General features: G+C 66.0%; 114 protein-coding genes, 1 tRNA gene, 1 pseudogene and 1 riboswitch. Of the genes and pseudogenes, 56 read left to right on the forward strand and 60 right to left on the reverse strand.

Going from position 1 to position 100,262, the window contains the following annotated elements:
* A pseudogene (locus BST28156_RS14425) lies at window positions 1-289 on the reverse strand (phage tail protein); the annotation flags it as partial.
* A gap of 121 nt (window positions 290-410) precedes the next feature.
* On the opposite strand from BST28156_RS14425, the gene BST28156_RS14430 reads away from it, so the two are divergent.
* The 4 genes from BST28156_RS14430 to BST28156_RS14445 all read left to right on the forward strand — a co-directional run bounded on the left by BST28156_RS14430 (window position 411) and on the right by BST28156_RS14445 (window position 7,449).
* Complete coding sequence (locus BST28156_RS14430) at window positions 411-1,256, forward strand: M15 family metallopeptidase (RefSeq protein ID WP_060246198.1); 846 nt, start codon at window positions 411-413, stop codon at window positions 1,254-1,256.
* 301 nt (window positions 1,257-1,557) lie between these two features.
* The gene (tssM, locus tag BST28156_RS14435; protein ID WP_060246199.1) at window positions 1,558-5,505 is read left to right on the forward strand and encodes a type VI secretion system membrane subunit TssM; all 3,948 of its coding nucleotides are present in this window, start codon (window positions 1,558-1,560) and stop codon (window positions 5,503-5,505) included.
* Complete coding sequence (gene tagF / locus BST28156_RS14440) at window positions 5,502-6,491, forward strand: type VI secretion system-associated protein TagF (protein WP_060246200.1); 990 nt, start codon at window positions 5,502-5,504, stop codon at window positions 6,489-6,491. Before tssM ends, tagF begins: the two co-directional genes overlap by 4 nt.
* Window positions 6,492-6,504: 13 nt before the next feature.
* Window positions 6,505-7,449, forward strand: a complete 945-nt coding sequence (locus BST28156_RS14445; protein ID WP_254596378.1) for an OmpA family protein — start codon at window positions 6,505-6,507, stop codon at window positions 7,447-7,449.
* 77 nt (window positions 7,450-7,526) lie between these two features.
* Here the strand turns inward: BST28156_RS14445 and tssA are convergent, their stop codons facing one another.
* From tssA to BST28156_RS14490, 9 genes are all read right to left on the reverse strand, one after another.
* Window positions 7,527-8,648, reverse strand: a complete 1,122-nt coding sequence (gene tssA, locus BST28156_RS14450) for a type VI secretion system protein TssA (RefSeq protein ID WP_174902536.1) — start codon at window positions 8,646-8,648, stop codon at window positions 7,527-7,529.
* A gap of 43 nt (window positions 8,649-8,691) precedes the next feature.
* Entirely contained in the window at window positions 8,692-11,361 is a 2,670-nt protein-coding gene (gene tssH / locus BST28156_RS14455) for a type VI secretion system ATPase TssH (protein WP_174902537.1), read from the reverse strand.
* A 94-nt stretch (window positions 11,362-11,455) separates the two neighbouring features.
* Window positions 11,456-12,556 (reverse strand): type VI secretion system baseplate subunit TssG, encoded by a 1,101-nt coding sequence (gene tssG / locus BST28156_RS14460; RefSeq protein WP_059482932.1) that lies wholly within the window; start codon window positions 12,554-12,556, stop codon window positions 11,456-11,458.
* Window positions 12,520-14,355, reverse strand: a complete 1,836-nt coding sequence (gene tssF, locus BST28156_RS14465) for a type VI secretion system baseplate subunit TssF (protein WP_009691917.1) — start codon at window positions 14,353-14,355, stop codon at window positions 12,520-12,522. The genes tssG and tssF overlap by 37 nt, the downstream gene beginning before the upstream one ends.
* A 78-nt stretch (window positions 14,356-14,433) precedes the next feature.
* Window positions 14,434-14,919, reverse strand: a complete 486-nt coding sequence (gene tssE / locus BST28156_RS14470; protein ID WP_009691916.1) for a type VI secretion system baseplate subunit TssE — start codon at window positions 14,917-14,919, stop codon at window positions 14,434-14,436.
* Between the two features lie 63 nt (window positions 14,920-14,982).
* On the reverse strand, window positions 14,983-15,486 hold the full coding sequence (locus tag BST28156_RS14475) for an Hcp family type VI secretion system effector (protein WP_009691915.1): 504 nt from the start codon (window positions 15,484-15,486) through the stop codon (window positions 14,983-14,985).
* A gap of 70 nt (window positions 15,487-15,556) precedes the next feature.
* Complete coding sequence (gene tssC / locus BST28156_RS14480; RefSeq protein ID WP_060246205.1) at window positions 15,557-17,047, reverse strand: type VI secretion system contractile sheath large subunit; 1,491 nt, start codon at window positions 17,045-17,047, stop codon at window positions 15,557-15,559.
* Window positions 17,048-17,062: 15 nt separating this feature from the next.
* The gene (tssB, locus tag BST28156_RS14485; protein ID WP_060246206.1) at window positions 17,063-17,578 is read right to left on the reverse strand and encodes a type VI secretion system contractile sheath small subunit; all 516 of its coding nucleotides are present in this window, start codon (window positions 17,576-17,578) and stop codon (window positions 17,063-17,065) included.
* Window positions 17,579-17,618: 40 nt separating this feature from the next.
* Complete coding sequence (locus BST28156_RS14490) at window positions 17,619-18,257, reverse strand: tetratricopeptide repeat protein (RefSeq protein ID WP_060246207.1); 639 nt, start codon at window positions 18,255-18,257, stop codon at window positions 17,619-17,621.
* Window positions 18,258-18,631: 374 nt separating this feature from the next.
* Here BST28156_RS14490 and tssJ point away from each other — a divergent pair, with 374 nt between their 5' ends.
* From tssJ to icmH, 3 genes are all read left to right on the forward strand, one after another.
* Window positions 18,632-19,243, forward strand: coding sequence for a type VI secretion system lipoprotein TssJ (tssJ, locus tag BST28156_RS14495; protein WP_060246208.1), 612 nt, complete (start codon window positions 18,632-18,634; stop codon window positions 19,241-19,243).
* A 102-nt stretch (window positions 19,244-19,345) separates the two neighbouring features.
* A complete protein-coding gene (gene tssK, locus BST28156_RS14500) occupies window positions 19,346-20,692 on the forward strand; it encodes a type VI secretion system baseplate subunit TssK (RefSeq protein ID WP_060246209.1) in 1,347 nt (448 codons plus the stop codon).
* Window positions 20,689-21,471 carry a type IVB secretion system protein IcmH/DotU gene (gene icmH / locus BST28156_RS14505; RefSeq protein WP_009691910.1) on the forward strand — a complete coding sequence of 261 codons (783 nt, stop codon included), beginning with the start codon at window positions 20,689-20,691 and terminating at the stop codon, window positions 21,469-21,471. The genes tssK and icmH overlap by 4 nt, the downstream gene beginning before the upstream one ends.
* A gap of 145 nt (window positions 21,472-21,616) precedes the next feature.
* Here icmH and BST28156_RS14510 read toward each other — a convergent pair whose 3' ends face one another.
* Window positions 21,617-21,934: a DUF7716 domain-containing protein gene (locus tag BST28156_RS14510; RefSeq protein ID WP_174902538.1), complete on the reverse strand. Its 318-nt coding sequence runs from the start codon at window positions 21,932-21,934 to the stop codon at window positions 21,617-21,619.
* A 414-nt stretch (window positions 21,935-22,348) separates the two neighbouring features.
* Between BST28156_RS14510 and BST28156_RS14515 the strand changes: the two genes are divergently transcribed.
* Window positions 22,349-23,149, forward strand: a complete 801-nt coding sequence (locus BST28156_RS14515) for a transporter substrate-binding domain-containing protein (RefSeq protein ID WP_060246212.1) — start codon at window positions 22,349-22,351, stop codon at window positions 23,147-23,149.
* Window positions 23,150-23,248: 99 nt separating this feature from the next.
* Here the strand turns inward: BST28156_RS14515 and BST28156_RS14520 are convergent, their stop codons facing one another.
* Window positions 23,249-23,452, reverse strand: coding sequence for a hypothetical protein (locus BST28156_RS14520; RefSeq protein ID WP_060246213.1), 204 nt, complete (start codon window positions 23,450-23,452; stop codon window positions 23,249-23,251).
* A gap of 324 nt (window positions 23,453-23,776) precedes the next feature.
* Entirely contained in the window at window positions 23,777-25,153 is a 1,377-nt protein-coding gene (locus tag BST28156_RS14525; protein WP_254596379.1) for an oligosaccharide repeat unit polymerase, read from the reverse strand.
* A gap of 418 nt (window positions 25,154-25,571) precedes the next feature.
* Between BST28156_RS14525 and BST28156_RS14530 the strand changes: the two genes are divergently transcribed.
* Window positions 25,572-26,828, forward strand: coding sequence for a flippase (locus tag BST28156_RS14530; protein WP_174902539.1), 1,257 nt, complete (start codon window positions 25,572-25,574; stop codon window positions 26,826-26,828).
* 50 nt (window positions 26,829-26,878) lie between these two features.
* Window positions 26,879-27,952 (forward strand): glycosyltransferase family 2 protein, encoded by a 1,074-nt coding sequence (locus BST28156_RS14535; protein ID WP_174902540.1) that lies wholly within the window; start codon window positions 26,879-26,881, stop codon window positions 27,950-27,952.
* A gap of 54 nt (window positions 27,953-28,006) precedes the next feature.
* On the opposite strand, the gene BST28156_RS14540 is transcribed toward BST28156_RS14535, so the two are convergent.
* The 3 genes from BST28156_RS14540 to BST28156_RS14550 all read right to left on the reverse strand — a co-directional run bounded on the left by BST28156_RS14540 (window position 28,007) and on the right by BST28156_RS14550 (window position 31,001).
* A complete protein-coding gene (locus tag BST28156_RS14540; protein WP_060246216.1) occupies window positions 28,007-29,086 on the reverse strand; it encodes a glycosyltransferase family 4 protein in 1,080 nt (359 codons plus the stop codon).
* Between the two features lie 27 nt (window positions 29,087-29,113).
* On the reverse strand, window positions 29,114-30,262 hold the full coding sequence (locus BST28156_RS14545; RefSeq protein WP_174902541.1) for a glycosyltransferase: 1,149 nt from the start codon (window positions 30,260-30,262) through the stop codon (window positions 29,114-29,116).
* A 565-nt stretch (window positions 30,263-30,827) separates the two neighbouring features.
* Complete coding sequence (locus tag BST28156_RS14550; protein ID WP_244131510.1) at window positions 30,828-31,001, reverse strand: hypothetical protein; 174 nt, start codon at window positions 30,999-31,001, stop codon at window positions 30,828-30,830.
* A 299-nt stretch (window positions 31,002-31,300) separates the two neighbouring features.
* Here BST28156_RS14550 and BST28156_RS14555 point away from each other — a divergent pair, with 299 nt between their 5' ends.
* Window positions 31,301-31,732 (forward strand): STM2901 family protein, encoded by a 432-nt coding sequence (locus tag BST28156_RS14555; protein ID WP_060246219.1) that lies wholly within the window; start codon window positions 31,301-31,303, stop codon window positions 31,730-31,732.
* A 3-nt stretch (window positions 31,733-31,735) separates the two neighbouring features.
* Complete coding sequence (locus BST28156_RS14560; protein ID WP_174902542.1) at window positions 31,736-32,107, forward strand: DUF1493 family protein; 372 nt, start codon at window positions 31,736-31,738, stop codon at window positions 32,105-32,107.
* Window positions 32,108-32,193: 86 nt separating this feature from the next.
* Here BST28156_RS14560 and BST28156_RS34755 read toward each other — a convergent pair whose 3' ends face one another.
* Window positions 32,194-33,063 (reverse strand): DUF6708 domain-containing protein, encoded by an 870-nt coding sequence (locus tag BST28156_RS34755; protein ID WP_254596380.1) that lies wholly within the window; start codon window positions 33,061-33,063, stop codon window positions 32,194-32,196.
* Between the two features lie 27 nt (window positions 33,064-33,090).
* Window positions 33,091-33,738, reverse strand: a complete 648-nt coding sequence (locus tag BST28156_RS14570; protein ID WP_174902543.1) for a hypothetical protein — start codon at window positions 33,736-33,738, stop codon at window positions 33,091-33,093.
* Between the two features lie 668 nt (window positions 33,739-34,406).
* Here BST28156_RS14570 and BST28156_RS14575 point away from each other — a divergent pair.
* The 4 genes from BST28156_RS14575 (at window position 34,407) to BST28156_RS14590 (ending at window position 37,239) form a co-directional block, all read left to right on the forward strand.
* Complete coding sequence (locus tag BST28156_RS14575; protein ID WP_174902544.1) at window positions 34,407-34,934, forward strand: PAAR domain-containing protein; 528 nt, start codon at window positions 34,407-34,409, stop codon at window positions 34,932-34,934.
* Entirely contained in the window at window positions 34,931-35,680 is a 750-nt protein-coding gene (locus BST28156_RS14580) for a VRR-NUC domain-containing protein (protein WP_081000734.1), read from the forward strand. Before BST28156_RS14575 ends, BST28156_RS14580 begins: the two co-directional genes overlap by 4 nt.
* A gap of 5 nt (window positions 35,681-35,685) precedes the next feature.
* Window positions 35,686-36,834 (forward strand): DUF3396 domain-containing protein, encoded by a 1,149-nt coding sequence (locus BST28156_RS14585; RefSeq protein WP_105766383.1) that lies wholly within the window; start codon window positions 35,686-35,688, stop codon window positions 36,832-36,834.
* A gap of 105 nt (window positions 36,835-36,939) precedes the next feature.
* The gene (locus BST28156_RS14590; RefSeq protein WP_081000735.1) at window positions 36,940-37,239 is read left to right on the forward strand and encodes a hypothetical protein; all 300 of its coding nucleotides are present in this window, start codon (window positions 36,940-36,942) and stop codon (window positions 37,237-37,239) included.
* Window positions 37,240-37,618: 379 nt separating this feature from the next.
* Here BST28156_RS14590 and BST28156_RS14595 read toward each other — a convergent pair whose 3' ends face one another.
* Together BST28156_RS14595 and BST28156_RS14600 are read right to left on the reverse strand one after the other, a co-directional pair.
* Entirely contained in the window at window positions 37,619-38,671 is a 1,053-nt protein-coding gene (locus BST28156_RS14595) for a phage portal protein (protein ID WP_174902545.1), read from the reverse strand.
* Window positions 38,671-40,437: a terminase ATPase subunit family protein gene (locus tag BST28156_RS14600; protein WP_088925282.1), complete on the reverse strand. Its 1,767-nt coding sequence runs from the start codon at window positions 40,435-40,437 to the stop codon at window positions 38,671-38,673. Before BST28156_RS14600 ends, BST28156_RS14595 begins: the two co-directional genes overlap by 1 nt.
* 149 nt (window positions 40,438-40,586) lie before the next feature.
* Between BST28156_RS14600 and BST28156_RS14605 the strand changes: the two genes are divergently transcribed.
* The 18 genes from BST28156_RS14605 (at window position 40,587) to BST28156_RS14690 (ending at window position 52,036) form a co-directional block, all read left to right on the forward strand.
* A complete protein-coding gene (locus BST28156_RS14605) occupies window positions 40,587-41,408 on the forward strand; it encodes a GPO family capsid scaffolding protein (protein ID WP_048805735.1) in 822 nt (273 codons plus the stop codon).
* Between the two features lie 36 nt (window positions 41,409-41,444).
* The gene (locus BST28156_RS14610) at window positions 41,445-42,470 is read left to right on the forward strand and encodes a phage major capsid protein, P2 family (protein ID WP_048805734.1); all 1,026 of its coding nucleotides are present in this window, start codon (window positions 41,445-41,447) and stop codon (window positions 42,468-42,470) included.
* Complete coding sequence (locus BST28156_RS14615) at window positions 42,467-43,153, forward strand: phage terminase small subunit (protein WP_065495427.1); 687 nt, start codon at window positions 42,467-42,469, stop codon at window positions 43,151-43,153. Before BST28156_RS14610 ends, BST28156_RS14615 begins: the two co-directional genes overlap by 4 nt.
* A gap of 104 nt (window positions 43,154-43,257) precedes the next feature.
* Window positions 43,258-43,734, forward strand: a complete 477-nt coding sequence (locus BST28156_RS14620) for a head completion/stabilization protein (RefSeq protein ID WP_048805732.1) — start codon at window positions 43,258-43,260, stop codon at window positions 43,732-43,734.
* Between the two features lie 8 nt (window positions 43,735-43,742).
* Window positions 43,743-43,976, forward strand: a complete 234-nt coding sequence (locus BST28156_RS14625) for a hypothetical protein (protein WP_233622487.1) — start codon at window positions 43,743-43,745, stop codon at window positions 43,974-43,976.
* Window positions 43,976-44,188, forward strand: coding sequence for a tail protein X (locus tag BST28156_RS14630; protein ID WP_048805730.1), 213 nt, complete (start codon window positions 43,976-43,978; stop codon window positions 44,186-44,188). Before BST28156_RS14625 ends, BST28156_RS14630 begins: the two co-directional genes overlap by 1 nt.
* Before the next feature lie 2 nt (window positions 44,189-44,190).
* Window positions 44,191-44,565, forward strand: coding sequence for a putative holin (locus tag BST28156_RS14635; RefSeq protein ID WP_048805729.1), 375 nt, complete (start codon window positions 44,191-44,193; stop codon window positions 44,563-44,565).
* On the forward strand, window positions 44,565-44,885 hold the full coding sequence (locus BST28156_RS14640) for a phage holin family protein (RefSeq protein ID WP_048805728.1): 321 nt from the start codon (window positions 44,565-44,567) through the stop codon (window positions 44,883-44,885). The genes BST28156_RS14635 and BST28156_RS14640 overlap by 1 nt, the downstream gene beginning before the upstream one ends.
* On the forward strand, window positions 44,878-45,678 hold the full coding sequence (locus BST28156_RS14645) for an N-acetylmuramidase domain-containing protein (RefSeq protein WP_105848063.1): 801 nt from the start codon (window positions 44,878-44,880) through the stop codon (window positions 45,676-45,678). Before BST28156_RS14640 ends, BST28156_RS14645 begins: the two co-directional genes overlap by 8 nt.
* Window positions 45,675-46,166, forward strand: a complete 492-nt coding sequence (locus BST28156_RS14650; RefSeq protein WP_174902546.1) for a hypothetical protein — start codon at window positions 45,675-45,677, stop codon at window positions 46,164-46,166. The genes BST28156_RS14645 and BST28156_RS14650 overlap by 4 nt, the downstream gene beginning before the upstream one ends.
* A complete protein-coding gene (locus tag BST28156_RS14655) occupies window positions 46,163-46,573 on the forward strand; it encodes a phage tail protein (protein ID WP_043206379.1) in 411 nt (136 codons plus the stop codon). Before BST28156_RS14650 ends, BST28156_RS14655 begins: the two co-directional genes overlap by 4 nt.
* On the forward strand, window positions 46,573-47,022 hold the full coding sequence (locus BST28156_RS14660) for a phage virion morphogenesis protein (RefSeq protein WP_174902547.1): 450 nt from the start codon (window positions 46,573-46,575) through the stop codon (window positions 47,020-47,022). Before BST28156_RS14655 ends, BST28156_RS14660 begins: the two co-directional genes overlap by 1 nt.
* A 99-nt stretch (window positions 47,023-47,121) precedes the next feature.
* Window positions 47,122-47,754: a phage baseplate assembly protein V gene (locus tag BST28156_RS14665; RefSeq protein ID WP_043206377.1), complete on the forward strand. Its 633-nt coding sequence runs from the start codon at window positions 47,122-47,124 to the stop codon at window positions 47,752-47,754.
* Window positions 47,751-48,128: a GPW/gp25 family protein gene (locus BST28156_RS14670; protein ID WP_043206376.1), complete on the forward strand. Its 378-nt coding sequence runs from the start codon at window positions 47,751-47,753 to the stop codon at window positions 48,126-48,128. Before BST28156_RS14665 ends, BST28156_RS14670 begins: the two co-directional genes overlap by 4 nt.
* Window positions 48,125-49,030, forward strand: coding sequence for a baseplate J/gp47 family protein (locus BST28156_RS14675; RefSeq protein WP_035952854.1), 906 nt, complete (start codon window positions 48,125-48,127; stop codon window positions 49,028-49,030). The genes BST28156_RS14670 and BST28156_RS14675 overlap by 4 nt, the downstream gene beginning before the upstream one ends.
* The gene (locus BST28156_RS14680) at window positions 49,023-49,577 is read left to right on the forward strand and encodes a phage tail protein I (protein WP_174902548.1); all 555 of its coding nucleotides are present in this window, start codon (window positions 49,023-49,025) and stop codon (window positions 49,575-49,577) included. Before BST28156_RS14675 ends, BST28156_RS14680 begins: the two co-directional genes overlap by 8 nt.
* Before the next feature lie 2 nt (window positions 49,578-49,579).
* Complete coding sequence (locus BST28156_RS14685) at window positions 49,580-51,190, forward strand: phage tail protein (protein WP_174902549.1); 1,611 nt, start codon at window positions 49,580-49,582, stop codon at window positions 51,188-51,190.
* A gap of 9 nt (window positions 51,191-51,199) precedes the next feature.
* Window positions 51,200-52,036 carry a tail fiber assembly protein gene (locus BST28156_RS14690; RefSeq protein WP_174902550.1) on the forward strand — a complete coding sequence of 279 codons (837 nt, stop codon included), beginning with the start codon at window positions 51,200-51,202 and terminating at the stop codon, window positions 52,034-52,036.
* 43 nt (window positions 52,037-52,079) lie between these two features.
* Here BST28156_RS14690 and BST28156_RS34760 read toward each other — a convergent pair whose 3' ends face one another.
* A complete protein-coding gene (locus BST28156_RS34760; RefSeq protein ID WP_223852571.1) occupies window positions 52,080-52,385 on the reverse strand; it encodes a hypothetical protein in 306 nt (101 codons plus the stop codon).
* A 227-nt stretch (window positions 52,386-52,612) separates the two neighbouring features.
* Here BST28156_RS34760 and BST28156_RS14700 point away from each other — a divergent pair, with 227 nt between their 5' ends.
* The 9 genes from BST28156_RS14700 to BST28156_RS14740 all read left to right on the forward strand — a co-directional run bounded on the left by BST28156_RS14700 (window position 52,613) and on the right by BST28156_RS14740 (window position 60,665).
* On the forward strand, window positions 52,613-52,819 hold the full coding sequence (locus BST28156_RS14700; RefSeq protein WP_254223976.1) for a Com family DNA-binding transcriptional regulator: 207 nt from the start codon (window positions 52,613-52,615) through the stop codon (window positions 52,817-52,819).
* Complete coding sequence (locus BST28156_RS14705) at window positions 52,797-53,546, forward strand: DNA-methyltransferase (RefSeq protein ID WP_174902551.1); 750 nt, start codon at window positions 52,797-52,799, stop codon at window positions 53,544-53,546. The genes BST28156_RS14700 and BST28156_RS14705 overlap by 23 nt, the downstream gene beginning before the upstream one ends.
* Before the next feature lie 111 nt (window positions 53,547-53,657).
* Window positions 53,658-54,830, forward strand: coding sequence for a phage tail sheath protein (locus BST28156_RS14710; protein WP_105766733.1), 1,173 nt, complete (start codon window positions 53,658-53,660; stop codon window positions 54,828-54,830).
* Between the two features lie 29 nt (window positions 54,831-54,859).
* Window positions 54,860-55,369 (forward strand): phage major tail tube protein, encoded by a 510-nt coding sequence (locus BST28156_RS14715; protein WP_105752291.1) that lies wholly within the window; start codon window positions 54,860-54,862, stop codon window positions 55,367-55,369.
* A 33-nt stretch (window positions 55,370-55,402) separates the two neighbouring features.
* Window positions 55,403-55,714 (forward strand): phage tail assembly protein, encoded by a 312-nt coding sequence (locus BST28156_RS14720; protein ID WP_174902552.1) that lies wholly within the window; start codon window positions 55,403-55,405, stop codon window positions 55,712-55,714.
* Window positions 55,714-55,833, forward strand: coding sequence for a GpE family phage tail protein (locus tag BST28156_RS14725; RefSeq protein ID WP_012467824.1), 120 nt, complete (start codon window positions 55,714-55,716; stop codon window positions 55,831-55,833). Before BST28156_RS14720 ends, BST28156_RS14725 begins: the two co-directional genes overlap by 1 nt.
* On the forward strand, window positions 55,830-59,081 hold the full coding sequence (locus BST28156_RS14730) for a hypothetical protein (protein WP_174902553.1): 3,252 nt from the start codon (window positions 55,830-55,832) through the stop codon (window positions 59,079-59,081). Before BST28156_RS14725 ends, BST28156_RS14730 begins: the two co-directional genes overlap by 4 nt.
* Before the next feature lie 13 nt (window positions 59,082-59,094).
* Window positions 59,095-59,523 carry a phage tail protein gene (locus tag BST28156_RS14735; RefSeq protein ID WP_006416694.1) on the forward strand — a complete coding sequence of 143 codons (429 nt, stop codon included), beginning with the start codon at window positions 59,095-59,097 and terminating at the stop codon, window positions 59,521-59,523.
* Complete coding sequence (locus BST28156_RS14740; protein ID WP_174902554.1) at window positions 59,520-60,665, forward strand: phage late control D family protein; 1,146 nt, start codon at window positions 59,520-59,522, stop codon at window positions 60,663-60,665. The genes BST28156_RS14735 and BST28156_RS14740 overlap by 4 nt, the downstream gene beginning before the upstream one ends.
* Before the next feature lie 85 nt (window positions 60,666-60,750).
* Here BST28156_RS14740 and BST28156_RS14745 read toward each other — a convergent pair whose 3' ends face one another.
* Genes BST28156_RS14745 through BST28156_RS14755 form a run of 3 tightly spaced genes read right to left on the reverse strand, consistent with a single transcriptional unit; the run spans window position 60,751 to window position 62,549 of the window.
* Entirely contained in the window at window positions 60,751-61,233 is a 483-nt protein-coding gene (locus tag BST28156_RS14745) for an OB-fold protein (protein WP_174902555.1), read from the reverse strand.
* 52 nt (window positions 61,234-61,285) lie between these two features.
* Window positions 61,286-62,032: an alpha/beta hydrolase gene (locus tag BST28156_RS14750; protein WP_174902556.1), complete on the reverse strand. Its 747-nt coding sequence runs from the start codon at window positions 62,030-62,032 to the stop codon at window positions 61,286-61,288.
* A 55-nt stretch (window positions 62,033-62,087) separates the two neighbouring features.
* Window positions 62,088-62,549: a helix-turn-helix domain-containing protein gene (locus BST28156_RS14755; RefSeq protein ID WP_053296753.1), complete on the reverse strand. Its 462-nt coding sequence runs from the start codon at window positions 62,547-62,549 to the stop codon at window positions 62,088-62,090.
* A gap of 83 nt (window positions 62,550-62,632) precedes the next feature.
* Here BST28156_RS14755 and BST28156_RS14760 point away from each other — a divergent pair, with 83 nt between their 5' ends.
* From BST28156_RS14760 to BST28156_RS14810, 11 genes are all read left to right on the forward strand, one after another.
* Window positions 62,633-62,869, forward strand: a complete 237-nt coding sequence (locus BST28156_RS14760) for a hypothetical protein (protein WP_053296766.1) — start codon at window positions 62,633-62,635, stop codon at window positions 62,867-62,869.
* Between the two features lie 3 nt (window positions 62,870-62,872).
* Window positions 62,873-63,151 carry a hypothetical protein gene (locus BST28156_RS14765; RefSeq protein WP_006416695.1) on the forward strand — a complete coding sequence of 93 codons (279 nt, stop codon included), beginning with the start codon at window positions 62,873-62,875 and terminating at the stop codon, window positions 63,149-63,151.
* A 9-nt stretch (window positions 63,152-63,160) separates the two neighbouring features.
* A complete protein-coding gene (locus tag BST28156_RS14770; RefSeq protein ID WP_006401793.1) occupies window positions 63,161-63,409 on the forward strand; it encodes an Ogr/Delta-like zinc finger protein in 249 nt (82 codons plus the stop codon).
* A 90-nt stretch (window positions 63,410-63,499) separates the two neighbouring features.
* Complete coding sequence (locus tag BST28156_RS14775) at window positions 63,500-63,694, forward strand: hypothetical protein (RefSeq protein ID WP_105752298.1); 195 nt, start codon at window positions 63,500-63,502, stop codon at window positions 63,692-63,694.
* A 4-nt stretch (window positions 63,695-63,698) separates the two neighbouring features.
* A complete protein-coding gene (locus tag BST28156_RS14780; protein ID WP_053296751.1) occupies window positions 63,699-63,902 on the forward strand; it encodes a hypothetical protein in 204 nt (67 codons plus the stop codon).
* A gap of 43 nt (window positions 63,903-63,945) precedes the next feature.
* Window positions 63,946-64,140, forward strand: a complete 195-nt coding sequence (locus BST28156_RS14785) for a hypothetical protein (protein WP_053296750.1) — start codon at window positions 63,946-63,948, stop codon at window positions 64,138-64,140.
* A 4-nt stretch (window positions 64,141-64,144) separates the two neighbouring features.
* Window positions 64,145-64,504, forward strand: a complete 360-nt coding sequence (locus tag BST28156_RS14790; protein WP_053296749.1) for a hypothetical protein — start codon at window positions 64,145-64,147, stop codon at window positions 64,502-64,504.
* Window positions 64,501-64,764, forward strand: a complete 264-nt coding sequence (locus tag BST28156_RS14795; protein WP_150331645.1) for a hypothetical protein — start codon at window positions 64,501-64,503, stop codon at window positions 64,762-64,764. Before BST28156_RS14790 ends, BST28156_RS14795 begins: the two co-directional genes overlap by 4 nt.
* 2 nt (window positions 64,765-64,766) lie before the next feature.
* A complete protein-coding gene (locus tag BST28156_RS14800; RefSeq protein WP_174902557.1) occupies window positions 64,767-67,559 on the forward strand; it encodes a toprim domain-containing protein in 2,793 nt (930 codons plus the stop codon).
* Between the two features lie 703 nt (window positions 67,560-68,262).
* A complete protein-coding gene (locus tag BST28156_RS14805) occupies window positions 68,263-68,493 on the forward strand; it encodes a DUF4224 domain-containing protein (protein ID WP_230847180.1) in 231 nt (76 codons plus the stop codon).
* Window positions 68,493-69,521, forward strand: coding sequence for a tyrosine-type recombinase/integrase (locus BST28156_RS14810; protein ID WP_053296746.1), 1,029 nt, complete (start codon window positions 68,493-68,495; stop codon window positions 69,519-69,521). The genes BST28156_RS14805 and BST28156_RS14810 overlap by 1 nt, the downstream gene beginning before the upstream one ends.
* 76 nt (window positions 69,522-69,597) lie before the next feature.
* On the opposite strand, the gene BST28156_RS14815 is transcribed toward BST28156_RS14810, so the two are convergent.
* The 7 genes from BST28156_RS14815 to BST28156_RS14845 form a co-directional block, all read right to left on the reverse strand.
* A tRNA-Thr gene (locus tag BST28156_RS14815) sits at window positions 69,598-69,673 on the reverse strand.
* Between the two features lie 19 nt (window positions 69,674-69,692).
* On the reverse strand, window positions 69,693-70,211 hold the full coding sequence (locus tag BST28156_RS14820) for a ClpXP protease specificity-enhancing factor (protein WP_174902575.1): 519 nt from the start codon (window positions 70,209-70,211) through the stop codon (window positions 69,693-69,695).
* A 71-nt stretch (window positions 70,212-70,282) separates the two neighbouring features.
* Window positions 70,283-70,894: a glutathione S-transferase N-terminal domain-containing protein gene (locus BST28156_RS14825; RefSeq protein ID WP_006400565.1), complete on the reverse strand. Its 612-nt coding sequence runs from the start codon at window positions 70,892-70,894 to the stop codon at window positions 70,283-70,285.
* A 93-nt stretch (window positions 70,895-70,987) separates the two neighbouring features.
* Window positions 70,988-71,746: a cytochrome c1 gene (locus BST28156_RS14830; RefSeq protein ID WP_009691894.1), complete on the reverse strand. Its 759-nt coding sequence runs from the start codon at window positions 71,744-71,746 to the stop codon at window positions 70,988-70,990.
* 21 nt (window positions 71,747-71,767) lie between these two features.
* Entirely contained in the window at window positions 71,768-73,150 is a 1,383-nt protein-coding gene (locus BST28156_RS14835; protein WP_174902558.1) for a cytochrome b, read from the reverse strand.
* The gene (gene petA, locus BST28156_RS14840; protein WP_060246238.1) at window positions 73,147-73,767 is read right to left on the reverse strand and encodes a ubiquinol-cytochrome c reductase iron-sulfur subunit; all 621 of its coding nucleotides are present in this window, start codon (window positions 73,765-73,767) and stop codon (window positions 73,147-73,149) included. Before petA ends, BST28156_RS14835 begins: the two co-directional genes overlap by 4 nt.
* Before the next feature lie 217 nt (window positions 73,768-73,984).
* Complete coding sequence (locus BST28156_RS14845; RefSeq protein ID WP_060246239.1) at window positions 73,985-74,731, reverse strand: Nif3-like dinuclear metal center hexameric protein; 747 nt, start codon at window positions 74,729-74,731, stop codon at window positions 73,985-73,987.
* Between the two features lie 21 nt (window positions 74,732-74,752).
* On the opposite strand from BST28156_RS14845, the gene BST28156_RS14850 reads away from it, so the two are divergent.
* Window positions 74,753-75,958, forward strand: a complete 1,206-nt coding sequence (locus BST28156_RS14850) for a Do family serine endopeptidase (protein ID WP_060246240.1) — start codon at window positions 74,753-74,755, stop codon at window positions 75,956-75,958.
* 164 nt (window positions 75,959-76,122) lie between these two features.
* Here the strand turns inward: BST28156_RS14850 and tatC are convergent, their stop codons facing one another.
* From tatC to BST28156_RS14995, 29 genes are all read right to left on the reverse strand, one after another.
* Complete coding sequence (tatC, locus tag BST28156_RS14855; RefSeq protein WP_060246241.1) at window positions 76,123-76,908, reverse strand: twin-arginine translocase subunit TatC; 786 nt, start codon at window positions 76,906-76,908, stop codon at window positions 76,123-76,125.
* A 41-nt stretch (window positions 76,909-76,949) separates the two neighbouring features.
* The gene (tatB, locus tag BST28156_RS14860; RefSeq protein WP_174902559.1) at window positions 76,950-77,483 is read right to left on the reverse strand and encodes a Sec-independent protein translocase protein TatB; all 534 of its coding nucleotides are present in this window, start codon (window positions 77,481-77,483) and stop codon (window positions 76,950-76,952) included.
* A 26-nt stretch (window positions 77,484-77,509) separates the two neighbouring features.
* Window positions 77,510-77,740: a Sec-independent protein translocase subunit TatA gene (tatA, locus tag BST28156_RS14865; protein WP_060246243.1), complete on the reverse strand. Its 231-nt coding sequence runs from the start codon at window positions 77,738-77,740 to the stop codon at window positions 77,510-77,512.
* Between the two features lie 93 nt (window positions 77,741-77,833).
* Complete coding sequence (locus BST28156_RS14870; protein ID WP_009691886.1) at window positions 77,834-78,199, reverse strand: histidine triad nucleotide-binding protein; 366 nt, start codon at window positions 78,197-78,199, stop codon at window positions 77,834-77,836.
* Window positions 78,200-78,227: 28 nt separating this feature from the next.
* Entirely contained in the window at window positions 78,228-78,662 is a 435-nt protein-coding gene (locus tag BST28156_RS14875; RefSeq protein ID WP_060246244.1) for a DUF4870 family protein, read from the reverse strand.
* 68 nt (window positions 78,663-78,730) lie between these two features.
* A complete protein-coding gene (locus BST28156_RS14880; protein ID WP_060246245.1) occupies window positions 78,731-79,096 on the reverse strand; it encodes a phosphoribosyl-ATP diphosphatase in 366 nt (121 codons plus the stop codon).
* Entirely contained in the window at window positions 79,093-79,509 is a 417-nt protein-coding gene (hisI, locus tag BST28156_RS14885) for a phosphoribosyl-AMP cyclohydrolase (protein ID WP_174902560.1), read from the reverse strand. Before hisI ends, BST28156_RS14880 begins: the two co-directional genes overlap by 4 nt.
* A complete protein-coding gene (gene hisF, locus BST28156_RS14890) occupies window positions 79,509-80,282 on the reverse strand; it encodes an imidazole glycerol phosphate synthase subunit HisF (protein WP_174902561.1) in 774 nt (257 codons plus the stop codon). Before hisF ends, hisI begins: the two co-directional genes overlap by 1 nt.
* A gap of 151 nt (window positions 80,283-80,433) precedes the next feature.
* Window positions 80,434-81,189, reverse strand: a complete 756-nt coding sequence (hisA, locus tag BST28156_RS14895; protein WP_174902562.1) for a 1-(5-phosphoribosyl)-5-[(5-phosphoribosylamino)methylideneamino]imidazole-4-carboxamide isomerase — start codon at window positions 81,187-81,189, stop codon at window positions 80,434-80,436.
* A 163-nt stretch (window positions 81,190-81,352) separates the two neighbouring features.
* A complete protein-coding gene (gene hisH / locus BST28156_RS14900; protein WP_009691879.1) occupies window positions 81,353-81,994 on the reverse strand; it encodes an imidazole glycerol phosphate synthase subunit HisH in 642 nt (213 codons plus the stop codon).
* Window positions 81,991-82,611, reverse strand: a complete 621-nt coding sequence (locus BST28156_RS14905) for a YchE family NAAT transporter (RefSeq protein WP_060246249.1) — start codon at window positions 82,609-82,611, stop codon at window positions 81,991-81,993. Before BST28156_RS14905 ends, hisH begins: the two co-directional genes overlap by 4 nt.
* 62 nt (window positions 82,612-82,673) lie before the next feature.
* Complete coding sequence (gene hisB / locus BST28156_RS14910) at window positions 82,674-83,261, reverse strand: imidazoleglycerol-phosphate dehydratase HisB (RefSeq protein ID WP_006400582.1); 588 nt, start codon at window positions 83,259-83,261, stop codon at window positions 82,674-82,676.
* Window positions 83,262-83,333: 72 nt separating this feature from the next.
* Window positions 83,334-84,407 carry a histidinol-phosphate transaminase gene (gene hisC / locus BST28156_RS14915; RefSeq protein WP_174902563.1) on the reverse strand — a complete coding sequence of 358 codons (1,074 nt, stop codon included), beginning with the start codon at window positions 84,405-84,407 and terminating at the stop codon, window positions 83,334-83,336.
* Window positions 84,408-84,518: 111 nt separating this feature from the next.
* Window positions 84,519-85,835 carry a histidinol dehydrogenase gene (hisD, locus tag BST28156_RS14920; RefSeq protein ID WP_059515345.1) on the reverse strand — a complete coding sequence of 439 codons (1,317 nt, stop codon included), beginning with the start codon at window positions 85,833-85,835 and terminating at the stop codon, window positions 84,519-84,521.
* Between the two features lie 23 nt (window positions 85,836-85,858).
* Complete coding sequence (hisG, locus tag BST28156_RS14925) at window positions 85,859-86,512, reverse strand: ATP phosphoribosyltransferase (RefSeq protein WP_174902564.1); 654 nt, start codon at window positions 86,510-86,512, stop codon at window positions 85,859-85,861.
* Window positions 86,509-87,771 carry a UDP-N-acetylglucosamine 1-carboxyvinyltransferase gene (gene murA / locus BST28156_RS14930; RefSeq protein WP_496350114.1) on the reverse strand — a complete coding sequence of 421 codons (1,263 nt, stop codon included), beginning with the start codon at window positions 87,769-87,771 and terminating at the stop codon, window positions 86,509-86,511. Before murA ends, hisG begins: the two co-directional genes overlap by 4 nt.
* Window positions 87,772-87,871: 100 nt before the next feature.
* Window positions 87,872-88,111 carry a BolA family protein gene (locus tag BST28156_RS14935; RefSeq protein ID WP_009691872.1) on the reverse strand — a complete coding sequence of 80 codons (240 nt, stop codon included), beginning with the start codon at window positions 88,109-88,111 and terminating at the stop codon, window positions 87,872-87,874.
* A 51-nt stretch (window positions 88,112-88,162) separates the two neighbouring features.
* Entirely contained in the window at window positions 88,163-88,987 is an 825-nt protein-coding gene (locus BST28156_RS14940; protein ID WP_230960585.1) for an ABC transporter permease, read from the reverse strand.
* Complete coding sequence (locus BST28156_RS14945) at window positions 88,984-89,910, reverse strand: ABC transporter ATP-binding protein (protein ID WP_174902566.1); 927 nt, start codon at window positions 89,908-89,910, stop codon at window positions 88,984-88,986. The genes BST28156_RS14940 and BST28156_RS14945 overlap by 4 nt, the downstream gene beginning before the upstream one ends.
* A 194-nt stretch (window positions 89,911-90,104) precedes the next feature.
* Entirely contained in the window at window positions 90,105-90,380 is a 276-nt protein-coding gene (locus BST28156_RS14950; RefSeq protein ID WP_009691868.1) for an STAS domain-containing protein, read from the reverse strand.
* Entirely contained in the window at window positions 90,377-91,006 is a 630-nt protein-coding gene (locus BST28156_RS14955; protein ID WP_009691867.1) for an MlaC/ttg2D family ABC transporter substrate-binding protein, read from the reverse strand. Before BST28156_RS14955 ends, BST28156_RS14950 begins: the two co-directional genes overlap by 4 nt.
* A 111-nt stretch (window positions 91,007-91,117) precedes the next feature.
* The gene (locus BST28156_RS14960; protein ID WP_174902567.1) at window positions 91,118-92,092 is read right to left on the reverse strand and encodes an MlaA family lipoprotein; all 975 of its coding nucleotides are present in this window, start codon (window positions 92,090-92,092) and stop codon (window positions 91,118-91,120) included.
* A gap of 30 nt (window positions 92,093-92,122) precedes the next feature.
* Entirely contained in the window at window positions 92,123-92,704 is a 582-nt protein-coding gene (gene mlaD / locus BST28156_RS14965; protein ID WP_174902568.1) for an outer membrane lipid asymmetry maintenance protein MlaD, read from the reverse strand.
* Window positions 92,705-92,728: 24 nt separating this feature from the next.
* Window positions 92,729-93,496, reverse strand: a complete 768-nt coding sequence (mlaE, locus tag BST28156_RS14970; RefSeq protein WP_009694901.1) for a lipid asymmetry maintenance ABC transporter permease subunit MlaE — start codon at window positions 93,494-93,496, stop codon at window positions 92,729-92,731.
* Window positions 93,493-94,314, reverse strand: coding sequence for an ABC transporter ATP-binding protein (locus tag BST28156_RS14975; protein WP_009694900.1), 822 nt, complete (start codon window positions 94,312-94,314; stop codon window positions 93,493-93,495). Before BST28156_RS14975 ends, mlaE begins: the two co-directional genes overlap by 4 nt.
* 84 nt (window positions 94,315-94,398) lie before the next feature.
* Window positions 94,399-95,523, reverse strand: coding sequence for a thiamine phosphate synthase (gene thiE, locus BST28156_RS14980; protein ID WP_174902569.1), 1,125 nt, complete (start codon window positions 95,521-95,523; stop codon window positions 94,399-94,401).
* On the reverse strand, window positions 95,520-96,335 hold the full coding sequence (locus tag BST28156_RS14985) for a thiazole synthase (protein WP_060246255.1): 816 nt from the start codon (window positions 96,333-96,335) through the stop codon (window positions 95,520-95,522). The genes thiE and BST28156_RS14985 overlap by 4 nt, the downstream gene beginning before the upstream one ends.
* A gap of 38 nt (window positions 96,336-96,373) precedes the next feature.
* A complete protein-coding gene (gene thiS / locus BST28156_RS14990) occupies window positions 96,374-96,571 on the reverse strand; it encodes a sulfur carrier protein ThiS (protein WP_096504229.1) in 198 nt (65 codons plus the stop codon).
* Between the two features lie 32 nt (window positions 96,572-96,603).
* Window positions 96,604-97,740 carry an FAD-dependent oxidoreductase gene (locus BST28156_RS14995; RefSeq protein ID WP_174902570.1) on the reverse strand — a complete coding sequence of 379 codons (1,137 nt, stop codon included), beginning with the start codon at window positions 97,738-97,740 and terminating at the stop codon, window positions 96,604-96,606.
* Window positions 97,741-97,987: 247 nt separating this feature from the next.
* A riboswitch (TPP riboswitch) is annotated at window positions 97,988-98,101 on the reverse strand.
* A 269-nt stretch (window positions 98,102-98,370) separates the two neighbouring features.
* Here BST28156_RS14995 and BST28156_RS15000 point away from each other — a divergent pair.
* Window positions 98,371-100,140: an ABC transporter ATP-binding protein/permease gene (locus tag BST28156_RS15000; RefSeq protein ID WP_060246257.1), complete on the forward strand. Its 1,770-nt coding sequence runs from the start codon at window positions 98,371-98,373 to the stop codon at window positions 100,138-100,140.
* Window positions 100,141-100,262 lie beyond the last annotated feature (122 nt).

Genomic DNA, 100,262 nt, shown 5'->3' on the forward strand with positions numbered 1-100,262 from the left:
CGGCCGTCGCGGCCGCAGCCGCGGGGGCCGGTGCGGCCGCGACGGCAGACGGCTCGGCCGACTGCTGCTGCCAGCGCCACGCGCCCCAGCCGCCGACGGCGACCAGCAGCACGACGACGGCCGCGATCGGCGCCTTCAGCGAACGGCGCGGCGGTTCGGCGGGCGGCGTGACACGGCCTTCCAGATTCGCGAGAATGCGCGACTGCTGAGGTCCACCCTCGCCTGCCGGTTTCGTATCGGACAGCAGGCTGGGCGGAGTTTTCGAATTTGAATTTTCCGGCGCACTCATTCAGCGTCTCATTGAATCCTGGTTTAATTCACCGCGATAATATAGCCCGGCCTCTCGAAGCAGCCTGATTCTAAGAGCAAGCATTGCAAAACACAATCAATTCCAATTTCCGGGGATTTCATTGATTGCCGTCGCACTCGTCGCCTATTTCACCCTTGCCGTCGCGGTTGCGGCACTGTTGCTTTTACCGGGTGTCCGCACGACGGTTTTCGAATCCGTCGCCCAGTTTCACGGCCGTCTTACGCGCCGTGCGAACGATCGCGCCGCGCGCACGCGGAGTCAAATTGTTAAATCGGCAAGCGTTACACGCGACACTTTAAGCGACTTGCAAAATTTACTGATTCGGCGGCGCTTGATGATTATGGTCTCGGCGGGTATTCTTGCGACGCCGCCATTGGTCGCCATCGCGTTACGCGGCAGGCAATTGTTCCAGTTCGACGACACGGCGCGCGTGCCCGACGAGAAGATCGCCGCGCTATTGCAGGGCGAACAGCTCGTCCCGCCCCCGCCGTTGCCGCCGGAAGTCTTTGCCACCAAGGAAGTCGAGCAGGTGCGGCCGGCGCTGAAGGATGCGAGCCGCGACTGGAATCTGCTGGATCCGGATTTCCGTACGCGTTTGTTGCTGGTCTACAAGATCATGCACGAACAATATGGTTACGAAATGGCGCTGCTGGAGGGTTACCGGAGCCCGGAACGACAGAACCGGCTTGCGCAGATGGGCGGCAGCGTGACCAATGCGGCCGCGTTCCAGAGCTATCACCAATTCGGGCTGGCGGCCGACAATGCATTCCTGCGCGACGGCAAGCTGGTCATTTCCGAGAAAGATCCGTGGGCCATGCGCGGCTATCAGTTGTACGGGCAGGTCGCCGAGCAGGTTGGCCTGACCTGGGGTGGTCGCTGGAAAATGATGGATCTCGGGCACGTGGAATACCATAAACCCGGTTTTAAACTGGGACGCGGCAGCTAGCCAGGGCTGCCGGACAGGAAATAATGAGGGCGGCATGGGGCTTTTTAATCACCCGGCAGGAAACGATTTGGGCGGCGCAATCGATCGTGCATTTGGATGCGCGATTTTTTCGGGCCGCCGCTTCCGTTTTAAATCTCACAGCGTCCTTTCATTAATGCGCGCGCCGTCTCCGATGCCGCGAGCGCATTGATGCCCGCCCCCTTCACCCCGTTTGACAGCATGGCGACACATCGCGGCGCCACCCTTGCCGCTCGGCGCGCCTGCGTCGCCTCACCGAATCGCACCGGAACCTGAACGTCCTATGCAACGCATCCTCAACGTGCTGACTCATCCGCGTACGCTCTCGATCGTCGGGATCGTCGCGCTAGCGGCGATTCTCTTCATCGTCGCCGACATGCTGCAGCTGCCGCTCCTGTGGGCGGCGATCGCGTTCGCGGCGATCCTCGCGCTGTGGCTCGGCGTCGCGCTGTGGCGCCGCTGGCGCGTGAAGCGCGCGAACCAGCAGCTCGGCGCCGTGCTCGAGGAGCAGGCGGAAACCGGCACGATCGCCGCGCCGGCCGCGGCCGCCGCCGGGCCCGATACGCGCACCGCCGACCTCGACGTGCTACGCACGCGTCTGTCCGACGCGGTGAAGACGATCAAGACCTCGAAGATCGGCCAGGTGTCGGGCGGCTCCGCGCTGTACGAACTGCCGTGGTACATCGTGATCGGCAACCCGGCCGCCGGCAAGAGCAGCGCGGTGATCAACTCCGGCCTGCAGTTCCCGTTCGCCGACAAGAACAGCGCGGTGATCCACGGCATCGGCGGCACGCGCAACTGCGACTGGTTCTTCACGACCGAAGGCATCCTGCTCGACACCGCGGGCCGCTACTCGGTGCATGAAGAAGACCGCACCGAATGGCTCGGCTTCCTCGGGCTGCTGAAGCGCTACCGTCCGAAGGCGCCGATCAACGGCATCATCGTCACCGCGAGCATCGCCGAACTCACCGGCAACCGCCCCGAATTCGCGATCAACCTCGCGAAAAACCTCCGCCAGCGCGTTCAGGAGCTGACGGAAAAGCTCGAAGTGTTCGCACCGGTCTACGTGATGTTCACCAAGGCCGACCTGATCACCGGCTTCACCGAATTCTTCAGCAGCAGCGACAAGCACGAATACGACCGCGTATGGGGCGCGACGCTGCCGTACGAGCCCGACGAGAAGCGCGACGTCGTCGCGCTGTTCGACGAGCGCTTCGAGGAACTGTACGAAGGCCTGAAGGAAATCAGCGTCGCGCAGCTGTCGCTGTCGCGCGGCAACCAGCTGTCGCCGGGCCAGTTGAGCTTCCCGCTCGAGTTCTCGACGGTCAAGCCGGCGCTGCGCGCCTTCCTCGCGACGCTGTTCGAGAACAACCCGTTCCAGTACAAGCCGATCTTCCGCGGCTTCTATTTCACCAGCGCGCTGCAGGAAGGCGAAACCAGCAGCACGGCCGCGCAGCGCATCGCGCACCGCTTCGGCCTCGACGCGAACGCGCTGCCGAAGCCGCACAGCGCGTTCTCGAAGAACGGCTTCTTCCTGCGCGACCTGTTCTCGAAGGTGATCTTCGCGGACCGCCAGACGGTGCGCCAGTTCGCGAGCCCGACCAAGACGCGCCTGCGCTATGCGACCTTCTTCGGCTTCGTCGCGGCGCTCGCGCTCGCGCTCGGCGGCTGGACCTGGTCGACGATCGGCAACCAGCAGCTGGTCGCGAACGTGCAGGCCGACCTCGACAACGTGACGCGCCTGCAGCAGGGCCGCAACGACCTGCAGTCGCGCCTGCAGGCGATGGACATCCTCGAGGACCGGATCGACCAGCTCGAGCAGTTCCGCCGCGACAAGCCGCTGTCGGTCTCGCTCGGCCTGTACCAGGGCGACCGCCTCGAACAGCACCTGCTGACCGAGTACTACAACGGCGTGCGCCAGATCCTGCTGAACCCGGTATCGCAGAACCTCGCGTCGTTCCTGAAGGACGTGAACGCGCACCCCGACCAGCTCGTGCCGATGACGCGCCCGCCCGAGTCGGGCGCCGTGCAGGCGAACGCGCTGCCGGTGTCGACGAACCCGGCGGGCGCCGCACCGCAGGCCGGCGCCGCGCAGCCGTCGTCGTCCGTCGCGGGCGCGCTGGCCGCGCCGCAACCGCCGGCTGCGCCGCAGAGCGGCCTCTACAGCGACGCGTCGCCGACCAACGTGCAGGACGCGTACAACGCGCTGAAGACCTACCTGATGCTGTCCGACAAGCGCCACGTCGAACAGGCGCACCTGACCGACCAGCTCGCCCGCTTCTGGCGCGGCTGGCTCGAGACGAATCGCGGCAACATGCCGCGCGACGAGATGATCAAGAGCGCCGAGCGCATGATCTCGTTCTATCTCGCCCGCGTGAACGACAACGACTGGCCGATGATCGACGCGAACTACGCGCTCGTCGACCAGACCCGCGAGAACCTGCGCCGCGTCGTGCGCGGGATGCCGGCCCGCCAGCGCGTCTACGAGGAAATCAAGGCGCGCGCATCGACCCGCTTCGCGCCGATGACGGTCGCGCGCATCGTCGGCGACGGCAACCAGTCGCTGGTCGCGGGCAGCTACGCGATTCCGGGCACGTTCACGCGCGAGGCATGGTTCGACTACGTGCAGCCGGCGATCCGCGATGCGGCGACCAAGGAACTGCAGGCGAAGGACTGGGTGCTGAACACGTCGACGCAGGACGACCTGACGCTCGAGGGCAGCCCCGAGCAGATCCAGAAGACGCTGGTCGGCATGTACAAGACCGAGTATGCGCAGCACTGGCAGAAGTTCATGCAGGGCATCGCAGTGCAGGGCTTCAGCAGCTTCGGCCAGGCCGTCGACGGCATGAACCGCCTCGGCGACCCGCAGGATTCGCCGATCCGCAAGATCCTCGAGACCGCGTACGACCAGACCTCGTGGGACAACCCGTCGCTCGCGAACGTGACGATCAAGAAGGCGCAGACCGGCGTCGTGAACTGGGTCAAGCAGCTGTTCACGCGCTCGCAGGCCGGCCAGATCGCGGCCGCCAACATCGACATCAACGGCAATCCGGTCGAGGTGCCGATGGGTCCGATCGGCCAGGAGTTCATCGGCCTCGCGCGGATCGTCGCGACGCATGACGGCACGTCGTTGCTGAAGGGCTACATGGACACGCTGTCGAAGGTGCGCACGCGCTTCAACGTGATCAAGAACCAGGGCGATCCGGGCCCGGGCGCGCGCCAGCTGATGCAGCAGACGCTCGACGGCAACGGTTCGGAGCTGGCCGATTCGCTGAAGTTCGTCGACGAGCAGATGCTGACGGGCCTCACCGACTCGCAGCGCAAGTCGCTGCGTCCGCTGCTGGTGCGGCCGCTGATGCAGGCGTTCTCGGTCGTGATCCAGCCGGCCAGCGTCGAAGTCAACAAGGTGTGGAACGCGCAGGTCTATCAGGCGTTCCAGAGCTCGCTCGCGACCAAGTACCCGTTCGCCGCGAACGCGAAGGTCGAGGCCGGCGCCGGCGAGATCGCGCAGGTGTTCGGTCCGGACGGCTCGATCGCGAAGTTCGTCGGCACGACGCTCGGGCCGCTCGCGGTGCGTCGCGGCGACACGCTCGCGGCGCGCACGTGGGGCGACATGGGCCTCGCGCTGTCGCCGGACTTCACGAACGGCTTCGCGCGCTGGGTCGCGCCGCTGTCCGGCGGCGCCGCAGGCGGCGCGGCCGCGTCGTCCGAGCCGCAGACGGTGTTCCAGATCCTGCCGCAGCCGAGCACGGGCACGACGGAATACACGATCGCGATCGACGGCCAGCAACTGCGCTACCGCAACACGCCGCCGCAGTGGACCAACTTCGTGTGGCCGAACCCGCAGGGTTCGCCGGGCGCGACGCTGTCCGCGACCACCTTCGACGGCCGCACGATCCAGCTCGTCAACGAGCCGGGCCGCTACGGTCTCGAGAAGCTGATCAACTCGGCGCAGCGCAAGCGCCGTCCGGACGGCACCTTCGACCTGACGTGGGCACAAGGCAGCGTGAGCGTGTCGGTGACGATGCGCATCATCAGCACGTCGCAGCCGACCGGCGGCGGCGGCGACCAGCCGCAGCAGCAGAGCCTGCGCGGGCTGCAGCTGCCGTCGTCGGTCGCCGACGTGAGCGCGGGCGCCGCGCAGAACGCGGCCCAGACCGGCGCCGGCGCGCCGGGCGCCGCGCCGGCCGTCGCGGCCGCTACCGGAACGAATGCACAGGGGGCGCAATGACGCAAACCGTTCAGGCGCAAGTCGCCTACTTCGGCAAGATTCCTTCGCGCGGCGACTTCGTGAAGAGCGCGCACAATCCGCAGCTGCTGCAGACGCTCGACCGCTGGATCGCACAGGCGCTCGAACTGCTCGCGGAGGATCCGCGCTGGAAGCTCGTCTACGAGGATGCGAAGCCGATGCACTTCGCGTTCCTCGGTTCGCGCAGCAAGCTCGCGATCGCCGGGCACATGGTCGCGAGCCACGACGTGTCGATGCGCCGCTTTCCGTTCCTCGGCGCGACCGCGCTCGAAGTCGACCGGCCGCTCGCGTTCCTCGCGCGCAGCCCGCTCGCGTTCGCGCGCCTGTGGTCGCGCATCGCCGCGCAGATGCCGCCGCTGCTCGGCAAGGACGAGCCACCGGGCGCGCTGCAGGCGCTCGGCGACACGCAGGTGCCGATCGACGTCGGCGGCCCCGGCACGTCGCATGACGGCACCTTCAACGATTTCGTCGAGCACCAGTCGCTGTACGGCCTGCAGCAGATGCTGCTCGAGAGCGGCCATCCGGTGCGGCTGCGCGGCGCGATGCTCGCGCTCGGCTCGCTGCTGCGCCCGGTGATGCAGAGCGGCTCGTCGCACATCGAGCGCGGCCTCACGCTGCCGCTGCCGGTCGACCCGTTCTACCGCAGCCTGGTCGCCGCGTTCTGGCTCGAACTGATCGCCCCGTTCGTCGCGCAGGCCGACTTCGAGCTCGCGATCTTCATCGGCACGATCGCCGAGCGCGAGCGGCTCATCATCGGCTTCAACGGCGCGTCGGCGAAGACGCTGCTGAGCGTCGTCGACCCGCAGACCTACGCCGCCCACAACATCGACATCGACGATCCCGAGTGGATCGACGCCCATGCGCAAAACGATCAGCAGATCAGCAAGCTCGTCAGCTACCTCGACCAACCGCAACTGTCGCTGCGCGTCGCAATCGACGCGTTCCGCGAAGCGTTCATCGGAGGCTGACGGGATGCACCAGATGACTCACGCCCGGCGCACGCCGGGTGCCGCCCTCCGCGCCGCCCTCCTCGCTGCCGGGCTCGTCGCGAGCAGCGCGAGCTTCGCGCAGAACACCGGCGCGACCGTCACGCCGGTCGGCAACGGCACGGTCGCGACGGCCGCGCTGCCCGCGAACGCGAATCCCGGCGCGGTGCCGCCGGCCGCCGGCTCGGTCGTGCACGGCACGGCCGGCACCGCGGGCACGATCACGCCGCCGCCCGCGAACGCGACGCCCGGCCAGGTGGTCGTCGGCGGCAAGGTGCCCGACGAGGCGACCAAGGCCGCCGTGCTGCAGAAGCTGCGCGACACCTACGGCGCGGCGAACGTGGTCGACCAGATCGAGGTCGGCGACGTCGCGACGCCGCCGAACTGGAGCGCGAACGTGCAGAAGCTGCTCGGGCCGCAGCTCAAGCAGATCAGCAAGGGACAGCTGAAGATCAACGGCACGCAGATCGAGATGAAGGGCGAGGTGCACAACGAGGCGCAGCGCCAGCAGCTCGCGAGCGACATGGCGAACACGCTGAACCCGACCTACACGATCCGCAACGGGCTGCGCGTGTCGGCGTCCGAGCAGGGGCTGCTCGACCAGACGCTCGCGAACCGGACGATCGAGTTCGAAACGGGCAGCGCGACGCTGACGCCGCAGGGCAAGCAGATTCTCGACCAGATGGCGGCCGCGCTCGCGAAGATGCCGAACCGCACGGTCGACATCATCGGCCACACCGACAACTCGGGGAACCGTACGTCGAACATCGCGCTGAGCCAGGCGCGCGCGGATGCGGTGAAGGGTTACCTGATCACGAAGAACATCACGCCGCAGCAGATGACGACGACGGGCGTCGGGCCGGATCAGCCGATCGCCCCGAACGATACGGCCGAAGGGCGGGCGAGGAATCGGCGGATCGAGTTCCGGGTGGGGCAGTAACGCCAGCCGGCCGCCCGTCGCGGGGGCGGCCCGGCCGACAGCGGGCGGCGCCGGAAAGGGCGCCGCCCGTTTTGCGTTTACGACTGCTCGTCCGGCCTCACCCCCAGCAGCTCGCGAATATGCGACAGCGAGCCGTCGTCCTTCACGACGCTCTCGAGCCACTTGTGCAGCGGCATGTCGGCCCATTCGGCCGCCTTGTCGGCGAGATACGCGACCGGGCTGTGCGGCTCGGTCTGGCGGAAATAGCGTGCGACCGCGCGCAATTGGTCGACGGCCTGCGCACGGTTCTGGATGCCGGCGATCATCTGCGGCGCCGGCGCGCGCGGAACGGACTGCGGCTGCACGTGAGTCTCCTCGGTCTGGATCGGATTGCCGAACACCGGCTCGATGCGCTCGGGCTGCGCGGACGCCGCCGCCTGCGTATGCGGCGCGCTGCCCGTATAGCCCTGCTCGCGCGCAAAGCGCTCGGCAAGCCGGTATACGGTCTCGAACGCGTCGCGCGCCTGCCGGAAGCTCGGCGCGGAATCGCCCGCGCGGCCGACCAGCGTTTCCTCGAACGCGTCGAGCGCGAACTCGAACGCCTTCAGGTTCGCGAGCAGCGTCGCGTAGAACGCGATCGGCGTCACGCGCCGCGACGCGTCGATCTGCTCGACCGACGGCTTGCCGCGCGCGATGTCGTCCGCGTGCTCGGGGTCGCGCTTGATCGCCTGCGCGACGTGCTGCGCGACTTCCCAGTCGAGCGTGGTGAACGCGTTCGACGCGCCGTCCGTCATCGGAATGCCGCGCAGCAGCTCGGCCGTGCGGCCGGACAGCCACGCGACGTTGCCGAGCCGGTATTCGATGTCGTCGCCTTCCGGCAGCGGGTGCACGGTGTCCCAGTACTCGCGGCACAGCCCTTCGAGCAGCGCATAGCCGTCGGTGAGGCCCGTGATGCCGTCCTCGAGCGCGAGCGCCTCGGTGAGCCACACCGCGAGCCGCAGGTCCTTGGTGCGCGTGCGCAGCAGTTCGCTCGCGCGATCGACGACGAAGCCCCAGTCGGCTTCCTTGATCTCGGTCACCCATTCGCCCTGGTCGAGCGTCGGGTCGTCGTAGCGCCGCGCTTCCTGGATCGCGTCGAATTCGTTCGAGAACAGCAGGTCGTCGCCGGTGGGCGACGCGTCGCTGACCGGCGTCAGCAGCTCGGGAAGATTGATCGGCATGGTTCAGTGAATCCGTTGAGGCATGAGGTTGCGCGGGCCGCGCTCATTCGACGGTATACGCGAATTCGCCGGCCTCGTCCGCGCGCACCGCGATGCGCGCGATGGCCGCGCCGTCGGCGATCCGGCCCAGCACATGGCCCGCAATCTCCGGCAGCAGCGTGCCGTTCAGGATGTGGTCGACGTTGCGGGCGCCCGAGTCGACCTCGGTGCAGCGCGCGAGCACCGCATCGACGAGCGACTCGTCCCACTCGAACACGGCCTTGTGGTTCGCCTCGATCCGGCGGCGGATCCGCTCGAGCTTCAGCTCGATGATCTCGGCCAGCACGTCGTCGGAGATCGGGTAGTACGGCACCACCTTCATCCGGCCGAGGAACGCGGGCTTGAAGGTCTTGTACAGCTGCGGGCGCAGCGCGTCGGCGAGCGCGTCCGGATCGGGCAACTCCTCGGCCGGCTTGTTCAGGCATGCCTGCATCACCGCGGCCGAGCCGACGTTCGACGTCAGGATGATCAGCGTGTTGCGGAAGTCGATCTCGCGCCCTTCGGCGTCGTCCATCATGCCCTTGTCGAACACCTGGAAGAACATCTCGAGCACGTCCGGGTGCGCCTTCTCGACCTCGTCGAGCAGCACGACCGAATACGGATTGCGACGCACGGCCTCGGTCAGCACGCCGCCCTCGCCGTAGCCGACGTAGCCCGGCGGCGAACCCTTCAGCCCCGACACGCTGTGCGCTTCCTGGTACTCGCTCATGTTGATCGTGACCATCTTGCGCTCGCCGCCGTACAGGATGTCGGCCAGCGCAAGCGCGGTCTCGGTCTTGCCGACGCCCGACGGCCCGACGAACATGAACACGCCGCGCGGCTTGTTCGGATCCTCGAGGCTCGCGGACGCCGTGCGCACGCGCTGCGCGATCGCGTCGAGCGCATGGTCCTGGCCGATCACGCGCGCGGCGAGCAGCGGCTGCAGGTTCAGCACGGTGTCGATTTCGTCCTTCACCATCCGGCCGAGCGGAATGCCCGTCCACGCGGCGACGATCTCGGCGACCACATGGCCGTCGACCTGCAGCGGCACCATCGGCTCGCCGCCCTGCAACGCATGCAGCGCCGCGACGCGCTCGGCAAGCTTGTCGCGGGCGGCCTGCACGTCGACCGGCTGGCCGTCGTCGGACGGGCCGCGTGCATGGTCGAGCGTTTCGCGCAGCTCGGTGATCTCGGCGACGATCGCACGCTCGGCTTCGTAGCGCGCCTCGTCCTTCGCCAGTTGTTCGAGCGCCGCGTCGCGCTCGGTGCGCAGCTCGCCGAGCCGCTCGTCGTGCGCCGCGCCGCCGGCCGCCTCGCGTTCGAGCGAGGCGATTTCCGCATCGATCCGCTCGATGCGCTTTTTCGTATCGTCGATCGCCGCCGGCGTCGCGCTGTGTGCGAGCGCGACCTTCGCGCATGCGGTGTCGAGCACGCTGATCGCCTTGTCCGGCAGCTGGCGGCCGCTGATGTAGCGATGCGACAGGCGCACGGCTTCGGTGATCGCGTCGTCGAGGATCCGCACGTTGAAGTGCTTCTCCATCAGCCCGGCCATGCCGCGCAGCATCGCGGCCGCGAGCGGCTCGCTCGGCTCCTCGACCTTCACGACCTGGAAGCGCCGCGCGAGCGCCGCATCCTTCTCGAAGTACTTCTTGTATTCGCTCCACGTCGTCGCGGCGATCGTGCGCAGCTCGCCGCGCGCGAGCGCCGGCTTCAGCAGGTTCGCCGCATCGTTCTGGCCGGCCTGCCCGCCCGCGCCGATGATCGTGTGCGCCTCGTCGATGAACAGGATGATCGGGTGCGCGCTCTTCTTCACCTCGTCGATCACGCTCTTCAGCCGGTTCTCGAACTCGCCCTTCACGCTCGCGCCGGCCTGCAGCAGCCCCATGTCGAGCACGTGCAGCGCGACGCCGCGCAGCGGCGGCGGCACGTCGTCGGCCGCGATCCGCAGCGCGAGGCCCTCGACGACCGCGGTCTTGCCGACGCCGGCCTCGCCGGTCATGATCGGATTGTTCTGGCGACGCCGCATCAGGATGTCGATCGCCTGGCGAATCTCCGCCTCGCGGCCGATCACCGGATCGATCTTGCCGTCGCGCGCGCGCTGCGTGAGATTGGTCGTGTACGTGTCGAGCGCGGGCGTCTTCGACGGGCCGGCCGCGGGCGCGCCGCCGTCGGCCGCAGGCGCGGCGTCGCCGTCGCCCGCGTCGGTCTGGCGCGGTTCGGCTTCGCTGGAGCCGGCCACGATTTCGTCGAACTTGTGCTTCAGGTCCGTCACGTTGACGTCCGCGAACTGCGCGGACATCCGCTGCGCGAACTGCGCGAGATCGGGCGCCGTCAGCAGCGCCAGCAGCAGATGCCCGGAACGGATGCGGCCGAGCTGCGAATCGAGCGACGCGATCAGCCACGCCTGCTCGAACAGCGCGATCAGGTGCACCGAGAACACCGGCGTGCGCGTGTTGCCGGTCTTCAGGCGCGTCAGCTCGCGTTCCAGGTCGGCGCGCAGCGCGTGCGGATCGATGCGGCTCGCGCGCAGCGCGAGCGGCAGGTCGCCCGCCGGCTCCTCGAGCAGCGCGAGGAACAGGTGCTCCAGATCGACCTCGTAATGGCCGCGCGCCAGGCATGCGCTCGCCGCGCGCTCGGTCGCATGCCGGCACAGCGGATTCAGTTTCGTGATCAGGGTCTTCAGGGGCGTGCTCATGGCGTCGATCTCAGGTTCGATTGCGTGTCTTGTTGTCGGGATCTGCGTGCGGATGGAACGCGCATGCGCTGCATCGGCGAGCAGACCCTTGGAATCAGTGAATCACGTGCAGCTCGTAGCGTGCATCCGCGCGGTCCTCGGCGGCATCGCGCGTGCACAGGAACGCGTCCCAGCCGAGCCGCGAGCCCGCGCCGAGCACGCTCGCGCCGACCTCGGTGCGCTTGAGCACGAGCTTGACCTCGTATTCGAGCGTGACGCCGGCCAGCAGCGTCAGCATCCGTTCGAGCGCGACGGCCTGCGCGCCGCCGGGCAGGAACGCCTCGTAGTCGCGCTTGGACAGCGGGCCGACGACGATCCGCGCGCGCATGTCGCGCTGCCACACGCGCTCGCCGACGAGCGCCGTCGCGCCGAGCACCGCATTGACCTCGCCGAGCACGCTCAGCTGGTCGGGCGGCACGTCGTACCACTTGCCGACGAACTGGTCGATCTTCACCGGCACGCGGAAGTAGTCGGACAGCGTGCGCTGCAGGTACGCGGCCGACATCGGCCGGTGCCGCGCGGCCAGCGCGTAGCCGGCGACGGCCTCGTCGAGCACGCCGCCGACACCGGCCGCGAGGCTGTCGCGCACCTCGTCGTTCGGCACGCCGGCGATCGCGAGCAGCAGCGGCAGGTAGCGCTCGTCGCGATCGAGCTCGTAGTGGAACGGCAGCCGGTACTTCTTCCACGCGGCATAGAACAGCGCGGTCGCGCGGTTCGAGAACACGTCGAAGAACGCGCGCGCCGCATGATCGCGCTTCAGGTGTTCGCGCGCGACGATCTGCTCGGTGTAGTGCAGCGGCAGCGCGCCCTGCCCGCCGAGCAGCCCGAAGAACGCGGGCGTCAGCTCGACGTGGCCGAGCTCGCCGGCCGCGAGCGCCGCTTCGCGCTGCTCGCCCGAGTCGAGCGGCGTGCCGTCGTCGCCATACGAACGAGCGCCTTCGATCTCGCTCGGCGGGAAGCCGAGCGACAGCGTGTTGCGGAATTCGATGCGCTGCGCGACGACGTCGCCCTGCCGCCACGCGCCGGGCGCGTCCGACGCCTGCCGCGCGAACAGCCCTTCGAGCACGCGCACGGCCTGGAAGAACTCGAAGCGGTGCGGCTCGTCGAGCAGCGCGTCGACTACGCCAGGATCGATTCGCCGGTGCGGGGCTTGCATCGGATGATCTCCTCGCCGGTGCGCTTCGACACGACGACTAGTTGAACGAAACTGTTGAGGTGCACGTACAGCCCGAAGAAGCTGTCGAGCACGCGTACGAACGAGGCGAGGCTCGCGCCGACGAAGTGTTCCTCGTCGATCGTCAGCCGCACCTCGATGCCGCGCACGAAGGTCGCGAACGGCTTGCCGGGCAGCCATTGCACGGCACCGCGCTGCTCGACGCTGACCAGCCCGTCGATCTGGCGCGTCGACACGGCGGTGCGCCGCAGGTCGTACAGCGTCAGCATTTCCTTCAGCGGCGCGAGGCCGTGCGCGACCAGCGACACGTGATTCAGCGCGAGGTGCGACACGAGCCGCCAGTGCGCGGCGCGGCCGCGCTCGAAGCGCACGCTCTGCGTCGGGCGGCGCAGCAGCGCGATGCCGCTCGTCTGCGCGCCGCCTTCCTGGAACAGGTCGCCGCCTTCGAGGCCGAACGCGAGCATCGCCGGCAGGTCGCGGTTCGTGCAGGTGAGATCGAGGCTCAGCGTGTCGGTCTGCGGCGACGTCGGCTCGAAGTCGATGTCGACGATCGAGATCTCGGTTTCGTAGCCGGGACTCTTCTGCGCGACCCAGTCGTTGCGGCGCGCGAACCAGTAATGGCCGATCCGCGCCGCCTCGCCGTGATGCAGCGAATAGAACGGCCGGAACTCGATCACCGATTCCTCGTGCGCCTGCTGCCGGACCAGCTTCACCGAGTCGATCGAATACACCTCGTACGCGAACGCGCGCCTCGCCTCGGCGATCACCGGGTACGACACCGCGCGATGCGTGATGCGGATCGGCTCGCCGTGCTGGCGGAACAGGTTCACGATCGGCGTGCAGAACAGCCGGAAGTGGCTCGCGCTCAGCAGTTCGAGCAGCCGTGCGACATGCGAGTCGCTGCGCACGTCCTGCAGCACGAGATGCAGCGTCGCGCGCTGGCAGCGGCCCGCCGCGCGCGCGATCGCCGCGAGATCGAAGTCGACGAAGTCGAACTTGTCGGGAAACGCGAAGTATTCGGTGAGCAGGCGATATGCGGGGTGCGACTTCGCCGGATAGTCGATCAGCGCATCGTCCTCGTCGAAGCCGGCCTGCGCGATCGGCAGCTTGCGCAGCGCGGTCCAGCGGCCGTTGCGCTCGGGCTCGACATACGCGCCGAGCACGTTGACGAACAGGCAGTCGGTCAGCTCGGCGACGAACGACTGCTCACCGTGCAGGTGCGCGCGCAGCGTCGGCAGCTTCAGCGCGCCGAGATCGAGCTGCGCGGCGAGCGATTCGAACGTGATCGAGATCACGCCGGTCGCGTTGGACGGCAGCACCGTCGCACTCGGCGCGAGCGCGACCGGCGTGTAGCGCGCTTCCGAGATGCGGACGGGCGCGAGCGTCACGTCGTACGCGGTGCGGAACCGGCACTGCACGCCGCGGATCGGGCGGCTCTTGAGCTCGGTGCCGCGCCGGATCACGACCGGCTCGGTCTGCTGGCCCGGCGCCGCCGGTGCGAACTGCGCGATCGAGCAGGACGGAAACGGCCGCAGGTAGTGCGGATACAGCACTTCCAGCAGCGCTTCGGTGAATTCGGGGTAGTCGTCGTCGAGCTTCTTGTTGATGCGCGCGCCGAGCAGCGCGAACGACTCGATCATCCGCTCGACGTGCGGATCCTCGCAGTGCTCGCCGGACAACGCGAGGCGCGCCGCGATCTTCGGATAACGTTCGGCGAAATCCCGCGAATAGCGCCGCAAAAACGATAATTCGCGCTCGTAGTACGGCAGCAATTCTTCCATCGACGACCCCGAAGCTCTTCCATTCCTTGCCGGACCCTGATCCGCCACCGGGCGGTCCGGCCCGCTCGGCGGCTTGAATTACGGCATTCGCGCCGCGCGCGCGCGCGTTACCGAATACTGCAGCGTCGACGGTTGCAGCATCGCGTCGAAGCTGACCGGCTCCTCGGCCGGATGCACGACGAGCAGCGCCTGGATCGCGAAATAAAGCGCGTTGGTCGACTGCTCGTTCAGCTCGAACGTCACCTGCACCTGCTGCAGCCGCGGCTCATGGCGCGCGATGGCCTGCTGGATCGACTTGCAGATGAACGCGCGATCGTAGTGGCTCGCGAGGCTCAGCCCGGCGAAATCGTTCAGCCCGTAGGTCAGCACCGACTTCTGGCACTCCGGCAGCGCGGCCAGTTCGGACTCGGTGTGCGCGATACGGGTATTGAGGATCGCCTCGACGTCGCGGGCGACCGTGTTCTTCAGCTCGTCCAGCGACAATTGCCGCATCGCCGCCGAGGCCGGCAGGTGCGGTTCGTCGTCGAACAGCTTGTCGAGAAAACTCGGTTCGAATCGTTTCATCGGCCGGTGCGCAACAGCGAAAACGGCAACGGAGCGCCGCGCGCCCCGTTGCCGCAACCGACCTTAGACCGCGTAGGTCTTGTCGTTCTTGGTCAGGCTCCAGGCGCCCTGCGTGTTGCCGCCCTGGTTGCCGCCGATCTTCTGCTGGGTCTGCTTCCACTGCACGGCTGCGTACTTCAGCGAGAACGTCTCGATCGGCAGGCCTTCCTCGCGGACGCTCGGCGCGATGCTCGAGATGATCACGTACTTCAGCTTGACTTCCAGGTACTGCACGCGCTTGCCTTCACCGTCCGCGCGCGAGAAATGGACCGTCACTTCGTCGAACGTGGTGCCGCCCGACGCGTGCTGATACAGCAGCGGGCTCGACGAATCGATTTCCTTCGTGAAGATCATGTCGCCGTGCTCGCAACGCGTCATCGTGTGACCGCCTGCGGTCGATGCGGTTGCCGAACGCGGCTGCAGGATCGAGTGATCCCACGATTTCAGTTCGATCCAGCCCTGATGGTCCTTGTCCGCGGATTCGCCCTTCACCGCCGGACTACCAAACTGCAAGTGCATATGTAACATGGCCCTTCGACTCCCCAAAGAGGTGGTTTTAACGTCCTACCCAGGCGGCCCGCCCAGGCGATTTGCTCGCTTATGAATTTGCCGGTTTGGGCAGATCAGCGACAAGCCGCAGAGAAATCGAGAGTTCGTCGAGCTGGAAGTGCGGGCGCAGGAATGCGACCGAACGATACGAGCCCGGCTTGCCCGGAATCTCCGCTACTTGTATGGATGCCTCGCGCAGCGGGAATTGCGCCTTCTGCTCCTGCGACGCGTTGTCGTCGAGCAGCACATACTGCGAAATCCACCGGTTGAGGAATGTCTCCACGTTCTGCGCCGACGCGAAGCTGCCGATCTTGTCGCGCATCATCGCCTTCAGGTAGTGCGCGACGCGCGATACCGAGAAGATGTACTGAAGCTGGGCGGACAGGACGGCGTTCGCGTTCGCGCTGTCGGTGCTGTATTTCTTCGGCTTCTGCACCGATTGCGCGGCGAAGAACGCGGCGTAATCAGAATTCTTGCAATGGACGAGCGGGATGAAGCCGAGGTCGCTCAGCTCCTTCTCGCGGCGATCGGTGATCGCGATCTCGGTCGGGCACTTCAGCGCGACTTCGCCGTCGTCGGTCTTGAACGTGTGGGTCGGCAGGTCCTCGACGAGGCCGCCGCCCTCGACGCCGCGGATCGCCGCGCACCAGCCGAAGTCGTCGAATGCGGCCGTCAGGCGGGCGGCAAACGCCCACGCGGCGTTGCACCACAGATACTTGTCGTGGTCGGTGCCGTCGACATCCTCGACGAAGTTGAAGCTCTCGGCGGTCTGGCCGTCCTTCGGATTGAACGGCAGGCGGCCGAGGAAGCGCGGCAGCGTGAGGCCGACGTAGCGCGAATCCTCGGAATCGCGGAACGACTTCCACTTCGCGTATTCGACCGTGTCGAACACCTTGCCGAGATCGCGCGGCTTGCCGAGGTCGGCGAACGACTCGAGGCCGAGCAGCTCGGGCGACGCCGACGCGATGAACGGCGCATGCGCGGCCGCCGCGACGTGCGACATCTGCTCGATGAAGTACATGTCCTCCGGCTGGCGCGAGATCTCGTAGTCGCCGATCAGCGCGCCGAACGGCGAGCCGCCGAAGGTGCCGAACTCTTCTTCGTAGACCTTCTTGAACAGCGCGCTCTGGTCGAACTCGCTCGCGCCCTTGAAGTCGCGCACGAGGTCGCGCTTCGGCGCATGCAGCGCCTTGATCTTGATCGTCTGGCCGGTGTTGCTTTCCTTGACCAGGTAATCCATCCCGCGCCACGTGCTTTCGAGGCGCTGGAATTCCGGCGCATGCATCACCGCGGACAGCTGCGTCGAGATCAGGCGGTCGAGCTCCGCGACGCGGGCGTCGATCGTCGCCGACAGGTTGTCCGACACGATCACCGTGCCGTCGAGCACCTGGTGCACGAGCTCGCCGATCAGGTCCTTCGCGCGCGCGTGCTCGGAATCGGATTTCGCGACCTTGCTCTTCTCGACGATATCGTCGAGCAGCGAAGTCCCGGCGGCGTATTCCGCGCCGCTTGCTTGGGCCGGAGCCGTTTGCTGGTTCATCTCAACACTCCGTCGTCATTCGCCGTCTTTGTCGCCGCCCGTGCCCTTCGCGAGCTCCTGCAACTGCTGCGTGTTCTTCAGCACCTCGGACAGCAGATCCTCGAGCTTGTCGTTGCCGGCCAGCTTGTTGCGCAGGTCGGCGAGCTTCGAACGCGCCTCGAGCAGGCGGCGCAGCGGCTCGACCTGCTCGACGACTTCGTCCGGGTTGAAGTCCGACAGCGAACGGAACTTCAGGTCGACCGCGAACTTGCCGCCTTCCGGGCTCAGGCGGTTTTCCACCTGGAACGCGGCGCGCGGCTCGATCGCCTTCATCACGTCGTCGAAGTTGTCGCGGTCGATATTGACGAACTTGCGGTCGCGCAGCTTCGGCTGCTCGATCTCGGACTGGCCCGCCAGATCGCCGACGACCCCGACGACGAACGGCAATTCCTTCACCTCGATCGCATCGCCCTTCTCAACCTCGTAGGTCAGCTGGACGCGCGGCGGCCGTATTTTTTGCAAGCTTTTCTGAATGCTTTCTTTCTTGGCCATCTCGACGGCTCCCAGGTTGGTTGTGGTTTGGTCGATCCGCTCAGCGCAGCGCGCTGAACGGGTCGCCGCCCTTCTGCGGCGTGCCGGCGCTCACCGGCGGGGGCGGGGGCGGCGTGGTTGCCGCGCCGCTGTCGGCGGCCTCTGTACGGGCCGTTGCTTTCGGACGATGCAGCCGGGTGCGCGTCCACTTCTTGGGCTGCGCCTTCTGCTCCGGCGGGAACAGCGCATTCTCGCCCAGCGTTTCGCGCAGCTGCTTCGCCAGCGCCTGTGCGTCCGACTTCGCATCGCCCGCGAGCGAGGCATCCTGACGCAGCTCGCCGAGCGACTGCGTCGCGATGCGCAGGCCCGCGACGGCCAGCACGCTCTTCGCCTGACGGTCGGTCGCGTCGCGCTGCAGCGCTTCCTGGGCGGCGACGATCGCCTGGCCATAGTGGTTCTGGGCGAACTGGATCTGCGCGATGCGCGACCACGGTTCCTCGCGCGTCGGGTCCGACTTCGCGAGCTGCTGGTAAAGGCCGAGCGCCTTGTCCTGATCGCCCGATTTCGCAACCGCGTCCGCATCGGCCAGCGACTTGTTGAATACATCGGCGGTCGGCGGCGTCGGCTGGGTCGCACAGCCGGCGATCACGCCGCAGGCCAGCACTACCCCGGACAATTTTGCGAAGAGACGGTCTTTCATCGTTATATCCACCGGCGCGTGAGTTTTAAAATCGTTGAGAATCTGGTTCTTTTGCTTTGCAAGAAGCGCGCGGGTATAGTACCGATCAATTTTTCATAATTCAATCGTCGCGTGCAGAGTAATTCCTTTTAAAACCGTGCGCCACCCCCTCGAAAAGCCCGTCGCAGCACGCGTGCGACGATTTTCTCTGCGGCCGGAATGCGCAAGTTTTACTGGTTGCCGGGCGCATCGCCCGGACAACGGAAAAAATTTCCGAACGCCTGCCGCGGCGCGCGCTGCTTAATAGTTGAACGGTGGGATGGCCGGCATTCGCGTCGACGCTGAAATGCCCGGTAGATTTGACAGGGAGTAAAAGGCGACACGCCGGAAACACGATGAGACCGTCCATGATTCGCTACGCGCTGCCGCTGGTCGCCTGCGCGCTTCTGGCCGGCTGCGCGGCCGCCCCGCTGCTCGGTTCGGCCGCGAGCGCCGTCATGTCGGCCGCCGGCATCGGCAAGCCCGAGGTGCCCGACGCACAGAAGCCGCCGCGCAACATCGGCATCACGCTCGCCGCGGCGCCGAACCTGAACGCCGCGACCGACAACAAGCCGCTCGCGCTGGTCGTGCGGCTCTATGCGCTGAAGGACCCGACCTCGTTCCAGCAGGCGCCGTTCGACGCATTTACCGATCCGACCAAGGAAAAGGCCGCATTGGGCGCCGACCTGCTGAACGTGCGCGAAATCACGCTGATTCCGGGCCAGCGCTATACGGCAACCGAAAAGGTTTCGCGTGAAGCGCAGGCGTTCGGCATCGTCGCGCTGTTCCGCGATCCTGCACTCCAGCGATGGAAACTGACGTTCGATCCGGCAAAGTCGGAGAAATCCGGCATAATCATCGGCCTGCATAATTGCGCGATGACGGTCACCGACGGCACGGTCATCGCACCGCAACAGGGTGCGCCGTCACAACCGCTCAATTTGCTTTCGTCGGTGAGCTGCGGTTAAGCATGACGCACGAATGTCAATTAACAAGAGTTAACACTTGGCGATTTAATTCGGGCACGAACAAATCGATTACATCGCAACGCCACATTAACCGGATTTGACATGAGTTATTCGGCCAAGGTGCTGTGGGGGGAGGGGCTGTTCCTCCGGCCTCAACATTTTCAGCGGCAGGATGCGTACCACGAAGCGCGCCTGTTCGAGTCCATCCAGGCGATCCAGCCGTACAACTGGGGCGTGCGCTCGGTGCGCATCGATCGCGACGCGCTCGGCAGCAACGTGCTGCGCGTCGCCGAGCTCGCGCTCGTGTTTCCGGACGGCGCGCTGTATGCGGCGCCGCAGGCGGACGACCTGCCGCCGCCGATCGCGCTGGACACGCTGCCCGACGGCATCAACGAATTCGTGTTCTATCTCGCGCTGCATCCGCTGCGCGAGAACGGCACCAACTACAGCGACGATCCGGCCGCCGGCTTCACGACGCGCTTCGTCAGCGAGCAGACCAGCGTCGCCGACAACTTCACCGATGCGGCCGAGGCCGACATCACGTTCCTGAAGACGCAGGTGAAGCTGATCGCGCACAGCGAACCGCGCGACCAGCTGCTGTCGGTGCCGCTCGTGCGCGTGCGCCGCACCGCGACGTCCGGCTTCGAGATCGACGACAGCTTCGTGCCGCCGTGCCTCGCGATCGACGCGTCGCCGATCCTGCACCAGCGGCTGCGCCAGCTGATCGACGCGCTGCAGGCGAAGGTGAACGCGCTGTACGGTTTCCACCGCGAGCCGTCGAAGAACATCATCGAATTCCGCTCCGGCGACATCGCGTCGTTCTGGCTGCTGCACACCGCGAACGCCGCGTTCGCGACGCTTGCGCACCTGCACCAGCACGCGGCGCTGCATCCCGAGCGGCTGTTCCAGGAACTGCTGCGCCTTGCGGGCCAGCTGATGACGTTCTCGAAAGGCTATTCGCTCGCCGATCTGCCCGTGTACCGCCACGACGATCCGGGGCCGGGCTTCGCGCGCCTCGACCTGATGCTGCGCGAGCTGCTCGACACCGTGATCTCGACGCGCTACTTCGCGATCACGCTCGACGAGGTGCGTCCGTCGTTCCATCTCGGCCGTCTCGACTCCGGCAAGATCGACGAGAAGACCGCGTTCTACCTCGCGGTGTCCGCGGACCTGCCGAGCGTCGAGCTCGTCGAGGCCGTGCCGGCCCGCTTCAAGGTCGGCGCACCCGACGACGTCGACAAGCTCGTGCTGTCGGCGATGCCCGGCGTGCGGCTCGCGTATACGCCGCAGGTGCCGCCCGCGATTCCGGTGCGCCCCGGCGCGTGCTACTTCGCGCTCGATTCGCGCGGCGCGCTGTACGAGCGCATGCTGCAGGCCCAGTCCGCGATGATCTACGCGCCGACTGGCATCAATGACCTGAAATTCGAACTGATCGCGGTCACATCATGAGCTACGCGCCTTCCCTGTTCGGCGACAATGCGCCGGCCCCCATGCATACCCCGGCGTCGACGGACGCCGCGTTCCAGGCCCGCTCGCTGCTCGACCTGCTGTACGACGGTTTCTTCATGCTGTTCCTGCTCAAGAACGGCCGCGAGCCGGACAGCGCGAGCGAATTCAGCACGCGTATCCAGGAATTCCTGTCGGATTTCGAGCGCGGCGCGAAGAAGCTGAACATCGCCGCCGAGGACGTATACAGCGCGAAGTTCGCGTACTGCGCGGCGGTCGACGAGATGGTGCTGTCGTCGCAGTTCAAGATCCGCCCGGACTGGGAGCGCCGGCCGCTGCAGCTCGTGCTGTTCGGCGAGCAGCTCGCGGGCGAGAAGTTCTTCACGTATCTCGAGGATTGCCGCGCGCAGGGCGCGGCGCGGCTGCAGTCGCTCGAGGTGTTCCACATGTGCCTGCTGCTCGGTTTCCAGGGGAAGTATCTGCTGGAAGGGCCGGAGAAGCTGGCCTACCTGACCGCACGGCTCGGCGACGAAATCGCGCACATGAAGGGCAAGCGCGCGCCGTTCGCGCCGCACTGGCCGCTGCCGGACCAGATCGCGCATCGACTCAAGCGCGAAGTGCCGGTGTGGGCGATCGGCGCGGTGTTCGCGCTCGTCGCGCTGCTCGGGTATCTCGGGCTCAATACCTATCTGAAGGACAAGACGCTGCAGGCGCTCGCCCCTTATTCGCAGGTGATCAAGGTCGGTCCGGAGTCGGCCAATTTGACGATTTCGTTGCCGTAAGAGCGCGGCTGCGCAAGCGCGTCGTATGACGAAGAAAGGACCGCTGCAGTTCACGGGCGGTCCTTTTTTCATGGTGAAGCGGACGTCGATCGTTGCGGCGCGTGGCGGTGCGCGATTCGCGCGCGCCGGGTCGGCTCGCGTGTCGTCAGAACAGGATGAACGCGTCGTTCTCGACGTAGAAGGAAAATGCGTCGAGCAACTGCGCGATGCTCGGTTCGTCGATCTGGTCGTGCGCATTGATCACGATGTCCTCGATCGTCGCGCTGTCCAGCGTGATCTGCCAGCCCGGCTGCCGGGCGACGGCCGGTACCGCGTCGTCTTCCGCATCGGGAGGGTCCTCGGAGAATGCGCCTTCGGTGTCGAGCGTCCACGGCATCGGCGGCAGGTACAGCCATCCGGAAAAATCGCCGGGACGTTCGAGAATGTGCTTCAGCGACACTTCGGTCGCGGGGGTGGTCGACATGGGAGTTGTAGCTGGAATCAGTCGGCGTGACGGTTACGAAAGATTGTGCGTCGCTGCGATCGCATCGGCGAGCCGTGATTATGCCAATTCCGATCCGGCCAACATCGCGCTTCGCTGGAAAAACGGCCAGGAGCCCTTTACCAGCAGCCACGTCACCCAGTGCGCGTTGAACTCGCCGAGGTTGTCCTTGACCAGCATGTCCGGCATCCCGGCGCCGCGTTCGACATGGACGGACTTGCCCCCGTACTCGTCCGTGCAGACACCGCCCCGATGGAATCGATTGCAATCAGGGCCAATTCGACTTCCAGCGCGGCCCGGTTGCGAGTAGTGTCTACGTGCCCGTATTCCGGCCGCGCCGGGTCCGATCGGGATTCCGGCGCTCACTACACGACATCGAAACCCTGGAGATCTGCGATGAAACGTTCGAAGTTCCTGCTGTCGGGCCTGCTGCTCGCGTCGGCCCTCGGCTTCACGGCCGTCGCCGCCCATGCGGAAGACCTGCTCGACTCCGTGAAAAAAGCCGGCGTGCTGCGCGTCGGTCTCGAAGGCACGTACCCGCCGTTCAACTCGCGCGGCACGTCGGGCCAGCTCGAGGGCTTCGACGTCGATGTCGCCAACGCGGTTGCCGGCAAGCTCGGCGTGAAGACGCAGTTCGTGCCGACCGAATGGAGCGGCATCATCGCCGGCCTGCAGGCCGGCAAGTTCGACGTGATCGTCAACCAGGTCACGATCACGCCGCAGCGCAAGGAAGTGCTCGACTTCAGCCAGCCCTACACGTATTCGGCCGCGCAGTTGATCCAGCGCAAGGACGATACGCGCGACTTCAAGTCGCTCGAAGACTTCAAGGGCAAGAAGCTCGGCGTGACGCTCGGCACCAACTACGACCAGATGGCGCGCGCCGTGCCGGGCATCGAGGTGCAGACGTACCCGGGCGCGCCGGAGAAGCTGCGCGATCTCGCCGCCGGCCGGATCGAGGCGACGCTCGACGACCGCCTGATGCTGCCGTACATGATCAAGACCTCGAACCTTCCGCTGCGCCCGGGCGCCGTGCTGAACGGCGGCAAGCAGGAAATGGCGATCCCGTTCCGCAAGGGCAATCCGAAGTTCGAGAAGGCGATCAACGACGCGCTGACTTCGCTGCGCAACGACGGCACGCTGAAGAAGATCTCGATGCACTGGTTCGGCAGCGACGTGACCGTGCCGGTCGCGCAGTAATCCCCTCGCACGTCGACGCGTCACGTCCTTCGCTCGCGCGAAAGGCGTGACGCCCGTCGCTCGACCTTGTGCGGTTCCGGACGGCGCGCGCCTTTCCGGTCAGGCCGCCTCGTCGAACCGCGCGAGCAGCATCTGGCCGGTCGGCGTCAGCGCAGGACGCGCGGCCACCGGGTTCGTGCGGCTCTGCGTGTCGTCGACCAGCTGCTTCTCGACGAGCACCGCGAATGCCGGATTCGACGGATCGACGCTGTCCGGCGCACGCGCGACGCGGAGCAGCATCGAGAATTCATGCGGACTCAACATGGACTTTGTCTCCTGATCGCTCGATCCGAGGCGATCAGCGTCGCGCTCGTTCGGCGAATGTCATTGCGCACACCCGACGGGCATGAAACCTCGCAGGCTGCCCGCGACGCAGGCACGGCATCGCAGGCGCGCGGCACCGCCCCGAACCGGGGCGATCGCATACCCGAGCGGCGCGCACCGGGCGTGCCGCCGCGACGGGAAGTGCAACGTTAGGGGCGCTTCGTGACGTAGCCGTGACAGCAAAACGGGGGCGCAACGACATCGCGCGCATCGTGCGCGAACAGCCGTGCGACGTCGGCGTGTGCGTTGCGCAGCAGCCGACAATCAACCGATATCGGTCGCGCCTCCCGCCGCTTGCACGGCCGCTCCGCGCCGCTCCCGCCCGACCGCCGGCAACACCCGCGCCGGCCGCTTCGCGAACCAGCGGAATATCAGGATCGGCAAGACGATCGGCAGGAAGTTGCGCCCGCTGAACAGGTTCGGCGTGCGCATGACCTCCATCAGCGACACATAAAGGACGGCGTGCGCGCAGCACCAGAACCCGTTGCCGCTGCGCCATCCCGCGTAGCTGCGGCCGAGCGCCCAGCCCAGCACGACCGCATCGAGGAGCCCGAACCAGCCCCACTCGTAGAAGTGGACGAAGATGCCCGACGGGTTGTTGAATTCCGGGTCGGCATAGCTGTTCAGGAACACGGTGATGCTGTCGGTCGAGTCGAGCCACGGCTGGAATATCGCGCCGATCACCGGAAAGCGCACCAGCCAGTCGAACGTGAACATCGGGTGGCCGCTCCCCCAGCCGAGCACGCTCACGATCCCCGCGCCGTTGTTCAGCGCCGTCGAGTAGTACAGGCCGAGACGCTCGAGCGCGAAATCGAACACGTTGTCGTAGATATTGACGTAATAGGCTTCCCACGAGCGGTTGTACTCGTTGGCGATGAACAGCGCGAACAGCAGCGGAATCGCCGCGTACGGCCCGAACCTCAGCACCGCGGAATATCGGCCGCCGAGCCGGAACCGCACGACCATCAGCGCGAACGGCAGCATCATCTCGATCAGCGCCAGCCGCTCGGCGAAGATGAAGCTGCGCAGCAGCGTCAGCACGCCGAGCACGACCATGTACACCTTGTAGCGGTTCAGCCCCTTCACCGGCGTCCGGAACACGTAGAAATAGAGCGCGACGAACGGCGCCGTTGCCTGCGTGAACGAACTGAGGCCGGCGATCCGTCCGACCTGCTCGAGCATCACGTACGTGGTCGCATCGCCGTGCAGGAACGCGAGCAGCAATGCCGGGTGCGTGATGATGCCGCTCATCATCACGAGATAACCGAACATCGCGAGCACGAACAGGAAATCGAGCACGTGCGGCGGCAGCTCGATCGGCGCCGCCGCCGGCCCCGGCCGCGACTCCGCCTCAGTCGTCGCGAACCAGGCGGCAGCCATCACGACCAGCAGGAACAACGCACCGGCGAACGCGTAGTAGTCGTCGAAATAGAGCCGTGCAATCGATTTCTGGTCGCCCAGCAGGCTCAGCGACAGCATCCCGTACAACGGCAGGATGAAGATCAGCACGAGGCGTGCGGGATCTTCCCACCAGTAGCCCGCATAGCCGCCCGCCGCGGGTCGCGCGCGCAACGTCACGCGCGCCGGCGTCCCGGCCTGTCGCAGTCGGGTGCGCGCACCCGCCGCCGCTCGTTCGTTCATGATGTCCGTTCCGTCACTTGCCGCGCACGGCTCGCGCGCGTGCCGCGGATCCGGCCGGCACGGCCGCCCGTGCGCCGATACCGGATTGAACACCGCACCGCGCTGCGCGTCTGTGAGCGAGCGCACCGAACGGCAATCTTCATACGCTCGCGGGACCGCACCCCGAATAACAGGCGACCTGCGAATTCCCGTGCAGCGCGGAACGAATCGCCGAACGGTTGGCTCGCGAACATAGCCGCCACGCACGCGCCGTATCATGGCCGGCATAGACGTGGCTGCATTCGGCGTCGCCGGGCGAAACCGGCAACGGCGATGCCGGTCATGAATCGAGGCAGCCCGGTCCGCGTCGACCGGCCGCGCACCCGCCCGACGATCAGTATCCGTCGTCGGGCGAGACTTCACGGCGCCGATCGAGCGAATGTCAAACCTCAAGAAGAATTTCCTGCTGCTGCTGACGCTGCAGATCTCGATGTATGCCGCGCCGCTGCTGATCGCGCCGCTGCTCACGCGCGCGCTCGGGCCGGCAGGCTACGGTCAGCTCGCGTTCTCGCTCGCGGTCATCGCGTACTTCTTCAACTGCACGAGCTACAGCTTCGACCTGACCGCCACGCCGCGCATCGCGCACGCGCGCGACGATCGCGCCGAGCGGTCGCGGATCTTCTGGGCCACGCTGTTCGCGCAGATCGGCATCGCCGCTGTCAGCTTCGTCGTGCTGGTCGCGCTGACCTTCGTGGTCGGACGCTTCGCCGAGAATCGCGCGCTGCTGTTGATCGGCTTCGGCATGGTCGTGGGCGCGGCGTTCACGCCCGGCTGGTATTTCCAGGGCATGGAGAAGCTGCGCGCACTCGCGCTGATCCTGACCGGCGGCCGCGTGCTGACCATTCCGGCGATGTTCCTGTTCGTGCACGGACCCGCCGATCTCGATACCGCGATGCTGATCAACGCCGCCGTGCCGCTCGGGTCGTCGATCGCGCTCGCCGTCTACCTGCGTGTCAATCGCGAAGTCGAGTTCGTTCGCGTGAGCATCGCCGACATCGCCGAATCGCTGCGGGGCGGCTGGCAGGTGTTTCTCGCGTCGACGTCGGTCGCGTTCTATGCGTCGACCAACACGGTGCTGCTCGGCTTCGTATCGGGCAACGTCGCGGCAGGCTACTTCGCGGCCGGCGACAAGCTGATCCGCGCGGCGCTCAGCCTGCTCGGGCCGCTCAAGACCGCCGCCTACCCGCGCATCAACTACCTGATGCGGCACGCGCGCGACGACGCGTTCTCGCTGCTGCGCAAGCTGTTCATCGTGCAGGTCGCGATGGTGCTGTCGATTTCGCTCGTGATCTTCTTCGGCGCGCCGCTGGCCGTGCGCATTCTGTATGGACCGTCGTACGAGCCGACCGTCAACGTGCTGCGCTGGATGGCGTTCATCCCGTTCATGGCCGGCATGACCGACCTGTTCGGCGTGCAGACGCTGCTGCCGCTCGGCATGAAGACCGCGTTCACGCGAATCCTGATGTCGTCCGGGATCCTCAACATCGTGCTGGTGCCGGTGCTGGCGAAGCACTTTGCCGAACAAGGCGCGGCCGTCGCCGTGCTGCTCGCGGAAACGGCGATCGCCGCCGCGCTCGCGACCGTCGTCTATCGCGCGCGCATTCCGCTGATCGGCAGCGCGGCCGCGCGACGCTAGCGCGCCACCGCGACCGAACGCGTCAAACCATGCCATTCCGGGAGCCGCCCATGGCGAACCTGACCATTGCAATCTGCAACTACAACCATGCCGCGTACCTGCGCAGCGCGATCGATTCCGCGCTCGCGCAGCAGGCGGACGGCATTCGCGTGCTGGTCGTCGACGACGGTTCCACCGACGATTCGCGCGACATCATCCGCTCGTACGGCGAGCGCATCTTCGCGGTCTTCCAGGAGAATCGCGGCCAGGTGGCGGCCTACAACCGCGCGCTCGAACATGTCGCCACGCCGTACGTGATCCTGCTCGACGCGGACGACCTGCTTTACGCCGACGCGGCCGCGCGCGTGCTGGCCGCCTTCGCGTCCGGCGATTTCGTGAAGGTGCATTTCCGGCTCGACGTGATCACGCAGGACGGCGCGCTCACGGGCGTCACCGTTCCGCAATCGGCAGTCGACGCGGATTGCGGCCGCCTGCTGCGAGAGGGCTGGCTCTACCCGTCGCCGCCCGCGTCGGGCAATGCGTATCGGACCGACGCGCTCAAGCGCATCTTTCCGGTGCCCGTCACGCCCGACAACCTGCATGGCGCCGACTTCTACGCGATCTACGGCATTGCACTGCTCGGCGCCGTCCACATGATCGACGCGGCGCTCGGCGGCTATCGGATTCACCACCCGTCCGGCACGCACGCCGCCGGCAACACGGCCGACCTGGCTTTCGGCAATGCGGAAGACGCGGCCACCGGCGCGTTGAAAGCCGGACGCCGCTGGACGACGCTGCGCGCGCTCGCCGGCACACGGCTGCACGAATCGCTGCCGGTCGCGCCGCTCGACTTCGCGATCGAGAAGGCGCTGTTCGCGAGCACGCTGTATCGCGCACCGCTCGCGCGGCGCTGGCGCTGGTTCTGCCACGAGTCGGGACGCTACTGGCATACCGTGCTGCGCAATCCGTTCTGGCGTCCGTTCAAGAAACTGGCCGTCGCCGGGCTGTCGCTCGCGTGCCTGCTGCCGTCGTCGACGCTCAGCGACCGTGCGATTCGCTATATCGCCAACCCGTTGTCTCGCGCGCGCAAGCACAGCGACGATACGCGGCCCGCGGGCGCACCGGATCGGCGAGCGGTCGGGTGAGATCCAACCGCCCCGTGATGTTGTTTCGCGAATCGCCGCGTGCCGCAGGTTCGACTACAGATCGTTGAAGATTTTCGTCATCGTTTCCGCGCTTTTGCTCCAGCGGTATTGCTCCGCCTGCGCATATCCGCGCCGCTTCAGGTCCTCCCTGAGCGCGGCGGATTCCAGCACGGTCCGCAGTTTGTCGGCGATATCGTTCGACGAATACGGGTCGCAGTAAAGCGCCGCATCCGCGCACACTTCCGGCAACGCCGCCGCGCGCCCCACGACGGTCGGACAACCATAGCGCATCGCCTCGAGAGGCGGTATCCCGAAGCCTTCGTAGATCGACGGATACAGGAAGCAGGTCGCGTTCTGATACAACGCCTTCAGCTTTTCATCGCTGATGTAGCCTGCATATTTGATGTTCGGCTCGGCCGCCGACATGTCGTGCTGTTTTCCGAACACGGTCGCATTGCGCATGCCGACGATCACCAGATCGATCGACGGATCGTCGATTTTCCGGAACGCGTCGATCAGGCGGCCGAAGTTCTTCGTCGGATTCATGCTGCTGACCGCGAGCACGAATCGATGCGGCGTCAACGCAAGTTCGTTCAGCACACTCGCGTCCGGTTCGAGCGCATCGAGATGATCCGATCCCAGCGGCACGACGCCGATCCGTTCGCGTGCAACGCCGCAGTGAAGCGCGAGACGATCGCGCGAGAAGTAGGAATTGGTCAGCACGCAGACGGACGTTCGCGCGAGAATCCAGAACATGATCCGATACCACACGCGAAAGCGCCGGGAAAAGTGGGCGGGCGTGTCGAATACCGCCGCGTCGTGCATATAGACGATCTGGTTGCCGAGAAAGATCGATGCCGAATTGCTGAGGTTCACGATGCGATTGCGGCGCGCAAAGAACGGCAGCACCAGTTGCTCCCAGACCACGCCCTTGAAGAACCCGACCTCGACCGTCTTCGTGCCGCTCACCGCCACGCCGGGCTGCGGCGGAACGTACACCGTCACGGGGTCGTGAGGCTGCAAGCGCACCAGCGCGGCGATCAGCTCGCGTGCGACGCGTTGCACGCCGGTCGTTTTCTGGCAGGTGAATCGGCCGTTATAGACGAGTTTTTTCGTTCTGTTCAAAGTGCTCATATCGACGATCGGATATCGGAATCGGAACTAGCGCATCGCCTGATACGAAGCGGCGCGCTTGAAGCCCGGTGCATCGGTTGCCGGTTGATCGGTACGCAGTCCGTAAAGCGAAAGCCACTGCCGGAAGATCGTGCTCATCGAGAATCGGTAGCTCGCCAATTGCCTGGCTGCCGCGCCCATCTGTTCGCGAAGCTGCCGGTCGTCCCGCAGCATGGCCAGATACGCGGCCATCTCTTCGTCGCTCGACGCGATATAGCCGGTCACGCCATGAATGATCACGTCGCGGTTGCCGACGACGTCCGTCACCACGGCCGGTATGCCCGCGACCTGGGCCTCGATCAACGCCACCGGCATGCCTTCCCAGCGCGACGTCTGCACGTAGATATCCAGGCCGGACGTCAACTCCAACGCACGCGCGCGCGTCACCCAGCCGCTGCAAACGACGGCGTGGCTGTCCCGACGATCCGGAACCTCGTCGGCGTTGCCGCCGATCCACAAGAACCTGACGTCCGGGCCGTGCAGTTCGTCGGCGAGACGCACAAATGCTTCGTGGTTTTTCTGGAACGACGCCCGCCCGCTCATCCCGATCGTGATCCCTGTATCGCCGTGCATCCGTCGCGCGGGGATTTCAACCACATTCACGCCGTTTTCCACCAGAACCGCCGATTTCGCGCGAACCCTTTCCTTGATCTCGTTGAGTTCGCTCCGCGAGCAGGCAACCACCGTCCCACCCATGCGAGCCGCAATGCGTTCGAAACTAAGGTACGCGAACTGCTTGGCACGCGACACATCGCGACGCAGAAACGAAAGCCCGTGCGGCGAATAGAGCACCTTCGCATTCGGCGCGGCGATCCTCGCGGCGATCCGCCCCAGCACGCCGGCCTTCGACGAATGAAGGTGAATCACCGTCGGCTTGCAGTCGCGCAGATGTCGGACGAGTGCGCGCACGCTGCTCCAGTCCTTTCTCGCATTGACCTCGCGAACCATGTCGACGTAGACGAGCTTCACGTCGGGATGAAAGAACGCGGCGAAATCGCTCGGCGTTTCCGGTCGAACCGCATGCAGCACCGTCACGTCGATGCCCGTCGCCGCGGCCTGGTTGGAGAGCGTGGCAAGCATCGAAAACACGCCTCCGCCAAACGCTTCGGCAATGTGAACGAGTCTTTCAGTGGACATCCTGGAACCTATTCATTCAACCGTGTTTTCAATCGCCCGCTTTCGGAACGGACAGCCGACCCGTCACGATGCTTTCATGGCGGTTATGGATTCCTAAGTTGTTTAACGAACTGAACGTAGGCGCTATTCATGCGTCGTCGCTCCGTTCGAGCCAGCGCAGTGTCGGGTAGATGTTTGCCCGTGCATGCCGTCGTCACCGCACGCGAAAGCGGCGAATCGATGCGTGCCTGCGCGAAGCAATGCGGCGCGACGGATGCACCTCGGCTTGCTTGACGCCGAGGCGTACCGCTTCAGCGCATCCGTTCGGGCATCCGTGCCGTACCGCGACTCACGGTCGTGTGGCGGCAGGTTCCTGTCGAGAACGCGAAATCCCGCTTGTCTGGAGCATTGTGCGTCGGGCGCACGGCGCACTGGGTGCGATGGCTTACATTAGGCGTGACGCGAGCGGGATTTCGCACACGGGGCCCAAGTTGGTCCTGATGGTATGTGGACGCGCGGCCGACGGCGCGCTATCGCTGGGCGTGGAATTGAATGTGCGTGTATTGGAAGGCGCGCGAAACGGAAATCAGTGCAGCGCCTTCGCCGTCTCCGACAGCGCGCGCTCGACCGTGTAGTTCTGCGTCTCGGCATATTGCGCGTCGGTGACCGGCGCGAAGTAACAGGTCCATTCCGCTTCGCCGCCGGCGAACAGACGATAGGTCTTCGTCTTTACCGCGCCGGGGCGGTTATAGCCGTGCACGGCGTCCTTGTGCGCGGCGAGCGCCGGTGCCCGGCTCTACTGCGAGCGTCGCGCCGCCGGCAGCGGTGATGATCTTTGCCGTTGTTGAGAGCCGCGGGACCGGCGGTCAACACCGGTCTATCGGATCGTCGACGGTAGCCGTACACGGTGATCCGGGCGTCGGCCCAGAACGAAGCATCGCTAGCCGCCATCGCCTGCCCGTGTAAGTGGCGATCCAGGCCGATGCTGTAGTATCTCCTGCGCCGGGGCTTTGGCACACGCTGAGAGAGCAGCGGCCCCCGCCAAAAGGAGAAAAGTGCATGACCGAAAACCGATACAACTACGGGACTCACCACAACCTACGGCCCGTCGACTTGTTCGTCTGGGTTGCCCTTGACGAGACCCGTAAGCAGCTCGGCCTGGATGACCTGGCTGCAGCATCCGCAGTGCTGCTCGGGCAGGCCGACGTCCCTGCCCCCGGCAAGTTCGCTGGGGCGACGGAAGGCACGTCGGTTGCCTCGCTCGCAGCCCGCAAACTGTTCCCACAGGTGTTGCCGTTTCGGCTGCCGATGGTTACGGGTGTCGGGCTATCCGGTATTCGGATCGCCTTCACGCGCCGACTGGGGGCATGGATCGGGCGGACCATTCCGGTCGTGGGTGAGGTGTTTCTGGCCAGCGACGCGTTCATGATCATGCGTAATACCGTGGTGACGTATAACCACCTCGTCAAGCCCGAAGACCGGCTGCTCTGAGCTATGAAAGACGATATCTGGGAACGGCTGGAAGCCTTCACGCGCGCGGAACTTGGCCGGCCGATGTTCGGCGGGAAGTTGGACCTGCAGCCAGCGTCGCGGCTGGAGCAAGACCTCGGCGTTACGGGCCTCGATGCGGTCGAGTTCATCGATAAGTGGGCCGAGGCGTTCAACGTCGATGCCAAGGACTTCCCGTATCGGCGATATTTCGGCCCGGAGGGCCAGGAACTGCTGTCGTCTTTGGTCGGGCTGTTCTCGAAGCGGCACCGTCGGCCGGCGCGAGTACCGTTGACCTTGGGAATGCTCGCGGAGGCGACGCGGCGGGGGAAGTGGGAAACGGAGGCGATTGAAGCGTCGTCAGGCAGCGTCAATTAAACCGCGAAATTCGGTTAACGGCGCTGTGTCAAAAGTGTTGCTAAACGGTACCAAAGCGGAACCGGGCAATCGCTCTTTTCAGCGCATCAAACGCCGGTAACCCACTCCCCCGTGAGCGTCTCGCCGCCGGCTGCAGCAATGATCGCCGCAGGGAAGGCGGGCAGTTTGCCGGTACCGGTCCGACGTAATCCTTCTCCATGCGGAATCGGCGGCCCGTCCTCCTCCATGTAGCGCCGGATATGCTCATACAGCCGCCAAAGCATTGCGTCCTCCCACCACCCGGTGTAGCCGATATTGACGATCTCCGCGCACGAGCGCGGATTATCGACCTCGCCCCATAACAGCGACAGGAAATACGATTCGCGGGCCGCGGCGCCCGTCAATTGCGTCCATTTGTAGGAGCGGACCTTCACGTCGTCCCACGCGCGTGTGCGCACAGCGCCTACCCCCCCTTTTTCCCAGAATCGCCAGAACGAGGGCGTTACATATGGAATGAAGCTCACGCTGCGATCCTTCCGGTTGAAAAGGACGGGGAGATCTCGGGGAGAAAAAAGTGCCGCCCGAAGGCAGAACACTGCAAACAAAAGGAACAACAGCGCGGCCGCCGATACGAAAATGCCGAAGAGAGGAATTTCGAGCAAGGCCAGCACCGCCAGATAGCCGATGCCCGCTGCGCCGAGCAGCCCCATCAGCGTGCCGAGTATCAGAAACACCGTTTTCCCGCCGGCACCCATCGGCGTGCCAACCTCGATCGCATTCGGATAGATGTTCAAAAGGGAATCGCAGGTGCTGGCCATCTCGTGGATAGGCCGCCGCTTGTCGTTGCTTGCCACGCGCCACGGCGGCGTGACGCCCTGGCGGGTTCTCGCCAGTTTGCCGGGGAACCGGTCGAAATACGGATCCGGCTGATTCCACTCCGGCAACAGGACCCGGTAGTCGTTCTTGTGGTTTTTCATGTCGATGTCCCTCTTCCGGTTCGGCGGTCAAGACGTGCCATCGGCGTTCACCGTATGAGCCTCCGCGAGCGCCTGCAAGCGTTGCCCGAGATCGCGCGCCGCGTCGGCCGAAGCGCCCGACACGACGAAGCACAGGTTCCGGTAGATCCATACGAATCCCCGCCCCGGGCTGCCGCCGACGCTCCGGACCAATACGCTTCCGAGACCGTCAGGGTCCGTCTCGAACGGAACCCGAACTGTCGACGATGAGGTTGTCTCGTGGAAGAAATAGTCCGCGGCGGCGAAGCGGTCGTGTCCCTGCGCAATCGTGATCGACACGCGCGCGCCATCGAAATCGCCGTTGAAAACATATTCGCGGATCGTTTTGAGCGGTCCGGTTTCGTTGACGTGCTGTTCCGCGTGCTCGATCTTCAACGTCCGCAGGCCGAGGATTTGCGCCGTCGCGAGCGTGCTCCAGTCGAACGCGACGATCGTCCGGCCATCATCGGCTGCAAATTTCCGGTCGAAATCGATGCGTGTCTTGTATTCGTCGATACGCGCGGTCGGATTGAACGCACGCTGAATCGCCGCGGCTCTTTCGTTCGAATTGGGCGGGTTTCCGTCCGGCTGCGTCTGCGCATGACTCATGCCGGCAGCAACGGAACACAGCAATACCCCGATGACACGCTCTTTCATTTCACCGCTCCCGCACCGGCAGTCAGTCGTTGCAGCATCAGGCGCGATTGCAAGGGTTCTCGAAAACCTCCCGCTTCACACCGTCGTATCTCGCAAGCCTGCGAGACCCCAGCTCCATAAAACACCGTCTTTCGCGTCGATAGTTCGAGCGCTGTCGAGCGAAGGCTCCTCGTTCACCGTCAGCCTTTTCGCAGGCAATTTATTCGATCCGTCTACCGATACTAACGGGAAGGGCGAGCAATCCACCTGCTCGAAGCCCGAAGCGGATCAGAGCGAGGCCCATCACCGCGCCGCCACATGACGCCGAACGCTTCGGGCGTAAAAAAACCCGTGAAGCGTTGAAGCTATCACGGGTTTCCGACTCCCGAGGATTGCCCTCGGAAAGAGATATGGTGCCGGCTGCAGGACTCGAACCCGCCACCTGATGATTACAAACCACTCGAAATTGTCAACAATTTCAAGTATCTAGCTCGTTATCGCGTTTCCAATACGGACTATATCGCAGCCTGCCGCGCCTTATCTGGCAAGGCCGTTGCTCGGTTTGGAAACGTGCACTGACGAGGGCCGCCGACTGGCTGCATGGCAATGTCCCGACAACACTGACAGGGCATCTCGTTATCCGGACATGCTAGATTCCGCAGCAAACCAACATTTTCTGAGAGATCGATATGGGCTTTGCGTTCATTCGGGACGGCGACACGACTTCCCACGGAGGGCGCGTAATCGCGAGTGATATGACAAACACGGTCGATGGAAAGGCACTGGCTCTGCTCGGCGATATGGTTTCATGTCCCCGCTGCGGCGGTATCTATCCGATCGTCAAAATCAAGGCCGACCTGAACATGACGTTCAACGGACGTCCGGTCGCCTCCGACGGCGACATGACCGCGTGCGGCGCTACCCTGATCGCGTCGCAAAGCGTGGCGACGGCCTCCCCAACGTCGGGAGTGGGCGCCCCTGTGGGCGGCGAAAAAAGCGTGATCGCACAGCACGATGGAGCCTATCGCGGACGCTTCCAGCTCGTCGACGATAAGACGCGAGAGCCGCTGGCGAATCACCCTTACACCACCATATCGTCCGACGGCCAAACGATACGCGGCACGACGGACGCGAACGGCTATACGGATTGGCTGAACAGCAGCCAGTCCGCCTCGCTCACATTCAGTCACGGCAGTTCCGGCGCGGAGGACGCATGACTGGATATTCGGGCGGATCAGCAGCGGGGAACTCGACGCGCGACGGTAAAACTACCGTCGTGGGAGCAAGGAAGGGCTTGACGCCAGCCGACAAGGCCGTACTCTGCCCCGTCATGTGCAAATGCAACTCGATGGGCGTTTGGACGCGTGGTGGTGGCCGGCTTCAGCGTCAGCGGTGCGTCAAGGAACGGCTTGACTCCGAAAACGCCCGGTCGGTAAAGGAAACCGGACAAAAGACTCCCTACGTCCCCGAAGTCAGCTACGACATGACCCAGGATCCCCCCTCACCGATCATGTCCGACGCCGATCCTCTGGTACCGCACGACAACCTGTTGGACTATATCCGCGACAGTTGGCCAGGCAAGATGGCCGGCTACCTGAAGGGGAAGCAGGCCGGAAAGATACAGACGCGCCGACCAGATGTCGTGGTCGTGAACGACCCTTCGCAGCCACCGGTACAATCGAACATTCGAGCCGTCGTCGAAATGAAGTTCGACGATGATTTCGGCGTTGGTCAGGAAGACGCATATCGGCGGATTGCCGGAGACGACGACAAGTACGCCCCGCTGGAGCGCGGCGACTGTGGATGTGGGGACGAGAAGCGTGAGCGACAGACTGCTCGATCGGCGAAGACACATTCCGAAACTGAAGAGCTTTTCGGTGATGCCCCGGGCAGGTCGTACCGCTCGCCTCTCGGACTCCCCCCGGCACCGGGCCCGGCCCCATCGCCCTTTCCCATCCCCTGAAGGTCATGACGAAAGACGAATTGATTGCGTGGGCCGACGATCCGCAGCGACAAGACACGCTGCCATTCGGCCTATTCGAAGAGCCCTACCAGAAAGGAATCGTGGGCGCCGCGCTCGTCGTGCGGGGCGTGCTGTATTTCAAGGGCGGGTACGCCCCCGAGGTACGGCAGGCACTCGTCCAGTGCTACGATCGCTACCTCACTGTGATCGATGAATACGAGAAGGCTTCCGCAAAGGAAGCTGGAATCGAAGCACCAAGAACCGGCCCGATGCGCTGGTTCTACGAAGAGGGTGCAAAACCTGTCGCCTTCGACAAGACACCGGGATTTCCGAGCTTGGCGAAGGATCTGCCGAGCGAATCGATCCTCGTTTCATCAACTACGAGCGCCGACCACAAGCTCGCGGCGGGCTTCTACGAATTCTCCGTTTTCTGTCTTGAGGACTGGCAAGCCGCGATGGGTACCCGCGGCCTCGACGTGATGGTCTTCACAGTACCGCGCCGGTTCCTGCAAATCAGCCCGGGCACATTCGAGAAGCTGTTCGCCGAATTTGCAGCGGCAGTGCCGACCGTCCATGGACACGCAGGCTACGGAGTGAACGTTCCTCCGATGGGTCGTCGGCCGAACGAAGCGAGCGAGTATTTCTGGGGACGCCTGTATGGCCCCGGAATCGACATCGGCGATCCGATGCGAACCGGGCTCCGCGACCTAGTGGAGAGAATCAAGACCGTCGACTGGCTTGTTGCACTGAATGCTGACCTCGTTCAGCGGGCGGGCGGCGCCTCTGCCCTAACGCTTCCCCCGGACTGGTACCGCAAGACACCGTTCCGAGACGGCGGCCTCATCATTCAGGCTGGCGTAGATCCGGTCGCAGGCGTGCCCTTAGGAAAGGGAATTCCGCCCGCACCACCGGCCGCATATGTGCTGCTGAACCACGCGCTGCGCAAGATCGTCGCCGACAAGATCAACAGCCTGCAAAGCGGCACCGCGAGCAGCACGGCGCCGCTACTCAATACCAGCGTGTCAAGCGAGGCATGGTTGCAGCGCTTCAACGTGCCCGAGGATGAACTTCCCGACTACTGGGTCGCGCTTCACAAGACGCCCAAGCTACCGGACAGCAATGACACTACGCCGACCGTCCGACAGCCCCGATAGCGGGCAGCCACCACGTCCGTGCATTACCATTTCTCACAGCTGGGTGTAGAGTGGGCTGGTAGCATCGGCCGGACGTTAAGCCGCCCGGCCCCGGAGTGCCTTGCTATGGAAGTGCCTCTCACCTACGAGCGAATCACCGCGTGCGCAGAACGCGAAATCCAGCACCACCTCACGCAGGTCGCGTCGCGCCCGCGCGGCAGCCACGCTGCCGACATCCATCTTGGAGCCGCAATCGGTGCCCTCGATTTGTGGCGCTGCCTCACGCTTGAACTGGGTGTAGAACGGGTTGGCGCAAGCTATGCGTCCGATGAGCGACGCTTGGAGGCGCTCGTCCGCCTCGCTGCGCTCTGTTATCCGCCACAGTCCGACCACGGCACCGGAGCGGGCGATGCCGGAACTGCATAATCAGGGCGCATAAAACTGCATAGAAAAATCCCCGCGCCAACCACCGCGCGGCCCGCAGCCGGACGGGCCGAAGCGCGCGCTGCATGCGTGCATAAAAACCGCTCGATTTTGCGGGCAGGTGGGGCGGGGTCACAACTGCGCGCGCCGGGTCGCAGGCAGCGTCCTCCGGGCGGGGTCCGGACCCGAGAACGCCTCTGCGGCGCGGCCCAAGGGCCACCACGGGCTCGCCGCGGGCTCGGCCGACTCGAGCCGCCCGCCGGCGCGCCAGCGGCTCTGAGGCGCCCTATTCCGCCGCGGCGGCGCATGGCGCCAGACGCAAAAAAGCCGCCGGCACCAAAGTGCCCGGCGGCTTGTCGTCTGCCGGTCGCGCGGTTGGGCGTCAGCCCTTCGTCGGCTCGAAGTCCCTGAAGCGCACCACCTCGATCCCGAGCCAGTCGTTCACCTCCCGCAGCCGCGCCTTCAGCGGCTCGATCTCGAGCTCGTTGAACACCTCGGCGGCCTTGTGCACGTCACCGAACCCGCCCGCGTTCGACGGAATGATCCCCATCAGCTGCGGCGGCACGCGGTGCGCTGCGAGCTGATCCTCGACCGTCACCTTCTTGATGTTCCAGAACTCGTCCTTCGCCGCGACCTCCCCGATCGGCAGCAGCTGGATCCCGTCCTTCTTGCCCTTCGGCGCGTACATGAACAGGTTCCGGAAATTGCCCGGCCCCTTCGCGTTCTTCAGGGCCGCGCGCAGGTTGTCGACGTCCTCCTGCTTGTCGGCCGGGTCGGTCATGTACAGGATGAAGCCCGCATGGCTGCCGTTCTTGTAATAGCGCCGACGAAACAGCGTCGCGCTCTCGTTCAGCCAGGTCGAGTTCAGCGCCGACAGGTATTCGGGCAGCCCGTAAATCTCCTGGTTCAGGTCCGGCTCGTACAGGTGATAGACGGCGCCCGCAGGAAACGCGTGCGGCTCGCGCACGTTCGTCACGAACCAGTACTGGTCCGGCTCGACCCCGACCCGCGTGTATTTCGCGAGCGAGCATTTCAGCGCCATCGGCTGGCCGAGCCGATTCGTGCGCCGCTCGAGGTAGCTGTTCGCGAACACCAGGTACTCGAGCACGAAACGGCTGAAGTCGGCGCGCGGCAGCAGCGGATGCTCGATGTACGACTGCACCAGGATGTTGCGCTTCACGTAGATGGCCGAGCTGTGATGCGGCGCGGCCCGGAACGAGCGCGCGAGCCCGTCGAGCGGCAGCGGCGGCTCGTACCAGTTCCCCATGCGCATGCACTCGACATAGTCGAGCAGCTCGCGCCGATCCAGCACGGCGATCGGGTCGCCGAACGAGAACACTTCCGCGCGCGTGGCCGGCGCCGGCTGCGTGTCGGCCACCGGCTCGGTGCGATCGTGTGCGCGTCGCCCGGCGCCGCGTCGATACTTTCGTGACATCAGAAAATCTCCATGAATCCGGTATTGGTGGCAGTCGCCCCTTCGAGCGGCTCGTTCGCCAGCGCGTGCATGCACGCCCAGGCGAGATCGCCGTGGCTCGCCTCTTCCGAGCGGCTCGCCTTGTACGTGACCTGCAGGCCGCTCGGCGTGATGGTTTTCTTGATCGCCATGAATGACGCGGCGAGATCGTTCCAGCCGGCGTCGAACTCGAGCCGGCCCTTGCGAATCACGTTCTGCGCCTTCATCACCAGCGCGGTCTTGATCTCCACCGAGTAGTGAAACGGCGTCGCGGCCGGGAAAAACTTCGTGACGAGCTGATACACGCCCTGCCCGATCCCGGTCGTATCGATGCCGATGTAGGTCACGCGATAGCGCCGCGTCAGCGCTTCGATTTGCGCGGCCTGCGCCTCGAAGTCCAGACCGTGCCACTGGAACCGCTCGAGCACGCGGAACTTCCCGCCCGGACGCTTGGGCGGCGCAATCACCACGCAGCCGGCGCTGTCGCCCGTATGCGACGGGTCGTAGCCGATCCAGACCTCCTCGTCGCCGAACGGACGCAGGTACAGCGGCTTGAAGTCGTCCCACACCTCCCAGGTATCGACCATGCACGGCTGCAACACCGTCAACGGGAAAACCGACAGCGAATCGTCGATGAACTGGCACAGCAGCAGGTTCGCGTATTCCTCGGGGCTGTATTCCAGTCGTAGCCGGTCGAGGTTGAAGAGCGGCCGCGCCCCGCTGTTACAACCGCCGCGCACGGCGTCCTCGACCGTGACGATCTGGCGCCACTGGCCGTCCTGACACGAGCGCCCCGCGGCCAGCGCCGCGTGCGAAATGTCGATCGATACGTGCTGATCTTTCGGCCGGCCACGGTTGAACAGCTTGCCCGACCAGAACGGGTAGGCGTCGTGCGCGAGGCTCGACGGCGTCGAGAAATACGTCTGCCGCCACTGGTCGTGAATCGCCATGCCCGAGGCGACCTTGCGCAGCTCCTGGAAGCGCGGCACCCAGAAGTACTCGTCGAAATACAGGTTGCCGTGGTAGCTCTGCGCAGTGCGCGCGTTGGTGCCGAGGAAGTACAGCGTCGCACCGTTCGGCAGCACGATCGGGTCGCCCTTCAGCTCGACGTCGACCGCGTCTTTCGCGAACTGCACGATGTACTGGCGGAACACGTGCGCCTGTGCCTTGCTGGCCGACAGGAAGATTTGATTGCGGCCTGTGTTCAGCGCGTCGAGCAACGCCTCGCGCGCGAAGTACCAGGTCGCGCCGATCTGCCGGCTCTTCAGGATGTTGCGGATCCGTTCCTTGAAGCCGGCGCGATACCAGTTGCGCTGATAGTCGAAGATCGATTCGAGGAATGCGTCGTTGAGCTTCTCGATCTGCTCATCGCTGAACGCGTTGCGCTCGTCGGCGCGGCGCGAACGGCGCGAGCCGGCCGCACTCCCGGAGTCGCTCACCCTCGCATCGTTCGCCGGCCGTGCGCGCAACCGGTCGAGCTGACGCGTCAGCAGGTCGATCTCCTTGAAGTCGCGCCCCTCCTTTTTCTCCTTCACGACAAGCCGAATCAGCTGCGCCTCCATCGACAGCGCGACCCGATCGACCGGCTCGGTTTCGTCCCATCGATCGCGCCGCTTCCAGCTGTAGAGCGTGGCCGGCTTCTCGCCGAGCATTTCGGCAATCCGCGCAATTCGATAGCCCTGCCAGTACAGGTCACGTGCGCGTCGGCGTGGATCAACGTCGGATGAATCGATGGGAAGTGCAGTCATGCAGCAAGGCTACCGACGCGCGCGCGCGAGCCCTACAGCCTTCGGTTGTACCGGTTGTGCACACAACCAACGTTCATTGCGACACCGCTTCGAACTGCCGACACTGGAACCCCTGAATACAGCACCCCGCCCTCTCAGAGGTTTCGCACATGGCACAGGACACGAAGAAGACGAAGTTTTTCCGGATCGCGACCGAAGGCGCGACAACGGACGGGCGCACGATCGATCGCGCGATGCTCGAACAGATGGCGCGCACGTACGACCCGGCGGTATACGGCGCACGCATCAACATGGAACACATCCGCGGGCTCTATCCGGATGGCGCATTCCGCGCGTACGGCGACGTGATCGCGCTGAAGGCCGAAGAGCAGGACGGAAAGATGCGGTTGTTCGCGCAGCTCTCGCCGACGAAAGACCTGATCGCGATGACCACCGAGCAGCGCCAGAAGGTCTACACGTCGATGGAAGTCGATCCGGATTTCGCCGGCACCGGCGAGGCGTACCTCGTCGGCCTCGCCGTCACCGACAACCCCGCGAGCCTCGGCACGGAGATGCTCGCCTTCAGCGCGAAGAACCGTGCGTTCGACACGCGCAAGCTGCGCCCCGACAACCTCTTCAGCGCGGCGATTGAAGCCGACATCGAGCTCGAGGACGACGCGCCGACGCGCTCGGGTGACGCCGCGCGTTCGCTGTTCTCCAAGGTCCGCAGCCTGCTCAATCGCAAGGAAGTGTCTGACGATCAGCGCTTCTCCGACCTGTCGCAGTCCGTCGTGGCGGTCGCCGAAAGCCAGAGCCAGGTGCTCGACCAGGTCGAGCAGTTCAGCAGCGAGCTCGCCGATGTGAAGCGCGCGCTGAAAGACGCCGAAGCGCGCCATTCCGATCTGGTGCAAAAGCTGTCGCGCACCGACAGCGACCGCCAGCAACGGCCGATGTCGACGGGCGGCGACAACGCCGTGCTGACCGATTGCTGATCGCCCTCATCACCATTTTCGTAAAACGGAGAATCCATGCGGAACGATACCCGCGAGCTCTATTCCCGCTTCGTCGAGCGCATTCAGGAACTGAATGGCATCAGCGATGCGACCGTGAAATTTTCGGTCGATCCGACCGTGCAGCAGACGCTCGAAACCAAGACGCAGGAATCGAGCGCCTTCCTGAACAGCATCAACGTGATCGGCGTGACCGAGATGGAAGGCGAGAAGGTCGGTCTCGGCGTGTCGGGGCCGTCCGCGAGCCGCACCGACACGAGCAAGCGTGAGCGCGAAACACGCGACATCGCGACGCTCGACAGCCAACGCTATCGCGCCGAGAAGACGAACTACGACACGCACATCACGTATCAGCGCCTCGACGCCTGGGCGAAGTTTCCGGACTTCCAGGCTCGTCTGCGCGACGCGATCATTCGACGCGCGGCGCTCGACCGGATCATGATCGGCTGGAATGGCGTGCGCGCGGCAGCCGACACCGATCTCGCGGCAAACCCGCTGTTGCAGGACGTGAACATCGGCTGGCTGCAGCAATACCGCAACAACGCGAAGGAACGCGTGTTCTCGGGCGTGAAGATCGGCAAGGGCGAGCAGTTCAAGAATCTCGACGCCGTCGTCACGCTCGCGAACAACGAACTGCTCGAGCCGTGGTACGTCGAGGATCCGAATCTCGTCGTGATCTGTGGCCGCGAGCTGCTGCAGGACAAGTATTTCCCGGTCGTGAACAAGGATCAGCCGCCGACCGAAGCGCTCGCCGCGGACGTCATCACGGCGCAGAAGCGCATCGGCAATCTGCCGGCCGTGCGCGTGCCGTACTTCCCCCCGCGCGCGCTGATGATCACGCGCCTGGACAACCTGTCGCTGTACTGGCAAATCGGTGCGCGCCGTCGCGCGCTGATCGACAACCCGAAGCGCGATCGCATCGAGAACTTCGAAAGCTCGAACGATGCGTACGTGATCGAGGAATTCGGCGCGGGCTGCGTGGTCGAGGACATCCGCTTCGTCGACACCGATCCGGCGCCGGACGCACCGGCGGGTGGCGCATGACGAACCCGTTCCGCCAACACTTCCAGCGCACCGTCGCGGCCAAGGCCGCGCGCGGCACGCCGGCGAGCGTCGGCGGCCTGCGCGACGACTCGGCGTACACGCTGATGCTGGCGCAGCTCGACGAGCACCGCCGCGCGCTGAAGGCCGTCGAGTCGCTCGAGCGCAAGGCCGAACTGAAACGGCAGTTCCTGCCGGCGTACGACGCGTGGGTCGCGGGCGTCCTGGACGGTGCGGCCGGCGCGCCCGACGACGTGCTGATGACGGTCATGGTCTGGCGCGTTGACGTCGGCGACTTCCGCGGTGCACTGGAGATCGGCGCGTACGCGCTGCGACACGACCTTCCGCTGCCCGACCAGTACAAGCGCAGCACGCCGTGCCTGCTCGTGGAGGAATTCGCCGAGGCCGCGCTGCGCGCGCATCGCGCCGGCGAGCCGATTCAGGTTGAGCCGCTGCTGGACATCGAGCAGCTCACCGCATTGGCGGACATGCCCGACGAGGTACGCGCGAAGCTGCACAAGGCAATCGGCTACGGGCTCGCGGCGTCCCATCCGGCGAGCGCACTCGACCACCTGCGCCGCGCACTGCAGCTGTTCGCGAACGTCGGCGTGAAGAAGGACATCGAGCGGCTCGAGCGCGAGCTGAAGAACTCTGCCAGCGGGGGCCAGCGCGGCCCCGATGGCTGATACCGAGCGTACCTCGCGCACCAGGCGGCACGGGGCCGTAGCCGGCGCTGTCCCCGCGAAAGCCCCGTCCACCGCCTCACCCTTTCAACGTGACGAACCCGACCATGTCCTTTGTCTCGACCCCGCCGCTGTCGCGGCCGTCCGAAACGCCGGCGCCGCCAATCGCGAACGATGCGTTCTACCCGGACGTGTCGCTGGAGCACGCACGCGACACGATGCGCCTCGACGGAACCGTGACCGACGCGCGCCTGCGGCACGAGCTGCTCGCGGCGATCGCCAGCGTCAACGACGAGCTGCGCGCCGCTCGCTCGGCGTGGCGCGAAGCCGGCATCACACGGCTCGCCGACGTGCCGGCTGACCAGCTCGACGGCGAGAGCGTGCTGCTGCAGCACTACCGGCGCGCCGTGTACTGCCTGGCGAAGGCGACGCTGATCGAGCGGTATCGCGACTACGACACGACTGCCGACGGCGCGCGCCGCGCCGACGAGCTCGAGCCGCAGAGCGACGAGCTGCGTCGCGACGCACGCTGGGCGATCAGCGACATCGTTGGCCGACCGCGTGTGACCGTGGAGCTCATCTGATGCGAGCGATGTTCCGAATCCGTCGCCTCGCGCAGGACCGCGTCGTCGACGGCCGACGCATCGCCGCGCCGTTTCAGGTTCAGCGCCGCGTCGCGTGGCTGTTCTGGCGAGAAATCGCCGTGTGCCGAGACTGCGAGACCGCCGCCCTGATCCTGCACAGCGCAGCGCGCGCACGCCGTCTGGCGTCACTGAAGCCGCTGCTCGTCGCGCGTTACGACGCCAACGGCAGGGAGCTGTCCTGATGTGGGTGCGCGCGCTTCAGGGCGAAACCGTCGACGCACTGTGCTGGCGCGCGCTCGGCCGCACGCGCGGCGTCGTCGAAGCGGTGCTCGACCTCAACCGGGATCTCGCGCAGTACGGCCCGATCCTGCCTCATGGGCTGCTCGTCGAGCTGCCCGATGAAGTACCGCAAGCGGCGCAATCCGGCGCCGAGCGGCTCCAGTTATGGGACTGAGAATGGCTGAACCTATTTCCACGTCGTCCGCGACGGTGGCGGCGCTCGGCGTCGCGACGCTGTCGCTGTTTCCGGGCGTCGACGCCAACGTCGTCATGGGCGCCTTCGCCGGCTCGCTGCTGTTCGTGATGACATCGGCCGATCCGTCGATCCCGAAGCGCGTCGCCTTCTTCGTGATCTCGTTCGTCGCCGGGTGCCTGACGGCCGAGCTCTTCGCGGCTGGCCTCGACGCCGTGCTGCCCGCGCGCATCGACGTCCACGCCGGCATCGGCGCGCTGATCGCCTCGGCGCTCGTCGTGAAATTGCTGCTGTGGCTGATCGCGCAGGCCGACGCGCCCGACCGGTTGCTGAACGTGTTCAAGGGGAGGGAAAAGTGATGCTCACCGCCGTCTACGTGCTGCTATGCGCCGCGCTTGCGCTGCGTCTGGTGATCTTTCGCCGGCGCGGGAGCGCTCACCGACCGCTCGCTTCGTGCCTGGCCTACGCACTGGCGGTGGCCGCCGGCGCCGCGCCGATCCGCGCCGCGTTCGGCGCGCTGCCGCCGGCGGATCTGGCGGACACCGTCCTCGTCGGCGTCCTGTGCCTGGCCGTGTACGGCGTACGCGGCAACGTCGTCGAACTGTTCCACCGCGGCAATCCGCGCGACTCGCTGATCGCGCGCGTGCTGCAGTTCAAACCGCGGGGGCGCCATGTATAAGACCCTTCGCCTCGGCGACCGCGGCGCCGACGTCGCCTACCTGCAGCGTCAGCTCGTCGCCGCCGGCGCGCGCATCGACGCCGACGCGATCTACGGCAGCGCAACGCGCGGCGCCGTGGTCGCGTTTCAGGCGTCGCACGGCCTGGTCGCCGACGGCATCGCCGGCCCGAAGACGTGGGCGACACTGGTAGCCGGCCGGCGCGATCCGCGGCACCTGACTGATGCGGATCTGCAGCGCGCGGCCGATCGGCTGAAGGTCGATCTCGCGGCCGTGCGCGCAGTCAATGAAGTCGAGTCGCGCGGCGCCGGCTTTCTGCCGGACGGCCGTCCCGTGATCCTGTTCGAGCGGCACATCATGTATCGGCAGCTCGCGGCCGCCGGCCTGGACGCCGACGCGCTCGCGGCGAAGTATCCGGGCGTCGTCAACCCGAAGCCCGGTGGCTACGCCGGCGGCACGGCGGAATACGCGCGCCTGGCGACCGCGTCGCAAATTTCCGCCGCGTGCGCACTCGAAGCGGCGAGCTGGGGCGGGTTCCAAATCATGGGCTTTCACTGGAACCTGCTCGGCTATCCGGACGTGTTCTCGTTCGTCGAGGCGATGAAGGTCAGCGAAGCCGAGCACCTCGAGGCGTTCGTGCGCTTCATCCTCGCCGACAAGGCGCTGCTCGCCGCGTTGCGCGGTCTGAAATGGGCGAAGTTCGCCGAGCTGTACAACGGCCGCGATTACGCCGATCACCTGTACGACGTGAAGCTCGAACGGGCGTTCGCTCGCTACAGCCGGGTGGCCGCATGACCATCAGCACCCGCCTCTTCGTCGCCGGCGCGATCGCGCTCGCCGGCGCGGCCGCCGTCATCGCTATCCAGCATGCCCGCCTGATCAGCGCCGGCCAGCGCGTCGACGCGCTGGAACGCGACGTGCGTAATCGGACAGCCGAGCGCGACGCGGCGCGCCGCGACGTCAAGGTCGTCACGCAGTACGTTGACCGTGTCCAGGTCGTCCGCGAGAAGGGCGACACCATCGTCAAGGAGGTTCCGGTTTATGTGGACCGCGAAGCGGATCGTGCCTGCGTTGTTCCTGTCGGCTTTGTGCGCGTGCACGACGCAGCAGCCACCAACGTGCCGGTGGGCAATCCCGGAAGCGCTGATGCGGCCGCCGCGGGCGTTACGCTCTCTGCCGTCGCCGCAACCGTCGCCGGCAACTACACCACCTGCCACGAAAACGCCGAGCAGCTGATCGCGCTGCAGGCGCGCGTGCGCGACATCGAGCAGGAGGCGCCGTGAATAAACCGAACAGCCTGCGCGCGGCGCTCACGGCCGCCCTGCCCGAGTTCGCCCGCGATCCGGACCGGCTGCACATCTTCATCGAACACGGGTCGATTGCCGTCACCGCGGCGAACTCGCTGTCGTTCGAGTATGCGTACACGCTGGACATCGTCGTAACCGACTACGCGGGCCACTCGGATCACCTGATGGTGCCGATCATTGCCTGGCTGAAGATCCACCAGCCCGAGCTGTTGCTGAACCGCGACCTCTGCCGCGACGGGTTCAAGTTCCAGGCCGAGCTGCTCGACAACGGGAAATCCGACGTCGAGATCCTGCTGAAGCTGACCGAGCGCGTCGGTGTTACCGAGCGACCGGACGGCTACGAGATTCGGCACTTCGGCGAGCCGCCGATCGCGGGGACGTGATGGCCGATCGTCTGTCCCGCGTCGAGGAATGGGCCTCGGCCTTGCTCGGCCAGCTCACGAGCGCGCAGCGTGCGCGCTTGGCGAAAGAACTTGCGGAGGAACTGCGCCGGCGCCAGTCGCGCCGCATCGCCGAAGCGCGCAACCCGGACGGCAGCCGCTATGCGCCGCGCAAGCCGCAGGCGCGGCGCAAGAAAGGCCGCATCCGGCGCGCAATGTTCGCGAAGCTGCGCACCGCCCGCTTCCTCAAGACCACCTCGAGCGCCGACGCGTCGGTGCTGCATTTCACGCGCGACGTCGAGCGCATCGCACGCGTGCATCAGGAGGGCCTGCGCGATCGGGTGCAGCGCGACGGTCCGATCGTGCAATATCCAGCGCGCGAGTTGCTCGGTCTTGCCGACGCAGATGTGGCACGGATTACGGACGTCGTCCTCGACTTTCTGTCGCGATAGCCCGCGCCCGACCGGTCTGGTGCTGGGTTCGAGTTGTGCGCGTGCCGTGTACAACCATTTCCGCGTGATCCTCTCCCGCGCGCGCGGCATCCTTGCCGCATGGATGATTTTGCTGACCTGAACCGCCGCCTCGAAAGCCTGCTGCGCGAGGGCACCGTGATCGACGTCGACCATGATGCCCGCCGCGTGCGCGTGGAATCCGGCGGCCTGCAAACCGATTGGATCCGCTGGCTCGCGCAGCGAACCGGCGCCAGCGTCGAATGGGATCCGCCATCGATCGGCGAGCCCGGTCTGCTGCTTTGCCCGTCGGGCGAGCCGACGACCGGCCTATTCCTGCCCGGCGTGTACTGCGACGGTCACGACGCGCCGAGCTCGAACCCGAACGAACATGTGCGCGTCTATGCGGATGGCGCCCGCGTCGCGTACGACGCTCAGACCGGCCATCTCACTGTGACCGGCATCAAGACCGCAACGGTCCAGGGCAGCGGCACGCTCACGTTCGACATGCCGAAGGTCGTCTTCACCGGTGACGTGACGATCGAGGGCGCGGGCACCGTCATGAAGCTGCTGTCGTACATGGCCGGCCTCGCGGGCGAAGGCGGCGACGTCGGCACTGTCCTGCGCGGCAACATCACGCACGAAGGCGGCACGCTGCGTTCGAACGGCGTGTCGGTCGACCAACACGATCACGTCGATTCGATGGGCGGCACCACGTCGAAGGGGCACGGATGATCGGCATGAACGCACGCACCGGCCGCACGGTCGCGAATCAGGCGCACATCGAACAATCCGCCGCCGACATTCTGTTCACGCCGCTGGGCACGCGCGTCATGCGCCGCGACTACGGGTCGCTGCTTCCCGAGCTGATCGACGGCCCCATCAATCCGCTCATGCGCATGCGTGTGATGGCCGCGTCCGTCATGGCGCTGGCCCGCTGGGAACCACGCATTCAGGTCAATCAAGTGGATTTCGCAAGCACCGGCATCGACGGCGGCGCCGTGCTTGAGGTGCACGGCGAGCGCACGGACGGCCCGCGCGCCGGCACGCCCTTCTCCATGCGTCTGCCGACGATGGGCGGTCGCGCCACCGGGCGAGGCACGGCATGAGAACCACCCCGATCGATCTGTCGCAGCTGCCGGCGCCGGACATCGTCGAGGAGCTCGACTACGAAACCATCCTCGCCGAGAAGAAGGCCCGGCTCATTTCCCTGTACCCGAAGGAACAGCAGGACGAGATCGCGGCCGCGCTCGAGCTCGAATCCGAGCCGATGGTCAAACTGCTGCAGGAAGGCGCATACGAAAAAATGCTGCTGCTCGCGCTGGTGAACGAGAAGGCGCGCGGCTTGCTGCTCGCGTACGCGAAGCGCACGACGCTGGAGCACATCGGCGCGCTGTTCGATGTCGAACGTCTGCTGATCTCGGCCGGCGACCCGGACAACGGCATCGATCCGGTCTACGAGGACGACGACAGCCTGCGCGAGCGCATCCAGCTCGCGCCGCGCGGCTTTTCGGTAGCCGGCCCCGACGATGCGTACGTGTTCCACGCACGCGCGGCGGATGGGCGTGTGAAGGCGGCAACCGCCTACAGCCCGTCGCCGTGCGTGATGATCGTCACGATCCTATCGCGCGAAGGCGACGGCACGGCCAGCGAGGAACTGCTCGGCATCGTCCGGAAGAACCTCGAAAAGAAGCGCCCGCAGGCCGACGAGGTCATTGTCCAGAGCGCGAAGATCGTGCCGTACGCGATCCGCGCGACGCTGCGCTTCTTCAACGGACCGGACCGCGCCGTTGCGATCGCTGCGTCGCGGAAGAACGCCCAGCAGTTCGCAGATGCCATGCACCGTCCTGGTTCCGAGATCACGCTGGACGGCCTGTATGCATCAATGCGCGTGGCCGGCGTCCAGAAGGTGCTGCTCGACACGCCGGCCAACGGCGTGCCGATCGCGATCGACGAGGCGCCGTACTGCACCGGTATCGAGCTGATCGACGGCGGGGTAGCCGATGAATAAACCGACCCGTTCACTGTTGCCGCCGAACGCGACGGCGCTCGAGCGACGCCTGGCCGAAGCCAATGCGGACCTGCTCGACATCCCGGTCGAGCTCGACACGCTGATGGACCCGGACCGGATCCCGCTGCGCTCTCTGCCGTGGCTCGCGTGGCACATGGGCGTGGACACGTGGCGCGACGAATGGCCCGAGCAGGTAAAGCGCGCGCGCGTGAAGTCGGCCATCCGCATCGCGCGCAAAAAGGGCACGGCCGATGCCGTGCGCGAAGTCTGCGCGTCGTTCGGCGCGAACGTCGTGATGCGCGAATGGTTCGAGATGACGCCGCGCGGCGTGCCGGGCACGTTCGAGATCGTGATGACGGTAGGCAGTCGTGAAGGCGTGCCGGCCACCGCGCAGTACGTCGCCGACATTCGCGCCGAAGTCGATCGGGCGAAGCGGGGAACCGCGCACTACATCTTCAAGCAAGGCTACAGCGCGATCGGCACGCAGCACGTCGGCGCGGGTGCACGCGCCGCGGTCTATCGCCGGCTGTCCCTCTCGGAAACCTGAACATGGCTGGAAACCTCATCAACATTACCGACGCCGGACGCGCGGCGCTCGTCGCAGCTGGCAATACCGGCACGGTTGCCCGCCGCGTGACCGAAGTCGGTCTCGGCACCGCGGCATTCACCTTCGACAAGGGCATGAAAACCATGCCCGCCGAGCGCAAACGCGTGACCACGTTCGGCGGCGAAAACGTCGCGCCCGATACAGTGCATGTCGTCATCCAGGACGACACCGACGATCAGTATTCGCTGTTCGCGTACGGTCTGTACCTCGACAACGGTGTGCTCTTCGGCGTCTACGTTCAGGACACGCCCATTCTGGAAAAGTCTCCGGCGGCGATGATGCTGCTTGCGAGCGACATCGTATTCAAGTCGATCGACGCATCGCAGCTCCAGTTCGGCCCCGCCACGTTCCTGAACCCACCGGCGACGATGGACCGCAAGGGCGTCGTCGAGCTCGCGACGACGGAAGAGGTCGCCGCAGGCACTGACGCGACGCGCGCCGTGACGCCGGCTACGCTCAAGCCACGGCTCGACGCGAAGGCCAATCTTTCGGGCGCAGACTTCACGGGCCGCGTCAGCACACGGGACGTCGTGCATCTCGCGTCGGCACCGGGCGGAACCGGCGCGATTCTCGGCGCCGGCAATGGTGATGGTGCATCCGCCTCGATGACCAACGTCGCGTTGCGTTCGTGGTATGGAATCGGGTTCGCGCCGACGATCGACGGCATGCCCGTACCGCGAACGGAATTTTCGCACTGGTTCGATACGCGTACCGGCAATACCGGCTTTCGCGGCACGCTCGACGTCGGCGGCCTCATCACGGCGCAAACGCCGCCATCGGGCGACGCATCGAAGCGCGTGCCAACGACCGAATGGGTTGTCGCGGCGATCGCGTCGGCCGGCATCGGCACGATCGTGTTCGAGCCGCGCACCAGCGTGCGCGCCGGCTTTCTGAAGTTGAACGGCGCGCTCGTCAATCGCAGCGACTATCCCGCGCTGTGGGCGTACGCACAGGCGAGCGGCGCGCTCGTCGCCGAGTCGGCGTGGGGGCAGAACAATTGGGGGTGTTTCTCGACGGGCGACGGCGCGACGACGTTCCGTCTGCCCGAGCTGCGCGGCGAATTCTTGCGCTGCTGGGACGACGGCCGCGGCGCGGATTCTGCGCGCGGGATTGGCACTTTCCAGAGCTTCCAGAACGCATGGCACGCGCACGGGGCATCGTCGGCAGCCGTCGGCGACCATACGCACGGCGCCTGGACGGACGCGCAAGGCTGGCATGGCCACCACGGCTGGACGGGCGGCGGTGGCGGACACAATCACAACAACGGGATCTTCAGCCGCCTGCTTCGGCCGCCTTACGGTGGGTCGCTGACAGGTTCCGACCAGGCCGGTAGCGGCTCCGAGCAGGCGGTCGGTGCAGGCGATTCGGCCGACATCGCGTGGTCCGGCGATCACGCACACGAGTTCAATACCGAAGGCTCCGGCACGCATGGCCACAACGTCGGAATCGGCGGCGCCGGCGCACACGCGCATGCCATTACCGTGAATGGGGACGGCGGCAACGAGGCCCGTCCCCGGAACATCGCCATGCTCGCCATGATTCGCGCTTACTGAAACGACACTATGCTTATCCATCAATACGACGCCGAAACCGGACAGTACATCTCCAGCCACCTCGCCGACGTGGATCCGAAGAATCCGAATCGCTGGCTCGTGCCAGCGTTCAGTACGCTCGATCCACTGCCGGAGCGCACGCCGCGCACCTGGCCGTTTTACCGTAACGGTGCGTGGGCGCTCCTGCCTGATCACCGCGGGCAAGTTCTGTATCGACAGGACACCGGCGAGCCGGCCGAAATCCTTGCCGCGGGCACGACGCCGGAAGCACAGGGGCTCACCGAAATCCCGCGCCCGTCGCCCGAGCACGTGTGGCGCGACGGCGGCTGGGTCATCGATCCGGCGCTCGTCGCGCAACGAGCACGGGAAGCAGCGATGGTCGAGTTCGAATCGCGCATGGCGCGCGCGCGTCAGATGAACGCCGGCAAGGCAGACGCGTATGCGGCAGGACTGTTGTCGATGGAGGAGGTGTATTACTTCCGCGCATGGTCCGCCTATCAGCTCGATCTGGTGCGCGCGATTCAGTCGGACGGCTTCCCCGACACCGTGCATTGGCCCGACGATCCGGTTCCCTTCGAAGTCGCGTGCGAACCGGCGCTTGCGGAATTCGAGGCGCGAATGGCGAAGGCAAAGAGCTTTATCGACGGGAAAGCCGACGCGTATGCGGCAGGCGAGCTGTCGGACGAAGAGCAGTACAACTATCGCGCATGGTCTGCGTATGCCGATCGGCTCACGCATACGCTGAATCGCGAAACGTTCCCGAATGTGGTGTGGCCGAAGGAGCCGGCGCCGTATGTTGCGCCGTCGGTGCCGAGTGCGACTGCTGATGATGAAGGCGTAGCGTAAGCGCTCTGAAAGAGAGGCAGTCGGCGAGTGACGCCCCAAGTCGTTATTTGCCGTTCTTCTCCCACAAGCTTGCCCAGGCACGCATCTCTTCGAGATTTACGCAAACATCGCGCAGCACGCCGTCGGCTCCCCCGGGATGCAACTGATGCTTGCGCACACTGTAGAAGTCTTTGGCGAGGGAAACAATTTTTGTCGTTCGTTCAAAGCAGTAGCCGCAGTGAAGACGCATGCGGCTATGCAGTACCTCAAGCTGAGCCAAAGCGAAAGGATTCGGCTCTGCCAACTCATTGTTGCGAAAAACATTTTCCATTTCGTTTGCGATTTCACGGATAACTTTCGATGTTTTCATTTCCCCTTCCGTTTATTGCGGAACGCTAAGTTTGTGGCCAAATAGCAGGCAATGTCACGGCACGTCGAGCCGACAGTGATTGTACGTTTCGTTAAGGCTCAGCGCATATGTGTCTTAATTCGCAATCGTTTTACGGATACGTTTTTTTAAACTTTCGATCCCTTTATCTAACGACGACGTCACCACGCAGTAACAACCGCCGCTGGGAGCACATCCAGACTTGCCAGATGGTCAATCGAAGCGCGTGCCCCATACAGGACATCCGTTGCGGAAGCTGTAACCGAAAACTCAGAGCCGGCGAGTACATCCGGCTCACCATCAAATGCCCGCGCTGTCGGGCCATGAACGTCTTGAGGGCCGAGCGCCCCTTACCCGCAGGCCACCGAGCCTCCGATACGAGGGAATCGCCCCATGCAACACCCCATCTTCGCTGACTTGATCAACCGCATTCATCTGGCCGACGCACTGAGCGTGCTGCGCGCGTTGCCCGACGGCTGTATCGACCTGACCTTCACGGATCCGCCCTACTCGTCCGGCGGCACGACGAGCGCGTCGCGCAGCCAGGCGCCGTCGAGCAAGTACATCGGCGGCGACGTGAAGACCGTCTACCCTGAATTCCAGCACGACAGCAAGGATCAACGGTCGTGGACGTTCTGGTGCATGACGTGGCTCGCCGAGGTCTACCGCGTCAGTCGCAACGAAGCGCACCTCGTCTGCTTCGTCGACTGGCGCCAGTTACCGAGCCTCACCGATGCAATCCAGGCGGCCGGCTTCACGTGGCGCGGCGTCGCTGTGTGGGACAAGACGAGCGGCCGTGCGCGGCCGCGCGCCGGCGGCTTCGCGCAGCAGGCCGAATTCCTGGTCTGGGCGACGAAGGGCGCCGTGCGCCGCGCCGACGTGTACCTGCCCGGCGTGTTCTCAGAACGCCTCGCGCACCCGAAGCGTCACATGACCGAAAAGCCCGCGCAGCTCGCGCGCGAAGTCGTGCGCTTGGCGCCGGCCGGGGGCGTCGTCCTGGACCCGTTCGCCGGGTCCGGGACGTTCCTCGATGCTGCGAAGCAGGCCGGCTTGAACTGGATCGGCTGCGAGCTCGAGCCGGCCTACCATCAGGTGGCAACGGCCCGCGTGGCCGGGCTCGGCACTCCGGGCGTCGCGGCGTAGCGACGTTTCGCGGCGGTTTCGGTTGTACCCGGCCGCTGCACAACCAAGCGCGCGTGATCTGCGCGCGCGCGAGCGGCAATCTTTCGGGAGGCTCACTTCCGGGAGAAACGCATGCCTTCTGATTACCACCACGGCGTACGCGTCATTGAGATCAATGAGGGTACGCGCCCCATCCGCACGGTCAGCACGGCCGTCATCGGCCTGGTCAGCACGGCCGACGACGCCGATGCGGCCACCTTCCCCGAAAACCGTCCCGTTCTTATCACCGACGTGCAGGCAGCGATTAGCAAGGCAGGCACGAAGGGCACGCTCGCGCGTTCGCTCGATGCGATCGCCGCGCAGACGTCCCCGCTGATCGTCGCGGTGCGTGTGCCAACCGGCAAGGATGCGGATACCACCACCACCAACGTGATCGGCACGACCACCGCGGACGGCCAGTACACCGGTATGAAGGCGCTGCTCGCCGCGAAGAGCCGCCTCGGCGTGAAGCCGCGCGTGCTCGGTTGTCCAGGCCTCGACACCCTGCCCGTCGCCTCCGAGCTTGCGACGATCGCGCAGAAGCTGCGCGGCTTCGGCTACATCAGCGCGTTCGGCGCACAGACGAAGGAGGAAGCGACCGCCTACCGCGCGAACTTCGGCCAGCGTGAGCTGATGACGATCTGGCCGGATTTCGTGAACTGGAACACCACGACCAACGCCGAGGACATCACGTGGGCAACGGCGCGCGCGCTCGGCATGCGCGCGAAGATCGACGAAGAGATCGGCTGGCACAAGACGATCTCGAACGTCGTGGTCAACGGCGTCACGGGCATCAGCCGCGACGTGTTCTGGGACCTGCAGGACCCGAACACCGACGCGGGCTACCTGAACAGCCACGAAGTGACCACGCTGGTGAACGCGGACGGTTACCGTCTATGGGGATCGCGCACCTGTTCCGAGGACAAGCTGTGGGCGTTCGAGAACTATGTGCGCAGCGCGCAGGTGATCGCCGACACGATGGCCGAGGCGCACATGTGGGCCGTCGACCAGCCGATGAGCCGCACGCTGATGCGCGACATCGTCGACGGCGTGAATGCGAAGTTCCGCGCGTGGAAGACCGCCGGCTACCTGATCGACGGCGAATGCTGGTTCGATCCGGGCGCGAACGACAAGGATTCGCTCAAGGCCGGCTTGGGCTTCATCGACTACGACTTCTGCCCTGCCCCGCCGCTCGAAGACCTGACGTTCCGCCAGCGCATCACCGACCGCTATCTGGTCAAGTTCGCGCAAAGCATCGCGGTCTGATCGCTCGACACTCACCATAGGGAAATGCAATGGCTCTGCCATCCAAACTGAAGAACTTCAACGTCTTCGAAGACGGCACCTCGTTCGTCGGGGAAGTCACCGAAATCCAGCTGCCGAAGCTCACGCGCAAGATGGAGGCGTATCGCGGCGGCGGCATGAACGCCGAGGTCGACATCGATCTCGGCATGGAGAAGATGGAACTCGGCCTGACGATGGGCGGCTTCATGAAGGAGATGTTCAAGACGTGGGGCACGTCGAAGGTCGACGGCGTCACCGTACGTTTCGCTGGCTCCTATCAGCGCGACGACACCGAGGATGTCGACGCGGTCGAGGTGTATGTGCGCGGCCGCTACAAGGAAATCGACCCCGGCAAGGCCAAGGCCGGCGACAACGCCGACCAGACCGGCACGATGTCGCTGTCGTATTACCGGCTCATCTGCAACGGCGAGACGCTGATCGAGATCGACGTCCCGAACTTCGTCGAGATCGTCGGCGGCGTCGATCGTCTCGCACAGCAGCGCCGCGCCATCGGCCTGTAACCCCCTTACCCCTACCCTCAGAGGAACCATACGATGCAATCGAAGCAATCCGCCATCATCACGCTCGACACACCGATCAAGCGCGGCGAGCAGGAAATCACCGCTGTCACGCTGAACAAGCCGCTCGCGGGCGCGCTGCGCGGCGTCGCGCTCACCGACGTGCTGCAGCTGGACGTGATCGCGTTGTCGAAGGTGCTGCCGCGCATCAGCGATCCCGTTCTGACCACGCAGGACGTGCTACGCCTGGACCCTGCGGACCTCGTCCAGCTCGGCACCGAGGTAGCCGGTTTTTTGGTGCCGAACTCGTCGAAGGCGGACGCCTCCCTCGAACCGTCGACGACGTGATGGCCGATATCGCGCTCGTGTTCCACTGGTCGCCCGACGCGATGGCCGCCATGCCGTTGTCTGAGCTGATGGACTGGCGCGAACGCGCGCGCGAGCGCTACGAGCGAGGCGACGAATGAGCGACCGTTCGCTTCGTCTGGAAGTGGTACTGAAGGCGCTCGACCAGGCGAGCCGCCCGATTCGCGAGATCACCGGCCGCAACCGCACGCTGGTGAAAGACCTGCGCGACACCCGCGCGCGCCTGAAGGAGCTGAGCGACACGCAGCGGCGTATCGGCGAGTTCCGCGAGATGCGCACGGGCCTCGCGAACACATCGGCGAAGCTCGCCGATGCGCAGAAGAAGGTGAAGGAACTCGCGAAGTCGCTGCATGCGTACGGGCCGCCGTCGCAGCAGATGATTGCCGAGCTGGCGAAGGCGCGGCAAGCGTCGTCGAGGCTCGGTATCGCGTTCAAGAAGCAATCGGCGGGCGTTGACGAGCTGCGCAATCGGCTCGTGCGCGCCGGCGTCGACACGAGCAAGCTCTCCCAGCACGAGCGCACTCTGCGGAACGACATCGCCGCAACCACCAACGCCATCGATGCGCAGACGCGCCGTCTCGACGCGCTGAACCACCGTCAGCAGCGCATCGCGGCCGCGCGCACGAAGATGGGCGCCATGCGTGGCGCTGCGGCCGAGATGGCAATTGGCGGATATGCCGCGCGCTCGACCGGTCAGCACATCCTCGACGATCTGCGCGAGCCGCTGGCCGAGGCGAAGAAAATCCAGAACGAGCGCGGCCGCATTCAGGGGCTCGGTCTCGGCGATCACGCGACGCAGGACGCCGAGCGCTACGTGCGGGGAATGAAAACGCCGGGCGTCGCGATCGCGGACAACATGACGCTGATGCGCGACGCGATGTCGATCTTCGCGGACGAGCATCACGCGCAGATGGTGATGCCGACGCTCGCGAAGATGAAGTTCGCGAACGAGGCGATGTTCGGCGCCGGCCAGGGGCACGAAAACGAAGAGAAGTTCATGAACATGCTGAAGGTGATCGAGCTGCGCGGCGGCACGAAATCCGAGGCAGCGTTCATCAAAGAAGCGAACATGGTTCAGCAGGTGCTGACCGCGACCGGTGGGCGCGTCGGCGGCGACGAATGGCGAAACTTCATCCAGACCGGCAAGGTCGCGGCGAAGCAGATGCGCCAGGACGCGTTCTACTACCAGATGGAGCCGCTGATTCAGGAAATGGGCGGGCATGCGGCTGGCACCGGTGTGCAGGCGGCGTACAGCAACCTGATGCAGGGCAAGACCACCGTGCGCGCCGCGAAGCGCCTGGTCGAACTGGGCCTCGTCGACAAGAAGTCGGTCGAATACAACACCATCGGCAACGTGAAGCGCATCAAGCCCGGTGCGCTGATCCAGGGGGAGCTGTTCAACGCGTCGCCGTTCGAGTGGATGGAGAAGGTGCTGCTGCCGAAGCTGAAAGCCAAGGGCATCACGTCGGACGCCAAGATTCTGGAGGAATTCTCCACGATCATGACGAACGGCAACGGCGCAAATCTGTTCGCGACGATGTACATGCAGCGTGAGCAGATTCACAAAAACGAGAAGCTGAACCGCGGCGCGTACGGGATCGACCAGTTGCACGCGCTCGGGCAGAAGCAAACCGAAGGGCGCGAGCTGATTGCGCTGGAGAAGGTGCGCAACCTGCGCACCGTCATCGGCGAGCAGGTATTGCCCGTGTACAACCGCGCGCTCGAGCTGACGACGACCGTGCTCGAGCGACTGCTCGGCTTCGCGAAGCAGTATCCCAACTTCACGCGCGCGGTCGCGATCGGCGCGGCCGGGCTCGGCGTGCTGTTAGCCGTGCTCGGCACGTTGACGATCGCGCTCGCCGGCATCCTCGGGCCGCTCGCAATCGTGCGCTTCAGCATGTCGATGCTCGGCATCCAGGGCGGCGTCCTGGCGCGCGCGCTCGGCGCCGGCGCTGGCGCGCTGCGGCGCTTCTCCGGCGCCGCGACCGGCGCTGCCTCGGGCGTCGCCGCTGCTGGCACCGGTGCGCGCGGCGCGGCGACACGCATCCGTGCGGCGCTGTCGAGCGCCTGGGTCGCTTCGTCTCCCCGAGCTGCAGCGGCGTCGCTGCGCGCCTACGTCGCGTCGCTCGCACAGCGGGTGCCAGCCGCCTGTCGAGCCGCACGCGCGGCAGTGCGCCAATGGGGCGTATCGGCGGTCGCCGCCATGAAGGATGGCGCAAGCGCTGCGCGCCAGTACACCGCGCAGTTGTGGCGCGCCGTCGCCGCGCAGGCCGCCGCCACGCGCGCGGCCGTAGTGTCGCGCTGGACGATGGCCCGGCAGTACGTCGCGCGCCGCGGCGTGTCGGGCATGGCCGTCGACGGGGCGCACGGCGGTTTCAACCTGGTCAAGGGCGGCACGATGGGCGCGATCAATGGCGTGCGCGCGGCGCTCGGTGGGCTGGCGCAGACGCTGCTATTCGTCGGCCGTGTCGCATTGATGAGCCCGATCGGCCTGGTGATTGCCGGCATCGCGCTCGCCGCGCTTCTCGTCGTCAAATACTGGGAACCGATCAAGGCGTTTTTCTCGGGCTTTTGGCAAGGGCTATCCGAGGGTCTGAAGCCGCTCGCGCCGATCTTCACTCGCGTGCTCGCGATCCTCGGCTCCGCGTTCGAACCGCTCAAGCCCGTATTCAACTGGCTCGTCGAGGCCATGAAAGGAGCGTGGGACTGGATCAAACGGATGTTGGGTCCCGTCGATTCCACCAAGGAAAGCCTCGACAAGGCGACCAGTGCCGGCAAGGGCTTCGGCGCGTGGCTCGCCGACATCATCGTGGTCGCAGCGGATGCCGCCGCACGCTTCGTCGAATTCGGTGCGAACCTGATGTCGGGGCTCGTCAACGGGATCACGAACGGCCTGGGCGCCGTGAAGACTGCGATCCAGGCCGCCGGCGACAGCGTGGTCGGCTGGTTCAAGGAACGGCTCGGCATCCATTCGCCGAGCCGCGTGTTCGCCGCGCTCGGCGGCTGGACAATGGCCGGTCTCGAGCAGGGGCTGCGCAACGGCCTGGACGGGCCGCTCGCGACCGTGCGCGAGCTCGGCAAGCGGATCGTCGCGGCCGGCGCCGGCATCGGCATCACGGGCGCGGCCATCGCCGGCGGCGCACCCCTCACCGTCGACAACCGCCCGCCGTTGACCGCCGCGGCCGTTGCGCGCACGCCAGCGTCGACACCGGCGCCGATCACGATCAACGTGTACGCGTCGCCCGGCATGGACGCGAATGCGCTCGCGCAGAAGGTGCTGCAGCTGATGCGCCAAGAGCAGGCCGCGCAGGCCGCGCGCGATCGGTCGCGCCTGCGCGATCGGGATTGAAGGAGGGATTGTCATGATGATGGCGCTCGGGCTGTTCGTGTTCAGCCTGTCGACGCTGCCCTACCAGGAGCTGAAGCGCCGGCGCGGCTGGCGCTACGCAAGCAACAACCGTGTCGGCCGGAAGCCGGCGCGGCAGTACGTCGGCGAGGACGAGGAAACGATCGTCCTGTCCGGCGTGCTGCTGCCCGAGCTGACCGGCGGCGATCTGTCGCTGTCTGTGCTCGAGGCGATGGCGGACCAGCACACGGCGTGGCCGCTGATCGAGGGCACCGGCCACATCTACGGCATGTTCACGATCGACAACATCGATACGACCCGCACGCTGTTTTTCCCGGACGGCGCCGCGCGCCGCATCGATTTCACGGTCGCGCTCACGCGCAACGACGACATCGACATGCTCGGCATCGTCACCGACGCGATCAAGGAGGCGATCTCGCTATGAACCTCGCCGACCTGCCGGGCGCCGACCTGGTGCAGAAAACCGTCCTGGCCGACGATCGTGTGCCGCGTGCGATCTACTCGATTACGCTGAACGGAAAGGACATCTCGCACAAGTTCGACGGCCGACTGATCTCGATGACGCTGCAGGACAACCGCGGCTTCGAAGCCGACCAGCTCGACATTAGCCTGGACGATTCGGACGGCGCGCTCGAGATTCCGACCCGCGGTGTGAGATTGAAGGTGGCGATCGGTTGGGCCGGTGCCGCAAACGGCCTCGTCGACAAGGGCGAATTCGTCGTCGACGAGGTGCGGCACACCGGCACGCCGGACGTGCTCACGATTCGCGCGCGCAGCGTCGATCTGCGTGCCGGCCTGTCGATCAAGAAGGAGCGATCGTGGCACCGTCAGACCGTCGGCGCGATCGTGCGCGCGATCGCGAGCCAGAACAAGGTGGAGGCGCGCATCAGCAAGGCGCTCGACGGCCAGCTCGTCGACCACATCGACCAGACCGCGGAGTCGGACGCGAACCTGCTGTCGCGCCTGGCGAAAATGTTCGATGCGATCGCGACAGTGAAGAACGGAAAGCTGCTGTTCATCAAGGCCGGTGAGGCGACGACGGCCAGCGGCAAGCCGTTGCCCGCCATCACGATCACGCGCGACGTTGGCGATCGCCACGAGTTCGGCGTTGCCGATCGCGACACGTATTCCGGCGTGCAGGCGTTTTATCTGAACACGCGCACCGCGAAGAAACAGTCAACCACCGTGAAGCGGCGCAGGCGCCGCACCACGAAAAAGAAGCCGCTCGACAAGAGCGGCGACGTGTTGTTCGGCACGGCCGAGAACGTGAAGGTGCTGCGGCACACGTACGCGAACAAGAGCAACGCGACACGCGCGGCGAAGGCGGAATGGGAGAAGCTGCAACGCGGCGTTGCAGAGTTCAGCATCGTGCTCGCGCTCGGCCGGCCGGAGCTGATGACCGAATTACCTGTCACCGTGCGCGGTTACAAACGTGTCATCGACGACTGCAAATGGATCGTCGCGCGCGTTACACATACGCTCGACGGTAACGGCGGATTTACATCGGACCTCGATCTGGAAGTCAAGGCGAGCGAGGTGCCGGAGATCGAATCGGAAGGGGAGTGAGTAGACTGTCGACGCATGCGTGAGTTACCCGCTGCGTCGAAAAAGCCCGCGATCGCGGGCTTCAGTTCGCTGGTGTGTCGGCCCGTTACGCCGGCGTGCAGTCGCGCAACATCGGGCTACCGATCAAGCGACCGCCACCTTCGCACGTCCACGTTACCTTGTTGCCTTTCTCAAGCGCCGCTGCCAATGCCTCGTGTCCTTTGCTCAGGTATGCGTTGACGGGCATGAATTCGTTACTGGTCCGCAGCTTCACCACGATATTATCGAACGCGTCCTTATCGATGCTCTGAATCGTGCCGCTTACCGACAGGGCCTTGCCCTTGTACTTCTGATCTGCAGCGACTTCATTTTTGTCGTACGCAGCGAACAGTGCCGCTGCCGTCACACTGATCGTCTCAACCGGCTTGGATCGCTCGCTGACCGGATTCGATGCGGTGGATCGCTCGCTGACCGGATTCGATACGGTGGATTGCTCCGCAGTCGGCTTCTCACCAAAAATAGCCCCTACCATCCCGATAACGAAAACGACGCCAACGACGATGCCAAGCAGTTTGAGCAGTTTTTTCATAGGTCTCTCGGAAATATAGCGCGCTGCGCTTGTTAGAAATTGGTATAGAAAATCAGCGGCGGACGGCGACGTCAGCCTTTTGCCATGCTGCAACGCCATCCGCGGCAACGCACTGTCGACGTACCCCGACTTGCATAACAATGCTGCCGGGAGAATAGCGATCGCCGCCGTATTCGCAATGCACCGGCTCAGCGGCCTGGACACGTTCGACGACGTCGGTACGATGCCTCTCGACGTAGAAATACGCCCCGGCCGCAGCAACGATCACTGCGATCACCGCAAGCGCCATCGCCCCCCGGCGCGGCCGCTTGCCATTTTGCTGTACGAGAGCGGGGCTCATCGCGGGGGCGGCGAGAGCCGGTGTCACCGCAATCGGGACGGAGGTTTGCGGCTGCGGGACAGGCGACTCGCAGTGCACCGTCGGTGCGGGCGAAGTTGGGTGTTTGATTTTCTGTTGACCGGACGGGGCGGGAGGGTGCCCGAGGTTGCCGTTCCGAATCCAGCTGTCCAGATACTTGATCGCCCGCTCGTACGTGCTACGCGGCATCTGCTCGATGAATTCAAAGCCAAAAACCGTCTTGAGGCGCCGATACACCATCAATTTATCGGTGCCGGTCTTGGCTTCTATCTCGAACGCTCGGCGCGCAATTGCCGCGCGCTGCTTCTCGGTGATGAACTTCGTAGCGTCAGCTTTGGGCTCACCGCCGTGGAAGTGCACGTTGACGCTCGTCTGCGCGCTGTTGCTCTTCACATCCCCGCCGGCAACTTGCCCGATTTCCCCATCGAACTTCTGATTCATTGACTTCCTTTTTTCTCCTACGGCTGGCCTTGCCGTGGTCTACGTTTCACCGTGATCAGCTTTCGCGCTTCTTCTTTCGCCCCGCGCTACCACCCATGTTGATCGAGAACGGCGCTGTCACATCACCCGTGACGTGCTGGCCGATGTTGGCACCCTCGAAGTTTTGGCGAACCTTCGCGGTCTTCGTCGACGCCGACTCGGTCGCGCCCTGTTGCGTCATCCCGGCGATCATGCCGAGAACACCGGCACGCCCCTTCGTGTCCAGCGCGCGATAACCGGCCAACAAAACTTCCTCGTCAGTTCTCAGTGCCGCGGCACTGCGCTGGCCCGTCAGTAGGTACGCCACGTCGACGCCACGCACGGCGATTGCCTCCAGATACGCGGAATCAGGACGCCGCAAACCGCTCTCATAGTTTTGCTGTGCATCCCGTTTAACGCCCCCAGCGGCGGCAAAGTCCGTTTGGTTTAGGCCAAGGCGCTGACGTTCTTCCCGTAGGCGCTCCGCAAATGAGTTCATTCGAATTCACAAAAACGTTGACATGAGGCCAAATGACCGCATACCATTGGTTGTGCAAGGTTAACGAAGGGAAGTATACCGCCATGCTCCGCAAGAAAGCCCCCGTCACACGCTCACCACGTGGCGTGCTGTCCAGCAAGCCCGTATACATGCGGCTGATGCCCGACGAGCGCCGCGCGCTCGAAGAGCTCTCCACGTTCCTGAACCGCTCCACCTCCAGCGTCGCCCGTCTGATCTACCTCGAGGGCGTCGAGCGATACCGTGCCAAAGTTACCGGCCCGGCCGCTCAACTGCACGCAAGTTCTTTTGCCGGGCGTTGAGTCATGCAGCCGCCCGCCCTTATCGAACCCGCGCTTCGTCATGCGCTGCACGGTCCCAAACGTCACGAAGTACAAGCTGCGCTCGGATGGGACGACTCCGAGGTCAGCCGCTTCCTGAGCGGCGGCAAGGGAATCGTCATCGACAAGATCGACACGCTTGTCGCTGCCGTGGGCTTTGTCTGCGTGACGCGCAAATACCTCGACGCTGTCGCGACCTTGGGTGAAGTCGGCATGTTCTGCCAGTGCGCCCGCCAAGGCCGCGGCGAATGCAGCCGCCCGTAGGAGCCCCGAATGAAATTGAAGTGCCATCACTGCGGCAGCCGCGCCGTCATTCGGACCAGCCGCCCGCTGTCCGTCCTGGTCCGGGAGGCGTACTGCCAATGCACCAACATCGAATGCGCGACGACGTACAAGATCCATATTGCCGCCGTCCACACGATCGCGCCGAGCCTCAATCCGAACCCGATGGTCTACCTACCCGTCGGCAAGGTTGACCGGCTACCGCAGGACCCGCGTCAGCTCTCGCTGATCGACGCCTAACCAGTAACCGCAATTCTTGTTTCACACCCATCGCACCCGCCTCGCGCGGGCGCGGGGGACTCCTTTTGCCTGAAATTCTGGAGATACCTCATGCAAACGCCGACTCCCGCTCACGTCACCGCCCTTACCTCGTCGCTCGACTTCGACCAGCGCGTCGCCTACCTGCAGAAGCTCTGTGCGGCTGACGTGCGCGCGGACGTGTTTGTCGCATCCGCTCGCGCACTCGGCTTCGTCGTGTCGTGGGATCCCGCGCGCGGCACGCCGCTGCTCGCCTGGATGCACTGACGCGATGCGCGCGCCCCTCACCGACGTCGACCTGCGCGCGGCGTGGCATCGCCTGCGCATGGTCGGTGATTTCGACACGTCGATCCGCCATCGCGCCGTTCGCCTGGTCGTGGAATCCGCGGCGCGCGCGATGCAGGACCGAGAACAGGCCCGGTTGCGGAGCGCTTCCGACGTAAAGCGCCGCGCCGCAAACGACGTCGACGAATGACTCACCCGCGCCGGCCGCCGGCGCATTCAACAGGAACCACACCATGAAGCCCTACGTTTTCGGCATCGGCGTGCTGCTGATGCTCTCGTTCTCCCTCTCCGGGATCTACTGCATCGCGTCCGACGTGCTGCGCCTGTTCGACGTCCGGTATGCGCGGCCGATCGCTTTCGTCATCGGCGTTGCCGTGATGGTTGCGCTCGTCACGGCGCTCGCCTGGTCGGTCCCGCCGCGGGGGTGATGCGATGACGATCGACACATCCATCCGCTACGAACTGCTGACGCCGGCCGGGCTGCGCACCGTCGCCGGCGAGCACGTCGTCATCCCGAACGACGTCGGCGCGACCTTCGGCATCCACGCCGAGCCCTATCTCGCCGACGGCCATCCCGAAAAATGGGTCGTCACGCACCTGGCATCCGGTATGCAGGCCGGCGCGGGCGCATCCCGCACCGCCGCGATTACGAACGCGACGACGAACGTCGAGCGCAATCGACGCCGCCTGCGCACGATGCTCGACGAAGCAACGGCGGCCCGCACCGATCTGCAGTTCGCCACGTACCAGCTCGCGCGCAACCGGCTCGCGATCCTCGGAGAAGCCGCATGAGCCGCCGCCTCGATGCTTCGCCGCACGATGCGGCGTTGCGAGCCGCGATCGTCGCGGCCGCGAATCCTCTGCACTTCAACAACCGCCCCGGCAGCGTCGCTCGCCAGTGCGCGCTCGGCCTGTTCGTCGCGGCGTTGAGCGATCACCTCGCGCTCGACTTCCCCGAGTCCGCCGATGCGCTGCGCGCGCTCGTCTTCTCTCCCGCGACGCCGAGCAACCCGGCCGACCACACCCAGCAGCAACCTGAACATCAGCAATAACGATGGCTTCGATCGACGAACTGAAACAACGCATCGACCTGCACGACCTCGCCGATCGCCTCGGCCTTAAGCGCGGCCGCGGCGGCGACAAGGCGCTCTACCATTCGCCGCAGCACGCGGACAAGAACCCGTCTCTGTCGATCTACGTGAATCACCCGAAGCATGGCACCGGCTGGCGCGATCACAGCGCCGGCGTCGGCGGGTCGTGCATCGATCTGGTGATTTACGTGCGCGGCGGCAGCGTGGCGGACGCCGTGCGCTACCTGCACGACGCCTACGGCATTCCGCTCGACCGGCCGGCGCAGGCCGAGCGCCGCGAGAAAACGACCGTCGAATACATCGCCGATCGCTGCTTCGCCGAGCGCGAGCATGTCCGCGAATACCTCGGCGGCCGCGGCATTTCCACCGCCGCGATCGACGCGGCGATCGCCGCATGCACGCTCGGGTTCAACACGTGGACGAGCTCGAAAGTTGCCGCCGGCGAAGTCGGCCACGGCGGGCCCGCTGCCGCGTTCATCGTCCGAGCGCCGGGCGACGGCCGCGTCGTCGCCGTCGACATGCGCTACGTGGATCCCGCGCTGAACGGCGGCGTCAAAACGCAGACGCAGGGCGACAAGGCGGGCTACGGCTGGACCGCGGATCCGCGGCGGCTGGAGAAGGCGAAGCGCGTATTCATCGTCGAGAGCGCGATCAACGCGCTGTCGATCGACACGTGTGCGCTGCCCGGTGCGGCCGCGCTCGCGCTGCGCGGCCTCGGCAACGTTGACGCGATCGACTTCACGCCGCTGCGCGGCAAGCAGGTCGTGATCTGCATGGACAACGACGAGCCATTCGCCGACGGCCACCCGCGCGCCGGCCAACGGCCCGGCCCCGAAGCTGCGTGGGCGCTCTACGAACGGCTCACCGCGCTGGACATCAGCGCCGTGCTGGTCGACCAGGCTGACTGGTTCGCCGACCTCGCGGACGGCGAGAAGCAGCCGAAGCCCATCAACGACGTCAATGATTACCTGCAGCTGCGCGGGCCGCTCGAATTGGCGCGTGCGCTCGAGCAGCTGGAGCCGTGGCTGATCGCCGGCCTCGCCGGCGACGCCACGCGCCGCGGCCGGCCGCGCATCTTCCTGCCGTCGCACGACTTCGCGCAGTACTGGCGCTTCCGCGTGCGGCCCGACTTCACCAGCTACATCACGAAGATGGACCGCAACGAGGAATCGGGCGTCGAGACCCCGGTGATGACGGATCTGTGCGGTTTCCGCATCGCCGGCATGAGCCGCGTGTCGGTCGCGAGCGCGACGTCGACGATGACGGGCGACGCCGACCAGGCACCGACCGTGTATTTCGCCGTGTCGGTGCAAGCGCCGCGCCACGGCGCGCAGCTCATTCGCCGCGTGATGCTCGACGACCAGCTGCACAACGTCGATCAGTGGGGCAAGTTCGGGCCTATCTGGGCGCCGGCGCCGTTCAAGCGCATGGTCAACATCCTCGAGCGCGGCGCCGACCTCGGCGCGCGGCAGGCCGCGAATTTCGTCGGGCTCGCGTGGCGCGACGGCCGGCTGATCGTCAACGAAGGCCCGGACTGCTATTTCACCGAAGCGGACAAGCAGTGTCCGTATCACAACCTGACGTTCCCGAGCGGCCCGATCAGCGACGCGCGCCGCGTCATCACCGCCTACCAGACGACGTTCAAACAGAACGCCGCGACGATCCCGCTCGTATGGGCGCTTGGCGGCCACCTGAAGGCGCTGCTCGGCTTCTGGCCGCATATCACGATCCAGGCGAACAAGGGCGCCGGCAAGTCGACGCTCATCAAGCGGCTCGAGCGATCGCTCGCCTTCACGATGTTCTCCGGCCAGTCGCTGCAGACTGAGTTCCGCCTGCTGACCAGCATCAGCCACACCAGTCACCCGGTCGGATGGGAAGAGCTGTCCGCGCGCCGGCAGGACGTGATCGACAAGGCGGTCGGGCTGTTGCAGGAGAACTACCAGTACACCGTGACGCGCCGCGGCACCGACATGACCGAATACCTGTTGTGCGCGCCTGTGATGCTCGCCGGCGAAGACGTGCCCGTGCGCAGCCTGCTCGGCAAGCTCGTGCGCACGACGCTGACCGGCAAGCGCGGCCCGCTGCTGCCCGACGACCTGCCGCGCTTCCCGGTTCGGCAGTGGCTCGAATTTCTCGCCGGGCTCGACAAGCGCGCCGTGCTGGACCAGTACGCGACGCTGCGCGACAAGGCGCTTGCCAACTGCCGCGCGAGCGGTGAGGACGATGGCGCGAAGCGCATGGCCGGCAACTATGCGGCCGTCGCGCTCGCGTGGCGCTACCTGTGCGAGTTCGCCGGCATGGATCCCACAGAGGGAGACTTCCCGCGCGACCTGCTCGCTGAAATGAACGGCCACATCGCCGAAACGAGCGCCGATCGCGAACCGTGGGTCTGGATCATGGAAACCGTGCTGTCGGAAATCGACGGCGGCAACTACAAGCACCCGTACACGTTCGACATGGTCGACGGCGAGTTCTGCCTGCTGCTGCGCACGGGCCACGTGATGGACCACATCGCACACACCAGCGCGCTGCGCGACAAGTGGAACGGCCTGCCCGTGAAATCGGACCGCGTGTTCAAGGCGCAGCTCAAGCACGCCGGCGTCGTTGTCGGCGACAAGGAGGTCGAGCGCCGCATCTACACACGTCGCGTCGCACATCTGGTGCCGATCTCGCTCGAGCGCCTGGCGACGTTTGGCCTGTACGTCGCAGTCCGCGAAGACCTGGCCTCCGACGCGATGCAGGGAGGCCACGCATGACGCGCTCTCAGCCGATGCGGCCGCTGCGCGGCCGTACCCCTTCCCTCCTTTCCTGCGGCCGCGTAGCGGCCCTGGATTCGGGTTTCCGGTGCGTGCGCCGATGCGCGCAGCAATCGGCGCGCGCCGTCGCGCAGCAATCGGCGCGCGCCGTCGCGCAGCCGCCGGGCTGCTCGCTTCCCCCCGTTCCCCCAGCGAGTCGAAACGGCCGGGCAACAGCGCGAGCCGAGACGGAGCGGGGCCGCGCGGGCGGATTTTTCCACAGGGGACGGGCAGGCAGCGCACGCCAATCGTGGATTCCGGACGCGTCCGCTCGTAAGTCATTGATTCTTGAAGCAAGTACCGCCACGGCTCCGGCCGAATTTGCCACGGATTGGCTTGTTTTTGCCACGGGTCGGATTTTTGCGCCGGCCGTCGTCGCCCCTTTCTCTCTTCTCTCTAATTCATTGAAAAAGAAGAAGAAAGAATGCAATGAAGGGGGGAGCAGACGACCGAAACGCGTGCCACGGGTTTTGTGCGTTTTGCCACGGGTTTCCGCATGTGCCTATTTTTTGAGCCACGGGTTTGTGGAGCTATCCACGGCTAATTCGTGGCAATCCGTGGCGGAACATTCCCTTAAAAATCATTAAGTTATGTTTCAAAACAGCGCAAACCACGGATCCACGGGTTGCGCTGCGTGTGCTCCCTTTTCGTTACAGCAATGGGTATGGAAAAATATCTCGGGCGCAGTGAGCTGCGCGAACTGACTGGAACACCAATCCGCGCACGCCAAATTCGTTGGCTCGCTCAACAAGGCTGGCCGCATGTCGTGGACGTTCACGGCCGTGTACTTGTAGCCCGCGCGTACCACGACAAACAAATGGGTATCGTTGATTCGAAACCCGCGCGTACGGCGCACGTAGCGACGCCGACATCGCTCAACCTTGGCGCAGTGTGATGGCAGGCAAGGCACAAACCCCTGGCGCAATTCCACGCTTTCGTTCGCGCAAGAACGCGGACGGCTCGCTGCGCTACTACTACGATCACGGCGAGGTGGACGGGCGGCGCATTCTGGAGCCGCTCGGCACTGATCGCGTCGTCGCGCTGCAACGTTGGGCTGAGTTAGAAGGCTCGCGTGTGCCGTCGTCGGAAACGACACGGCATACGTTCGCCATGCTCGAACAGGCTTACCGCATACGCGAGCTGCCGCAGAAGTCGGCAGCGACGCAACGCATGTACGACCTGTTCCTGTCCAGGCTCGCTGCTGTCATCGGTGATCGCGAGCTCGACACGCTCACGCCGGCCGACGTCGCGACGATCTGGCGCGCAACGGCAGAGAAACGCGGCGTCGTAACTGCCAACCGCACGAAAGCCGTGCTGTCGCTTGTCCTGAACTGCGGGCGGCTGTGGGGCATGATGACGATCGCGAACCCGTGTGCCGGCGTGCGCGGGAAGAAAGAGACCGGGCGTCAGAACGTCCTCATCGACGACGAGCTGTATGCGGCCGTCTACGCCGTGGCTGATCAGCCGCTGCGCAACGCGATGGACTTGGCCGATCTCTGCGCACAACGCCCCTCGGACGTCTTGCGCGTGCAGCGCTCCAACATCGTGCGGGGCAACCTCATCTTCCGCACGCAGAAGACGGGCGCATTCGTCACCGTACAAATCACGGGCGAGCTTGCGGCGCTGATCGAGCGCCTGCTCGCCTGGCGTGGTTCGAAGGTCGACGTGTCGCCCTACCTGTTGCGCGACGAGGAAGGCTATCCGCTCACGAAAGGCCAACTGCGCTCGCGCTTTGACAAGGCACGCGAGCTGGCCGGCATCGACAAGGCGAAATTCCAGTTTCGCGATCTCCGCGCGCGCGGCGTGACACACAAGACGATCGACGAAGGGTTGGAGGCCGGGCAGCGCTTGGCAGGACACAGCGGACCAGGCATGACGGCGCGATACGTACGCGGGGCACGGCCGGTTAAACCGTCTCGCTGACGCGCATTGGAAACGTGAGGGGGTTATTGGAAACGCGAAGGGGCTACGCAAACATCGCGTAACCCCTTGATTTCATTGGTGCCGGCTGCAGGACTCGAACCCGCCACCTGATGATTACAAATCAACTGCTCTACCAGATGAGCTAAGCCGGCGTAAGCGCGAGATTCTACCTCATTTCACGATCTTGAGGCGAGGTCTGCTGCCGCCTTTCGAACCATCACCGTCGGTTTTCGGCGGCTCGTCGGCGCCTTCCGAAGGCTCCTCGTTCGCGCCGTTGTCGGCGACCGGCGTCAAACCCGCCGCCGGCGCGCCCGGCTCGTCGCGCGACGCGTCGTCCGCGTCGTCGAACGCGCCCGAATCCTCGCCCTCGCCCGCCACCGCATCGACCTGGAACGCCATCCCCTGCCCGTTCTCCCGCGCATAGATCGCGAGCACGTTGGCCACGGGAATCTCGATCTTGTGCGCTTTGCCGGAAAACCGCGCAGTGAACTCGATCCACTCGTTGCCCATCTGCAACTGGCTCGTCGCCTCGAAGCTGATGTTGAGCACGATCTCGCCGTCACGCACGAACTGACGCGGCACACGCGTCGAGTTGTCGACCCTCACCGCGATATGCGGCGTGTAACCGTTATCGGTGCACCACTCGTACAGCGCACGCAGCAAATAAGGCTTCGTTGAAATCTCTTGCATCACAATCCTCGAACCCGGAGCGGGCATGCGGCCAGCCGCATCGCCCGCTCCGTCATGCCTTCATTGCATCATCAACGACGCATGACCTTTTCGGACGGCGTCAGTGCTTCGATATACGCCGGACGGCTGAAGATCCGCTCGGCATACTTCATCAGCGGCGCGGCGTTCTTCGACAGCTCGATCCCATAGTGATCCAGACGCCACAGCAGCGGCGCGATCGCGACGTCGAGCATCGAGAACTCTTCGCCGAGCATGTACTTGTTCTTCACGAAGATCGGCGCGAGCTGCGTCAGGCGATCGCGAATCGCGAGGCGCGCCTTCTCGTGGTTCTTCTCCGCCGCCTTGCCCTTCTCGTTCTCGAGCGTGCTGACGTGAACGAACAGCTCCTTCTCGAAGTTGAGCAGGAACAGGCGCGCGCGCGCACGCTGCACCGGGTCGGCCGGCATCAGTTGCGGATGCGGGAAGCGCTCGTCGATGTACTCGTTGATGATGTTCGATTCGTACAGGATCAGGTCGCGCTCGACCAGAATCGGCACCTGACCGTACGGGTTCATCACCGAAATGTCTTCCGGCTTGTTGAACAGGTCGACGTCACGGATTTCGAAGTCCATGCCCTTCTCGAACAGCACCAGCCGGCAACGCTGGGAGAACGGGCAAGTTGTGCCGGAATACAGAACCATCATGTTTGCGTTTCCTCAAAAAAGCCGAGGGCCGGCGCGCGGCGAAACCCCTTCGCGGGCTCCACGTTGCGCCGGCCCCACGCCGGTCAGGCGTGATTACTTGATATCTTTCCAGTACGCGGCGTTCAGCCGCCAGGCCAGGAAAGTCAGGACGCCGAGAAAGATCAGCACCCATACGCCGAGGCGTTTGCGGGTCTGCTGGGCCGGCTCGGACATCCATGTCATGTACGCCACCAGGTCGGCAACGGCAGCATCATAATCCACCGCGGACAGCGTCCCCGGTGTGACCTGCTGGAAGCCGACGAGCGTACGAACCTTCTCGCCCGTCTCCTCGTCCGTCTTTTCTTCGAATTTGGCGGTGCGCTGCCCCTGCAGCTGCCACAGTACATGGGGCATGCCGACGTTCTCGAACACCGCGTTGTTCCAGCCGGTCGGCCGCGTATCATCGCGATAGAAGCTGCGCAGATACGTATACAGCCAGTCGCGGCCGCGCGCGCGCTCTTCGACCGACAGGTCGGGCGGCGACGTGCCGAGCCAGTTCTTCGCGTCTTCGGGCCGCATCGCGACGGACATCGTGTTGCCGACCTTGTCGGTCGTAAACAGGAGATTCTTTTCGATCTCCTTCTGGGATATGCCCAGATCCGTCAGACGGTTGTAGCGCATCAGGTTCGCGCTGTGGCAGTTCAGGCAATAGTTTACAAACAATTGCGCGCCGTGCTGAAGCGAAACGAGATTTTCCGTGTTATCGGGCGCCCGGTCGAGCGGAAAATTACCCTCCGCCGATGCGACCGGCGCGGCCAGCAGCGCACACGCGGTCGCCCCGATCAGCGCGAGCATCGAAAGCAGTTTCTTCATGTCGTTCTCTCCTCGCTCACGTTAATGGGGCTTGAAGCGCACCCGTTCCGGCGGCTGCTTGAACGTGCCAAGCGGCGTCCAGACCGGCATGCCGAGGAAAAACGCGAAGTAGATCAGCGCGCAGCCCTGCGCGATCAGCGTCGCGGCCGGCGATGGCGGCCGCGTGCCGAGGAACGCGAGGGTCAGGAACGCGGCGACGAAGATCCCGAGGAACACCTTGTGGAACAGCGGCCGGTAGCGGATCGACTTCACCGGGCTGCGGTCGAGCCACGGCAGGAAGAACAGCGTGATCACCGCCGAGCCCATCACCACGACGCCCCAGAACTTCGACTCCGTCAGGTACATGAACACGACGATCGCGACGGCCAGCACCGGCAGCCCGACCTTCCACTTGCCGCGCGCGCGCAGCAGCGCGAGCACGCCGAGCAGCGCGATCACGATCATCAGCACGATCTTGAACGGGTCGGTGGTCGCGCGCAGCATCGCGTAGAACGCGGTGAAGTACCACACCGGCGCGATCTCGGGCGGCGTCTGCAGCGGGTTCGCCGGCACGAAGTTGTTCGCCTCGAGGAAGTAGCCGCCCATCTCCGGCGCGAAGAACACGATCAGCGCGAACACGATCAGGAACACGCATACACCGAGGAAGTCGTGCACCGAGTAGTACGGATGGAACGGGATGCCGTCGAGCGGCACGCCGTTCGCGTCCTTCTTCGCCTTGATCTCGATGCCGTCCGGGTTGTTCGACCCCACCTCGTGCAGCGCGACGAGGTGCGCGATCACGAGGCCGACCAGCACCAGCGGAATCGCGATCACGTGGAACGCGAAGAAGCGGTTCAGCGTGACGTCGGACACCACGTAGTCGCCGCGAATCCACAGCGACAGGTCCGGGCCGACGAACGGGATCGCGGAGAACAGGTTGACGATCACCTGCGCGCCCCAGAACGACATCTGGCCCCACGGCAGCAGGTAGCCGAAGAACGCCTCGGCCATCAGGCACAGGAAGATCGCGCAGCCGAAGATCCACACGAGCTCGCGCGGCTTGCGGTACGACCCGTAAAGCAGCCCGCGGAACATGTGCAGATACACGACGACGAAGAACATCGACGCGCCCGTCGAGTGCATGTAGCGGATCAGCCAGCCCCACGGCACCTCGCGCATGATGTACTCGACCGACGCGAACGCGAGCGTCGAGTCGGGCTTGTAGTTCATCGTCAGGAAGATGCCGGTGACGATCTGGTTGACGAGCACCAGCAGCGCGAGCGAGCCGAAGAAGTACCAGAAGTTGAAGTTCTTCGGCGCGTAGTATTCGGAAACGTGCTTTTTCCAGGTGGACGTGAGCGGGAAGCGCTGGTCGATCCAGCCGGTAAGACCTGTCGTGGAGACTTCCTTGTTGTCGGCCATCACGCTTCTCCTTTCTCGTCCTTGCCGATCACGAGGGTCGTCGCCGACGTGAACATGTAGGGCGGGATGTCGAGATTCTGGGGCGCCGGCTTGTTCTTGAACACGCGGCCGGCGAGGTCGTAGGTCGAACCGTGGCACGGGCACAGGAAACCGCCCGGCCAGTCGTCCGGCAGGTTCGGCTGCGGACCCGGCGTGAAGCGCTGGCTTGGCGTGCAGCCGAGGTGCGTGCACACGGCCATCACGACGAGGATGTTCTTGCGGTCGGTGCGCGAGCGATATTCGTTCGCGCAATACGCGGGCAGCGGCATCGAATACGGGGATTTCGTGGTCGGATCGGCCACTTCCTTGTCGGCCTTGACCACGTCGGCCAGCATGTCGTCGGTGCGGTTCAGGATCCACACCGGCTTGCCGCGCCACGGCACGGTGACCATCTCGCCGGGCTTCAGGCCGCTGATGTCGACCTCCACCGGTGCACCGGCCGCTTTGGCTTTCGCGGACGGCGCGAGCGACGCCGCGAAAGGTATGACGGTGGCGACGCCTCCTACGCCACCTGCTACGGATGTCGCAATCAGCCAGGTACGGCGGCCGCTGTCGACGCGTTTCTCTTCCTTGTCTCGCATCACACGCCCCACTTCTGAGTTGGATTTTCCGTCACGACTTTCCATTCCGCCGCTAGTTTGCGCGAATGGAGTCGCCATTTACAAGGCCCGACGCCAAAAATCCCTTCGAAGTGATTGATAGTTAAGGGTTTTCCCCCACTATAGGAGCGGTTAAATCATTCAACTTTTAAGCATGCGCTCCATTGCGAGATTTCGATGCGCTGCCGCAATCGCACCTTCAGACCGGATTGTGAATGTCGATAAAAAGGTGTTCGAGATCGAATTGCTCGGACAAATGGGCGCCGAGCGCCTGGATTCCGTAGCGTTCGGTCGCATGGTGCCCCGCCGCAACGAACGCGACGCCGCTCTCGGCCGCCATGTGCGTCACGTATTCGGACACCTCGCCGGTCAGGAACACGTCCGCGCCGGCGTCGATCGCCGCGTCGAAATAGCTCTGCGCAGCGCCCGTGCACCATGCGATGCGGCGCAGTTGCTGGTCGGGATCGCCGAGCACGAGCGGCGTGCGGCCGAGCGTGCGCTCGACCTTCGCGACGAAGTGCTCGAGCGTGACCGGCATCGGCAGCGTCGCCATCCAGCCGAGGTCGCCTTCGCCGAAACGCTGCTCGCCGATCAGGCCCAGCTTCTCGCCGAGCTGCGCGTTGTTGCCGAATTCGGGATGCGCGTCGAGCGGCAGATGAAACGCGAACAGGTTCAGGTCGTTCGCGAGCAGCAGCTTCAGGCGCTGGTATTTGCGGCCGGTGATCTGCGGCGCCTCGTTGCGCCAGAAATAGCCGTGATGGACCAGCACCGCATCCGCGCCCCATTCGAGCGCGGCTTCGAGAAACGCGACCGAGGCCGTCACGCCGGTCGCGATCCTGTCGATCTTGCGACGCCCCTCGACCTGCAGGCCGTTCGGGCAATAGTCCTTGAAGCGCGCGGTTTCAAGGGTATTGTTCAAGTACAATTCAAGTTCGATCCGATCCATATAAACCTCTAGTCCATTCAGATGCTTAGACGCTTCTGGCTGTTCTTCGCGCAGGCAGTCACGGTGCTGCTCGCGCTGATGTTCATTGTCGTCACGCTCAAGCCGCAGTGGCTGCAACGGCAGGGACAGCTCGGCAAGCAGCTCGCGACGCCGATCGTTGCGCTGCGCCAGGTCGCGCCGGGTATCGGCGGCGCGCCGGCGACCACGTCGTATGCCGACGCCGCGCAGAAGGCGATGCCGGCCGTCGTCAACGTGTTCTCCAGCAAGGACGGCTCGCTGCCGCCCGACCCGCGCGCGAAGGATCCGCTGTTCCGCTACTTCTTCGGCGACCGCAATACCCGCAAGCAGCAGGACGAGCCCGCGGCCAACCTCGGCTCGGGCGTTATCGTGAGCCCGGAAGGTTACATTCTAACGAACCAGCACGTCGTGGACGGCGCCGACCAGATCGAAGTCGCGCTCGCCGACGGCCGCACGGCCACCGCGAAGGTGATCGGCAGCGATCCGGAAACCGATCTGGCCGTGCTGAAGATCAACATGACGAACCTGCCGACGATCACGCTCGGCCGCTCCGACCAGTCGCGCGTCGGCGACGTCGTGCTGGCGATCGGCAACCCGTTCGGCGTCGGCCAGACGGTCACGATGGGGATCATCAGCGCGCTCGGCCGCAACCACCTCGGCATCAACACGTTCGAGAACTTCATCCAGACCGACGCGCCGATCAATCCCGGCAACTCGGGCGGCGCGCTCGTCGACGTGAACGGCAACCTGCTCGGCATCAACACGGCGATCTACTCGCGCTCGGGCGGCTCGCTCGGCATCGGCTTCGCGATTCCCGTATCGACCGCCCGCACGGTGCTCGAAAGCATCATCACGTCGGGCTCGGTCACGCGCGGCTGGATCGGCGTCGAGCCGCAGGACGTCACGCCGGAAATCGCCGAGTCGTTCGGGCTTCAGCAGAAGTCGGGAGCGATCGTCGCGGGCGTGCTGCAGGGCGGCCCGGCCGACAAGGCCGGCATCAAGCCGGGCGACATCCTGGTGACGGTCAACGGCGAGGAGATCACCGATACGACCAAGCTGCTGAACACCGTCGCGCAGATCAAGCCGGGCACGCCGACCAAGGTGCATGTGGTGCGCAAGGGCAAGGAGTTCGACGTGAACGTCGTGATCGGCAAGCGCCCGCCGCCGCCGAAGCAGGCGCTCGACGACCAGGACAGCGACAGCGAGTGACGCCGGCCCGGCCGGCCGCACGCTGGCAACGCAGAAAGCAGAAAGGGCAGCCGGTCGGCTGCCCTTTCTGCTTTATGGCGATCCGAGGCCGGTGCGTCGATCGGAAATCGGCGGTGTGCCGCCGCCGCGCGGCCGGCTGTCCGCGGCCTCGCCGGCCGCCCGCCTCACCCGGCGGCGCCGTCCTTCTGCGCATCGGCCTCTTCGGTCGGCTTCGGCACGAAGAAGCGCGCGGCGAGGATCCCGGCCTCGTACAACACGACGAGCGGCAGCGCGAGCATCAGCTGCGAGAACACGTCCGGCGGCGTGACGACCGCCGCGACGACGAACGCGCCGACGATCACGTACGGGCGAATCTCCTTCAGCTTCTTCACCGTCAGCACGCCCATCCGCACCAGCAGCACGACGACGATCGGCACCTCGAACGTGACGCCGAACGCGATGAACATCCCGAGCACAAAGCTCAGGTAATTGTCGATGTCGGTCGACATCTCCGCGCCGAGCGGCGCGTTGTAGTGCGCCATCACGCGGAAGATCGTCGGGAACACGAGGAAGTACGCGAACGCCATCCCGCACAGGAAAAGGAAGTAGCTGCTGCCGACGAGCGGTGCGACGAGCCGCTTCTCGTGCTGGTACAAGCCGGGCGCAACGAACGCCCAGATCTGGTACAGCACGACCGGCAGCGCGATCACGAGCGCGACGAGCATCGTGACCTTCATCGGCACGAAGAACGAGCCGGTGACGTCGGTGACGATCATCTTGCCGCCCTTCGGCAGGTTCTCCATCAGCGGCCGCGCGAGCAGCCGGAAGATGTCGGGCGCCCAGTAGACGAGCCCGAGGAACACGACGATCACCGACAGCCCCGCGCGGATGATGCGGTCGCGAAGCTCGACGAGATGGGAAATGAAGGTTTCTTCCGGACCTTCGTCCGGATTCTGCTGGGGGTCGCTCACACCGGCCCTCGGTAGGATTGACGAGCGCGCATGCGCACGGCTCAGAAGAAGCGCGTCGGCCGGCGCAGGCTGGCCGGCTGATGGCGCGCGACGCGCGCCGCGCCCGACTGCACGTGCGTGCGGCGGGTGGTGGCGCGCTTGTACCAGACCGGCGTCGCCGCCTGCTTCACGCGCCAGTTGCGACGCTTCGGCGTCAGCGCGATGCTGCTGCCGCGCCACGCCGGTGCAGCGGGCGAACCGGAATCGGACGTGCCGGACGTGCCGCCGGCCGCATCATGCAGGCCGCCGACCGTCGACTGCCACGCGTCGTTCAGGTCCTTCTCATGCTCGCGCAGGTTGTCGTGAATCGTCGTCTCGACATTGCGCGCGGCCGCCTCGAAATCGGTCTTCATCGTGCGCAGCGCATCGAGTTCGATTTCGCGCGAGACCTCGGCCTTCACGTCGTTGATATACCGCTGCGCGCGGCCGAACAGCGCGCCTGCCGTGCGCGCGACGCGCGGCAGGCGCTCGGGGCCGAGCACCACGAGCGCGACGACGCCGATCAGCGCCATCTTCGAAAGACCGAGATCCAGCATCGGGGAGGCCTGTCAGCGCGCGGGCGTTACGCCTTGTTCGAATCGGAACGCGTCGTTTCCTTCGCGTTGACGTCCACCGTGCCCGAACGCGGCAGCTGTTGCGCGTCCGCCGGCGCATCGCCTTCCTTCATGCCGTCCTTGAAGCCCTTCACGGCACTGCCGAGATCGTTGCCGATGTTGCGCAGCTTCTTCGTGCCGAAAACCAGCGCGACGATCAGCAGCACGATCAGCCAGTGCCAAATGCTCAATCCACCCATGATGAAACCTCTCCTCAACCACGCCGCGTCGCGGCGCAAATCGCCGGCGATGCGCCGGCTTCGACTATCGATGCGGGACAACGCCCCGCGCCATCAACCCATCCGCTGCCACGGGCGCGGACCGGCCAGGATATGCGCGTGCAGGTGGTACACCTCCTGCCCGCCGCCCGGGCCCGTATTGATCACCGTGCGGAAACCCGTTTCGCCGCCCGTATACGCGACGCCGAGCTGGTCGGCCAGACGCGCGACGAGCACCATCATCCGGCCCAGCATCGGCGCATCGTCCGCGCTCGCCGCCGACAGCGTCGGCAGGTGCCGGCGCGGAATCACGAGCACGTGCGTGTCGGCCGCCGGGCGGATGTCGCGGAACGCGACGAATTCGTCGTCCTCGTGCACTTTCGTGCTCGGGATTTCGCCTGCCGCGATCTTGCAGAACAGGCAATTCGGATCGTGACTCATGTTGCTCCTGCCGGTGCCCACGCCGCAGTCAGAACCATGCCCGCGGATCGAGCGCCTTGTCGTCGTACAGATACAGCCAGCCCTTGATGATACGGTACAGCGTCCAGATGCTGGTGACAAACATCACCATGCCGCCGAGGACCACCGGCAGCAGGATCGTCGGGCTCACGACGATCCCGATCACCATCAGGATCAGCGCCACCCCGATCGCATAAGCGATCAGCGTGCGCCAGAACGTGCGGATCTGCCACTCGAAATGCGCGGCGTACGGCGTGCCGGCCGCGTCGTCGCGCTTCACGTAGTTGACGATGATCGCGATCACGCTCGTGATGCCGCCCGAAAACCAGTGCAGCGCATACAGGGCGTACAGCACGTGAGTCAGCGTGCGCAATCCGCTCAGGCGTCCGGCATCCGTGTCGCCCGGCACCGACGGCGGCGGATACCCGCCCGGTGTATCGGTCATGATGCTACCCTCGTCAGATGACAATTCTTACAGCCTGGCGCACTGTGGCCGCGATGCGACGGTGCCGGTCAGCCGCCGTTTTCCTCGCGCTCGCGGCGCTTGCGCATCGCCTTCTCCTCGATGCCCGACAGCCCTTCGCGCCGCTCGAGCTCGGCGATCACGTCGGCCGGGCTCAGGTCGAAATGCGACAGCATCACGAGGCAGTGGAACCACAGGTCGGCCACCTCGCCGACCAGCGCCGTCGGCGCGCCGCCCTGGCGCACGTCCTTCGCGGCCAGCACGACTTCGGTCGCCTCTTCGCCGATCTTCTTCAGCACCGCGTCGTCGCCCTTGTGAAACAGGCGCGACACGTACGATTGCTCGGGATCGCCGCCCTTGCGGCTATCGATCACGGCCGCGAGGCGCAGCAGCGTGTCTTCGGTCGATTGCGTCATTTGTAGATGTGTTCGGGGTCTTTCAGCACCGGCTCGACCGCGACCCAGTCGCCGTTGTCCACGGTGCCTTCGAATTTCTGGAAGAAGCACGAATGCCGGCCGGTGTGGCATGCGATGCCCGAGACCTGCTCGACCTTCAGCAATACGACGTCCTCGTCGCAGTCGAGCCGCACCTCGTGCACGTGCTGCACGTGGCCGGACTCCTCGCCCTTGAACCACAGGCGCTTGCGCGAGCGCGAATAATAGACCGCGCGTTGCGTCTCGATCGTCTTCGCCAGCGCTTCGCGATTCATCCACGCGAACATCAGCACGTCGTTCGTCGCGGCTTCCTGCGCGATCACCGGCACGAGGCCGTTGTCGTCCCAGCGGACCTTGTCGAGCCACGCGGGCACGGATTGCGTTTCGTCATTCATCACAGCCTCACCGGGATGCCCTGGTCGGCCATGAAGCGCTTCGCCTCGCCGACCGTGTGTTCGCCATAGTGGAAGATGCTCGCCGCGAGCACGGCATCCGCGCGGCCGTCCTTGATGCCGTCGGCCAGATGCTGCAGCGAGCCGACGCCGCCCGATGCGATCACCGGCACCGGCACCGCGTCCGACACGCCGCGCGTGAGCTCGAGGTCGAAGCCCGACTTCGTGCCGTCGCGGTCCATGCTGGTCAGCAGGATCTCGCCGGCGCCGAGCTCGGCCATCCGGCGCGCCCATTCGATCGCGTCGAGGCCCGTGTTCTTGCGGCCGCCGTGCGTAAACACTTCCCAGCGCGGCGTCTCGCCGTCGGCCGACACGCGCTTCGCGTCGATCGCGACGACGATGCACTGCGAGCCGTACTTGTCGGCCGCATCGCGCACCAGCTGCGGGTTCGCGACCGCCGACGAATTCATGCTGACCTTGTCCGCGCCCGCGTTCAGCAGGCGCCGCACGTCCTCGACGGCGCGCACGCCGCCGCCGACCGTCAGCGGGATGAACACCTGCGACGCGACCGCCTCGATGATCGGCAGGATCAGGTCGCGCTGGTCGGAGGTCGCGGTGATGTCGAGGAACGTCAGTTCGTCGGCGCCCTGCTCGTCGTAGCGGCGGGCGATCTCGACGGGGTCGCCCGCATCGCGCAGCTCGACGAAGTTGACGCCCTTGACGACACGCCCGGCAGTCACGTCCAGGCAGGGGATGATGCGTTTAGCTAGAGCCATGATGTTGCGCCAAATGCCGCGACGGGGACGGCCGGTTGCGGCCGGTCGGGCGGCCGGTTGCGGCCGGTCGGGCGGCCGGTTGCGGACGTCTCGCACGAGACGCCCGTTCGGAGCCGCCCGCGGGCGGCCCCGGCGAAAGGGACGAGCGCGATCAGGCGTCGTCGAGTTCGCCGTTCAGTTCGTCCGCGCGCCTTTGCGCGGCCGCGAAGTCGAGGTCGCCCGAGTAGATCGCGCGGCCGCAGATCACGCCTTCGACGCCGTGTTCTTCCACTTCGCAAAGCTGCTCGATGTCCGTCAGGTTCGACAGGCCGCCGCTTGCGATCACCGGGATGCCGACCGCCTGCGCGAGCTTCACCGTCGCCTCGATGTTGATGCCCTGCAGCATCCCGTCGCGGCCGATGTCGGTGTAGACGATCGATTCGACGCCGTAGTCCTCGAACTTCTTCGCGAGGTCGATCACTTCATGGCCGGTCAGCTTGCTCCAGCCGTCGGTCGCGACCTTGCCGTCCTTCGCGTCGAGGCCGACGATGATGCTGCCCGAAAACGCGGTGCACGCGTCCTGCAGGAAGCCCGGGTTCTTCACGGCCGCCGTGCCGATGATCACGTAGGACAGGCCGGCGTCGAGATACTTTTCGATCGTCTCGAGGCTGCGGATGCCGCCGCCGAGCTGCACGGGGATTTCGTCGCCGACTTCGTCGAGGATCGCTTCGATCGCCTCGAGATTCTTCGGCTTGCCGGCGAATGCGCCGTTCAGGTCGACGAGATGGAGCCGCCGGGCGCCGAGATCGACCCACTTGCGGGCCATCGCCGCCGGGTCCTCGGAGAAAATCGTGGCCTGGTCCATATCGCCCTGTTTGAGGCGCACACACTGACCGTCTTTGAGATCGATGGCCGGAATCAGCAACATAGCAATCGGGTGTCGTCGTGAAAAAAGAAAAGAATCGGGCGCGCACCGGCCCTGCCGGTGCCGCGCCGTCTCGCTAGTTTAGTACAACTCTTACAGCGGTTCGGCGTGCGAGCCCCGCCCGACAGGCCTTTGCGGCCCGCCGGCTGTGGCACGCACACCACGTTCACGGTTTCCAGTGTACGAAGTTGCGATACAGACGCAACCCGACCTCCGCGCTTTTCTCCGGGTGGAATTGGGTCGCGAAGAGGTTGTCCCGCGCGACCGCGGACGTAAACGGCGCACCGTACGCCGTCTCGCCGACCGTGTGCGCCGGGTTCTCCGGGCGCACGTAGAAGCTGTGCACGAAGTAGAAATACGCGTCGTCGGGCACGCCGTCCCACAGCGCGTGCGGCTGCGTCTGGCGCACGCGGTTCCAGCCCATCTGCGGCACCTTGAAGCGCGAACCGTCGTCCTGCAGCTGGCCGTCGAGCTCGAAGCGCAGGACCTTGCCCGGCAGCAGGCCGAGGCCGCGCGTATCGCCTTCCGCGCTCCAGTCGAACAGCATCTGCTCGCCGACGCACACGCCGAGCAGCGGCTTCGTGCGCGACGCCTCGATCACCGCGTCCTGCAGGCCCGATTCGCCGAGGCAGCGCATGCAGTCCGGCATCGCGCCCTGGCCGGGCAGCACGACGCGATCGGCCGCGCGAATCGCCGCCGGCGTGTCGACGATCGCCACGTCGGCGGCCGGCTCGGCCTTCCTGAGCGCCTGCGCGACCGAGCGCAGGTTGCCCATCCCATAATCCACAATCGCAATCGAAGTTTTCATCTCAGTGCAGGCAGTAGCGCCCTCAGTCCGTTGACGATGAATTCCACCGCCAGCGCCGACAGCATCAGACCCATCAGCCGCGTGGCGATGTTGATGCCGGTGCGGCCGATCCAGTTCGCGATCGGCTCGGCGAGCCGCATCGCGACGAAACACAGCAGGGCCAGGAGCGCGCCGATCGCGACGAGTCCGGCCCGGTCATACCAATGATGCGAGTTCGCCGCATAGACGATCACCGTGCTGATCGAGCCGGGGCCCGTGAGCAGCGGAATCGCAAGCGGCACCACCGCGATGTTGTCCTTCAGTTCGGCCTCGTGGCGCTCCTCGGGCGTCGATCGCGTGTTGCCGATCTGCGCGTTCAGCATGTTGATCGCCATCAGCAACATGATGATGCCGCCGCCGACTTCAAGCGAGCCGACCGAAATGCCGAAGAAATGGATGATCTGCTGCCCGAGCAGCGTCGTCACCGCGATCACGCAGAACACCGACACCGACGCGATCCGGATCGTGCGCCGCCGCTCGCCGTCCGTCTGCTGCGCCGTCAGGCTCAGGAAGAACGGCACCGCGCCGACCGGATTGATCAGCGCGAGCAGCGAAATGAACGATTTCAGCAGATCCATCGCAAGCCGGCGCGCGCGCCGAAGCCGTGAGGTTGTCCGTGGCGTTCCGTCCGGTCAGAAGTTCAGAGGCTGCCCTTGGTCGACGGAATCTGCCCCGCCGCGCGTTCGTCCAGTTCCACCGCCGCCCGCAGCGCCCGGCCGAAGGCCTTGAACACCGTCTCGAGCTGATGGTGCGCGTTGATGCCGCGCAGGTTGTCGATATGCAGCGTGACGCCCGCGTGATTCACGAAGCCGCGAAAGAATTCGATCGACAGGTCGACGTCGAACGTGCCGATCCGCGCGCGCGTGAACGGCACGTGGAATTCGAGGCCCGGCCGGCCCGAGAAGTCGATCACGACGCGCGACAGCGCCTCGTCGAGCGGCACGTACGCATGGCCGTAGCGGCGGATGCCCTTCTTGTCGCCGATCGCCTTCGCGACGGCCTGCCCAAGCGTGATGCCGACGTCCTCGACCGTGTGGTGGTCGTCGATATGGGTGTCGCCATGCGCTTCGACCTCGAGATCGACCAGACCGTGTCGCGCGATCTGGTCGAGCATATGGTCGAGAAACGGCACGCCGGTGGCCAGCTTCTGCCGGCCGGTGCCGTCGAGATCGAGCTTCACACGGATCTGCGTTTCGCTGGTATTGCGAACGACTTCCGCCACACGCATGGCAATTCCTTGACTGAGTCTGATAGTAAATGGGGATTGATCATTTCGCCGCCGCGGCGCCGGCCAACCGGCTCAACCGGGCAGCGCGAGTTTCAAAGCGGCCAGCAGGCGGGCGTTTTCGTCGGGAGAACCGACGGTCAGCCGCACGCATTCCGCGAGCAATGGATGCATTTTACTCACGTTTTTGACCAGCACCCGCTCGGTGAGCAGCGCGTCGAACACGGCGGCCGCATCCGGCACGCGCACCAGCAGGAAATTGCCGGCGCTCGGGAACACCGTCGCGCCCGGCAGCGCGGCCACCGCCTGCGCGAGCTGCGTGCGCTGCGCGCGCAGCTCGGCCGCCTGCGCGTCGAGCACGCCGAGGTGGTCGAGCAGGAAATCGGCGGTCGCCTGCGTCAGCACGTTGATGTTGTACGGCGGGCGCACCTTGTCGAATTCGGTCAGCCACGCGGGCAGCCCGACCAGATAGCCGAGGCGGATGCCGGCCAGGCCCAGCTTCGATACCGTGCGCATCACGACGACGTTGTCGAACTCGGCGGCGCGCGGCAGCCACGAACGCTCGGCGAACGGCTGGTACGCCTCGTCGATCACGATCAGGCTGTGCCGCGCGGCGGCGACGATGCGCTCGACGTCGGCATCGTCGTACAGCGTGCCGGTCGGGTTGTTCGGATACGCGAGATAGACGATCGCCGGCCGGTGCTCGGCGATCGCCGCGAGCATCGCATCGACGTCGAGCGTCAGGTCCGCCTTCAGCGGCACGCCGACGAATTCGAGCTGCGCGAACCTCGCCGACAGCTCGTACATCACGAAGCCCGGCACGGGTGCGAGCACCTTCGCGCCCGGCTTCGCGCACGCGACCGACATCATGCTGATGATTTCGTCGGAGCCGTTGCCGAGCAGCACGTCGCACGCGGGCGGCACGCCCATCGCGTGGCGCAGCTTGTCGAGCAGCGCGGCCGGGCGCGGCGCCGGGTAGCGGTTCAGCGCGACCTGCGCGAGGCGCTCGCCGAGCGCCGCGGCGAGCGGTTCGGGCAGCGGATACGGGTTCTCCATCGCGTCGAGTTTCACGAACCCGCTCGCGTCGGGCACCGGATAGCTCGTCATCGCGAGCACGTCGCGGCGAATGATGTCTTGTGGCGTCGTCATGGTCTGCAAGCCGGCGTGCGTCGCGCCGGCGTCAAATGGTCGGCAACGCGGCGGCTGCCGCGCTGCACTGCGTCTCCTGCGTCGCGCCGGAACGGTCGTTCCGGCGGCCCGTCAGCCCTTCATCCGGAACTCCGCGCTCTTCGCGTGCGCCTGCAGCCCTTCGCCGTACGCGAGTTCCGCCGCGATCTCGCCGAGCGTGTGCGCGCCTTCGGCGCTGACCTCGATCACGCTCGAACGCTTGATGAAGTCGTACACGCCGAGCGGCGACGAGAAGCGCGCGGTGCGCGACGTCGGCAGCACGTGGTTCGGGCCCGCGCAGTAGTCGCCGAGGCTCTCGCTCGTGTAGCGGCCGAGGAAGATCGCGCCGGCGTGGCGGATCTGCTGGCCCCACTGCTGCGGCTCCAGCGCGGAAATCTCGAGGTGCTCGGGCGCGATGTCGTTCGCGATCCGGCACGCCTCGGCCATGTCGCGCACCTTGATCAGCGCGCCGCGGCCTTCGAGCGACGCGCGGATCACGTCCTGGCGCGGCATCGACGGCAGCATCTCGTCGATCGCCTTCTCGACGCGCTCGATGAACGATGCGTCCGGGCACAGCAGGATCGACTGCGCGAGCTCGTCGTGCTCGGCCTGCGAGAACAGGTCCATCGCGACCCAGCTCGGATCGGTCGTGCCGTCGCACAGCACGAGGATCTCCGACGGCCCGGCGATCATGTCGATGCCGACCGTGCCGAACACGCGACGCTTCGCCGACGCGACGTACGCGTTGCCCGGCCCGCAGATCTTGTCGACCGGCGGCACCGTCTCGGTGCCGTATGCGAGCGCGCCGACCGCCTGCGCGCCGCCGATCGTGAACACGCGATCGACGCCGCCGAGCAGCGCCGCGGCGAGCACGAGGTCGTTCTTCACGCCGTCCGGGGTCGGGACCACCATCACGATCTCGCCGACGCCCGCGACGCGCGCGGGAATCGCGTTCATCAGCACCGACGACGGATACGCGGCCTTGCCGCCCGGCACGTACAGGCCGACGCGGTCGAGCGGCGTGATCTTCTGGCCGAGCACCGTGCCGTCGCTTTCCGTGTACTGCCAGCTATGCGTGCCGCACTCGATCTTCTGCTTCTCGTGATACGCGCGCACGCGCGCGGCGGCCGCTTCCAGCGCGGCGCGCGACTTCGGCTCGAGGCTGTCGAGCGCCGCCTGCAGCGCATCCTGCGGCAATTCGAGCGCGGCGACGCTGCCCGCGTTCAGCCGGTCGAAACGGTTCGTGTATTCGAGCACCGCGGCGTCGCCGCGCGTCTTCACATCGGCGAGGATCTGCGCGACCGAGCGCTCGATCGCCTCGTCTTCGCTCGCCTCGAACGCGAGCACCGCACGCAGCGCGGCGTCGAAGCCTTCGCTCGTCGAATCCAGTTTGCGGATGGTGATGGACATGAGAGTTCCGTTACGGTGTGCGCTCAATTGCCATTTTGCGACGCACGTTCGAACGCGTCGAGGATCGGCTTGAGCGCCGCGCGCTTCAACTTCAGCGCAGCCTGGTTCACGACGAGGCGCGACGAGATCGGCATGATCTCCTCGACCTCGACCAGATTGTTCGCCTTCAACGTGCCGCCCGAGCTGACGAGGTCGACGATCGCGTCGGCCAGCCCGACCAGCGGCGCCAGCTCCATCGAGCCGTACAGCTTGATCAGGTCGACGTGCACGCCCTTCGCGGCAAAGTGTTCGCGCGCCGTTTCGACGTACTTGGTCGCGACGCGCAGCCGCGCGCCCTGGCGCACCGCGCTCGCGTAGTCGAAGCCGGCCGGCACCGCCACCGACATCCGGCAGCGCGCAATGTTCAGATCGATCGGCTGGTACAGGCCCGAGCCGCCGTGTTCGACCAGCACGTCCTTGCCGGCCACGCCGAAATCGGCCGCGCCGTATTCGACATAGGTCGGCACGTCGCTCGCGCGCACGATGATCACGCGCAGGTTCGGGTCGGTCGTCGGCAGGATCAGCTTGCGCGACGTTTCCGGATCCTCGGCCACCTGAATGCCGGCCGCGGCCAGCAGCGGCAGGGTTTCCTCGAAAATCCGGCCCTTCGACAGGGCGAGGGTCAGCGGCGCGGTCATGCTTGGCTCCCGGAAAGGCGGCGCACGTTCGCGCCGACGGCGGTCAGTTTGGCTTCCATGCGGTCGTAGCCGCGATCGAGGTGATAGATGCGGTCGACGAGCGTCTCGCCTTCGGCGCGCAGCCCGGCGATCACGAGGCTCGCCGATGCGCGCAGGTCGGTCGCCATCACGTTCGCGCCCGACAACTTGTCGACGCCGGTCACGAGCGCCGTGTTGCCGTCGACGGTAATGTTCGCGCCGAGCCGGTTCAGTTCCTGCACGTGCATGAAACGGTTCTCGAAGATCGTCTCGACGACCTGCGCGGTGCCCGTCGCAACCGCATTGAGCGCCATGAACTGCGCCTGCATGTCGGTCGGGAACGCGGGGTACTCGGACGTGCGGATCGTCACCGCCGACGGCCGGCGGTCCATCTTCACGCGCAGCCAGCTGTCGCCCTCCTCGATCGAGACGCCGGCCTCGCGCAGCTTGTCGATCACCGCGTCGAGGATGTGCGGGCGCACGCCCGTCAGCGTCACGTCGCCGCCCGCCGCCGCAACCGCGCACAGGAACGTGCCGGCCTCGATGCGGTCGGGAATCACCGCGTGGCGCGCGCCATGCAGCCGCTCGACGCCCTGGATCACGAGGCGGTCGGTGCCGATGCCGTCGATTTTCGCGCCCATCGCGACCAGCAAGTGTGCGAGATCGCTCACTTCCGGCTCGCGCGCGGCATTTTCGATGATCGTCTCGCCGTCGGCGAGCGTCGCGGCCATCAGCAGGTTTTCGGTGCCCGTCACCGTGATCATGTCGGTGACGATGCGCGCGCCCTTCAGGCGCTTCGCGCGCGCCTCGATGAAGCCGTGCTCGATGCTGATCTCGGCGCCCATCGCCTGCAGGCCCTTGATGTGCTGGTCGACGGGCCGCGCGCCGATCGCGCAGCCGCCCGGCAGCGACACCTTCGCCTCGCCGAAGCGCGCGAGCAGCGGCCCGAGCACGAGGATCGACGCGCGCATCGTCTTCACGAGCTCGTACGGCGCGACGAGGTTGTCGACGCGCGACGCGTCGAGCCGCACGCGGCAGCCGTCGGTGTCGCTCTTCACGCCCATCTGGTTCAGCACCTTCAGCGTGGTGCGCACGTCCTTCAGGTTCGGCACGTTGTCGAGCTCGACCGGCTCGGCGCTCAGCAGCCCCGCGCACAGGATCGGCAGCGCCGCGTTCTTCGCGCCCGACACGACGATCTCGCCGGACAACCGGTGGCCGCCTTCGATCACGAGCTTGTCCATCCCCTGTCCCTGCGATTCCCCGTTGGCGGCCGGGTGGGCCGTGGCGACGCTCTGGACGGCGTCGCGCTCGTTGACGGTGACTTGCACTCAGTTTTTCCGGTTATGCGTTCTGCCATTCGGCGGGCGTCAGCGTCTTCATGCTGAGCGCGTGGATTTCCTGCTTCATGCGGTCGCCGAGCGCCGCATAGACGAGCTGGTGGCGCTGGATCGGCCGCTTGCCTTCGAAGGCCGGCGACACGATGGTCGCGAAGAAATGCTGGCCGTCACCTTCGACTTCCAGATGAGTGCAGGCGAGCCCGCCCGAGATGTACTGCTTGACCTGTTCCGGAGTCGGCAACATGAAATGCTCCTGTCGGCGCGCACCGCCCGCGGCGGCCGCTGCCATTCGATATCAATGACGCAGTTTGTAGCCGGTCGCGAGCAGCCGCATCGCGAACATCGCGAGCAGCACGAAGAAACCGGCAACGATCGCGAGGCTCGCGAACGGGTTGATGTCGGACGCGCCGAAGAACCCGAAACGGAAGCCGTCGATCATGTAGAAAAACGGGTTGAGACGCGAGATCTCGCGCCACACGGGCGGCAGCGAGTGCGTCGAATAGAACACGCCGGACAGGAACGTCAGCGGCATGATCAGGAAGTTCTGGAACGCCGCGAGCTGGTCGAACTTCTCGGCCCAGATCCCGGCGATCAGGCCGAGCGTGCCGAGGATCGCCGAGCCGAGCAGCGCGAACGCGACGATGAACAGCGGCGCCGCGAAATGCATCGGGATGAACCAGATCGTCACGACGAACACGCCCGCGCCGACCGTCAGCCCGCGCACCACCGACGCGAGCACGTACGCGCCGAAGATGTCGCGGTACGACAGCGGCGGCAGCAGCACGAACACGAGGTTGCCGGTGATCTTCGACTGGATCAGCGACGACGAGCTGTTCGCGAACGCATTCTGCAGCACGCTCATCATCACGAGGCCCGGCACCAGGAAACTCACGTACTCGACGCCCGGATAGACCTCGACGCGGCCCGACAGCGCGTGGCCGAAGATCGTCAGGTACAGCAGCGCGGTGACGACGGGGGCGAGCACCGTCTGGAACGACACCTTCCAGAAGCGCAGCAGCTCCTTATAGAACAGCGTGCGAAAACCGCTGCCCGGCGCTTGCCGGGCCGTGCCGAGCGCGCCGCCGGGCAGCGGGCGCAGCGAGTCGGATTGTTGCTTCATGCGAGTCCCTCGATCACCTCGGCCCCGTTCATCACCTGGACGAACACATCCTCGAGGTCCGCCTTGCGGACCTCGATCTCGTCGAACGCGCAGCCGGCCGCGCGGCACTGCGCGAGGATGCGCTCGACGTCGTCGTAGCTCGACAGCCGCAGCAGGTGCTCGCCCGGTGCGCGCGCGGCCGGATCGGTCTCGAGCCCGCGCAGCTCCGCGGGCAGCGCGCCCGCGCCGAGGCGCAGGTACAGTTGCAGCCCGGCAAAGCGACGCAGCAGCGCGTCGGTGCGGTCGAGCGCGACCACTTCGCCGCGCCGCAGCATCGCGATGCGGTCGCACAGCGACTCCGCTTCCTCGAGGTAATGGGTGGTCAGCACGATCGTGTGGCCTTCGCGGTTCAGCCGCGAGATGAATTTCCACAGCGTCTGGCGCAGCTCGACGTCGACGCCGGCGGTCGGCTCGTCGAGCACGATCACCGGCGGCCGGTGCACGAGCGCCTGCGCGACCAGCACGCGGCGCTTCATTCCGCCCGACAGCGCGCGCATGTTCGCGTCGGCCTTCTCGGTCAGGTCGAGATTGGCCATCACTTCGTCGATCCAGTCGTCGTTGCGGCGCAGCCCGAAATAGCCGGACTGGATCCGCAGCGTCTCGCGGACGGTGAAGAACGGGTCGAACACGAGTTCCTGCGGCACCACGCCGAGCGCGAGGCGCGCGCTGCGGAAGTCCTTGACGACATCATGGCCGCGCACCGAGATGCTGCCTTCGTCGGCCCGGGCGAGCCCGGCGAGGATACTGATGAGCGTGGTCTTGCCGGCGCCGTTGGGGCCGAGCAGACCGAAAAACTCGCCCTCCTCGACCGACAGGCTGACGCCCTTGAGCGCCTGAAGCGACTTGTAGCGCTTCTTGACGTGACGGATTTCTATGGCTGACATGACTGTGCGCGGCGCAACGGCCGCGACGCCTATTCTGTGCTTGCTGCGAAAAGAAAAATGGGGGCCCGACGCCGATTGGCTGCCCCGCAAAACGCTTGATTATAGGGCAAACCGGCTGGGGAGGCCGACGCGGCAGGCGCGCGGCGTGGAGCATGCGCGCGCCGGCTGGCGCGGCAGGCTCCGGTCGGACAGCGTCAATGTCGCCCGGTACCTTCGATGAGCGCGTCGACGCCGTAGGCGCGCGCGAGGCTGGCGAGCTTCGGCGGGAGATTGAGGATGTCGAGGGATGCGCCGCGAGCTTTCGCGGCGCGCTGCCACGCGAGCAGCACGGCGAGCGCGGACGAGTCGAACTGCGTCAGCGCCGCGCAGTCGACGGCGGTCGCGCCGGCGCCGATGCGCGCAAGACCGGCCGCGAGCGCGGTCTTCGCGCTCGCGACGGTCAGCGAGGAACCGGCTTCGAAGCCGCTCACGACGCTTGCTTGCCGGCGGCAAGTTGCTGGTTGCGTTCGGTCAGGAACTGGATCAGGCCGTCCACGCCGCTCTGCTGGATCTTCTCGTTGAACTGCTGCTGGTAGGTCTGGATCAGCCACGCGCCGAGCACGTTCAGGTCATACACCTTCCAGCCGTTGGCCGTCTTGTACAGGCGATAGTCGATCTGGACCGGCTGGCCGTTGTTCATCGCGACCGTCTTGACCACCACGTCGGTATCGGCCGGATCCGCGCGGAACGGCGGGTACTGGATCTGCTGGTCCGGCTTCAGTTGCGCGAGCGCACCCGAGTAGGTGCGGATCAGCAGCAGCTTGAACTGCTCCTGCACCTGCTGCTGCTGCGCGGGCGTCGCGGTGCGCCAGTTGCGGCCCATCGCGAGCTGCGTGGTGCGGCGGAAGTCGGTGTACGGCAGGATGTCCTTGTTGACGATCGAGATGATGCGGTTCGTGTCGCCCTGCTTGATCGTCTGCTGCTTCACTTCATCGAGGACCTGCTGCGTCGCCGTCTTGATCAGCGCCTGCGGGTTCGACTGGTCGACTTGCGCGTGGGCCGCGCTGCCGAACGAGAACAGCGCCGCGAAAACGGGGATCAGGAACAGTTTTTTCATCATAGTGGCCTGCATGAATGAGTCGATGCGAAGGTTGGAGACGGTAGCTTACGCGCAAGTTCGCGCGCGCTACCGACTGAATCGTTTCCGGCTGTAACGAATGTAATTCCGTCAGTGCAGCCGGATGCTCGGGAAGCGCAACCCGCCCGGCGAAGGCGGCGCCACCTGCATCGGCGGCACGTTGGTTTCGCTGGCGGGGTTCGGCGCAACGGCCGCGCCCGATGCCGGCACCGCGGCTTCCGCGCCCGACGCGGGCGCGGGCGCCGTAGCGCCGCCGACCGCGGCCGCTCCCGCCGCCCCCGCCGCGCCGGCTGCCCCGCCCGCTGCCGGCGCCGCGCCGTCGTCCGGCAGGTCGTACTTCGGCAACGCATCGTTGCTCGACGTCGCGGCGGCCTCGCCGCGCGCGTTGTTGATCAGCATCTGGCGGCGCTGCAGGTACGCGTTGCGCACGAACGAATACTTGTCGAGTGCGGCCGCGTCCAGCACGTCGCCCGCGCCGAGCAGGTTCGCGCGCGTGTTGACGAGGTTCACGCCGAACAGGCCCCAGCTGAGGCCGTCCGGCTTCACGTAGGTGAGCGGGTTGCCGACGTAGTCGACGCCGAGGCCGGCCGTATCGCGCAGCGTGCTCGGCCCGAGCAGCGGCAGCACCAGATACGGGCCCGACGGCACGCCGTAGCGGCCCATCGTGATCCCGAAGTCGGCCGTGTGCTTCGGCAGCTTGGCGACCGTCGCGACGTCGAACAGGCCGCCGACGCCGAACACCGTGTTGATCACGACGCGCATGATGTCGCCGACGCCGTCCGCGATCCGCAGCTGCACGAGGTTGTTCGCCGCGATGTAGACGTCGCCGATGTTCGAGAAGAAGTTCGTCACGCTGTCGCGCACCGGCTGCGGCACCACGTACTGGTAGCCCTTCGCGACCGGCTTCAGCGCATACGTGTCGACCGTGTCGTTGAACTTGTACATCGTCCGGTTGAAGCCTTCGAGCGGATCGCCCTTGGTCGGCGTCTGCACGGTCGCGCAACCGCTCAGCGCGGCGACTGCGGCCAGCGCGAGCGCGGCGTGCCTGATGCGGATCGTCTGCATGTTGGTACCCTCTTGTGTGCTCTCGTGTGGTTATTGGGCGGCCGCGCCGGACACCGCGGATGCAGGCACCGGCACGGGCACCGGCACGGGCGCCGGCGCGGCGGGTGCGGCAGGCGCCGGCGCCGCCCCGGACGCCGGCTTCGCGCCGCCCGCGTCGGCCGCCTTGCTGTACAGGAACTGCCCGATCAGGTTCTCGAGCACGATCGCCGACTGCGTCATCGTGATCGTGTCGCCCGCCTTCAGCATCTCGGTGTCGCCGCCCGGCTCGAGGCCGATATATTGCTCGCCGAGCAGGCCCGAGGTCAGGATCTTCGCCGACGAATCCTTCGGAAACTGGTACTGGCCGTCGAGATCGATCGTCACGAGCGCCTGGTAGGTGTTCGTGTCGAAGCCGATCGACTTCACGCGGCCGACCACGACGCCCGCGCTCTTCACGGCCGCGCGCGGCTTCAGCCCGCCGATATTGTCGAATTTCATCTTCACCGCGTAGGTCGGCTGAAACGACAGCGAGCTCATGTTGCCGACCTTCAGCGCCAGGAACAGCACCGCAAGGAATCCCACCACCACGAACAGGCCGACCCAGAAGTCGAGAGCAGTCTTTTTCATCGTCATCCCAAAATTTGGCTTGGCTGAGGCTTAGCTGAACATCAGCGCGGTCAGCAGGAAATCGAGGCCGAGTACGGCAAGCGAAGCGAACACGACCGTCTTGGTCGTCGCGCGCGACACGCCCTCGGGCGTGGGCTTCGCCTCGTACCCCTGAAACAGTGCAATGAAGGTCACGGCGAAGCCGAACACGATGCTCTTGAGCACGCCGTTGCCGACGTCGGCCCAGACCTCGACGCCGCCCTGCATCTGCGACCAGAACGCGCCCGGATCGACGCCGATCAGCACGACGCCGACGAAGTAGCCGCCCAGCACGCCGACCGCGTTGAAGATCGCCGCGAGCAGCGGCATCGCGATGATGCCCGCCCACATGCGCGGCGCGATCACGTTCTTGATCGGGTCGACGGCCATCATCTCGAGCGCGGTGAGCTGCTCGCCGGCCTTCATCAGCCCGATCTCGGCCGTCAGCGAGGTGCCCGCGCGCCCCGCGAACAGCAGCGCCGTGACGACGGGCCCGAGCTCGCGCACGAGCGACAGCGCGACCAGCAGCCCGAGCGCCTGCTCGGAGCCGTAGCGGTTCAGCGTGTAGTAGCCCTGCAGGCCGAGCACGAAGCCGACGAACAGGCCCGACACGGCGATGATCACGAACGAATAGTTGCCGAGGAAGTGGATCTGCTTCGTGACCAGCCGCGGCCGGCGCAGCAGCGGGAAGAATTCCAGCACCAGGCGCACGAACAGCCGCGTGCCGTAGCCCGCGCGCTCGAGGCCGCCAATGACGTAACGTCCGATCGCGCTGATCATGCGCGCCCTCCGCCGAGCCCGAAATCCGCCGCGAGCGGCGGGCTCGTGTAATGAAATTTGAACGGGCCGTCCGGCGCGCCATCGATGAACTGGCGCACGCTCGGATCGGTCGACGCGCGCAGCTCGTCGGGCGTGCCCTGCGCGAGCACGCCGCCGTTGGCCAGGAAGTACACGTAGTCGGCGATCGCGAACGACTCCGGCACGTCGTGCGTGACGAGGATCGACGTCGCGCCGAGCGCCTCGTTCAGCGTGCGGATCAGGTTCGCGGTGATGCCGAGCGAAATCGGATCGAGGCCGGCGAACGGCTCGTCGTACATGATGAGCTGCGGATCGAGCGCGATCGCGCGCGCCAGCGCGATGCGGCGCGCCATCCCGCCCGACACCTCGGACGGCATCAGGTCGCGCGCGCCGCGCAGGCCGACCGCGTTCAGCTTCATCAGCACGAGGTCGCGGATCAGGTCTTCGGGCAGGTCGGTGTGCTCGCGCAGCGCGAACGCGACGTTCTCGAACACCGACATGTCGGTGAACAGCGCGCCGAACTGGAACAGCATGCCCATCTTGCGGCGCAGCGCGTACAGGCCGTCGCGCGTCTGCGCGCCGACATCGGCGCCGTCGAACAGCACCTGGCCGCGGCGCGCGCGCACGAGGCCGCCGATCAGGCGCAGCACGGTCGTCTTGCCGCAACCCGAGCCGCCCATGACCGCGACGACCTGGCCGCGCCCGAAGCGCATGTTCAGGTTCGACAGGACGAGGCGGTCGCCGTAGCCGAAGTCGACGTCGCGAAGTTCCAGCAGTGTCTCGGTAGGAGAGGGGCTCACGGAGCTGACAGTCCTTTTACGCAGAACGCCGAATTATAGGGCCTGCCTCGGAATGATGTCGTGACGCCGTTCCCGGCCCTGCGGTCAACGATTGTCAAATTCTCCGGCAAAACATTGCTGCAACGCAACAATCGCCGCCCGGTAATCGGCCGCGCCGGTCACCGCGCTGACCACCGCGACGCTGCCGACGCCGGTCGCCAGCACCGCCGGCAGCGCATCGAGCCCCACCCCGCCGATCGCGACCAGCGGGGCCCGCGCGCTCGCGAAGCGCGCGTAGCGGGCAATCCGCGCCAGCCCCTGCGGCGGCGCGGCGACCGCCTTGGTCGCGGTCGCGAAAACGGGGCCGAGCGCGAGATAGCTTGGCCGTTCGTGCAACGCGCGCAACATTTCGTAATAGCCGTGACTCGACAGTCCGAGCCGCAGGCCGGCGCGCGCGATCGCGGCGAGATCGGCCGTTTCGAGGTCTTCCTGGCCCAGATGCACGCCGTACGCGCCTTCATCTGCGGCGATCTGCCAGTGATCGTTGATGAACACGCGCGCATCGGGGTAGCGGCGGCCCGCTGCGACCGCGCGCGCGATTTCCCGGCGCAGCAGGTCCGGCGACGCGCCCTTCACGCGCAATTGCACGGTCCGTGCGCCGCAGTCGAGCACGCGCTCGACCCAGTCGGCGTCCGGTACGACCGGATAGAGGCCGAGTCGCGCGGGGCACGGCGCAAAGGCGGGTTCCGGCGCGGCCGGCAGCCCGGCGACGCGCGGAAACCGCGCGGCGTCGACCGGCCACGGATCGTCATCGAGCGTTTCGTCGCCGTCGCGCCACGCGAGCGCGAGCACCAGCGCGTCGAGCGGCGCGAAGCCGCAGTCGATGAACGCGGCGAGCGCCGCGATCCAGTCGTCCGCGAGCGCGTGCGCGGCGTCGAGCGCGTAACGCGCACCCGCGGCGTGCAGCACCGCGCTCCGCTCGCCGAACTCGATCGCAACCGCGTCCGGCGACGCGGGCCGCGACACCGCCGACGCGCGCGCCTGCCCGGCGCGGTCGCCGCTCGACACGATCAGCACGTCGCCGTCGGCAGGCAGCTCGGGCGCGGCCAGGCACAGCCGCCACGGCGCCGCGCCGCGTGGCCAGTCGCCGAGCCGCGCGCGAATCCGTCCGGCCGCTTCGGCCAGTTCGTCGGCCGGCGGCCAGAATGCATCGGCGAAGCGCGCGCTCATGCGCCGCCTCCGTCCTGGTGCCAGAACGGCATCCCGACCACCGGCGTGCTCGCGTGCGCGGTTTCGCGCGCGTCCATCGGCCCCGCGAGGTAGGCCGCGCGGCCGGCCTCGACACCCTGCGCGAATGCGCGCGCCATGATTTCCGGGTGGGTCGCCTGCGACACGGCCGTGTTCAGCAGCACGCCGTCGAAGCCCCACTCCATCACCTGGCATGCGTGCGACGGCACGCCGAGCCCCGCGTCGACGATCAGCGGCACGTCGGGCAGCCGTTCGCGCAGCACGCGCAGCCCGTACGGGTTCACGACGCCCTTGCCGGTGCCGATCGGCGCGCCCCACGGCATCAGCGCCTCGCAGCCGGCGTCGAGCAGGCGCCGGCCGATCACGAGATCCTCGGTGCAGTACGGCAGCACCTTGAAACCGTCCTTGATCAGTTGCGCGGCCGCGTCGATCAGCCCGACCGGGTCCGGCTGCAGCGTGTAGTCGTCGCCGATCAGTTCGAGCTTGATCCAGTCGGTCTCGAATACCTCGCGCGCCATGTGCGCGGTCGTCACCGCCTCGGCGACGGTCTGGCAGCCGGCCGTGTTCGGCAGCAGCGGCACCGCATGGCGCTTCAGCAGCTCGAAGAAGCCGGCTTCGGCGGTGCCGCCCGTCATCTGGCGGCGCAGCGCGACCGTGACCATGCCCGGCCGCGACGCGGCGATCGAGTCGGACAGCGACTGCAGCGACGGATAGCGCGACGTGCCGAGCAGCACGCGGCTCGCGAAGGTTTCGCCGTACAGCGTCAGCGCGTCGGCGGAAGTGAGGGACGTCATGTCGATTTCCTGAAAGAGCGGGGACGGACCGGCGGCGCTCAGCCGCCCGCGACGGGGTGCACCACGTCGAGCTTGTCGCCCGCCGCGAGCGCGCGCGCCGCATGCTGCGTGCGCGCGACGAAGTTGCCGTTCAGCGCGACCGCGTACGGCGGACGCGCGCCGAACGCGGCGAGCGCGTCGGCGACCGTCGCACCGTCGGGCAGCGTCAGGGTCTGTTGGTTGATCTGGATGTCCATGAGGCTTGGTCGGATTCGGTCGGCGGCGCGCGTCAGGCCGGCTGGCGCGCGTCGTCGCGGTGATGAAGGAGCGTCGGCCAGCGTGCGGCGTCGCGCCACGCGGCGAACGCGTCGGCACGCTCGAGCGCGCCGCCGAGCGCGGCTTCGGCGAGCGCGACGGCCGCGTGCGCGACTTCCGGCGCGATCATGAAGCCGTGCCGGTACAGGCCGTTGACCGCCAGCGTCGACGCGCCGTCCCAGATCACCGCCGGGCGATGATCGGGCAGCGTCGGCCGGCACTGCGCATTCAGTTCGAGGATGCGCGCCTCGCCGAACGCCGGGTGCACCGAAAACGCGGCGCTCAGCAGTTCCAGCGCGGAGCGCACGCTGACGGGCGACATGTCCTCGCCCTCCACTTCGGTCGCGCCGATCACGTACAGGTCGTCCTGCTTTGGCGCGATATAGAGTGGATAGCGCGGATGCAGCAGCCGCACCGGGCGCGTGAGCCCGATGCCGGGCGCGTGCACGCGCGCGACTTCGCCGCGAATGCCGCGCAGCGCGGGCAGCGCGGCCTTGGCGCCGAGCCCGCGGCAATCGATCGTGAAATGCGCGTCGGGCCGGTTGCCGTCGTCGATCGTCGCGTGCCAGTGCGTGTCGACGCCGCGTTCGGCGAGACCGGCCGCCAGCGCGCGCAGCGCCTGGCGATTGTCGAGCTGGCCTTCGCGCGGCAGCAGCAGCCCGCGCGCGAAACGGCCCGCGAGCGCGGGCTCGGCCGCGTCGACCTGCGCGCCGGCGAGCGCGACGAAGCCGCCGTCGAACAGCGCGGCCGGCGCGTTCGCGCGCACGCGCCGCTCGAACAGCGGCGCTTCCGCGCGGTCCGCGTGATGCCAGACGACGAGCGTGCCGCGATGCTGGAAGAACACCGGCTCGGGCAGTTCCGCGAGCCACTGCGGCCAGCGCGCGAGCGACGCGGCGCCGAGCTCGGTGATCAGCAGTTCCGCGCTGGCCGCCTCGGCGAGCGGCGCGAGCATCGCGGCGGCGATCCACGCCGCCGACTGCTCGCCGTCCGGGCCGCCGCGCTCGTAGAGCGCGACGCGATGCCCGTCGCCCGCGAGCCGCCACGCGATCAGCCGGCCGACGAGGCCGCCGCCGAGCACCGCGAAATCCGGTCGGGAATCGTGGACGTTCATCGCGCCCCCTCGCCGCAAGCCATGCGGGCGCGCACAGCGCGTGCCGGCAGGCAGCCGGCCTCCGGCGCGAACGCGCGCGACGGCGCCCTGCCGGAAACCGGGCTGCGGACTGAAAAAACTGAAGATTGATCGGTCATCGGTTCCTTCCGTAACGCGCGACGCGCGTACCCAAAAGGACGAAACCGGCAGCAAAGGCCGGCCGGGCGGGACTCGGGCGCTGACGATGCGGGATAACGGCCAGCGCGGCCCGGCGGGATCAGAAACTTCCCTCGCCGGTATTACCCGGATCGGGTGCGAAGGGTCTTTCTCAGCCTCGCCGCGCCACGTGTTGACCGCGCTCGAAGCACCCCTGTTTCGTCGTCGGCCATTAGACCATAAAAGCGGAAAGCGCCGCAAACTGTCCCCGTGCGGCAAATTCGCCGTCGGGCTGCGCCGCTCTGGCACAATGCCCGCAGGCCGGCCGCGCGAGCGGCCGGTTGCCGCGTCACCGCCGGCCCTTAAGTGCCTTTTAAGACGCGCGGGCCACCATCCGGACGCCCGCCGTCAGTCGAGCACCTCGTCCGGCATGCCGTACCGAGGCGCGCGCCCGGCTTCGCCCGGCCCGCGCGCCGGCTACTCATCAGGAAGCACATGACCCAATCGATCGATCCCGTCCGCTCCGCCTCCGACGCGCCGCAGGACGAGCGCCCGGTATCCGCATGGAGCCTCATCAAGCCCTACTGGGTGTCGTCCGAATGGAAAATCGCGTGGGGGCTGCTCGTCACGATCATCGCGATGAACCTCTGCGTCGTGTGGATCAACGTCCAGCTGAACAAGTGGAACGCGCAGTTCTACAACGCGCTGCAGGCGAAGAACGTCCACGACTTCCCGAATCTGCTGATGCAGTTCTCCGCGCTGGCATTCGGCTTCATCATCCTCGCCGTGTACGGCCGCTACCTGCGGCAGATGCTCGGCTTCCGCTGGCGCCAGTGGCTCACCGAGCGTTTTCTCGGCCAGTGGCTCGGCGATCGCGCGTTCTACCGGATCGAGCGCGACCGCCTCGCCGACAACCCCGACCAGCGGATCACCGACGACCTCCAGTCGTTCGCGACCACGACGCTGTCGCTGTCGCTCGACCTGCTGTCGACGGTCGTCACGCTCGTGTCGTTCATCACGATCCTGTGGTCGCTCGCGGGCGCGCTGACCTTCGCGCTCGGCGCGACGCCGATCACGATCCCCGGCTACATGGTGTGGGCGGCCGCGCTGTACGCGGTGGTCGGCTCGCTGATCATCCAGAAGGTCGGCCATCCGCTCGTGTCGATCAACTATCAGCAGCAGCGCGTCGAGGCCGACTTCCGCTTCGGGCTGATCCGCGTGCGCGAGAACGCCGAGCAGATCGCGTTCTACGACGGCGAGAAGACCGAGACCGGCAACGCGCACGGCCTGTTCATGCGGATCCGCGACAACTGGTGGCGCGTGATGAAGTACACCAAGCGCCTCACCTTCGTGCTGAGCTTCTACGGACAGATCGCGATCATCTTTCCGCTGGTCGTCGCCGCACCGCGCTATTTCGCCGGCGCGTTCTCGTTCGGCGTGCTGATGCAGATCTCGTCCGCGTTCGGCACCGTCAGCGATTCGTTCTCGTGGTTCATCAACAGTTACGCGACGCTCGTCGAATGGCGCGCGACCGTCAACCGTCTGCGCGAATTCAAGCGCGTGATGGGCGCATCGCACCTGAAGGAGACCGTGTCGCCGGCCACCGAGCACGGCGGCATCAACCTGCACTACGTCGACGCGGCGAAGCTGTCGACGTCGTCGCTGCGGCTCGCGCTGCCGAACGGCAAGGCGCTCGCGAACATCGGCAGCGTCGCGATCGAGCCCGGCTCGCGCTGGCTCGTGGTCGGCAAGTCGGGTTCCGGCAAGAGCACGTTCATGCGCGCGCTCGCGGGCCTGTGGCCGTTCGGCGACGGCGCGATCGACGCGCCGGTCGGCGCGCGGATGATGTTCGTGCCGCAGACGAGCTACCTGCCGATCGGCACGCTGAAGGCCGCGCTCACATATCCGGCGACGCCCGACGCGTTCAGCGACGACGCCTGCCGCGATGCGCTGCGCGCGTGCCGCCTCGACGAGTATGCGGACCGTCTCGAAGAAAGCGCGCACTGGACGCGCGTGATGTCGCCGGGCGAACAGCAGCGTCTCGCCGGCGCGCGCGTGCTGCTGCACAAGCCCGACTTCCTGTTCCTCGACGAAGCGACCAGCGCGCTCGACCCGGACAACGAGGCGCGGCTCTACCACCTGTTCGCCGAGCGGCTGCCGCGCGCCGCGATCGTCAGCATCGCGCACCGCGAGTCGCTGGCCGCGTTCCACGCCGACACGATCAACGTCGAGCGCGTGAACGACAGCGACAAGGTCGCCGCATGAGCGCACGCGCCGCGCGCATCGTGCTGATCACCGGCGCAGGCTCGGGGATCGGCGCGGCGCTCGCGCGGCGGCTCGCGGCGCCCGGCGTCGCGCTGGCGCTGCATGCGCGCGGCGCGGACGAC

This window comes from Burkholderia pseudomultivorans, assembly GCF_902499075.1.
GTDB classification, from domain to species: Bacteria; Pseudomonadota; Gammaproteobacteria; order Burkholderiales; family Burkholderiaceae; genus Burkholderia; species Burkholderia pseudomultivorans.

Coding starts and splice junctions, on each gene's coding strand:
- BST28156_RS14610 (WP_048805734.1), top strand. CDS start 41,445: ATGCGGAACGATACCCGCGAGCTCTATTCCCGCTTCGTCGAGCGCATT.
- hisD (WP_059515345.1), bottom strand. CDS start 85,835: ATGTCCATCACCATCCGCAAACTGGATTCGACGAGCGAAGGCTTCGAC.
- BST28156_RS14905 (WP_060246249.1), bottom strand. CDS start 82,611: ATGGATCTGCTGAAATCGTTCATTTCGCTGCTCGCGCTGATCAATCCG.
- tatB (WP_174902559.1), bottom strand. CDS start 77,483: ATGCTGGATCTCGGTCTTTCGAAGATGGCGCTGATCGGCGTCGTCGCG.
- BST28156_RS14445 (WP_254596378.1), top strand. CDS start 6,505: ATGACTCACGCCCGGCGCACGCCGGGTGCCGCCCTCCGCGCCGCCCTC.
- BST28156_RS14820 (WP_174902575.1), bottom strand. CDS start 70,211: ATGCAAGAGATTTCAACGAAGCCTTATTTGCTGCGTGCGCTGTACGAG.
- BST28156_RS14850 (WP_060246240.1), top strand. CDS start 74,753: ATGCTTAGACGCTTCTGGCTGTTCTTCGCGCAGGCAGTCACGGTGCTG.
- hisA (WP_174902562.1), bottom strand. CDS start 81,189: ATGTTGCTGATTCCGGCCATCGATCTCAAAGACGGTCAGTGTGTGCGC.
- BST28156_RS14675 (WP_035952854.1), top strand. CDS start 48,125: ATGAGAACCACCCCGATCGATCTGTCGCAGCTGCCGGCGCCGGACATC.
- hisH (WP_009691879.1), bottom strand. CDS start 81,994: ATGAAAACTTCGATTGCGATTGTGGATTATGGGATGGGCAACCTGCGC.
- petA (WP_060246238.1), bottom strand. CDS start 73,767: ATGCGAGACAAGGAAGAGAAACGCGTCGACAGCGGCCGCCGTACCTGG.
- BST28156_RS14570 (WP_174902543.1), bottom strand. CDS start 33,738: ATGAAAGAGCGTGTCATCGGGGTATTGCTGTGTTCCGTTGCTGCCGGC.
- BST28156_RS14630 (WP_048805730.1), top strand. CDS start 43,976: ATGTGGGTGCGCGCGCTTCAGGGCGAAACCGTCGACGCACTGTGCTGG.
- BST28156_RS14595 (WP_174902545.1), bottom strand. CDS start 38,671: ATGTCACGAAAGTATCGACGCGGCGCCGGGCGACGCGCACACGATCGC.
- BST28156_RS14795 (WP_150331645.1), top strand. CDS start 64,501: ATGAGCCGCCGCCTCGATGCTTCGCCGCACGATGCGGCGTTGCGAGCC.
- BST28156_RS14985 (WP_060246255.1), bottom strand. CDS start 96,335: ATGACGTCCCTCACTTCCGCCGACGCGCTGACGCTGTACGGCGAAACC.
- BST28156_RS14540 (WP_060246216.1), bottom strand. CDS start 29,086: ATGAGCACTTTGAACAGAACGAAAAAACTCGTCTATAACGGCCGATTC.
- BST28156_RS14690 (WP_174902550.1), top strand. CDS start 51,200: ATGCTTATCCATCAATACGACGCCGAAACCGGACAGTACATCTCCAGC.
- tssA (WP_174902536.1), bottom strand. CDS start 8,648: ATGCCGATCAATCTTCCCGAGCTGCTGACGCCGGTCAGCGACGCGTCG.
- BST28156_RS14575 (WP_174902544.1), top strand. CDS start 34,407: ATGGGCTTTGCGTTCATTCGGGACGGCGACACGACTTCCCACGGAGGG.
- BST28156_RS14670 (WP_043206376.1), top strand. CDS start 47,751: ATGATCGGCATGAACGCACGCACCGGCCGCACGGTCGCGAATCAGGCG.
- BST28156_RS14830 (WP_009691894.1), bottom strand. CDS start 71,746: ATGAAGAAACTGCTTTCGATGCTCGCGCTGATCGGGGCGACCGCGTGT.
- mlaD (WP_174902568.1), bottom strand. CDS start 92,704: ATGACGATGAAAAAGACTGCTCTCGACTTCTGGGTCGGCCTGTTCGTG.
- BST28156_RS14750 (WP_174902556.1), bottom strand. CDS start 62,032: ATGAATCAGAAGTTCGATGGGGAAATCGGGCAAGTTGCCGGCGGGGAT.
- BST28156_RS34755 (WP_254596380.1), bottom strand. CDS start 33,063: ATGAAAAACCACAAGAACGACTACCGGGTCCTGTTGCCGGAGTGGAAT.
- BST28156_RS14605 (WP_048805735.1), top strand. CDS start 40,587: ATGGCACAGGACACGAAGAAGACGAAGTTTTTCCGGATCGCGACCGAA.
- BST28156_RS14510 (WP_174902538.1), bottom strand. CDS start 21,934: ATGTCGACCACCCCCGCGACCGAAGTGTCGCTGAAGCACATTCTCGAA.
- BST28156_RS14530 (WP_174902539.1), top strand. CDS start 25,572: ATGTCAAACCTCAAGAAGAATTTCCTGCTGCTGCTGACGCTGCAGATC.
- tssJ (WP_060246208.1), top strand. CDS start 18,632: ATGAGACCGTCCATGATTCGCTACGCGCTGCCGCTGGTCGCCTGCGCG.
- BST28156_RS14745 (WP_174902555.1), bottom strand. CDS start 61,233: ATGAAAAAACTGCTCAAACTGCTTGGCATCGTCGTTGGCGTCGTTTTC.
- tssC (WP_060246205.1), bottom strand. CDS start 17,047: ATGAACCAGCAAACGGCTCCGGCCCAAGCAAGCGGCGCGGAATACGCC.
- BST28156_RS14490 (WP_060246207.1), bottom strand. CDS start 18,257: ATGAAAGACCGTCTCTTCGCAAAATTGTCCGGGGTAGTGCTGGCCTGC.
- BST28156_RS14790 (WP_053296749.1), top strand. CDS start 64,145: ATGACGATCGACACATCCATCCGCTACGAACTGCTGACGCCGGCCGGG.
- BST28156_RS14640 (WP_048805728.1), top strand. CDS start 44,565: ATGCTCACCGCCGTCTACGTGCTGCTATGCGCCGCGCTTGCGCTGCGT.
- tssH (WP_174902537.1), bottom strand. CDS start 11,361: ATGAGCACGCCCCTGAAGACCCTGATCACGAAACTGAATCCGCTGTGC.
- BST28156_RS14535 (WP_174902540.1), top strand. CDS start 26,879: ATGGCGAACCTGACCATTGCAATCTGCAACTACAACCATGCCGCGTAC.
- BST28156_RS14730 (WP_174902553.1), top strand. CDS start 55,830: ATGAGCGACCGTTCGCTTCGTCTGGAAGTGGTACTGAAGGCGCTCGAC.
- thiS (WP_096504229.1), bottom strand. CDS start 96,571: ATGGACATCCAGATCAACCAACAGACCCTGACGCTGCCCGACGGTGCG.
- BST28156_RS14585 (WP_105766383.1), top strand. CDS start 35,686: ATGACGAAAGACGAATTGATTGCGTGGGCCGACGATCCGCAGCGACAA.
- BST28156_RS14740 (WP_174902554.1), top strand. CDS start 59,520: ATGAACCTCGCCGACCTGCCGGGCGCCGACCTGGTGCAGAAAACCGTC.
- BST28156_RS14660 (WP_174902547.1), top strand. CDS start 46,573: ATGGCCGATCGTCTGTCCCGCGTCGAGGAATGGGCCTCGGCCTTGCTC.
- hisF (WP_174902561.1), bottom strand. CDS start 80,282: ATGGCTCTAGCTAAACGCATCATCCCCTGCCTGGACGTGACTGCCGGG.
- BST28156_RS14805 (WP_230847180.1), top strand. CDS start 68,263: ATGGAAAAATATCTCGGGCGCAGTGAGCTGCGCGAACTGACTGGAACA.
- BST28156_RS14935 (WP_009691872.1), bottom strand. CDS start 88,111: ATGTTGCCGACTCCGGAACAGGTCAAGCAGTACATCTCGGGCGGGCTC.
- BST28156_RS14520 (WP_060246213.1), bottom strand. CDS start 23,452: ATGTTGAGTCCGCATGAATTCTCGATGCTGCTCCGCGTCGCGCGTGCG.
- hisG (WP_174902564.1), bottom strand. CDS start 86,512: ATGACCGCGCCGCTGACCCTCGCCCTGTCGAAGGGCCGGATTTTCGAG.
- BST28156_RS14700 (WP_254223976.1), top strand. CDS start 52,613: ATGGTCAATCGAAGCGCGTGCCCCATACAGGACATCCGTTGCGGAAGC.
- BST28156_RS14475 (WP_009691915.1), bottom strand. CDS start 15,486: ATGTTACATATGCACTTGCAGTTTGGTAGTCCGGCGGTGAAGGGCGAA.
- BST28156_RS14780 (WP_053296751.1), top strand. CDS start 63,699: ATGCGCGCGCCCCTCACCGACGTCGACCTGCGCGCGGCGTGGCATCGC.
- tatA (WP_060246243.1), bottom strand. CDS start 77,740: ATGGGTGGATTGAGCATTTGGCACTGGCTGATCGTGCTGCTGATCGTC.
- BST28156_RS14720 (WP_174902552.1), top strand. CDS start 55,403: ATGCAATCGAAGCAATCCGCCATCATCACGCTCGACACACCGATCAAG.
- BST28156_RS14725 (WP_012467824.1), top strand. CDS start 55,714: ATGGCCGATATCGCGCTCGTGTTCCACTGGTCGCCCGACGCGATGGCC.
- BST28156_RS14590 (WP_081000735.1), top strand. CDS start 36,940: ATGGAAGTGCCTCTCACCTACGAGCGAATCACCGCGTGCGCAGAACGC.
- BST28156_RS14555 (WP_060246219.1), top strand. CDS start 31,301: ATGACCGAAAACCGATACAACTACGGGACTCACCACAACCTACGGCCC.
- tssF (WP_009691917.1), bottom strand. CDS start 14,355: ATGGAAGAATTGCTGCCGTACTACGAGCGCGAATTATCGTTTTTGCGG.
- BST28156_RS14645 (WP_105848063.1), top strand. CDS start 44,878: ATGTATAAGACCCTTCGCCTCGGCGACCGCGGCGCCGACGTCGCCTAC.
- BST28156_RS14560 (WP_174902542.1), top strand. CDS start 31,736: ATGAAAGACGATATCTGGGAACGGCTGGAAGCCTTCACGCGCGCGGAA.
- BST28156_RS34760 (WP_223852571.1), bottom strand. CDS start 52,385: ATGAAAACATCGAAAGTTATCCGTGAAATCGCAAACGAAATGGAAAAT.
- tssB (WP_060246206.1), bottom strand. CDS start 17,578: ATGGCCAAGAAAGAAAGCATTCAGAAAAGCTTGCAAAAAATACGGCCG.
- BST28156_RS14715 (WP_105752291.1), top strand. CDS start 54,860: ATGGCTCTGCCATCCAAACTGAAGAACTTCAACGTCTTCGAAGACGGC.
- BST28156_RS14735 (WP_006416694.1), top strand. CDS start 59,095: ATGATGATGGCGCTCGGGCTGTTCGTGTTCAGCCTGTCGACGCTGCCC.
- hisB (WP_006400582.1), bottom strand. CDS start 83,261: ATGCGTGTGGCGGAAGTCGTTCGCAATACCAGCGAAACGCAGATCCGT.
- murA (WP_496350114.1), bottom strand. CDS start 87,771: ATGGACAAGCTCGTGATCGAAGGCGGCCACCGGTTGTCCGGCGAGATC.
- BST28156_RS14845 (WP_060246239.1), bottom strand. CDS start 74,731: ATGGATCGGATCGAACTTGAATTGTACTTGAACAATACCCTTGAAACC.
- BST28156_RS14765 (WP_006416695.1), top strand. CDS start 62,873: ATGCAGCCGCCCGCCCTTATCGAACCCGCGCTTCGTCATGCGCTGCAC.
- BST28156_RS14940 (WP_230960585.1), bottom strand. CDS start 88,987: ATGAAGCAACAATCCGACTCGCTGCGCCCGCTGCCCGGCGGCGCGCTC.
- BST28156_RS14680 (WP_174902548.1), top strand. CDS start 49,023: ATGAATAAACCGACCCGTTCACTGTTGCCGCCGAACGCGACGGCGCTC.
- BST28156_RS14810 (WP_053296746.1), top strand. CDS start 68,493: ATGGCAGGCAAGGCACAAACCCCTGGCGCAATTCCACGCTTTCGTTCG.
- BST28156_RS14685 (WP_174902549.1), top strand. CDS start 49,580: ATGGCTGGAAACCTCATCAACATTACCGACGCCGGACGCGCGGCGCTC.
- BST28156_RS14770 (WP_006401793.1), top strand. CDS start 63,161: ATGAAATTGAAGTGCCATCACTGCGGCAGCCGCGCCGTCATTCGGACC.
- BST28156_RS14635 (WP_048805729.1), top strand. CDS start 44,191: ATGGCTGAACCTATTTCCACGTCGTCCGCGACGGTGGCGGCGCTCGGC.
- BST28156_RS14650 (WP_174902546.1), top strand. CDS start 45,675: ATGACCATCAGCACCCGCCTCTTCGTCGCCGGCGCGATCGCGCTCGCC.
- BST28156_RS14545 (WP_174902541.1), bottom strand. CDS start 30,262: ATGTCCACTGAAAGACTCGTTCACATTGCCGAAGCGTTTGGCGGAGGC.
- BST28156_RS14785 (WP_053296750.1), top strand. CDS start 63,946: ATGAAGCCCTACGTTTTCGGCATCGGCGTGCTGCTGATGCTCTCGTTC.
- icmH (WP_009691910.1), top strand. CDS start 20,689: ATGAGCTACGCGCCTTCCCTGTTCGGCGACAATGCGCCGGCCCCCATG.
- BST28156_RS14800 (WP_174902557.1), top strand. CDS start 64,767: ATGGCTTCGATCGACGAACTGAAACAACGCATCGACCTGCACGACCTC.
- BST28156_RS14955 (WP_009691867.1), bottom strand. CDS start 91,006: ATGAAAAAACTGTTCCTGATCCCCGTTTTCGCGGCGCTGTTCTCGTTC.
- BST28156_RS14755 (WP_053296753.1), bottom strand. CDS start 62,549: ATGAACTCATTTGCGGAGCGCCTACGGGAAGAACGTCAGCGCCTTGGC.
- BST28156_RS14710 (WP_105766733.1), top strand. CDS start 53,658: ATGCCTTCTGATTACCACCACGGCGTACGCGTCATTGAGATCAATGAG.
- BST28156_RS14880 (WP_060246245.1), bottom strand. CDS start 79,096: ATGACGCAATCGACCGAAGACACGCTGCTGCGCCTCGCGGCCGTGATC.
- BST28156_RS14705 (WP_174902551.1), top strand. CDS start 52,797: ATGCAACACCCCATCTTCGCTGACTTGATCAACCGCATTCATCTGGCC.
- BST28156_RS14945 (WP_174902566.1), bottom strand. CDS start 89,910: ATGTCAGCCATAGAAATCCGTCACGTCAAGAAGCGCTACAAGTCGCTT.
- BST28156_RS14620 (WP_048805732.1), top strand. CDS start 43,258: ATGTCCTTTGTCTCGACCCCGCCGCTGTCGCGGCCGTCCGAAACGCCG.
- BST28156_RS14760 (WP_053296766.1), top strand. CDS start 62,633: ATGCTCCGCAAGAAAGCCCCCGTCACACGCTCACCACGTGGCGTGCTG.
- mlaE (WP_009694901.1), bottom strand. CDS start 93,496: ATGATCAGCGCGATCGGACGTTACGTCATTGGCGGCCTCGAGCGCGCG.
- BST28156_RS14995 (WP_174902570.1), bottom strand. CDS start 97,740: ATGAACGTCCACGATTCCCGACCGGATTTCGCGGTGCTCGGCGGCGGC.
- BST28156_RS14625 (WP_233622487.1), top strand. CDS start 43,743: ATGTTCCGAATCCGTCGCCTCGCGCAGGACCGCGTCGTCGACGGCCGA.
- hisC (WP_174902563.1), bottom strand. CDS start 84,407: ATGACGACGCCACAAGACATCATTCGCCGCGACGTGCTCGCGATGACG.
- BST28156_RS14615 (WP_065495427.1), top strand. CDS start 42,467: ATGACGAACCCGTTCCGCCAACACTTCCAGCGCACCGTCGCGGCCAAG.
- BST28156_RS15000 (WP_060246257.1), top strand. CDS start 98,371: ATGACCCAATCGATCGATCCCGTCCGCTCCGCCTCCGACGCGCCGCAG.
- BST28156_RS14600 (WP_088925282.1), bottom strand. CDS start 40,437: ATGACTGCACTTCCCATCGATTCATCCGACGTTGATCCACGCCGACGC.
- BST28156_RS14665 (WP_043206377.1), top strand. CDS start 47,122: ATGGATGATTTTGCTGACCTGAACCGCCGCCTCGAAAGCCTGCTGCGC.
- BST28156_RS14515 (WP_060246212.1), top strand. CDS start 22,349: ATGAAACGTTCGAAGTTCCTGCTGTCGGGCCTGCTGCTCGCGTCGGCC.
- BST28156_RS14825 (WP_006400565.1), bottom strand. CDS start 70,894: ATGATGGTTCTGTATTCCGGCACAACTTGCCCGTTCTCCCAGCGTTGC.
- BST28156_RS14960 (WP_174902567.1), bottom strand. CDS start 92,092: ATGCAGACGATCCGCATCAGGCACGCCGCGCTCGCGCTGGCCGCAGTC.
- hisI (WP_174902560.1), bottom strand. CDS start 79,509: ATGAATGACGAAACGCAATCCGTGCCCGCGTGGCTCGACAAGGTCCGC.
- tssM (WP_060246199.1), top strand. CDS start 1,558: ATGCAACGCATCCTCAACGTGCTGACTCATCCGCGTACGCTCTCGATC.
- tssG (WP_059482932.1), bottom strand. CDS start 12,556: ATGCAAGCCCCGCACCGGCGAATCGATCCTGGCGTAGTCGACGCGCTG.
- BST28156_RS14870 (WP_009691886.1), bottom strand. CDS start 78,199: ATGAGTCACGATCCGAATTGCCTGTTCTGCAAGATCGCGGCAGGCGAA.
- BST28156_RS14875 (WP_060246244.1), bottom strand. CDS start 78,662: ATGACCGATACACCGGGCGGGTATCCGCCGCCGTCGGTGCCGGGCGAC.
- BST28156_RS14580 (WP_081000734.1), top strand. CDS start 34,931: ATGACTGGATATTCGGGCGGATCAGCAGCGGGGAACTCGACGCGCGAC.
- thiE (WP_174902569.1), bottom strand. CDS start 95,523: ATGAGCGCGCGCTTCGCCGATGCATTCTGGCCGCCGGCCGACGAACTG.
- BST28156_RS14775 (WP_105752298.1), top strand. CDS start 63,500: ATGCAAACGCCGACTCCCGCTCACGTCACCGCCCTTACCTCGTCGCTC.
- tssE (WP_009691916.1), bottom strand. CDS start 14,919: ATGAAACGATTCGAACCGAGTTTTCTCGACAAGCTGTTCGACGACGAA.
- BST28156_RS14525 (WP_254596379.1), bottom strand. CDS start 25,153: ATGAACGAACGAGCGGCGGCGGGTGCGCGCACCCGACTGCGACAGGCC.
- tagF (WP_060246200.1), top strand. CDS start 5,502: ATGACGCAAACCGTTCAGGCGCAAGTCGCCTACTTCGGCAAGATTCCT.
- tssK (WP_060246209.1), top strand. CDS start 19,346: ATGAGTTATTCGGCCAAGGTGCTGTGGGGGGAGGGGCTGTTCCTCCGG.